The organism is Streptomyces sp. NPDC001231, assembly GCF_042896885.1.
GTDB lineage: Bacteria > Actinomycetota > Actinomycetes > Streptomycetales > Streptomycetaceae > Streptomyces.
In genome coordinates this window covers 228,235-339,405 of sequence record NZ_JBIAXS010000002.1, presented here as the reverse complement: position 1 = coordinate 339,405, position 111,171 = coordinate 228,235, and the positions used below count along the sequence as shown (strand labels likewise).

At 71.8% G+C, this 111,171-nt stretch carries 109 protein-coding genes and 1 riboswitch (1 of these 110 only partly in view); of the genes, 49 read left to right on the top strand and 60 right to left on the bottom strand.

The annotated features are described in order from the left end of the window. The first annotated feature begins 200 nt into the window (after positions 1-200). The 3 genes from ACFY3J_RS04305 to tyrS all read left to right on the top strand — a co-directional run bounded on the left by ACFY3J_RS04305 (position 201) and on the right by tyrS (position 4,461). Positions 201-1,724: a TldD/PmbA family protein gene (locus tag ACFY3J_RS04305; RefSeq protein WP_384182703.1), complete on the top strand. Its 1,524-nt coding sequence runs from the start codon at positions 201-203 to the stop codon at positions 1,722-1,724. After that, complete coding sequence (locus ACFY3J_RS04300; RefSeq protein ID WP_384182706.1) at positions 1,721-3,115, top strand: metallopeptidase TldD-related protein; 1,395 nt, start codon at positions 1,721-1,723, stop codon at positions 3,113-3,115. The genes ACFY3J_RS04305 and ACFY3J_RS04300 overlap by 4 nt, the downstream gene beginning before the upstream one ends. 77 nt (positions 3,116-3,192) lie before the next feature. Further along, positions 3,193-4,461, top strand: a complete 1,269-nt coding sequence (tyrS, locus tag ACFY3J_RS04295; RefSeq protein WP_384182708.1) for a tyrosine--tRNA ligase — start codon at positions 3,193-3,195, stop codon at positions 4,459-4,461. 128 nt (positions 4,462-4,589) lie between these two features. Here tyrS and ACFY3J_RS04290 read toward each other — a convergent pair whose 3' ends face one another. Further along, positions 4,590-4,880, bottom strand: a complete 291-nt coding sequence (locus ACFY3J_RS04290; RefSeq protein ID WP_384182711.1) for a GlsB/YeaQ/YmgE family stress response membrane protein — start codon at positions 4,878-4,880, stop codon at positions 4,590-4,592. Between the two features lie 268 nt (positions 4,881-5,148). Here ACFY3J_RS04290 and ACFY3J_RS04285 point away from each other — a divergent pair, with 268 nt between their 5' ends. Then, entirely contained in the window at positions 5,149-5,535 is a 387-nt protein-coding gene (locus ACFY3J_RS04285; RefSeq protein WP_390840181.1) for a DUF3099 domain-containing protein, read from the top strand. 210 nt (positions 5,536-5,745) lie between these two features. After that, positions 5,746-5,964: a hypothetical protein gene (locus ACFY3J_RS04280; protein WP_225074049.1), complete on the top strand. Its 219-nt coding sequence runs from the start codon at positions 5,746-5,748 to the stop codon at positions 5,962-5,964. On the opposite strand, the gene moaA is transcribed toward ACFY3J_RS04280, so the two are convergent. From moaA to ACFY3J_RS04265, 3 genes are all read right to left on the bottom strand, one after another. Next, positions 5,961-6,950, bottom strand: coding sequence for a GTP 3',8-cyclase MoaA (gene moaA, locus ACFY3J_RS04275; protein ID WP_384182716.1), 990 nt, complete (start codon positions 6,948-6,950; stop codon positions 5,961-5,963). The two genes, ACFY3J_RS04280 and moaA, sit on opposite strands and share 4 nt — an antisense overlap. Before the next feature lie 173 nt (positions 6,951-7,123). Continuing rightward, positions 7,124-8,755: a cation acetate symporter gene (locus ACFY3J_RS04270; protein WP_384182718.1), complete on the bottom strand. Its 1,632-nt coding sequence runs from the start codon at positions 8,753-8,755 to the stop codon at positions 7,124-7,126. After that, a complete protein-coding gene (locus tag ACFY3J_RS04265) occupies positions 8,752-9,108 on the bottom strand; it encodes a DUF485 domain-containing protein (protein ID WP_384182721.1) in 357 nt (118 codons plus the stop codon). Before ACFY3J_RS04265 ends, ACFY3J_RS04270 begins: the two co-directional genes overlap by 4 nt. 260 nt (positions 9,109-9,368) lie before the next feature. Here ACFY3J_RS04265 and ACFY3J_RS04260 point away from each other — a divergent pair, with 260 nt between their 5' ends. From ACFY3J_RS04260 to ACFY3J_RS04245, 4 genes are all read left to right on the top strand, one after another. After that, positions 9,369-10,916, top strand: a complete 1,548-nt coding sequence (locus ACFY3J_RS04260; protein WP_390840180.1) for a S8 family serine peptidase — start codon at positions 9,369-9,371, stop codon at positions 10,914-10,916. A gap of 91 nt (positions 10,917-11,007) precedes the next feature. Continuing rightward, positions 11,008-12,543 (top strand): S8 family serine peptidase, encoded by a 1,536-nt coding sequence (locus ACFY3J_RS04255; RefSeq protein WP_390840179.1) that lies wholly within the window; start codon positions 11,008-11,010, stop codon positions 12,541-12,543. Between the two features lie 37 nt (positions 12,544-12,580). Further along, positions 12,581-13,960: a CoA transferase gene (locus tag ACFY3J_RS04250; protein ID WP_384182728.1), complete on the top strand. Its 1,380-nt coding sequence runs from the start codon at positions 12,581-12,583 to the stop codon at positions 13,958-13,960. A gap of 329 nt (positions 13,961-14,289) precedes the next feature. Then, positions 14,290-15,297, top strand: a complete 1,008-nt coding sequence (locus tag ACFY3J_RS04245; protein ID WP_384182731.1) for a CopD family protein — start codon at positions 14,290-14,292, stop codon at positions 15,295-15,297. 33 nt (positions 15,298-15,330) lie between these two features. Here the strand turns inward: ACFY3J_RS04245 and ACFY3J_RS04240 are convergent, their stop codons facing one another. Continuing rightward, entirely contained in the window at positions 15,331-16,041 is a 711-nt protein-coding gene (locus ACFY3J_RS04240) for a VIT family protein (protein ID WP_384182734.1), read from the bottom strand. 153 nt (positions 16,042-16,194) lie between these two features. Here ACFY3J_RS04240 and ACFY3J_RS04235 point away from each other — a divergent pair, with 153 nt between their 5' ends. The 4 genes from ACFY3J_RS04235 to ACFY3J_RS04220 all read left to right on the top strand — a co-directional run bounded on the left by ACFY3J_RS04235 (position 16,195) and on the right by ACFY3J_RS04220 (position 19,148). Next, positions 16,195-17,181, top strand: a complete 987-nt coding sequence (locus ACFY3J_RS04235; RefSeq protein WP_384182737.1) for a DEDDh family exonuclease — start codon at positions 16,195-16,197, stop codon at positions 17,179-17,181. A gap of 78 nt (positions 17,182-17,259) precedes the next feature. Further along, a complete protein-coding gene (locus tag ACFY3J_RS04230) occupies positions 17,260-17,493 on the top strand; it encodes a hypothetical protein (protein WP_141362214.1) in 234 nt (77 codons plus the stop codon). A gap of 49 nt (positions 17,494-17,542) precedes the next feature. Beyond that, positions 17,543-18,334: an SURF1 family protein gene (locus tag ACFY3J_RS04225; protein ID WP_390840178.1), complete on the top strand. Its 792-nt coding sequence runs from the start codon at positions 17,543-17,545 to the stop codon at positions 18,332-18,334. A 58-nt stretch (positions 18,335-18,392) separates the two neighbouring features. After that, on the top strand, positions 18,393-19,148 hold the full coding sequence (locus tag ACFY3J_RS04220; RefSeq protein ID WP_390840177.1) for an SDR family oxidoreductase: 756 nt from the start codon (positions 18,393-18,395) through the stop codon (positions 19,146-19,148). A 36-nt stretch (positions 19,149-19,184) separates the two neighbouring features. Here the strand turns inward: ACFY3J_RS04220 and amaP are convergent, their stop codons facing one another. The 8 genes from amaP to abc-f all read right to left on the bottom strand — a co-directional run bounded on the left by amaP (position 19,185) and on the right by abc-f (position 24,752). Then, entirely contained in the window at positions 19,185-19,763 is a 579-nt protein-coding gene (gene amaP, locus ACFY3J_RS04215) for an alkaline shock response membrane anchor protein AmaP (protein ID WP_384182743.1), read from the bottom strand. Positions 19,764-19,767: 4 nt separating this feature from the next. Beyond that, positions 19,768-20,439: a DUF6286 domain-containing protein gene (locus tag ACFY3J_RS04210; protein ID WP_390840176.1), complete on the bottom strand. Its 672-nt coding sequence runs from the start codon at positions 20,437-20,439 to the stop codon at positions 19,768-19,770. Beyond that, positions 20,436-20,768: an Asp23/Gls24 family envelope stress response protein gene (locus tag ACFY3J_RS04205; protein WP_141366774.1), complete on the bottom strand. Its 333-nt coding sequence runs from the start codon at positions 20,766-20,768 to the stop codon at positions 20,436-20,438. Before ACFY3J_RS04205 ends, ACFY3J_RS04210 begins: the two co-directional genes overlap by 4 nt. Positions 20,769-20,816: 48 nt before the next feature. Further along, on the bottom strand, positions 20,817-21,002 hold the full coding sequence (locus tag ACFY3J_RS04200; protein ID WP_141362204.1) for a hypothetical protein: 186 nt from the start codon (positions 21,000-21,002) through the stop codon (positions 20,817-20,819). An 88-nt stretch (positions 21,003-21,090) separates the two neighbouring features. Next, entirely contained in the window at positions 21,091-21,582 is a 492-nt protein-coding gene (locus tag ACFY3J_RS04195; protein WP_384182748.1) for an Asp23/Gls24 family envelope stress response protein, read from the bottom strand. Between the two features lie 79 nt (positions 21,583-21,661). Beyond that, the gene (locus ACFY3J_RS04190; protein ID WP_384182750.1) at positions 21,662-22,465 is read right to left on the bottom strand and encodes an enoyl-CoA hydratase/isomerase family protein; all 804 of its coding nucleotides are present in this window, start codon (positions 22,463-22,465) and stop codon (positions 21,662-21,664) included. A gap of 131 nt (positions 22,466-22,596) precedes the next feature. Next, on the bottom strand, positions 22,597-22,818 hold the full coding sequence (locus ACFY3J_RS04185) for a helix-turn-helix domain-containing protein (RefSeq protein ID WP_018567695.1): 222 nt from the start codon (positions 22,816-22,818) through the stop codon (positions 22,597-22,599). Between the two features lie 335 nt (positions 22,819-23,153). Then, a complete protein-coding gene (gene abc-f / locus ACFY3J_RS04180) occupies positions 23,154-24,752 on the bottom strand; it encodes a ribosomal protection-like ABC-F family protein (RefSeq protein WP_384182752.1) in 1,599 nt (532 codons plus the stop codon). Between the two features lie 241 nt (positions 24,753-24,993). Here abc-f and ACFY3J_RS04175 point away from each other — a divergent pair, with 241 nt between their 5' ends. Next, positions 24,994-25,407, top strand: a complete 414-nt coding sequence (locus ACFY3J_RS04175) for a VOC family protein (RefSeq protein ID WP_141362196.1) — start codon at positions 24,994-24,996, stop codon at positions 25,405-25,407. Between the two features lie 20 nt (positions 25,408-25,427). On the opposite strand, the gene ACFY3J_RS04170 is transcribed toward ACFY3J_RS04175, so the two are convergent. The 3 genes from ACFY3J_RS04170 to ACFY3J_RS04160 all read right to left on the bottom strand — a co-directional run bounded on the left by ACFY3J_RS04170 (position 25,428) and on the right by ACFY3J_RS04160 (position 29,260). Then, a complete protein-coding gene (locus tag ACFY3J_RS04170; RefSeq protein ID WP_390840175.1) occupies positions 25,428-26,816 on the bottom strand; it encodes a hypothetical protein in 1,389 nt (462 codons plus the stop codon). Positions 26,817-27,159: 343 nt separating this feature from the next. Beyond that, complete coding sequence (locus ACFY3J_RS04165) at positions 27,160-28,290, bottom strand: alpha/beta hydrolase (protein WP_390840174.1); 1,131 nt, start codon at positions 28,288-28,290, stop codon at positions 27,160-27,162. Positions 28,291-28,558: 268 nt separating this feature from the next. Continuing rightward, positions 28,559-29,260: a class II aldolase/adducin family protein gene (locus tag ACFY3J_RS04160; RefSeq protein WP_390840173.1), complete on the bottom strand. Its 702-nt coding sequence runs from the start codon at positions 29,258-29,260 to the stop codon at positions 28,559-28,561. A gap of 160 nt (positions 29,261-29,420) precedes the next feature. Here ACFY3J_RS04160 and ACFY3J_RS04155 point away from each other — a divergent pair, with 160 nt between their 5' ends. The 9 genes from ACFY3J_RS04155 to cobI all read left to right on the top strand — a co-directional run bounded on the left by ACFY3J_RS04155 (position 29,421) and on the right by cobI (position 42,179). Next, a complete protein-coding gene (locus tag ACFY3J_RS04155; RefSeq protein ID WP_384182764.1) occupies positions 29,421-30,683 on the top strand; it encodes an inorganic phosphate transporter in 1,263 nt (420 codons plus the stop codon). Positions 30,684-30,716: 33 nt separating this feature from the next. After that, a complete protein-coding gene (locus ACFY3J_RS04150) occupies positions 30,717-30,941 on the top strand; it encodes a hypothetical protein (protein WP_384182767.1) in 225 nt (74 codons plus the stop codon). A gap of 174 nt (positions 30,942-31,115) precedes the next feature. Then, positions 31,116-31,253, top strand: a riboswitch (cobalamin riboswitch). A 99-nt stretch (positions 31,254-31,352) separates the two neighbouring features. Next, complete coding sequence (locus ACFY3J_RS04145) at positions 31,353-32,294, top strand: cobalamin biosynthesis protein (RefSeq protein ID WP_384182770.1); 942 nt, start codon at positions 31,353-31,355, stop codon at positions 32,292-32,294. Further along, the gene (locus ACFY3J_RS04140; protein WP_390840171.1) at positions 32,291-33,799 is read left to right on the top strand and encodes a cobyric acid synthase; all 1,509 of its coding nucleotides are present in this window, start codon (positions 32,291-32,293) and stop codon (positions 33,797-33,799) included. Before ACFY3J_RS04145 ends, ACFY3J_RS04140 begins: the two co-directional genes overlap by 4 nt. Further along, a complete protein-coding gene (gene cobN, locus ACFY3J_RS04135; protein WP_390840170.1) occupies positions 33,796-37,449 on the top strand; it encodes a cobaltochelatase subunit CobN in 3,654 nt (1,217 codons plus the stop codon). Before ACFY3J_RS04140 ends, cobN begins: the two co-directional genes overlap by 4 nt. Beyond that, positions 37,446-39,455 carry a putative cobaltochelatase gene (locus ACFY3J_RS04130; protein ID WP_384182779.1) on the top strand — a complete coding sequence of 670 codons (2,010 nt, stop codon included), beginning with the start codon at positions 37,446-37,448 and terminating at the stop codon, positions 39,453-39,455. The genes cobN and ACFY3J_RS04130 overlap by 4 nt, the downstream gene beginning before the upstream one ends. Next, entirely contained in the window at positions 39,455-40,054 is a 600-nt protein-coding gene (cobO, locus tag ACFY3J_RS04125) for a cob(I)yrinic acid a,c-diamide adenosyltransferase (RefSeq protein ID WP_365430231.1), read from the top strand. Before ACFY3J_RS04130 ends, cobO begins: the two co-directional genes overlap by 1 nt. Beyond that, complete coding sequence (locus ACFY3J_RS04120) at positions 40,048-41,433, top strand: cobyrinate a,c-diamide synthase (RefSeq protein ID WP_384182783.1); 1,386 nt, start codon at positions 40,048-40,050, stop codon at positions 41,431-41,433. Before cobO ends, ACFY3J_RS04120 begins: the two co-directional genes overlap by 7 nt. Then, positions 41,430-42,179: a precorrin-2 C(20)-methyltransferase gene (gene cobI / locus ACFY3J_RS04115; protein ID WP_384182785.1), complete on the top strand. Its 750-nt coding sequence runs from the start codon at positions 41,430-41,432 to the stop codon at positions 42,177-42,179. Before ACFY3J_RS04120 ends, cobI begins: the two co-directional genes overlap by 4 nt. 26 nt (positions 42,180-42,205) lie before the next feature. Here the strand turns inward: cobI and ACFY3J_RS04110 are convergent, their stop codons facing one another. Then, on the bottom strand, positions 42,206-42,937 hold the full coding sequence (locus ACFY3J_RS04110; RefSeq protein ID WP_384182788.1) for a ZIP family metal transporter: 732 nt from the start codon (positions 42,935-42,937) through the stop codon (positions 42,206-42,208). Between the two features lie 95 nt (positions 42,938-43,032). Between ACFY3J_RS04110 and cobM the strand changes: the two genes are divergently transcribed. From cobM to cobC, 6 genes are all read left to right on the top strand, one after another. Continuing rightward, positions 43,033-43,851 carry a precorrin-4 C(11)-methyltransferase gene (gene cobM / locus ACFY3J_RS04105; protein WP_384182791.1) on the top strand — a complete coding sequence of 273 codons (819 nt, stop codon included), beginning with the start codon at positions 43,033-43,035 and terminating at the stop codon, positions 43,849-43,851. Then, entirely contained in the window at positions 43,848-45,092 is a 1,245-nt protein-coding gene (cbiE, locus tag ACFY3J_RS04100) for a precorrin-6y C5,15-methyltransferase (decarboxylating) subunit CbiE (protein ID WP_384182794.1), read from the top strand. Before cobM ends, cbiE begins: the two co-directional genes overlap by 4 nt. Before the next feature lie 283 nt (positions 45,093-45,375). Then, positions 45,376-47,076, top strand: coding sequence for a precorrin-3B C(17)-methyltransferase (gene cobJ / locus ACFY3J_RS04095; protein WP_390840169.1), 1,701 nt, complete (start codon positions 45,376-45,378; stop codon positions 47,074-47,076). Continuing rightward, entirely contained in the window at positions 47,073-47,660 is a 588-nt protein-coding gene (locus ACFY3J_RS04090) for a precorrin-8X methylmutase (protein WP_390840167.1), read from the top strand. Before cobJ ends, ACFY3J_RS04090 begins: the two co-directional genes overlap by 4 nt. Continuing rightward, positions 47,657-48,574: a sirohydrochlorin chelatase gene (locus tag ACFY3J_RS04085; protein ID WP_390840165.1), complete on the top strand. Its 918-nt coding sequence runs from the start codon at positions 47,657-47,659 to the stop codon at positions 48,572-48,574. The genes ACFY3J_RS04090 and ACFY3J_RS04085 overlap by 4 nt, the downstream gene beginning before the upstream one ends. After that, positions 48,564-49,637 (top strand): Rv2231c family pyridoxal phosphate-dependent protein CobC, encoded by a 1,074-nt coding sequence (gene cobC, locus ACFY3J_RS04080; RefSeq protein WP_384182806.1) that lies wholly within the window; start codon positions 48,564-48,566, stop codon positions 49,635-49,637. The genes ACFY3J_RS04085 and cobC overlap by 11 nt, the downstream gene beginning before the upstream one ends. 63 nt (positions 49,638-49,700) lie before the next feature. Here cobC and ACFY3J_RS04075 read toward each other — a convergent pair whose 3' ends face one another. The 6 genes from ACFY3J_RS04075 to ACFY3J_RS04050 all read right to left on the bottom strand — a co-directional run bounded on the left by ACFY3J_RS04075 (position 49,701) and on the right by ACFY3J_RS04050 (position 55,351). Continuing rightward, positions 49,701-50,702, bottom strand: a complete 1,002-nt coding sequence (locus ACFY3J_RS04075; protein WP_384182808.1) for an SCO1860 family LAETG-anchored protein — start codon at positions 50,700-50,702, stop codon at positions 49,701-49,703. A 689-nt stretch (positions 50,703-51,391) separates the two neighbouring features. After that, the gene (locus tag ACFY3J_RS04070) at positions 51,392-52,237 is read right to left on the bottom strand and encodes a hypothetical protein (protein WP_390840163.1); all 846 of its coding nucleotides are present in this window, start codon (positions 52,235-52,237) and stop codon (positions 51,392-51,394) included. Between the two features lie 383 nt (positions 52,238-52,620). Then, the gene (locus ACFY3J_RS04065; protein ID WP_384182813.1) at positions 52,621-53,580 is read right to left on the bottom strand and encodes an RHS repeat-associated core domain-containing protein; all 960 of its coding nucleotides are present in this window, start codon (positions 53,578-53,580) and stop codon (positions 52,621-52,623) included. A gap of 86 nt (positions 53,581-53,666) precedes the next feature. Next, positions 53,667-53,927, bottom strand: a complete 261-nt coding sequence (locus ACFY3J_RS04060; protein WP_384182816.1) for a hypothetical protein — start codon at positions 53,925-53,927, stop codon at positions 53,667-53,669. Then, positions 53,891-54,175, bottom strand: coding sequence for a DNRLRE domain-containing protein (locus ACFY3J_RS04055; protein WP_384182818.1), 285 nt, complete (start codon positions 54,173-54,175; stop codon positions 53,891-53,893). The genes ACFY3J_RS04060 and ACFY3J_RS04055 overlap by 37 nt, the downstream gene beginning before the upstream one ends. Before the next feature lie 78 nt (positions 54,176-54,253). Then, positions 54,254-55,351 (bottom strand): amidohydrolase family protein, encoded by a 1,098-nt coding sequence (locus ACFY3J_RS04050; protein ID WP_390840160.1) that lies wholly within the window; start codon positions 55,349-55,351, stop codon positions 54,254-54,256. A 127-nt stretch (positions 55,352-55,478) separates the two neighbouring features. On the opposite strand from ACFY3J_RS04050, the gene ACFY3J_RS04045 reads away from it, so the two are divergent. The 5 genes from ACFY3J_RS04045 to thpD all read left to right on the top strand — a co-directional run bounded on the left by ACFY3J_RS04045 (position 55,479) and on the right by thpD (position 60,345). Next, positions 55,479-56,582 carry a pyridoxal-phosphate-dependent aminotransferase family protein gene (locus ACFY3J_RS04045; protein WP_390840158.1) on the top strand — a complete coding sequence of 368 codons (1,104 nt, stop codon included), beginning with the start codon at positions 55,479-55,481 and terminating at the stop codon, positions 56,580-56,582. A 455-nt stretch (positions 56,583-57,037) separates the two neighbouring features. Continuing rightward, entirely contained in the window at positions 57,038-57,577 is a 540-nt protein-coding gene (gene ectA, locus ACFY3J_RS04040) for a diaminobutyrate acetyltransferase (protein ID WP_390840156.1), read from the top strand. A gap of 88 nt (positions 57,578-57,665) precedes the next feature. Next, entirely contained in the window at positions 57,666-58,937 is a 1,272-nt protein-coding gene (ectB, locus tag ACFY3J_RS04035) for a diaminobutyrate--2-oxoglutarate transaminase (RefSeq protein ID WP_390840154.1), read from the top strand. Between the two features lie 108 nt (positions 58,938-59,045). After that, positions 59,046-59,450 carry an ectoine synthase gene (locus tag ACFY3J_RS04030; protein WP_225074089.1) on the top strand — a complete coding sequence of 135 codons (405 nt, stop codon included), beginning with the start codon at positions 59,046-59,048 and terminating at the stop codon, positions 59,448-59,450. Positions 59,451-59,457: 7 nt separating this feature from the next. Continuing rightward, positions 59,458-60,345 (top strand): ectoine hydroxylase, encoded by an 888-nt coding sequence (thpD, locus tag ACFY3J_RS04025; RefSeq protein ID WP_384182833.1) that lies wholly within the window; start codon positions 59,458-59,460, stop codon positions 60,343-60,345. Positions 60,346-60,811: 466 nt separating this feature from the next. Here thpD and ACFY3J_RS04020 read toward each other — a convergent pair whose 3' ends face one another. From ACFY3J_RS04020 to ACFY3J_RS04005, 4 genes are all read right to left on the bottom strand, one after another. After that, positions 60,812-61,861, bottom strand: a complete 1,050-nt coding sequence (locus tag ACFY3J_RS04020; protein WP_384182836.1) for an aminotransferase class V-fold PLP-dependent enzyme — start codon at positions 61,859-61,861, stop codon at positions 60,812-60,814. 107 nt (positions 61,862-61,968) lie between these two features. Further along, positions 61,969-62,691: a DsbA family oxidoreductase gene (locus tag ACFY3J_RS04015; protein ID WP_376402440.1), complete on the bottom strand. Its 723-nt coding sequence runs from the start codon at positions 62,689-62,691 to the stop codon at positions 61,969-61,971. A gap of 79 nt (positions 62,692-62,770) precedes the next feature. Beyond that, positions 62,771-63,274, bottom strand: a complete 504-nt coding sequence (locus ACFY3J_RS04010; RefSeq protein ID WP_384182840.1) for a GNAT family N-acetyltransferase — start codon at positions 63,272-63,274, stop codon at positions 62,771-62,773. A gap of 49 nt (positions 63,275-63,323) precedes the next feature. Continuing rightward, complete coding sequence (locus ACFY3J_RS04005; RefSeq protein ID WP_384182844.1) at positions 63,324-64,850, bottom strand: aldehyde dehydrogenase (NADP(+)); 1,527 nt, start codon at positions 64,848-64,850, stop codon at positions 63,324-63,326. Between the two features lie 166 nt (positions 64,851-65,016). Here ACFY3J_RS04005 and ACFY3J_RS04000 point away from each other — a divergent pair, with 166 nt between their 5' ends. Then, complete coding sequence (locus tag ACFY3J_RS04000; RefSeq protein WP_384182847.1) at positions 65,017-65,790, top strand: IclR family transcriptional regulator; 774 nt, start codon at positions 65,017-65,019, stop codon at positions 65,788-65,790. A gap of 3 nt (positions 65,791-65,793) precedes the next feature. Then, positions 65,794-66,273, top strand: coding sequence for a GNAT family N-acetyltransferase (locus tag ACFY3J_RS03995; protein ID WP_384182849.1), 480 nt, complete (start codon positions 65,794-65,796; stop codon positions 66,271-66,273). A gap of 284 nt (positions 66,274-66,557) precedes the next feature. Here the strand turns inward: ACFY3J_RS03995 and ACFY3J_RS03990 are convergent, their stop codons facing one another. The 12 genes from ACFY3J_RS03990 to ACFY3J_RS03935 form a co-directional block, all read right to left on the bottom strand. Further along, positions 66,558-67,355: an HAD family acid phosphatase gene (locus tag ACFY3J_RS03990; RefSeq protein ID WP_384182852.1), complete on the bottom strand. Its 798-nt coding sequence runs from the start codon at positions 67,353-67,355 to the stop codon at positions 66,558-66,560. Positions 67,356-67,485: 130 nt separating this feature from the next. Further along, the gene (locus tag ACFY3J_RS03985) at positions 67,486-68,652 is read right to left on the bottom strand and encodes a pectinesterase family protein (protein ID WP_384182855.1); all 1,167 of its coding nucleotides are present in this window, start codon (positions 68,650-68,652) and stop codon (positions 67,486-67,488) included. A gap of 84 nt (positions 68,653-68,736) precedes the next feature. Beyond that, positions 68,737-70,056: a polysaccharide lyase family 1 protein gene (locus ACFY3J_RS03980; protein WP_390840149.1), complete on the bottom strand. Its 1,320-nt coding sequence runs from the start codon at positions 70,054-70,056 to the stop codon at positions 68,737-68,739. 133 nt (positions 70,057-70,189) lie between these two features. After that, positions 70,190-71,530, bottom strand: a complete 1,341-nt coding sequence (locus ACFY3J_RS03975) for an ABC transporter substrate-binding protein (protein WP_384182862.1) — start codon at positions 71,528-71,530, stop codon at positions 70,190-70,192. Positions 71,531-71,712: 182 nt separating this feature from the next. Continuing rightward, positions 71,713-72,552, bottom strand: coding sequence for a PmoA family protein (locus ACFY3J_RS03970; protein ID WP_384182865.1), 840 nt, complete (start codon positions 72,550-72,552; stop codon positions 71,713-71,715). Then, positions 72,549-73,742 carry a Gfo/Idh/MocA family protein gene (locus ACFY3J_RS03965; protein WP_384182868.1) on the bottom strand — a complete coding sequence of 398 codons (1,194 nt, stop codon included), beginning with the start codon at positions 73,740-73,742 and terminating at the stop codon, positions 72,549-72,551. The genes ACFY3J_RS03970 and ACFY3J_RS03965 overlap by 4 nt, the downstream gene beginning before the upstream one ends. Then, on the bottom strand, positions 73,739-74,623 hold the full coding sequence (locus ACFY3J_RS03960) for a carbohydrate ABC transporter permease (RefSeq protein ID WP_384182871.1): 885 nt from the start codon (positions 74,621-74,623) through the stop codon (positions 73,739-73,741). The genes ACFY3J_RS03965 and ACFY3J_RS03960 overlap by 4 nt, the downstream gene beginning before the upstream one ends. Further along, entirely contained in the window at positions 74,620-75,552 is a 933-nt protein-coding gene (locus ACFY3J_RS03955; protein WP_384182874.1) for a carbohydrate ABC transporter permease, read from the bottom strand. The genes ACFY3J_RS03960 and ACFY3J_RS03955 overlap by 4 nt, the downstream gene beginning before the upstream one ends. Before the next feature lie 141 nt (positions 75,553-75,693). Then, entirely contained in the window at positions 75,694-77,433 is a 1,740-nt protein-coding gene (gene araD, locus ACFY3J_RS03950) for an L-arabinonate dehydratase (protein WP_384182877.1), read from the bottom strand. Next, a complete protein-coding gene (locus tag ACFY3J_RS03945) occupies positions 77,430-78,338 on the bottom strand; it encodes a dihydrodipicolinate synthase family protein (protein WP_384182879.1) in 909 nt (302 codons plus the stop codon). Before ACFY3J_RS03945 ends, araD begins: the two co-directional genes overlap by 4 nt. After that, a complete protein-coding gene (locus ACFY3J_RS03940; protein WP_384182881.1) occupies positions 78,335-79,003 on the bottom strand; it encodes a GntR family transcriptional regulator in 669 nt (222 codons plus the stop codon). Before ACFY3J_RS03940 ends, ACFY3J_RS03945 begins: the two co-directional genes overlap by 4 nt. A gap of 514 nt (positions 79,004-79,517) precedes the next feature. Beyond that, on the bottom strand, positions 79,518-80,105 hold the full coding sequence (locus ACFY3J_RS03935; RefSeq protein ID WP_384182884.1) for a TIGR03086 family metal-binding protein: 588 nt from the start codon (positions 80,103-80,105) through the stop codon (positions 79,518-79,520). 579 nt (positions 80,106-80,684) lie between these two features. Between ACFY3J_RS03935 and ACFY3J_RS03930 the strand changes: the two genes are divergently transcribed. After that, entirely contained in the window at positions 80,685-81,917 is a 1,233-nt protein-coding gene (locus ACFY3J_RS03930; protein ID WP_390840144.1) for an MFS transporter, read from the top strand. Here the strand turns inward: ACFY3J_RS03930 and ACFY3J_RS03925 are convergent. Then, positions 81,854-83,053: a hypothetical protein gene (locus tag ACFY3J_RS03925; protein WP_384182890.1), complete on the bottom strand. Its 1,200-nt coding sequence runs from the start codon at positions 83,051-83,053 to the stop codon at positions 81,854-81,856. The genes ACFY3J_RS03930 and ACFY3J_RS03925 overlap by 64 nt on opposite strands. Before the next feature lie 256 nt (positions 83,054-83,309). On the opposite strand from ACFY3J_RS03925, the gene ACFY3J_RS03920 reads away from it, so the two are divergent. The 8 genes from ACFY3J_RS03920 (at position 83,310) to ACFY3J_RS03885 (ending at position 91,369) form a co-directional block, all read left to right on the top strand. Further along, a complete protein-coding gene (locus tag ACFY3J_RS03920; protein WP_384182892.1) occupies positions 83,310-84,119 on the top strand; it encodes an NAD-dependent epimerase/dehydratase family protein in 810 nt (269 codons plus the stop codon). A 269-nt stretch (positions 84,120-84,388) separates the two neighbouring features. Beyond that, positions 84,389-85,159: a DeoR/GlpR family DNA-binding transcription regulator gene (locus ACFY3J_RS03915; protein ID WP_384182895.1), complete on the top strand. Its 771-nt coding sequence runs from the start codon at positions 84,389-84,391 to the stop codon at positions 85,157-85,159. A 106-nt stretch (positions 85,160-85,265) separates the two neighbouring features. Then, positions 85,266-86,627, top strand: a complete 1,362-nt coding sequence (locus tag ACFY3J_RS03910; RefSeq protein ID WP_390840142.1) for an ABC transporter substrate-binding protein — start codon at positions 85,266-85,268, stop codon at positions 86,625-86,627. After that, positions 86,624-87,568 (top strand): carbohydrate ABC transporter permease, encoded by a 945-nt coding sequence (locus ACFY3J_RS03905; RefSeq protein ID WP_384182900.1) that lies wholly within the window; start codon positions 86,624-86,626, stop codon positions 87,566-87,568. Before ACFY3J_RS03910 ends, ACFY3J_RS03905 begins: the two co-directional genes overlap by 4 nt. Beyond that, complete coding sequence (locus tag ACFY3J_RS03900) at positions 87,568-88,434, top strand: carbohydrate ABC transporter permease (RefSeq protein ID WP_384182903.1); 867 nt, start codon at positions 87,568-87,570, stop codon at positions 88,432-88,434. The genes ACFY3J_RS03905 and ACFY3J_RS03900 overlap by 1 nt, the downstream gene beginning before the upstream one ends. Next, positions 88,431-89,420, top strand: a complete 990-nt coding sequence (locus ACFY3J_RS03895) for a zinc-dependent alcohol dehydrogenase family protein (RefSeq protein WP_384182905.1) — start codon at positions 88,431-88,433, stop codon at positions 89,418-89,420. Before ACFY3J_RS03900 ends, ACFY3J_RS03895 begins: the two co-directional genes overlap by 4 nt. A gap of 102 nt (positions 89,421-89,522) precedes the next feature. Next, positions 89,523-90,737, top strand: a complete 1,215-nt coding sequence (locus ACFY3J_RS03890) for a TerD family protein (RefSeq protein WP_384183030.1) — start codon at positions 89,523-89,525, stop codon at positions 90,735-90,737. A gap of 47 nt (positions 90,738-90,784) precedes the next feature. Beyond that, positions 90,785-91,369, top strand: coding sequence for a TerD family protein (locus ACFY3J_RS03885; protein WP_384182908.1), 585 nt, complete (start codon positions 90,785-90,787; stop codon positions 91,367-91,369). Between the two features lie 220 nt (positions 91,370-91,589). Here ACFY3J_RS03885 and ACFY3J_RS03880 read toward each other — a convergent pair whose 3' ends face one another. Continuing rightward, positions 91,590-93,023, bottom strand: a complete 1,434-nt coding sequence (locus ACFY3J_RS03880; protein ID WP_384182910.1) for a hypothetical protein — start codon at positions 93,021-93,023, stop codon at positions 91,590-91,592. A gap of 314 nt (positions 93,024-93,337) precedes the next feature. Here ACFY3J_RS03880 and ACFY3J_RS03875 point away from each other — a divergent pair, with 314 nt between their 5' ends. Further along, positions 93,338-95,167 carry an endonuclease/exonuclease/phosphatase family protein gene (locus ACFY3J_RS03875; protein WP_390840139.1) on the top strand — a complete coding sequence of 610 codons (1,830 nt, stop codon included), beginning with the start codon at positions 93,338-93,340 and terminating at the stop codon, positions 95,165-95,167. Positions 95,168-95,201: 34 nt separating this feature from the next. On the opposite strand, the gene ACFY3J_RS03870 is transcribed toward ACFY3J_RS03875, so the two are convergent. The 6 genes from ACFY3J_RS03870 to ACFY3J_RS03845 all read right to left on the bottom strand — a co-directional run bounded on the left by ACFY3J_RS03870 (position 95,202) and on the right by ACFY3J_RS03845 (position 98,730). Further along, complete coding sequence (locus ACFY3J_RS03870) at positions 95,202-95,927, bottom strand: SRPBCC domain-containing protein (RefSeq protein WP_384182916.1); 726 nt, start codon at positions 95,925-95,927, stop codon at positions 95,202-95,204. A 40-nt stretch (positions 95,928-95,967) separates the two neighbouring features. Continuing rightward, entirely contained in the window at positions 95,968-96,585 is a 618-nt protein-coding gene (locus tag ACFY3J_RS03865; protein WP_384182918.1) for an ArsR/SmtB family transcription factor, read from the bottom strand. A 186-nt stretch (positions 96,586-96,771) separates the two neighbouring features. Continuing rightward, positions 96,772-97,245, bottom strand: a complete 474-nt coding sequence (locus ACFY3J_RS03860) for a DUF3618 domain-containing protein (RefSeq protein WP_384182921.1) — start codon at positions 97,243-97,245, stop codon at positions 96,772-96,774. Further along, positions 97,242-97,724, bottom strand: a complete 483-nt coding sequence (locus ACFY3J_RS03855; protein ID WP_384183032.1) for a phage holin family protein — start codon at positions 97,722-97,724, stop codon at positions 97,242-97,244. Before ACFY3J_RS03855 ends, ACFY3J_RS03860 begins: the two co-directional genes overlap by 4 nt. Before the next feature lie 128 nt (positions 97,725-97,852). Next, positions 97,853-98,578 (bottom strand): hypothetical protein, encoded by a 726-nt coding sequence (locus ACFY3J_RS03850; protein WP_390840136.1) that lies wholly within the window; start codon positions 98,576-98,578, stop codon positions 97,853-97,855. Further along, on the bottom strand, positions 98,575-98,730 hold the full coding sequence (locus ACFY3J_RS03845; protein ID WP_384182927.1) for a hypothetical protein: 156 nt from the start codon (positions 98,728-98,730) through the stop codon (positions 98,575-98,577). Before ACFY3J_RS03845 ends, ACFY3J_RS03850 begins: the two co-directional genes overlap by 4 nt. Positions 98,731-98,884: 154 nt before the next feature. On the opposite strand from ACFY3J_RS03845, the gene dapA reads away from it, so the two are divergent. After that, positions 98,885-99,790, top strand: a complete 906-nt coding sequence (gene dapA, locus ACFY3J_RS03840) for a 4-hydroxy-tetrahydrodipicolinate synthase (protein ID WP_384182930.1) — start codon at positions 98,885-98,887, stop codon at positions 99,788-99,790. A gap of 354 nt (positions 99,791-100,144) precedes the next feature. Here the strand turns inward: dapA and ACFY3J_RS03835 are convergent, their stop codons facing one another. Both ACFY3J_RS03835 and ACFY3J_RS03830 read right to left on the bottom strand, forming a co-directional pair. Further along, positions 100,145-100,333: a hypothetical protein gene (locus tag ACFY3J_RS03835; protein ID WP_384182932.1), complete on the bottom strand. Its 189-nt coding sequence runs from the start codon at positions 100,331-100,333 to the stop codon at positions 100,145-100,147. A 319-nt stretch (positions 100,334-100,652) separates the two neighbouring features. Continuing rightward, entirely contained in the window at positions 100,653-100,892 is a 240-nt protein-coding gene (locus ACFY3J_RS03830; RefSeq protein ID WP_384182936.1) for a hypothetical protein, read from the bottom strand. A 218-nt stretch (positions 100,893-101,110) separates the two neighbouring features. Between ACFY3J_RS03830 and ACFY3J_RS03825 the strand changes: the two genes are divergently transcribed. Further along, positions 101,111-101,482 (top strand): hypothetical protein, encoded by a 372-nt coding sequence (locus tag ACFY3J_RS03825; RefSeq protein WP_384182939.1) that lies wholly within the window; start codon positions 101,111-101,113, stop codon positions 101,480-101,482. Positions 101,483-101,620: 138 nt separating this feature from the next. Here ACFY3J_RS03825 and ACFY3J_RS03820 read toward each other — a convergent pair whose 3' ends face one another. The 3 genes from ACFY3J_RS03820 to ACFY3J_RS03810 all read right to left on the bottom strand — a co-directional run bounded on the left by ACFY3J_RS03820 (position 101,621) and on the right by ACFY3J_RS03810 (position 104,930). Then, positions 101,621-101,920 carry a hypothetical protein gene (locus ACFY3J_RS03820; RefSeq protein WP_384182942.1) on the bottom strand — a complete coding sequence of 100 codons (300 nt, stop codon included), beginning with the start codon at positions 101,918-101,920 and terminating at the stop codon, positions 101,621-101,623. A 758-nt stretch (positions 101,921-102,678) separates the two neighbouring features. Beyond that, positions 102,679-103,668: a 2,3,4,5-tetrahydropyridine-2,6-dicarboxylate N-succinyltransferase gene (gene dapD / locus ACFY3J_RS03815; RefSeq protein WP_390840133.1), complete on the bottom strand. Its 990-nt coding sequence runs from the start codon at positions 103,666-103,668 to the stop codon at positions 102,679-102,681. A gap of 53 nt (positions 103,669-103,721) precedes the next feature. Then, entirely contained in the window at positions 103,722-104,930 is a 1,209-nt protein-coding gene (locus ACFY3J_RS03810) for an MFS transporter (protein WP_384182948.1), read from the bottom strand. A 130-nt stretch (positions 104,931-105,060) separates the two neighbouring features. On the opposite strand from ACFY3J_RS03810, the gene ACFY3J_RS03805 reads away from it, so the two are divergent. Continuing rightward, positions 105,061-105,951 carry a winged helix-turn-helix transcriptional regulator gene (locus tag ACFY3J_RS03805; protein WP_390840131.1) on the top strand — a complete coding sequence of 297 codons (891 nt, stop codon included), beginning with the start codon at positions 105,061-105,063 and terminating at the stop codon, positions 105,949-105,951. 32 nt (positions 105,952-105,983) lie between these two features. Here the strand turns inward: ACFY3J_RS03805 and ACFY3J_RS03800 are convergent, their stop codons facing one another. The 8 genes from ACFY3J_RS03800 to sufB form a co-directional block, all read right to left on the bottom strand. Next, positions 105,984-106,304: a DMT family transporter gene (locus ACFY3J_RS03800; RefSeq protein WP_384182954.1), complete on the bottom strand. Its 321-nt coding sequence runs from the start codon at positions 106,302-106,304 to the stop codon at positions 105,984-105,986. A gap of 101 nt (positions 106,305-106,405) precedes the next feature. Next, a complete protein-coding gene (locus ACFY3J_RS03795) occupies positions 106,406-106,738 on the bottom strand; it encodes a metal-sulfur cluster assembly factor (RefSeq protein ID WP_100569477.1) in 333 nt (110 codons plus the stop codon). Then, positions 106,735-107,202, bottom strand: a complete 468-nt coding sequence (gene sufU, locus ACFY3J_RS03790; RefSeq protein ID WP_359392429.1) for a Fe-S cluster assembly sulfur transfer protein SufU — start codon at positions 107,200-107,202, stop codon at positions 106,735-106,737. Before sufU ends, ACFY3J_RS03795 begins: the two co-directional genes overlap by 4 nt. 16 nt (positions 107,203-107,218) lie before the next feature. Beyond that, entirely contained in the window at positions 107,219-108,475 is a 1,257-nt protein-coding gene (locus ACFY3J_RS03785) for a cysteine desulfurase (RefSeq protein WP_384182959.1), read from the bottom strand. Then, positions 108,472-109,236, bottom strand: a complete 765-nt coding sequence (gene sufC / locus ACFY3J_RS03780) for a Fe-S cluster assembly ATPase SufC (protein WP_100569480.1) — start codon at positions 109,234-109,236, stop codon at positions 108,472-108,474. Before sufC ends, ACFY3J_RS03785 begins: the two co-directional genes overlap by 4 nt. Before the next feature lie 7 nt (positions 109,237-109,243). Continuing rightward, the gene (locus ACFY3J_RS03775) at positions 109,244-109,567 is read right to left on the bottom strand and encodes a non-heme iron oxygenase ferredoxin subunit (RefSeq protein WP_141362056.1); all 324 of its coding nucleotides are present in this window, start codon (positions 109,565-109,567) and stop codon (positions 109,244-109,246) included. Then, on the bottom strand, positions 109,564-110,748 hold the full coding sequence (gene sufD / locus ACFY3J_RS03770; protein ID WP_384182963.1) for a Fe-S cluster assembly protein SufD: 1,185 nt from the start codon (positions 110,746-110,748) through the stop codon (positions 109,564-109,566). The genes ACFY3J_RS03775 and sufD overlap by 4 nt, the downstream gene beginning before the upstream one ends. Positions 110,749-110,829: 81 nt before the next feature. Further along, positions 110,830-111,171, bottom strand: the final stretch of a protein-coding gene (gene sufB / locus ACFY3J_RS03765; RefSeq protein WP_361411358.1) for a Fe-S cluster assembly protein SufB. Its footprint extends 1,080 nt past the window's final position; 342 of the gene's 1,422 nt are visible here — the last part of the coding sequence; its start codon lies off the right edge, out of view; its stop codon occupies positions 110,830-110,832.

The window sequence follows — 111,171 nt, the reverse complement described above, 5'->3', positions numbered from 1 at the left end:
TGGTCGCATGTCACATCCAGGAGCAGACCCCCTCCGGAAGACGGACCACGCAACTGATCCACCCTACTGCCCCGCCACCCTCCTTTCGCCGGTGGTTTCCCGTTCTCACGCTCCAGCTTTTTCAGGGGAGCCCGAATAGCGAGACGTGGTTCACTGCCTCCGATGGTCACCACAGGCAAGCCCCGAAGGGATGTCCACCCGTGCCCCATGAAGTCGATCAGTCGTTCCTCGCCCTGCCCCTACGCCCCCTCGCCGACGCCGCCCTGGCACGCGCGCGCTCACTGGGGGCCGAGCACGCGGACTTCCGGTTCGAGCGGGTGCGCGGTGCGTCCTGGCGGCTCAGGGACGCCCGGCTCGCCGGGTCGTCGGACACCACCGACCTGGGATACGCGGTGCGCGTCGTGCACGGCGGGACCTGGGGGTTCGCCTCCGGGGTGGATCTGACGCCGGACGCGGCCGCCAAGGTCGCCTCACGGGCGGTCGCGATGGCCAAGCTGTCGGCGCAGGTCATCAAGGCCGCGGGGTCCGACGAGTACGTGAAGCTGGCGGACGAGCCGGTGCACGGGGAGAGGACCTGGGTGTCCTCGTACGGGATCGATCCCTTCACCGTGCCCGATGAGGAGAAGGCGGGGCTGCTCGCCGAGTGGAGCGCGCGGCTGCTCGCCGCCGACGGTGTCGATCACGTCGACGCCTCGCTGCTGACCGTGCACGAGAACAAGTTCTACGCCGACACCGCCGGGACCGTGACCACGCAACAGCGGGTGCGGCTGCATCCACAGCTGACCGCCGTGTCGGTGGACGACTCCAGCGGCGAGTTCGACTCGATGCGCACCCTCGCCCCGCCCGTCGGGCGCGGCTGGGAGTACCTCACCGGAACCGGCTGGGACTGGGAGGACGAGCTGGAGCGGATTCCCGGGCTGCTCGCCGAGAAGATGCGCGCGCCGAGCGTCGAGGCGGGCGTCTACGACCTGGTCGTCGACCCCTCCAACCTGTGGCTGACCATCCACGAGTCCATCGGCCACGCCACCGAGCTGGACCGGGCCCTCGGCTACGAGGCCGCCTACGCCGGCACCTCCTTCGCCACCTTCGACCAGCTGGGCAAGCTGAAGTACGGCTCCGAGCTGATGAACGTCACCGGCGACCGCACCGCCGAGCACGGCCTGGCCACCGTCGGCTACGACGACGAGGGCGTCGAGGCGCAGTCCTGGGACCTGGTCAGGGACGGCACGCTGGTCGGCTACCAGCTGGACCGCAGGATCGCGCAGCTGACCGGGTTCGAGCGGTCCAACGGGTGCGCCTTCGCCGACTCCCCCGGCCATGTGCCCGTGCAGCGCATGGCGAACGTGTCGCTCCAGCCCGACCCGGCCGGGCTGTCGACCGAGGATCTCATCGGGAGCGTCGACCGCGGGATCTACGTCGTCGGGGACCGGTCCTGGTCGATCGACATGCAGCGCTACAACTTCCAGTTCACGGGTCAGCGGGCGTACCGGATCCGCGACGGCCGCCTCGACGGGCAGGTCCGCGACTTCGCCTACCAGGGGATCACACCGCAGTTCTGGGGCTCCATGGCGGCCGTGGGCGGACCGCAGACGTATGTCCTGGGCGGCGCCTTCAACTGCGGCAAGGCCCAGCCGGGCCAGATCGCGGCGGTCTCGCACGGCTGCCCGTCAGCCCTCTTCAAGGGCGTCAACATTCTGAACACCACGCAGGAGGCCGGTCGATGAGCCCGCGTACCAGCAAGCCGCACGAGGTCGTCGAGCGCGCCCTCGCACTGTCCCGGGCCGACGGGTGCGTCGTGATCGCCGACGAGCAGTCCACCGCCAATCTGCGCTGGGCGGGCAACGCGCTGACCACGAACGGTGTCACACGCGGGCGCACCCTCACCGTGATCGCGACCGTCGACGGCCGGGAGGGCACCGCGTCGGGCGTGGTGTCGCGTGCCGCCGTGACCGAGGACGAGCTGGAGCCGCTGGTGCGGGCCGCGGAGGCCGCCGCGCGCGGGGCGGGGCCCGCCGAGGACGCCCAGCCGCTGGTCACGGACGTACCGCAGTCGCCGGACTTCACCGACGCGCCCGCCGAGACCTCCTCCGCGGTGTTCGCGGACTTCGCGCCGGCGCTCGGCGAGTCGTTCGCACGCGCGCGTGCCGGTGGCCGCGAACTGTACGGCTTCGCCAACCACGAGATGGTGTCGACGTACCTGGGCACGTCGACGGGCCTCCGGCTGCGCCACGACCAGCCGGCCGGGACGCTGGAGCTGAACGCCAAGTCCCCGGACCGCACCCGCTCGGCGTGGACGGGGCGGTCCACGCGGGACTTCAAGGACGTCGACCCGGCGGCGCTGGACGCGGAGCTGGCCGTACGGCTCGGCTGGGCGGAGCGCCGGATCGAGCTGCCCGCGGGGCGGTACGAGACGCTGCTGCCGCCGACGGCGGTCGCCGATCTGCTGATCTACCAGATCTGGTCGTCCTCGGGCCGGGACGCCGCCGAGGGGCGCACGGTGTTCTCCAAGCCGGGCGGCGGCACCCGCGTCGGCGAGAAGCTGACCGAGCTTCCGCTGACGCTGCGCAGCGATCCGGACGAGCCCGGCCTGGAGTGCGCGCCGTTCGTGGTCGCGCACTCCTCCGGGGAGGACAGGTCGGTGTTCGACAACGGACTGCCCGTGCACGCCACCGAGTGGATCGGCGGCGGCGAGCTGCGGCACCTGCTGACCACCCGGCACAGCGCGGGCCTGACCGGCCTGCCGCTCGCCCCGTCGGCCGGGAACCTGATCCTCGACGGGGGCGGCGATCGCTCCCTGGAGGAGATGGTCGCGGGCACCGAGCGCGGGCTGCTGCTCACCTGTCTGTGGTACATCCGCGAGGTGGACCCCGCGACGCTGCTGCTCACGGGCCTGACCCGGGACGGCGTGTACCTCGTGGAGAACGGCGAGGTGACCGGCGGGGTCAACAACTTCCGGTTCAACGAGTCGCCGGTGGACGTGCTGGGAAGGGCCACCGAGGCCGGGCGGACAGAGAAGACGCTGCCCAGGGAGTGGAGCGACTACTTCACCCGGGCCGCGATGCCGGCGCTGCGCGTCCCGGAATTCAACATGAGCTCTGTCAGCCAGGGCGTATAACCTCGTAGTCGGCTGTCACCCGACTGCCCGAAGAGCACCGAGCTCGAACCGAGTTTCATCTAGGAGACACGAGAACCGTGACGGACATCGTCGACGAGCTGAAGTGGCGTGGGCTGTTCGCCCTGTCCACCGACGAGGACGCTTTGCGCAAGGCGCTCGCGGACGGTCCCGTCACGTTCTATTGCGGCTTCGACCCGACGGCGCCGTCACTGCACGTGGGACACCTGGTGCAGGTGCTCACCGTGCGCCGGCTCCAGCAGGCCGGGCACCGGCCGCTGGCGCTGGTCGGCGGGGCCACGGGCCTGATCGGCGACCCGCGTCCGACCGCCGAGCGCACGCTGAACGACCCGGAGACGGTGGCCGGCTGGGTGGACCGGCTGCGCGGCCAGATCGAGCCGTTCCTGTCCTTCGAGGGCGAGAACGCCGCCGTGATGGTGAACAACCTCGACTGGACGCAGGGCCTGTCCGCGATCGAGTTCCTGCGGGACATCGGCAAGCACTTCCGGGTCAACAAGATGCTGACGAAGGACTCCGTCGCCCGCCGTCTGGAGTCCGACCAGGGCATCAGCTACACCGAGTTCAGCTACCAGATCCTCCAGGGCATGGACTTCCTCCAGCTCTACCGGAGGTACGGCTGCGCGCTCCAGCAGGGCGGCAGCGACCAGTGGGGCAACCTCACGGCGGGCCTCGACCTGATCCACCGGCTGGAGCCGGACGCAGCGGTGCACGCGCTCGCGACGCCGTTGATGACGAAGGCGGACGGCACCAAGTTCGGCAAGACCGAGGGCGGCGCGGTCTGGCTCGACGCGGAGATGACGACGCCGTACGCGTTCTACCAGTTCTGGCTGAACGTCGACGACCGGGACATCTCCCGCTACATGCGCATCCTGTCCTTCAAGTCCCGCGAGGAACTGGAGGAGCTGGAGCGGCAGACCGAGGAGCGTCCGCAGGCCCGGGCCGCGCAGCGCGCGCTGGCCGAGGAGCTGACGACGCTGGTGCACGGCGCCGAGCAGACGGACGCCGTGATCGCCGCGTCCAAGGCTCTGTTCGGCCAGGGCGAGCTGACCGGGCTGGACGAGCGGACCCTGACCGCGGCGCTGTCGGAGGTCCCGCACGCCCAGGTCACCGAGCTGGGCCCGGTGGTCGACCTGTTCGCCGAGGTCGGCCTGGTGCCCAGCAAGTCGGCCGCGCGCCGCACGGTGAAGGAGGGCGGCGCCTACGTGAACAACGTCAAGGTCACCGCCGAGGACGCGGTCCCCGCCGCGGAGGACCTGCTGCACGGCCGCTGGCTGGTGCTGCGCCGGGGCAAGAAGAACCTGGCGGCGGTCGAGGTCACGAGCGGCTGAGCCCGGACGTACGGCCAGGCGCGCAGGGGGGCGGCCCACCCGGGATTCCGGTGGGCCGCCCCCTTCGGTTGTCCTTCCACTGCTCCTCTCGGCTGTCCTTCCACCGCCCCTCGGCCTGTGCGCCCGCGCTATGCCCGCTGGGCGTCCTGCCGCTTCTTGTTGCCCCACAGCGCCATGTACGCCATGTCGCCGACGAAGACGATGATGATCGCGGCCACGAGCTGGAAGAAGTGCCTGCTCCAGTCGATGCCGCGGGTCGAGGCGACACCGGCCGCGCGGGCCACCGCGTTGCCGACGATCGCGCCGAGCATGCCGAAGATCGTGGTCAGCCAGATGGGACTGTGCTGCTTGCCCGGGATGACCGCCTTCGCGATCAGCCCCAGCACGAAACCCACGATGATCGCCCACAACCAGCCCATGGCTGCCTCCTCGTCCGGCTCTACATGAGCATTACGCCCAGTGTCGGGGCGGCTTCCGTGCGTCGCACGTCGGGTGCGGCCGCCCGAAGGCCGCGGGCGGGCCCCGGGACGGAGCCGACGCCGTTCGTGCAGGCAGAACGGCGGCCCCGGTCTCGTAGGCGGTGGGAACGCGGCGTAACGTGTAGTTCGTGCGGGTCGTTGTCCCGTCCGGTCCAGGACCGGACGCGGGCCGGGGAGTTGTCCGATACGGACGAATGGTGGACAGGTGATGCGGAAACAGCACGGCGAGGGCAACGCCCAGGTGTTCCGGATCACGGGAGCCCGGACGGGCCTTCAGGAGGATGTGCGCGGCCGGCAGCGCCGGTACGTCATCTCGATGTCGATCCGTACGGCGTCGGTGATCCTCGCGGTGGCGCTGTGGAACGTCGAGCGGTATGTGGCGATCGTGGCGCTGGTGCTCGGGGCGGCGCTGCCCTATGTCGCCGTGGTGATCGCTAACGCGGGGCGGGAGGGCCCGCCCAAACTGCCGTCGACGTTCGTCACCATGCCGTCGAAGCCGATGATCACTCCGCCGCGGAGCGACGACGATTTCGCCCGGTCCGCCACGGACGACAGCGCGGCCGACGCGGCGCGCGAGCCGCGTGACAGGGCTTGACCCGGCCCGTCGGCGCGGCCGAACGGCGGCTTTCCGGAAGCTCAAGAAACGCTCAGATCAATCATGTTGTTCCGGTGCCGGGCGGCGGGTTACCCGTGACATACTTCGTACGCGCTCCGCATCCCCCGTCGGAGCGACAGACCGACGCCGGGCAGCTCCCCCCGTGGCTGCTCGGCGTCGCCTTGTGTGCAGTGGCTGTGAGACGAACCCGTGACTGACGAAACCCCGATCTGCTCCGCCAAGAGCTGCCATGCCGCCGCGGTGTGGGTGCTGGCCTGGAACAACCCGAAGATCCACACACCGGAGCGCCGCAAGACGTGGCTGGCGTGCGAGGAGCACAGGGAGCACCTGTCGCAGTTCCTCGGTGTGCGGGGCTTTCTGAAGGACGTGGTCCCCTTCAGCGAGTGGGAAGCGCCGGACAGGCCCTAACCGCCGATCGCCGACATCGGCCGCTCCGGCTGGACGAACGACGGGTCGTCCAGGCCCGCTCCCGCCTTCTTGCCCCACATCGCCACCCGCCATATGCGGGCGATCTCCTCGTCGGGGGCGCCCGAGCGCAGGGCGGCGCGCAGGTCGGTCTCCTCCGTGGCGAACAGGCAGGTGCGGATCTGGCCGTCGGCCGTGAGCCGGGTGCGGTCGCAGGCCGCACAGAACGGGCGGGTGACGGAGGCGATCACGCCGACGCGGTGCGGGCCGCCGTCCACGATCCAGCGCTCGGCCGGGGCCGAGCCGCGCTCCCCGTCGCCCTCGGGGGTCAGCTCGAAGCGGGTGCCCAGCGAGGTCAGGATCTCGGCCGCGGTCACCATGCCCTCGCGCTTCCAGCCGTGCTGGGCGTCCAGGGGCATCTGCTCGATGAAGCGGAGCTCGTAGTCGTGCTCCACCGCCCAGGCCAGCAGGTCCGGGGCCTCGTCCGCGTTCAGGTCGCGCATCAGGACGGTGTTGACCTTGACCGGGGTCAGGCCGGCCTCGCGGGCGGCTTCGAGGCCCTCGATGACGTCCTTGTGCCGGTCCCGGCGAGTGAGCGCCTTGAAGACGTCCGGGCGCAGGGTGTCCAGGGAGACGTTGACCCGGTCCAGACCGGCGGCCCTCAGGGCGGTCGCGGTGCGCTTCAGTCCGATGCCGTTGGTGGTGAGGGACGTCTGCGGGCGGGGGTCCAGCGCCGCGACCCGCTCGACGATGCCGACCAGGCCGGGGCGCAGCATGGGCTCGCCGCCGGTGAAGCGGACCTCCCTGATGCCGAGGGAGGTGACGGCGATGTCGATCAGGCGGGCGATCTCGTCGTCGGTGAGCAGGGTCGGCTTGGCCAGCCACTGCAGCCCTTCCTCGGGCATGCAGTACGTACAGCGCAGGTTGCACCGGTCGGTCAGCGAGACTCTCAGGTCGGTGGCCACCCGGCCGTAGGTGTCGATGAGCATGTGGCCCCCTCCCTCGTCCCGGATCCATGTGGCGCACCACTCGAAGTTGTCGTCATCTGCGAGCCTACGTGACACCACTGACAACGACAGCGCCGGAAGTCACGAGATACGGCGCGGCCGCGTCGTAGGGATCTACGATCCCCGCGACGCGGCCGCCTTGGACGGGTGGGCGTTCAGTGCGCTCCGGTGCCCGTCATGGAGCGCACCTCCAGTTCGGCGTACTTGGCGTCGTCCGGGGTCTCCTTGGACAGGAGGGTGCCCACGACGCCGAGCAGGAAGCCGACCGGGATCGAGATGAGGCCGGGGTTCTCCAGCGGGAACCAGTGGAAGTCGACGTCGGGGAACATCGAGGTCGGCTTGCCCGAGACCACCGGCGAGAACAGCACCAGGCCGACCGCGGTGACCAGGCCGCCGTAGATCGACCACAGGGCGCCGGAGGTGGTGAACCGCTTCCAGAACAGGCTGTAGAGGATCGTGGGCAGGTTGGCGGAGGCGGCGACGGCGAAGGCGAGCGCGACCAGGCCGGCGACGTTCAGGTCGCGGGCGAGGGCGCCCAGGACGATCGAGACCGCGCCGATGCCGACGGTCGCCCAGCGGGCCGCGTTCACCTCCTGCTTCTCGGTGGCGGTGCCCTTCTTGATGACGTTGGCGTAGATGTCGTGGGCGAAGGAGGAGGAGGAGGCCAGGGTCAGGCCGGCGACGACGGCGAGGATCGTGGCGAAGGCGACGGCGGAGATGGAGGCCAGCAGGATGGCGCCCCAGTTGGAGTCGACTCCGCCCAGGTGCAGGGCGAGTAGTGGCGCCGCGGTGTTGCCCGCCTTGTTGGAGGCGATGATCTCGTCGGACTTGATGAGCGCGGCGGCGCCGAAGCCGAGCGCGAGGGTCATCAGGTAGAAGGCGCCGATCAGGCCGATCGCCCAGATCACGGACTTGCGGGCGGCCTTGGCCGTGGGGACGGTGTAGAAGCGGATCAGGATGTGCGGCAGACCGGCGGTGCCGAGGACCAGGGCGATGCCGAGCGAGAGGAAGTCCAGCTTGGTGGTGCCCGTGGCGCCGTACTTCAGTCCGGGCTCCAGGAAGGCGCTGCCCTTGCCGCTGTTGGCGGCGGCCTTGCCGAGCAGGTCGGAGATGTTGAAGTTGAACTTCAGCATGACCAGGAAGGTGAGCAGCACGGCGCCGGCGATGAGCAGCACGGCCTTGACCATCTGCACCCAGGTGGTGCCCTTCATGCCGCCGATGGTGACGTAGACGATCATCAGCACGCCGACCAGCGCGACGATGGCGATCTTGCCTCCGTCGCTGGTGATGCCGAGCAGCAGGGAGACCAGGACGCCGGCGCCTGCCATCTGGGCCAGCAGGTAGAAGATCGACACCACGATGGTGGAGGTGCCGGCCGCGGTGCGGACCGGGCGCTGGCGCATCCGGTAGGCCAGTACGTCGCCCATGGTGTACCGGCCGGAGTTGCGCAGTGGTTCGGCGACCAGGAGCAGGGCGACCAGCCAGGCGACGAGGAAGCCGATGGAGTACAGGAAGCCGTCGTAGCCGAACAGCGCGATGGCGCCGGCGATGCCGAGGAAGGACGCGGCGGACATGTAGTCGCCGGAGACCGCGAGGCCGTTCTGGAAGCCGGTGAACTGCCGTCCGCCGGCGTAGAAGTCGGCGGCGTCCTTGGTCTGCCGGCCGGCCCACACGGTGATGACGAGGGTCGCGACGACGAACACCGCGAACAGGGTGATGATCAGCGGCCGGTGCCGGCTCGCCTCACCGGCCGCGAGGGTCAGCGTGGGTGCGATCGCGGGGCTCATTCGGCGCCCTCCATCCGGGACTTGATGGCCTCGGCCTTGGGGTCGAGTTCGGCGGCGGCGTGCCGCGCGTACCACCAGGCGATGAGGAACGTGGTGAGGAACTGGGCGAGGCCCAGGACGAGGGCGACGTTGATGTTGCCGAACAGCTTGGTGCCCATGAAGCCGCCCGCGTAGTTGGAGAGCAGCACGTACAGCAGGTACCAGGCGATGAAGGCGACGGTCAGCGGGAAGGCGAAGGATCGGTAGGAACGGCGCAGTTCGACGAACTCCGCGCTGTCCCGCACCGCGACGAACTCCTCGGTGGTCGGGAGTGGGGCCTGGGTCTTCGAGGGTGGCGGTGTCTCGGTGGCCACTTCGGTCTCCTCGCGTGTCGGATGCGGTTGGGACAGGGGCCCGATCGTGCTCGGGTTCCCCGCCCAAGGTCCACGGCGCCACGCGGTGACCGGTTCAAGTCCCGTTGGTTGTTTCGCAACCGGTCTGAACAAGTCATTGCTAAGTCATTGCTGGTGGGGGAGGCGGCGAGATAGCTTCACCCTGCACCACCCGTCATGTACCTGCCTGCGCTGCCATCTGTGGCCCGGGCAGGTCTGCACCCGGATGATGTGGAGACCCCATGGCTCATCTGCGTTCCAGACGCCGCCTCGCCCTGGCCGTACCGGTCGCGCTGTCGCTGACCGCGTCACTCGGCTTCCTGCCCTCGGCGGCGTCGGCGGCGCCCCGGGCGGCCTCGGCGGCGCAGGCGAAGGACGCGCCGACTATGGCTTACGTCGTCAACACCAAGACGGACCGTCACACGATCGCCCAGGTACAACGGTCGATCACCGCGGCCGGCGGCACCATCGTGATGACGTACGACCAGATCGGCGTCATCGTGGCCCGCTCCGCGAACCCGGACTTCGGCAGGACCGTCCGCAAGGCCCATGGAGTCGACTCCGCGGGTGCCACCCGCACCGCGCCTCTACGCGCGTCCGGGACGACGGACGAGGGCGCGGTGCAGTACCTCTCCGAGGCCGAGGTCGCACAGCTGAAGAAGACGGCCAAGGCGTCGAAGACCCCGAAGGGTTCGGTCGCCCAGGAGCCCCTCGAGGCCGAGCAGTGGGACCTGCGGGCCATCGGCGCCGACAAGGCCGCCGCGATCAACCCGGGCAGCCCGAAGGTCACCGTCGCCGTGATCGACACCGGCGTCGACGACACCCACCCGAACCTCGCGCCGAACTTCTCCGCCAAGCAGTCGGCCAGTTGTGTCGGCGGCAAGCCGGACACCTCGCCGGGCGCCTGGCGGCCCGCCAGCCCCGACCACTACCACGGCACGCACGTCGCGGGTGAGATAGCCGCCGCCCGCAACGGGACGGGCGTCGCGGGCGTCGCGCCGGGCGTGAAGGTCTCCGGCATCCGGGTGGCCGAGCCGGACACCGAGCTGTTCTACCCGGAGAGCGTGGTCTGCGCCTTCGTGTTCGCCGCCGACCACGGTGTGCAGGTCACCAACAACAGCTACTACGTGGACCCGTGGCTGTACAACTGCAAGGACGACGCCGACCAGAAGGCCGTCCTCGACGCAGTCGGCCGGGCCCAGCTGTACGCGCAGCGCAAGGGCACCCTGAGCGTGGCCTCCGCGGGCAACTCCAACCACGATCTGGCCGCCAAGTCGATCCTCGACACGTCCAGCCCGAACGACACGACCGCGGTCGACCGCACGATCGACCCGAAGAAGTGCCTGGACGTGCCGGCACAGCTGCCGGGTGTGGTGACGGTCAGCTCCACCGGCGTGCAGACCCTCAAGTCGTACTACTCCAACTACGGCGACGGCGTCATCGACGTCGCGGGACCGGGCGGAGACAAGTACCAGATCCCGGACACCCCGTCGCAGAACGGCCGCATCCTGTCGACCATGCCGGAGGGCCAGTACGGGTTCCTCCAGGGCACGTCGATGGCCGCCCCGCACGTCGCCGGTGTCGCCGCGCTGCTGAAGTCGACCCATCCGAACGCCAAGCCCGCCCAGTTGCTGGCCCTTCTCAAGGCCCAGGCGGACAACCCGGGGTGCCCGGTCGAGCCCTACGACCCCGACGGCAACGGCGTCGTCGACTCGTTCTGCAAGGGCAACAAGAACCGCAACGGGTTCTACGGCTCCGGCGTCGTCAACGCGCTCCGCGCGGTCAAGTGACCGGCGCGGCCCCTCACTTCCACATACGCCCCCCACACTTCGCATGCCTGTCGCATGCCGCACCGCAATGGTTCGAAACACTGGAGTTCACATGAGCGTTCGCCTCAACCGGCGTACCGTCACCATCCCGCTCGGCATGGCCGTCGCCTCCGCTCTCGCGTTCCTGCCGAACGTGGCGTCCGCCACCGAGGCCGGTCAGCAGGTGGCCGCCGCGCAGAGCATCTCCGCCGCCGCCGACGGGGACGCGCTGAGCTACGTCGTCAACATCCGTCCCGGCCACAGCTCCGCGGCCGTGCAGAAGGCGATCGGCAAGGCCGGCGGCTCGGTCGTCGTCGCCTACGACCAGATCGGCGTCATCGTCGTCCACTCGTCGAACGCCGACTTCGCCAAGGAGATACGCAAGGACAAGGGGGTCGAGTCCGCGGGCTCCACCCGGACCGCTCCGCTGTCCCCGCAGTCGACCACCGAGATGTGGTCGCCGCAGGTGCTCACCGGTGCGGAGTTGGCGGCGGCGACCGAGGCCTCCGCAGCCGCCCAGGAGCCGCTCCAGGGGCTCCAGTGGGACCTGCCGATGATCAAGGCGGACAAGGCCCACGAGGTCACCCTGGGCAGCTCCAAGGTCACGGTCGGCGTGATCGACACCGGCGTGGACGACACCCACCCGGACCTCGCCGCCAACTTCGACCGTGCCGCGTCGGTGAACTGCGTGTCGGGCAAGCCGAACACGGCGGACGGCGCCTGGCGGCCGAACAAGGGCGAGAGCGCGCACGGCACGCACGTCGCCGGTGAGATCGCCGCCGCGAAGAACGGCGTCGGCATGGTCGGTGTCGCCCCGGGCGTGAAGGTGTCCGGCATCAAGGTGTCGACGCCGCAGGGCTGGTTCTACACCGAGGCCGTGGTGTGCGGCTTCATCTGGGCCGCCGAGCACGGCGTGGACATCACCAACAACAGCTACTACACCGACCCGTGGAACTTCAACTGCGCCGACGACCTCGACCAGAAGGCTCTGGTGGAGGCCGTGTCGCGGGCCACCAAGTACGCGGAGGGCAAGGGCACGGTCAACGTCGCGGCCGCCGGCAACGACAACTGGGACCTCGCCGGGAAGACGATCCTCGACCCGGGCAGCCCGAACGACTCCACCCCCGGTGACCGGGTGATCGACCCGAAGAAGTGCCTGGACATCCCGGCGATGCTGCCGGGCACCGTCACGGTCTCCTCCATCGGCGCCAAGGGCATCAAGTCCTCGTTCTCCAACTACGGCCAGGGCGTCATCGACGTCTCCGCGCCGGGTGGCGACTCGACCGCCTACCAGCGGCCCGACGCCCCCGCCACCAGCGGCCTGATCCTCGGCACGCTGCCGGGCGGCCAGTACGGCTACATGGCCGGCACCTCGATGGCCTCGCCGCACGTCGCCGCCGTCGCCGCGCTCATCAAGTCGACCCACCCGCAGGCCAAGCCGAACCAGGTGAAGGCGCTGCTGGCCCAGGGTGCCGACAAGAAGGAGTGCACGGCCCCGTACGACATCAACGGCGACGGCAAGATCGACGCCGAGTGCAAGAGCGGCAAGGGCAAGAACTCCTTCTACGGCGAGGGTGTCGTCAACGCCCTCAACGCTGTGACCAAGTAGACACGGGAGATGTCGGTCGGTACCGCATAGTGCGGTCATGACTGATCTCTCCTTCGCGTGGTCCGCGCTGGGCGGCGATCCCGCCCTCCTCTCGCGGGTCACCACCGTGCAGCGGGAAGGCGCGCTCTCGGCGCGCCTTCCCGTACGGGAACTGGCACGCACGTGCGTGTGTGCCTGCGCCCTGGCCGCCGCCGAACTGGGAGCGCGGCGGGCGGGGCTCGCCGTGGTGCCGGCGGTTCGAGGGGACGACGGCGCCGTGGCCACGGCCTTCACGAGCGAGCGGCGTCTGCGGGTGGACGGGGAGGCACCCGTCTCCTTCGCGCCGCTGTCGCGGTTCTGGCGAACGGCGGACGGCTGGGTGCGCACGCACGCCAACTACCCGCACCACCGGGAGCGGTTGCTCCGGGCGCTGGACGTGCCGGAGGACGTGGACCGGGTCGCGTCCGTACTCGCCGAGCGGTCCGCGCACGAGGTCGAGGACGCCGTGTACGCGGCCGGAGGCCTCGCCGTTGCCCTGCGCACTCCCGAGGAATGGGCCGCGCACGAGCAGGGTGCCGCGGTGGCCGCCCGGCCGCTGGTCGAGCGGGAGCGGCTGGACGAGGCGCACGCGCGCGTGCTCGCGCCCGTGCCGAGCGCTCCCCTGCTGCCCGCCGCCGGGTTGCGCGTGCTCGACCTGACCCGGGTGCTCGCGGGTCCCGTCGCCACCCGGACGCTCGCCCTGCTGGGCGCCGATGTGCTGCGCGTGGACGCGCCGGACCGTCCCGAGGAGGCCGGCCTGCACGCGGACACCGGTTTCGGGAAGCGGTCGGCGGCGCTGGACCTCGCGGCCGACCGGACCGCCTTCGAGGAGCTGCTCGCGGCGGCGGACGTCGTGGTCACCGGGTACCGGCCCGGCGCCCTGGACCGGTTCGGGCTTTCCGCCGAGGCGCTGGCCGAGCGGCGGCCCGGCCTGGTCGTCGCACAGCTGTCGGCGTGGGGCGGATACGGGCCGTGGGGCGGACGCCGGGGCTTCGACAGCCTCGTACAGGTCGCCACCGGCATCGCCGCGATCGAGGGGTCGCCCGAGCAGCCGGGTGCCCTGCCCGCGCAGGCCCTGGACCACGGCACGGGCTATCTGCTGGCGGCGGCGGTGCTGCGCGCCCTGACCGAGCAGACGCGGGAGGGCGGTACCCGGGTCGTACGGCTGGCCCTGGCGCGCACGGCGTCATGGCTGACGCGGACCGGCGTCGCACCGGTCCCCGCGACGGACGCCGTGCGGGGCTCCGCGTACGACAGTCCCGACCCCTGGCTCGGCGAGACGACCAGCCGGATCGGCCGCCTGCGCCACGCCCGCCCGCCCGTCGCCTTCACCGGCGCCCCGTCCGGCTGGTCCCGCCCGCCGGGGCCCTGGGGCGCGGACGCACCCCACTGGACCTGACCGAAACGGTCGGCAGCCGGGTGGCCGACGGCTTCTCCACGCACCCCGGGACGCCGGGCGGCGGGCGCCTCGGCCACGATCGCCGCGCGGGTGCCGTCGGGTGCCGCGCGGGTGCCGTCGGGTGCCGCGCGGGTGCCGTCGGGTGAGGTGACGACGACGGCGTCCGGCTCGGTCCGCGCCCGCGGGCACAGGGCACATGACGGCACGTGGCGCCGGGAGTCGCCCGGGACGGGGTGCGCCGAGACGCCAAGACGGTGCGGGCGGAACCGTGCTTCCCCACTTGGCCGTGCGCGCTTGCCCCGTTCGGGGTGGCTGGCGAAGATCGTTGGGTGACGCTCATACGACCGGCCGCCGGGACGGGGGACGCGCGAGCGACGGGGCGGCGCGGTGCGACGGCCCGGGCCGTCGCCGTCCTCGTTCTGGTGGCGCTCGCCGCACTCATACCCCTGCTGGGTCCGTCCGCCGCCCTGCACGGCACCGGAGAGGCGGCGGCCCCCGGCACCGGCGGCATAGCGGTGCTGCGGACGGTGCTGTTCGCTGCGGTCTGCGTCCCCGTCGGCGAGCTGTTCGTGAACCGGCCGGCCGCCCGCCTGCCCGGGGCCCCGGCCGAACTTCCGCGCAGTTGGGCCCTCCACGCGGCCGCCGCCGGTTTCCTCGCCTCCCTGGGCCTCGCTTCCGTGGTGGCCACCGGCAACCTGGTCCCGGACAGCCCGGCTCAGATCGACGTCGGCGGCCTCTACCGGACCCGGGACGGGGCGCTGGCCCTGCTGGAGGTCAACGCGTTCCTCGTCACCGGTCTGTGCGCGCTCTCCCGGCGCCCGGCGACGCAGCTGTGGCCGCTCGCCGCGGTGGTCGTGGCCGAGGCGCTGCGCGCGCACCCCGGGACCGAGAGCACCCCGCTCGTCGGCTCCGCCCTGACCGTCGTGCACCTGGTCTGCGGCGCTCTGTGGGTGGGCGGACTGCTGCACGTGCTGCGCACGCTGCGGCTGTGGCGCGGGGCGGCTGCGGGTGCCGCCCTGCTGGGCCACTACGCGCGCGTGGCGGCCGCCGCGCTCGCCGGGGTGACCGCGACGGGTGTGTGCAGCACGCTGCGCCGGATGCCGGCGGACACCGTGCTGCACCAGCTGACGGCGACGGCCTACGGCCGCGCCCTGCTGGCCAAGGTGGTCCTCGTGGCCGGCGTCGCCCTGCTCGCCCTGTGGGCCCGGATCCGGCTGCGGCGGGCGCCCGACCCGCTGACCGCCTGCGTCCCCGCGCGGGCCGAGGTCGCGGTCCTCGGCGCGGTCGTCGCGGTGTCGGGGCTGCTGACGGCGCTGCCGCTGCCGATCCGCTGGTGAGCGGAGCCGGCGGGCCCGGTGCGCGAAGGGGCGTCAGACCCCCACCGCGCCCAGCAGGGTCCCCGCCACGTAGGTCACCGCCATGGCCAGCGCCCCGCCGGCCACGTTCCGCAGCACCGCCCGGCCCGGCCTGGCCGCCCCCAGCCGGGCGCTGCTCCAGCCGGTGAGGACGAGGGCCGCCAGGACGGACAGCACGGTGACGCCCAGCCGCCAGGCCGCCGGCGGGAGCACGATCGCCAGCAGGGGGAGCAGCGCGCCCACCGTGAATGCCAGGAAGCTCGCCCAGGCCGCGTGCCACGGGTTGGTCAGCTCGTCGGGGTTGATCCCGAGCTCCACGCCGGCGTGCGCGCGCAGCGCGTCCCGCTCGGTGAGCTGTTCCGCCGCCTCCCTGGCCACGTCACGCGAGAGTCCGCGCGCCCGGAGCAGGTCGGTCAGCTCCCGCAGCTCCGCCTCGGGCTGCTCGCGCAGCTCCCGTTTCTCCGTCGCCAGCGCGGCCATCTCCGAGTCCCGCTGCGTCGACACCGACACGTACTCCCCCGCCGCCATCGACATCGACCCGGCGAGCAGACCGGCCAGTCCCGCGGTCAGCAGTGCCGAACGGGAGTCCGTCGCACCGGCCACGCCGACGACGAGTCCCGCGGTGGACACGATTCCGTCGTTGGCGCCGAGGACGGCCGCCCGCAGCCAGTTGAGCCGCGAACCGAGCGCGCCGCCGTGCGGCTCGTCATGCGTTGGTTCCGTCACAGGACGGAGGATCGCACGGTTCGTCCCTCCTGTCCCCGCGCCGTTCCTGATGTCCCGTGAGGCACACCGCCGGTCCCGCGGGGGGCCGTTCGCCGGCTCCGCGGGGCGACCGGTGGGCGAGGCTGTCGGTCGTGGCCCGTATCCTCAGTGACCATGCTCGAAGACCGCACGCTCGCAGGGTTGTCCCCCACACCGTGGCCGGCCGCGTATCCGAAGGGATACGCGGTCGTTGACGTGGAGACCACCGGCCTGGCCCGGGACGACCGCATCATCTCCGCGGCGGTCTACCGGCTGGACGCGCGCGGCGAGGTCGAGGACCACTGGTACACGCTGGTCAACCCCGAGCGGGACCCGGGGCCGGTGTGGATCCACGGACTGACGAGCGACGCCCTGGAGGGCGCGCCGCTGTTCGCGGACATCGCCGAGGAGTTCGCCGTGCGGCTGGCGGACCGGGTGCTCGTCGCGCACAACGCGGTGTTCGACTGGCAGATGATCGCGCGGGAGTACGCGCGCGCGCAGCGTGAGGCGCCGGTGCGGCAGCGGCTGTGCACCATCGCGCTCGCCAAGGAGCTGGACCTGCCCCTGCCCAACCACAAGCTGGAGTCGCTGGCGGCGCACTTCGGCGTCGTGCAGCAGCGGGCGCACCACGCGCTGGACGACGCGCGCGTGCTGGCCGAGGCGTTCCGGCCGAGCCTGCGGGCCGCGGCGGCGGGCGGGATGCGGCTGCCGCTGCTGGAGTGCCGGCCGCTGACGGAGTGGTCGGACCGGCCGGTGCCCCGGCAGCAGTCGAGCGGCAACGGCGGCTACCGAGCGGGCAGTTGGCGCCCCTCGCGCAAGCGGCCCGCGTGCCCGTACCCCAACCCGGGTCGCTACGAGGACGGCAAGCGCCTCAAGCAGGGCATGCGGGTGGCCTTCTCCGGCGACACCTCCACCGACCGCGAACTGCTGGAGGACCGGGCCACCGAGGCCGGGCTGCACGTGGCCACCAGCCTGTCCCGGCTGACCAGCCTGCTGGTGACCAACGACCCGGACTCGGGCACGTCGAAGGTGGTCAAGGCCCGCCAGTTCGGCACTCCGGTGGTGGACGAGGCGGCGTTCGGGCAGTTGCTCAGGGACGTGGAACCGGCGGAGAGCCGCTGACGGGCGTACGGGTGATTACCGGGCGACTCGCCCACGGCCCGCTCGCCCGCGCCGCGGCCACGGCTCACCCTGTGGCGCATGGCGAGATGTGAAGTATGCGGCAATGACTACGGAATGACCTTCGAGGTGCACGCCCAGGGCTCGGTGCACGTCTTCGACTGCTTCGCCTGCGCGATCCACCGCATGGCACCGATCTGCGAGCACTGTCGTGTCCAGATCATCGGCCAGGGCGTCGAGGTCGAGGGCCACTGGTACTGCGGCGCGCACTGCGCCCGCGCCGAGGGGAGGGTCGGGATCGTCGACCGCGTTTGAGGACACCCCTGCCGAAAACACCCCACGGCCGCAGAGGTACCGTCGTGGGGTGTACCGCTTCCTGTTGACCCGCCAGTGGGTGATCCTCACCATCGTCGCGATCGCGCTGATCCCGACGATGATCCGGCTGGGTTTCTGGCAGTTGCACCGCCATGAGCACAAGGTCGCGCTGAACAAGGTGATCACCGAGTCGCTGGCCGCGCAGCCGGTGCCGGCCGAGTCGCTGACCTCGCCCGGCGCGACCGTGAAGCACGCCGACCTGTACCGCAGGGTCACCGCCAAGGGGCACTTCGACACCGCGGACGAGGAGGTCGTGCGCCGCCGCACCAACGCCGACGGCGATGTCGGCTACCACGTGCTGACCCCCTTCGTCCTCGAGGACGGCAGGATCCTCCTGGTCAACCGGGGCTGGGTCCCCGCGGACGCCTCGCAGACGACGTTCCCGACGATCCCGGCGCCCCCGCGCGGAGAGATCACCGTCACCGGCCGGCTGATGCCCGACGAGACGACCGCGGCGAGCGGCATCAAGGACGTCAAGGGCCTGCCCGACCGCCAGGTGATGCTGATCAGCAGCACAAAGCAGGCCGAGCGGCTCGGGAAGCAGGTCCTCGGCGGCTACGTCCAGCTGACCTCGCCCGCGCCCCAGGGCGGCAGCCCCCAGCTGCTGCCCGACCCGGAGCACAGCGACATCGGCCCGCACCTGGCGTACGCCATCCAGTGGTGGCTGTTCACGGCGGGCGTCCCGGCCGGCTGGGTGGTCCTGCTGCGCCGCGAGGCGCGTGAGCGCGCGCAGGCGGCGGCGAAGGAAGCGACGCCGGAGGCGGAACCCGCGGCGGTGTAGCGCGGGACGTCCCCGCCGGCCTCGCCCCGCGCCGCGGCGACCGGGCAGGATAGGGGCCATGGATCTTGGACTGAAGGACCGGGTGTACATCGTCACCGGTGCCACGCGCGGACTGGGCAACGCCACCGCGCGCGAGCTCGTCGCCGACGGCGCGAAGGTGGTCATCACCGGACGGGACGGCGAGCGGGTCGTGGAGGCGGCGGCCGAGCTGGGGCCGAACGCGGTCGGGGTGGCCGTGGACAACGCGGACGCCGAGGCGCCGGCGCGGCTGATCGCGACGGCGCGGGAGCACTTCGGCGGCTTCCACGGCGTGCTCGTGAGCGTCGGCGGGCCGCCGGCCGGCTTCGTCGCCGACAACACCGACGAGCAGTGGCAGGCCGCGTTCGAGTCGGTGTTCCTCGGCGCGGTGCGGCTCGCCCGCGCGGCGGCGGCCGAGCTGGAGCCGGGCGGGGTCGTCGGGTTCGTGCTGTCCGGGTCCGTGTACGAGCCGATTCCGGGGCTGACCATCTCCAACGGGTTGCGGCCCGGCCTGGCCGGGTTCGCCAAGTCCCTCGCCGACGAGCTGGGACCCCGGGGCATCCGGGTCGTGGGTGTGCTGCCGGGCCGCATCGACACGGACCGCGTGCGCGAGCTGGACGCGCTGTCCGCGGATCCGGAGGCGACACGGGCGGCCGCCGAGTCGCGGGTGCCGCTGCGCAGGTACGGGAGGCCGGAGGAGTTCGGTCGGACGGCGGCCTTCCTGCTGTCGCCCGCGGCGTCCTACGTCACCGGTGTGATGGTGCCGGTGGACGGCGGGGCCCGGCACGGGTTCTGAGCGCGGCGCGGCCAGGACGCCGGGGCCGTGGACGGGTCAGCTCACCCGTTCCGCACGGTGCCCGACCGCCTTCAGCCGCACCTCCGCCGGAAGCGCCGCGAGGCGGGCGGAGTCCCGGGCGTGGGCGAGGGCCTGGCCGGTGAGGTGGTCCAGGGCCGCTCCCGGATCCACGTGGGGTTCCAGGAGGAGCTGCACATGGGTCCTGGGGGCGCCGCGGCGGCCGGTCAGACGGACGTGGGCGCGGGCGACACCGTCCGGCTGCTCGGCGTCCGCGGCCAGGACGCCCTCCAGGGCCCGGCCCCGCAGCAGGGCCGCCTCGCCGTCCCCGGTGTCGACGACCACTTCCCCGAGCCGCCGCCGGCGCACCACCGCGACCAGCCACCACAGAGCCAGCAGCACCAGGACCGCCAGGGCGGCGAGGACGGCGGGCCACCACGAGCCGGCCTCCCGCCACCGCGTCCGCTCGGCGGTGCTCAGCAGGACGTCGTGCCGGCCGCGGTGGATCCACCAGGAGGGCGGCCGTACGCCCAGTCCGACGGCGAGCACCGAACCGCCCACCAGCAGCAGCACCAGCCCGACGAGCCCGATCAGCACCCGGTTGACGATCCTCAGCACGTCCTCACCCCTTCCGCCCGGGCCGCGCGACGCGCACCGACAGGGCGGGCGGCCGGGTCAGGCCCAGCCCCCGGACCGCCTCGGCGAGCACGGTGTCCAGGTCGGCGCGCACCTCCTCCAGCGCCCGGAAGTGCGAGACGGCGCGTACGTCGGCCCTGCGGCGGCGCAGCCGTACGCGCACCGACCGCACACCGGCGATCTCCATGGCCCGGTCGCGCAGCACCAGCGCGGCGGCCTCCCGGTGCAGCCCGGCCCGCACGTCGGGGTGGGTGCGCCGCATGGGCAGCAGGCGGCGCAGCCCCGGAGTGGCGGCCAGCACGACCAGCCACAGGCCGAGGACCGCGGCGACACTCGCGCCGACGAGCACCCAGGTGTCGTCCAGCGGCCGCTCGGCCAGCTGCCGGGCCAGCTCCCGGCGCCAGCGCAGGCCGGGCCGGCCGGCGCGGACGGCCGCGATGTCGTACAGGAAGGCGCCCGCCACGATCAGGAGCAGCAGCGCGACGATGCCCGCGGGCACCCGGCGCACCGACCAGAAACGGCCGCCGCGGCCGTCCGCACCCTCCCGGACGGGCGGGGAGCCGTCGGTGTCCGGGGCGGCGGGCCGCCCGAGGGCGTCGTCCTTCTCGAGGACCGGCAGGCGCTGCGTGGTGCCGTCGGAGCCCTGGGGCTCGCTCATCGCGTCCTCCCCTGTGCCGCGCCGTACGCGGGTGCCAGGTGCAGCCGTTCCACGCGGACCGCGACCTCCGGCACCTGCATTCCCACCAACGCGCCTACCCGCTCGACCACTTGGCGACGCACCTCACGGCAGGACGCGCCGATGTCGCTCGGGTAGGCGAGGTCGAGGACGATCCGGACGCGTGCGACGTCGTGGCGCACCACCACCGTGGCGTGCGGTGGCGCGGCGTCCGGCGGCAGGTCGCCGAGCGCCTCGCGGGCCGCCCGTGCGGCGATCTTGGCGACGACGCGGTCGGCGATCGTCGTCGCGCCGCGCTCGCCGGGCGGCATGTCGGCCGGGGCGGCGCCCGGCTCGCTGTTCCCGCCGCTCACCGCGGGTCACCTCCGGCGGTGGTCACGGGGGCGGAAGAAGTCGCCGAGTTCCAGGTCCCCCTCCAGGAACCGGCCGACGACGAAGCCGACGGCGCCCAGGGCCGCCACCAGCAGGAAGGCACCGAAGCCGCCGAAGTACCCGGCGAAGCCCAGCGCCATACCGGCGATCATGCCGGCCACGGCCATGCTCATTGCGCACTCCTCAACTCCTCGGCCGTCGCCGGGCCGTCTTCCGGTCGCCCCTCGTCATCGGTCCTTCGCCGGCGTGGTGGCCGGTGCGTCACTGGATGCGGGGCTCGATCTCCTCCTCCTCTTCCTCCGGCAGCTGCACGTCGCTGACTGCGATGTTGACCTCGACGACCTCGAGACCGGTCATCCGCTCCACCGACGCGATCACGTTCTCCCGGACCGCCCGCGCCACCTCGATGATCGAGACGCCGTAGTCGACGACGATCTCCAGGTCGAGCGCGGTCTGCACCTCGCCGACCTCGGCCTTCACACCCCGGGCCACGGACTTCGCACCGCCCGGGACCCGGTCCCGCACGGCCCCGAAGGTCCGGGAGAACCCGCTGCCCATGGCGCTCACCCCGACCACGTCGCGAGCGGCCATCCCGGCGATCTTCTCCACGACCCCGTCGGCGATGGTGGTCCGCCCCCGGGTGGCGGGATCTCCCAGGCCGCGCCTGGTGGCCTGGGCCTTGCGGGTCGCGGTGGTCTCCGGTACCTCCCGCTCGCCCTCGGGGGCCCTCGTCCGGTCCTGTTCCGTGGTCATCGCCGTACGTCCTTTCGGTCGTCGTCCCGAACCACGGTAGGCGTACCGGAACGATCGCGCGCCCGATGCGGCGCCGCCGTCAGTCGCCGGCGCCGGCCAGGTCCCGCAGGCGCCGGGCCTGCGCCTCGCGCTCGGCGGCGCGCTGCTCCTCGTACGACCGTTCCCGGGCACCGCGCAGCAGTGCCTTGGTCTCGACCACGGCGTCACGGGGCGCGGCCAGGAGCGCCGCGGCCAGGTCCCGTACCGTCTCGTCGAGCTGGTCCGCGGGCACGGCGAGGTTCGCCAGCCCGGTGTTCACCGCCTCGGCGGCACCCACGTACCGGCCGGTGAGGCAGATCTCCAGCGCGCGGGCGTAGCCGACCAGCCCCACCAGCGGATGCGTGCCGGTGAGGTCCGGCACCAGCCCGAGGCTGGTCTCGCGCATGGCGAACTGCACGTCGTCCGCGACGACGCGCAGATCACAGGCCAGCGCCAGCTGGAAGCCCGCCCCGATGGCGTGCCCCTGGACCGCCGCGACGGACACGATGTCGTTGCGGCGCCACCAGGTGAACGCCTCCTGGTACTCGGCGATGGTCGCGTCCAGCTCGGCATCGGAGCCACGCGCGAGGTCGATGAACGACGGCTCGCCGTCGAAGCCCTCGGGCGTGAACGCCTGCCGGTCCAGCCCCGCGGAGAAGGACTTGCCCTCGCCGCGCAGCAGTACGACGCGGACGGATCCCGGCAGCAGCCGCCCGGCCTCGGTGAGCGCCCGCCACAGAGCAGGGCTCTGCGCGTTGCGCTTGGCCGGGTTGGTCAGCGTCACCGTGGCGATCGCGTCGTCGACGGTGAGCCGTACGCCGTCCTTGTCGAGTACCGGATCGAGGTCGTGCTCGGGCGAAGCCATGGTGCGCCTCCGACGGGTGCGGTCATCGTGGATGCCCTGCGGGCATCATAAGTGACTGCACAGTAACCACCCGGCCGATCGGGAAACCGACCGGGTGGTCACCGCCGAAAGCCGATGGGCCGCCCGCGGTTTCAGGCCGAGGCGGCCTTCTTGCCCCGCGTCGCCCCGCCACGCCCACGGAGCGTGACACCCGACTCGCTGAGCATCCGATGAACGAAGCCATACGAGCGGCCGGTTTCCTCGGCCAACGCCCGAATGCTCGCACCGGCGTCGTACTTCTTCTTCAGGTCTGCCGCGAGCTTGTCGCGCGCGGCGCCGGTCACCCGGCTGCCCTTCTTCAGAGTCTCGGCCACCCGTGCCTCCTCATGGGAAGTGCGCTCTGGTCCCCTCATGATCACCCCTCCGGGGCCCGATGGCCACCCATTCGGCAAGGTCCGTGAGACCCGCCCGTGACGACAGGAGCACATCCCCACAAGCGGAATCCATGAGTCCGCGCCTCGGCGTCCGTACCGCTGATCGGGTTCTTCCGCGAAGTACCTGGTCAGCGACGCACGACGGCCGAGCCCTTGGCACATAAGGGCTCGGCCGCGAAATCGATGAAGGACACACCTCGATACGAGGAGATCTCACACAGATGATGGATCACCGATGGGCCGAATGATCCATACTCCGTTGATCAGCTGTTCGGTCAAGCGAGGGCGACGAGATCCGCGTAGTCCGCGCCCCACAGGTCCTCGACGCCGTCGGGCAGCAGGATGATCCGCTCCGGTTGCAGCGCCTCGACCGCGCCCTCGTCGTGCGTGACGAGGACGACAGCGCCCTTGTAGGTGCGCAGCGCGCCGAGGATCTCCTCGCGGCTGGCCGGGTCGAGGTTGTTGGTGGGCTCGTCGAGCAGCAGGACGTTGGCGGAGGAGACGACCAGGGTCGCCAGTGCCAGGCGGGTCTTCTCGCCGCCGGAGAGGACCCCGGCCGGCTTGTCGACGTCCTCGCCGGAGAACAGGAACGAGCCCAGCACCTTGCGGACCTCGACCAGGTCCATGTCGGGAGCGGCCGAGCGCATGTTCTCCAGCACCGTGCGGTCCGGGTCCAGGGTCTCGTGCTCCTGGGCGTAGTAGCCGAGCTTGAGGCCGTGACCCTCGACGACCCGGCCGGTGTCGGGCGTCTCCACCCCGCCCAGCAGGCGCAGCAGCGTGGTCTTGCCCGCGCCGTTCAGGCCGAGGATGACGACTCGGGAGCCCTTGTCGATGGCCAGGTCGACGTCGGTGAAGATCTCCAGGGAACCGTACGACTTCGACAGGCCCTCGGCGGTCAGCGGCGTCCTGCCGCAGGGCGCCGGCTCCGGGAAGCGGAGCTTGGCGACCTTGTCGGACTGGCGGACCGCCTCCAGGCCGCTGAGCAGCTTGTCCGCGCGGCGGGCCATGTTCTGCGCGGCGACCGTCTTGGTGGCCTTGGCGCGCATCTTGTCGGCCTGCGCGTTGAGCGCGGCGGCCTTCTTCTCGGCGTTGGCCCGCTCCCGCTTGCGGCGCTTCTCGTCGGCCTCGCGCTGCTGCTGGTAGAGCTTCCAGCCCATGTTGTAAACGTCGATCTGGGCGCGGTTGGCGTCCAGGTAGAACACCTTGTTGACGACCGTCTCGACCAGGTCGACGTCGTGGGAGATCACGATGAAGCCGCCGCGGTAGGTCTTCAGGTAGTCGCGCAGCCAGATGATCGAGTCGGCGTCGAGGTGGTTGGTGGGCTCGTCGAGAAGCAGGGTGTCGGCGTCGGAGAACAGGATCCGGGCCAGCTCGATGCGGCGGCGCTGACCGCCGGAGAGGGTGTGCAGGGGCTGGCCGAGCACCCGGTCGGGCAGGTTGAGCGCGGCGGCGATGGTGGCGGCCTCGGCCTCGGCGGCGTACCCGCCCTTGGTGAGGAACTCGGTCTCCTGGCGCTCGTACTGCTTGAGCGCCTTCTCACGGGTGGAGCCCTTGCCGGTGGCGATGCGCTGCTCGTTCTCGCGCATCCTGCGGATCAGCACGTCCAGGCCGCGCGCGGAGAGGACGCGGTCGCGGGCGAGCACGTCGAGGTCGCCGGTGCGCGGGTCCTGCGGGAGGTAACCGACCTCACCGGACCGGGTGACGGTGCCGCCGGCGGGGATGCCCTCGCCGGCCAGGACCTTGGTGAGGGTGGTCTTGCCGGCGCCGTTGCGGCCGACCAGGCCGATGCGGTCGCCCTTGGCGACGCGGAAGGTGGCGGACTCGATGAGGACGCGGGCACCGGCGCGCAGCTCGATGCCGGAAGCGGAGATCACGGACAGACTCCAGGGCTGGGGGCGCCCCCTGCTCGAAGAGCTTGGGGGAGGGTGGCGGGTGGGCGGCTGAGGACGGACCCGCCGTCTAATGCACGAGGAGAATGGCCATGGGGGACAGTCTAACGGGGGCGGGCAAGCGCTTTTCCGGGTGTTTGGGCCGGGGCGCTGTCAGTGGCCGGTGCCAGACTGGGCGGCGCACCGGACTCCTCGGTGCGAACCGACTCACAGGGAAGTGATCGGCATGGCGGACACGGCCGGCGAACGCCCGAGCATCTACCCGACGCTGCTGTACGCGGACGCCAAGGCGGCCGTCAAGCAGCTGACGGAGGCCTTCGGCTTCACGGAACTGGCGGTGTACGAGGGCGAGGACGGCCTCGTGCACCACGCCGAGCTGGTGCAGGGCAACGGCGCGGTGATGCTGGGCTCGAAGGGCCGCGGCGGCCGCTTCGACGAGGCGATGCGCGGCGCGGGACCCACGGGGGTGTACGTCGTGGTGGACGACGTGGACGCCCACCACCGGCGTGCGGCGGACCACGGCGCGGAGATCCTGATGCCCCCGACCGACCAGGATTACGGCTCCCGGGACTACATGGCCCGGGACGTCGAGGGCAACATCTGGAGTTTCGGCACGTACGCCCCCCGCGTCGAGGGCTGACCGGCCCCGCGGTCCCGGGGTCAGCTGCCTCCGGTGTGGACCTGGAAGGCCGCCCGGCGGACGGCCTTGGCCAACGCCGGGTCGGGGTGCGCGGCGGCGAGCGCGACCAGCACCTGCACGGTGCGGGGGTGGCCCACGGTGCGCACCTCGTCGAGCAGCATCGGAACGGTGGGCTGCACCGCGGCCTCCAGATGCCGTACGAGCATCGAGGCCTCGCCGTGGTCGGTGACGGCGGCGGCGGTGTCGACCCACAGCCATGTGGCCTCCTCGCGGGTGAGCACCTCGTGGGCGTCCTCCGCGTCGACGCCGTCGTGCTCGGCGAGCCAGAGCAGGGCGTAGGGCCTGAGCGCCGGCTCGTCGAGCACGGCCCGTACGTCGGGCTCGGCGGGCGCGCCGACGACCCGCAGCGCCTCGAAGGCGAGTCCGCGCAGCAGGGCGTCCTCCCCGCGGGCGCCGCCGAGCAGCTCGGTGACGGCGCTGCCGACGGGGCGGGCGGCGAGCCAGGCGCGGTACTCGGCGCGGGCCGCGTTGGGCCGCAGTTGCGCGCAGCCGCGGAGCATGTCCTCGGCCGACTGCTCGATGTTCCCGGCGGGGCTCTGCGCGGCCACGCAGATCTGCTCCAGCTTCACCCACACCGCCCAGCTCCCGAGCGGGGTGAGTGTGGCCTGCCCGTCCCCGTCGGTCAGCGCCCCCACCGCGGCGAGTGCCTGGAGGGCCCAGCCGAGGAGCGGCGCCAGCGAGGTGCCTTCACCGAGGGCATCGGCCAGTGGGCCTTCCGGCGCCGTGACCACCGCGCTGTCGGGGTCGGAGACCGCGGTGGGCCGGGTGGCCGGGGCCGGCCGGAGGGCGGTATCCCGGCCGAGGACGGCGGCGGTCGTGGTGCCGGTCGGCGTCGGGGCTGCCGGACCGGCGGCGTCGGGGTCGTAGGGGACCTCGCAGCGGTCGGTGCGCAGTTCCGTGACGCGCTGGCGGAGGAGGTCGAGGAGCTGCTCGACGGGGACGGGGCCGGCCGAGAGCTGGAGGAAGGACAGGACCTGCGGCATGGCCGAGACGACCTCGGCGACGGCGGCCGCCTCGTGGCCCTCCGGTTCCGGGCAGGCCAGCGACCAGGCGTCGAAGAGGGCCACCCAGCCGCGCAGGACGGCGCTGTCGTCGCGGTTCCAGGCGCGCAGCCGCCAGCCGGGCCGGGCGTTGTCGCCGTGCACCTCGATGAGGCCGGCGAGCCGGGCGGTGTCCCAGTCGGCGCGGACCTGAGCGGCGGTCAGGCCCAGATCGGCGGCCGCCCGTTCGGCGGCCGCGTCGGAGAGGGTGGCCTTGTCGTCGGTGGTCGGCCCCTCGCGGCCGGGCCCGAGGGCGGCGTCCGCCCAGCGGGCGAGACGGGCCGCCCCGGCCAGGCGGGAGCGCGCCATTCTGGCCAGCTCCGCGGGTGCCGGAGTGCCCTCCGGGGGGCGCGGGGCGGGGCGGCGCGTATGCCGCTGGTTCACGGCTGTGGGGGCGGCGGCCAGGGGTCGTGGGCGGACGATGCGAAGCCTGGAGTCGCGCGGGATACGGGACGTCACGGGTGCAGTCTTCCGGTTGACGGTCCGAAAACCCAAACGGAATGTCACAGCAGGCGATGGAGAAGGCCAAGGGAGGGCAAAGAGGACCCCGGCCGGGCACCGTTTCGGCCGGTTCCGAAAGGAGTCCGAAGACCTCTGCGGACGCCGGCCCCGAGGCAGGTGACACGGGGCGAAACGGAACCGTGCCCGCGCCTCACATCAGCGGCGTCAGGAAGCGCCGCAGGTCTTCCTCGTACCCCTCGGGGTCGGCGTTCCACATCGCGCCGTGCGGAGCGTTCGGCACCGTATGCAGCGCGACCAGGTTGGGACGGCGTTCGGCGAGGCGGCGGGAGAGCTGCCAGGGGGCCACCTGGTCGCCCGGGCCGTGGAAGATCAGCGTCGGTACCGTGAGCCCCTCCGGGTCCGTCGCCTCGGCCTGGCGGTCGCCGTACAGGCCGGTGCGCCCCTGCGCGGCGCGCACCGCGAGCGGCAGCAGCGGGCCCGGGGTGTGCCGCGCCCGGGCCAGGGCCCGCAGCGTCACCTCCCAGTTGAGCACCGGGGAGTCCAGCACCAGTCCGGAGATCCGCTCGCGCACCGCCGAGCGGGTGGCGGCGCGCAGCGCCATCGTGGCGCCGGTCGACCAGCCGTGCAGGACGATCCGCTCGGCGCCGTACCGCACGGCGTAGCGGATCGCCGCGTCCAGGTCCCGCCACTCGGTCTCGCCGAGGTGGTTCAGGCCGTCCGGCGGACGGGGCGCGCCGAGGTCGCCGCGGTAGGCGAGGGCCAGCACCGGGAAGTGCCGGCGGTGCAGGAACCCCATGATGTTCATGGGGAGTTCGCGGGTGGCGCCCAGGCCGTGCACCGCGATCACCCAGGTCTCGCGCACCCCGGGCACGAACCACGCGGGCAGGGGGCCGAGTTCGCCCGGTACGTCGACTTCGGCGTGCTCGATGCCGAGGGCGGAGCGCGGGTTGCCGACGTGCAGGTTCGGGGTGAGCCACACCTTGTCGCCGCGGTGCAGGGCACCGTGGGTGACGCGCTCCAGCCGGCGTACGACGGTGTCGGGCCGGTGCGGGGCGGTGGGCAGGACGGGGCCGACCACCGCGTGGGAGCCGTTGCCGGCCAGGCCGTAGGTGCCCGGGCGCAGGGAGGCCAGGTCCCGGGTGAGGCTGATCTGGCCGGCGGCCGTGCCGTGCACACTGAGCCGGGGTTCGGTGGGCAGGGGTCGGCCCGGGAGCGCCTTGAGCGCGGCGTCGCTGGCGAGCCGGCCCGCGGCGACGCTCGCCGCCGCGCCGGCCACCAGGGCTGCGGTGACGGCCGCGGCCGTCGCTTTGACTGTGGGCACGGCTCCAGTGTCCTGGCGCACCCGGTCACCGGCCAGTGGGACGAAGGGGCGGGGTGACATGTCCGCGCGAGTTCCATGGAGAGCGGCGTTCATGCCGGCGCCGCCCGCACACGGGCTCCGAGCACGAGCGGACTTCCTGGTGGGACGGCGAGTCGGCCACCACGGCCGGGCCGCCGCCGATCACCGTCCGCGCGCCCGCCTCCGGCGCCGCCCGCACATGGGGCTACCGTCCCTCGCCGTTCCCGGTTCCCTGCCCCGGCTCCCGCCTCTACCCCTGCCCCGGCCCCTGCCCTGACCCCGTCCCCGTCCCCGTCCCCGTCCCCGGCTGTCCGTACGCCCGCAGCCGCTCCCCCGCCTGGGCCAGTTGCTCCGGCGTCAGCAGAGCCGGTGTCAGGCCGGGGACGCTGGACGCCGCCAGCCACACACGGCACATCCACTCCAGCTGGGCCGTACGGTCGTAGGCCTGGTCGAGGGTGGTGCCGTAGGTGACGGTGCCGTGGTTGCGCAGCAGGCAGCCGGTGCGGCCGTCGAGGGCTCGCAGCATGTTCCCGGCCAGTTCCTCGGTGCCGTACGTGGCGTACGGGGCCACGCGGACGGGCCCGCCGAGCGCGCCGGCCATGTAGTGGATCAGCGGGAGCTCGGTGACGAGGGCCGAGACGGCCGTCGCGTGCACGGCGTGGGTGTGGACGACGGCGCCCGCGTCGGTGCTGCGGTAGACCGCGAGGTGCATGGGCAGTTCGCTGGTCGGCACCAGTGTGCCGAGCACCTGCCGGCCGTCCAGGCCGACGCCGGTGACGTCGTCGTCCGTGAGCCGGTCGTAGGGGACGCCGGAGGGGGTGACCAGCACGGTGTCGCCCACGCGTACGGACACGTTGCCGGAGGTGCCGACGACCAGACCGTCGGACACCGTGCGGCGGGCCGTCGCGACCAGCGCCCGCCAGGCGTGGGCCGTCTCTCCGAGTTCGGTCATGTGCCGATCCTGCCAGGACACCTCCCGCGGGCGACCGCACTCTCCCCACCGGACCACGGGACGGGAACGGACACCGCGATGACCGACTCAGTTCATCTTCCGTTCACCCAGGTTACCTACGTTCAACGCGCCAATGACGCTCGAACGATTGCCTGGGTAAATGGAAAGCTTCTCGCTGATCCTCGCGATGGTGGTGATCACCGCACTCGCGTTCGATTTCACGAACGGTTTCCACGACACCGCAAACGCGATGGCCACAACCATCTCCACCGGTGCGCTCAAGCCCAAGGTCGCGGTGGCCATGTCCGCCGTGCTGAACCTGGTGGGCGCCTTCCTGTCCGTGGAAGTCGCCAACACGATCTCCAAGGGTCTCGTCGACGAGAACGGCATCCGTCCCGAAGTCATCTTCGCCGCCCTGGTGGGCGCGATCCTCTGGAACCTGCTGACCTGGCTGGTCGGACTCCCCTCCAGCTCCTCGCACGCCCTCATGGGCGGTCTGATCGGCGCCACCATCGCCTCGGCCGGCTTCACCGCCGTGCACGGCGGTGTCCTGCTCACCAAGGTCCTCATCCCGGCGGTCGCCGCCCCGGTCGTCGCGGGTCTCGCCGCGCTGGTCTCGACCCGGCTGTCGTACGGCATCGGCAGTAAGTCGAATTCGAACGGCAAGGCGGCCGAGAAGGGCCACCGCGCCGGGCAGATCGCCTCCGCGGGCCTGGTCTCGCTGGCCCACGGCACCAACGACGCGCAGAAGACGATGGGCGTCATCACCCTCGCCCTGATCGCCGGCGGCGCCCTCGCCCCCGGCTCCAACCCTCCCACCTGGGTCATCCTCTCGGCGGGCCTGGCCATCGCGCTCGGCACCTACATCGGCGGCTGGCGCATCATCCGCACCATGGGCAAGGGCCTGACCGACCTTCAGCCGCAGCAGGGCTTCGCCGCCCAGACCAGCGCGGCCACCGCCATCCTGGCCTCCTCCCACCTCGGCTTCTCCCTCTCCACCACGCACGTCGTCTCCGGTTCGGTGATGGGCGCGGGCCTGGGCCGCAAGGGCGGCGTGGTCCGCTGGTCCACCGCGAGCCGCATGGCCGTCGCCTGGGCCCTCACACTGCCCGCCGCGGCCCTGGTCGCGGCCGGCGCGGAGGCGGTGACGCGCCTCGGCGACTGGGGCACCTGGCTCGTCGCCGCGTTCCTGGTGGCCTCCAGCGCCGCGATCTGGAAGATCTCCCGCCGCGAGGTCGTCGACCACACCAACGTCAACGAGACCGAGGAGCCGGCCGGCGTGGTCACCCAGGCCATCGCCGCCGTCACCCCGCCCCCGGCCTCCCCGGTGACCGAGGAGCTCAAGGCCACGATCCCCGCCCAGGCCTCCGCGCCCGCCGGTGATCCCGCGTCCGTGGCGACCCCGCCGGCCGCCGCCGTCTGAGCCCGCGCCACAGGTAGAAGGAAGAGAAGCACCATGAAGATCGACTGGGTGGCCCTCGGCTCCGTCTTCGGCGTCAGCCTCGGCGTCACGGTGGGCCTCGTGGCCCTGTTCACCCTCGGCATCGCCGGTCTCTCCCGCCGCGAGCGGGCCGTCGCCGAGGGCCACGGCGGCGGGGCCCTCGCGGTCACCGGCGCCTACGCCTGCTTCGCCGCGTGCGCCGCCGCCGTGGCCTACGGGATCTACCTGATCGTGGCCTGACCCGGCCGGGACCCGGGCAACCGGGTCCGGGTCCCGCCCCTCACGTCACCCGCTCTTCCCGGACCGTCCCCACGGCGGCCCGGGAAGGGCGGGTCTTCTGGTTCCCGGCGCCCGCGGTGTGTGCCTCATCTCAGTACCCCTGCGCAGGTCAACGGCAGGTTGACGGGTGTTCGCGGTGCGTGGTGGACTGCCGGAGCCAAGTACGGCGGCAGGAGAGGAAGTCCGGTGCGAATCCGGCGCGGTCCCGCCACTGTGACCGGGGAAGAACTTCCCCGGGAGCCAGGAACTCTCGCCGCCGGTCTCGTCGAACCAGGGCGTGGACACCCTGAGTGAGGACACATATCGCCATGCGCGGCTGCCGACCGAGGTTCACCACCGTCTGTCCGACCGACCGCACGACCGGCTGACCCGATGGGTGCCGATCGCGACTTCGCGTACGGCGCCGCCGCCGGCCTCCTCGGTGACCTGCTCCTCGGCGATCCACGCCGCGGGCACCCCGTCGCCGTGTTCGGACGGGCCGCGGGTGCCGTGGAACGCGCGCTGTGGCGGGACCACCGCGGCTGGGGCGCCCTGCACACCGCCGTGTGCGTGGGCGGTGTCCTGGGCTCGGCCGCGCTGGCCGCGTCCGTCGCGCGTTCCTCCCGTACCGCCTCCGTCGCGCTGACCGCCGCCGCCACCTGGGCCGTCGTCGGCGGGACCTCCCTCGCCCGTGAGGCGCGGGAGATCGGGCGCGCGCTGGACGCCGGGGACGTCGAGGGCGCCCGGGCGCGGCTGCCGCATCTGTGTGGGCGCGATCCGCGGGCGCTGGGCGCCGACGGGATCGCCCGGGCCGTCGTCGAGTCCGTCGCCGAGAACACCTCCGACGCGGTGGTGGGCGCGCTGGTGTGGGGCGCCGCCGCCGGTGTGCCGGGCCTCCTCGGCTTCCGTGCGGTCAACACCCTGGACGCCATGGTCGGGCACAAGTCCCCCCGGTACCGCCGCTACGGCTGGGCCTCGGCCCGGCTCGACGACCTCGCCGGATGGCCGGGGGCGCGGCTCACCGCCGCCCTGGCGGCCGTCGCGGGCGACGACCCGCGCGGTGCCGTACGGGCCTGGCGCGCCGACGCCGGCCGGCACCCGAGCCCCAACGCCGGTCCGGTGGAAGCCGCGTTCGCGGGGGCGCTCGGGGTACGGCTGGGCGGCACGCTCTCGTACGCCGGGCGCGTGGAGCACCGCCCGGTGCTCAACAACGCCGGACGTGCCGTCCATCCGGGTGACATCGAGCGCGCGGTACGGCTCTCCCGCCGCGTGGGCTGGCTCGCGCTCGGCGTGTGCGCGGGCGTACGGCTGCTGAAGAGAGGACGGACGTCATGAGTGGCGGTCTGCTCGTCGCCGGCACCACCTCCGACGCCGGGAAGAGCGTCGTCACCGCCGGGATCTGCCGGTGGCTGGTGCGCCAGGGTGTGAAGGTCGCTCCCTTCAAGGCGCAGAACATGTCCCTCAACTCGTTCGTCACCCGGGAGGGCGCCGAGATCGGGCGGGCGCAGGCCATGCAGGCCCAGGCGTGCCGGGTCGAGCCGACCGCGCTGATGAACCCGGTGCTGCTCAAGCCGGGCGGCGAGCAGAGCAGCCAGGTCGTGCTGCTGGGCAGGCCGGTGGGCGAGTTGAGCGCGCGCGGCTACCACGGCGGGCGGCAGCAGAAGCTCCTCGGCACCGTGCTGGACTGCCTCGCCGAGTTGCGCGGCACGTACGACGCGGTGATCTGCGAGGGTGCGGGCAGCCCGGCGGAGATCAACCTGCGCCGGACCGACATCGTCAACATGGGGATCGCGCGCGGCGCGCGGCTGCCCGTGCTCGTCGTCGGCGACATCGACCGCGGCGGCGTCTTCGCCTCCTTCTTCGGCACGCTCGCACTGCTGTCGCCGCAGGACCAGGAACTCGTCGCCGGGTTCCTCGTCAACAAGTTCCGCGGGGACGTCTCGCTGCTCGAACCCGGGCTCGACATGCTGCACGGGCTCACCGGCCGGCGTACGTACGGCGTGCTGCCGTTCCGGCACGGGCTCGGCATCGACGAGGAGGACGGACTGAGGGTGTCGCTGCGCGGCGCGGTGCGGGAGTCCACCGTGGCGCCGCCGGTCGGGGAGGACGTGCTGCGGGTCGCCGTCTGCGCCGTGCCGCTGATGTCCAACTTCACCGACGTGGACGCGCTCGCCGCCGAACCGGGCGTCGTCGTGCGGTTCGTGGACCGGCCCGAGGAACTGACCGACGCCGACCTCGTCGTCGTGCCCGGCACACGCGGCACGGTCAGGGCGCTGGAATGGCTGCGGGAGCGGGGGCTCGCGCGGGCCCTGGCGAGCAGGGCCGCCCAGGGGCGGCCGGTGCTGGGCATCTGCGGCGGCTTCCAGCTCCTCGGCGAGCACATCGAGGACGACGTGGAGAGCCGGTGCGGACACGTCGACGGGCTGGGCCTGCTGCCCGTACGGGTCAGGTTCGCCCGCGAGAAGACCCTCACCCGGCCACGGGGCGAAGCCCTCGGCGAGCGGGTCGAGGGATACGAGATCCATCACGGGGTCGCCGAAGTCACCGGCGGGGAGGCCTTCCTGGACGGCTGCCGGGTCGGGGCCGTCTGGGGCACGCACTGGCACGGCTCACTGGAGTCGGACGGCTTCCGGCGCGCGTTCCTGCGCGAGGTGGCCACTGCCGCCGGACGCCGTTTCGTGCCGGCGCCCGACACCTCGTTCGCCGCGCTGCGCGAGGAGCAGCTCGACCGGCTCGGCGACCTGATCGAACAGCACGCGGACACGGACGCGCTCTGGCGGCTCATCGAGTCGGGCGCGCCGCAAGGACTGCCTTTCATTCCACCGGGAGCGCCCGCATGAGCACAGTGTTGTTGTTGTCGACCGCCGACACCGATCTGCTCGCCGCCCGAGCCTCGGCCGCCTCCTACCGGATCGGCAACCCGACCCGCGTGGACGTCGACGACGAGCTTCCGGGGCTGCTGGACGGCGCGGACATCGCCGTCGTACGGCTGCTCGGCGGCAAGCGCGCCTGGGAGGACGGGCTCGCCGCGCTGAAGTCCTCCGGCGTTCCGACCGTGCTGCTGGGCGGAGAGGCCGTACCGGACGCCGAGTTGATGGCGGAGTCGTCGGTGCCGGCCGGAGTCGTGGCGGAGGCGCTGAAGTACCTCGTCGAGGGCGGCCCGGAGAACCTGGCGGAACTCGCCCGGTTCCTCTCCGACACGGTGCTGCTGACCGGCGAGGGCTTCGAGGAGCCGCGGCGGATGCCGGAGTACGGCGTCCACGGCGAACGTGCCCTGGTGGCCGGCCGCCCGACCGTCGGCGTGCTCTTCTACCGCGCCCACGAACTGAGCGGCAACAGCGCGTTCGTCGACACCCTGTGCGACGCGATCGAGGCGCACGGGGCCAACGCCCTTCCGGTCTACTGCGGTTCGCTGCGCGGCGCGGACGCCGGGCTGTACGAGATCCTCGGGCGCGCCGACGCCCTGGTCGCCACCGTCCTAGCGGCCGGCGGCACGCACGCCTCGCAGGCCTCGGCGGGCGGGGACGAGGAGGCCTGGGACATCGGGGCGCTCGCGGACCTGAACATCCCCGTGCTGCAAGGGCTCTGCCTGACCTCCTCGCGCGCAGCCTGGGACGAGTCCGACGCCGCGCTGTCCCCCATGGACGCGGCCATGCAGGTCGCCATTCCGGAGTTCGACGGGCGGCTGATCACCGTCCCGTTCTCCTTCAAGGAGCAGGGCCCGGACGACGTGCCGGTGTACGCGGCCGACCCGGAGCGGGCCGCCCGGGTCGCCGGGATCGCCGTACGGCACGCGCGGTTGAAGCACAAGGCCAACGCGGAGAAGCGGATCGCGCTCGTCTTCACGGCGTACCCGACCAAGCACTCACGGGTCGGCAACGCGGTGGGACTCGACACCCCTGCGTCGGCGGTACGGGTCCTCGACGCGCTGCGGGAGGCGGGGTACGCGGTCGAGGGCTACCCCGACAACGGCGACGAGCTCATCCACCGCCTCATCGAGGCCGGCGGTCACGACGTGGAGTGGCTGACGGAGGACCAGCTGGCCGCCGCCCCCGCACGTGTGCCGCTGGCCGACTACCGGGCGTGGTTCGACCGGCTGGACCCGGAGCTGCGGGACGCGATGACGGAGGCGTGGGGCGAACCGCCGGGCAGCCTGTACGTCGACGGCGACGACATCGTCCTCGCCTCCCTCCAGTTCGGGAACGTCGTGGTGATGATCCAGCCGCCGCGCGGCTTCGGGGAGAACCCGATCGCGATCTACCACGACCCCGACATGCCGCCGTCCCACCACTACATGGCGGCCTACCGATGGCTGGAGCACTCGTTCGGCGCCGACGCGATCGTGCACATGGGCAAGCACGGCACGATGGAGTGGCTGCCGGGCAAGGGCCTGGGACTGAGCGGGGGGTGCGCCCCGGACGCGGTCCTCGGCGATCTCCCGCTGATCTACCCCTTCATCGTCAACGACCCCGGCGAGGGCACCCAGGCCAAGCGGCGCGGGCACGCCACGGTCGTCGACCACCTCGTCCCGCCGATGGCGCGCGCGGACACGTACGGCGACCTGGCCAAACTGGAGCAGCTCCTCGACGAGTACGCGCTCGTCTCCGATCTGGACCCGGCGAAGGCCCCCGCCGTGCGGGCCCAGATCTGGACCCTGGTCAAGGCCGCCGAGCTGCACCACGACCTGCGGGTGGACGAGCAGCCGGACGACGACGCGTTCGACGAGTTCGTCATGCACATCGACGGCTATCTGTGTGAGATCAAGGACGTTCAGATCAGGGACGGCCTGCACATCCTCGGCGGCGGCCCGGTCGGTGAGCCGCGCGTGAACCTGGTGCTGGCCGTGCTGCGCGCCTCGCAGGTGTGGGGCGGGCAGGCGAACGCGCTCCCGGGGCTGCGGGCCTGTCTCGCGGAGCACTTCGGTCTGGTGGAGAAGGACTTGCTGGCCGAGCCGGGCGCTCCGGTGAAGGTGCCGGTGGAGCTGACGGACCTGGTCGAGGGTCCGGCGCGCACGGCGGCGGACGCCATCGACCTGCTGGAGCAGCTGTGCCGGCGGATCGCCGAGGGCATGGAGGAGCGCGGCTGGGCGGCCGACGCGGGTCCGGCGCTCGTCCGGGACGTACTGGGCAGCGAACTCCCGGACGCGACGGCCGTGCTGGAGTTCGCCTGCACCGAGGTCGTGCCGCGGCTCGCCCGTACGACGGACGAGATCGGGCACATCCTGCGGGCGCTGAACGGCGGTTACGTCCCCGCGGGCCCGTCCGGCTCGCCGACCCGGGGCCTGGTCAACGTGCTGCCGACCGGGCGCAACTTCTACTCGGTCGACCCCAAGGCGATCCCGTCGCGGCTGAGTTGGGAGGTCGGCCAGTCCCTCGCGGACTCGCTGGTGGCCCGCTATCTCCAGGACACGGGCGCGTACCCGAAGTCGGTCGGCCTGACGGTCTGGGGCACGTCCGCGATGCGCACCCAGGGCGACGACATCGCCGAGATCCTGGCGCTGCTGGGCTGCCGCCCGGTGTGGGACGACGCCTCCCGCCGGGTGACCGGCTTCGAGGTGGTCTCCCTGGCGGAGCTGAGCCGGCCGCGCATCGACGTGACGGTCCGCATCTCGGGCTTCTTCCGGGACGCGTTCCCGCACGTCGTCGGGCTGATCGACGACGCGGTACGGGCGGTGGCGGAGCTGGACGAGCCCGCCGAGCGGAACTTCGTGAAGGCCCACGCCGACGAGGACACCGCCGAGCACGGCGACCGGCGCCGCGCCACGGCCCGTATCTTCGGCTCCAAGCCGGGCGCGTACGGCGCGGGTCTGCTGCCGCTGATCGACGCGCGCAACTGGCGCTCGGACGCGGACCTCGCCGAGGTGTACGCGGTGTGGGGCGGCTACGCCTACGGACGCGGCCTCGACGGGCGGGCGGCACGCGGGGACATGGAGACGGCCTTCCGGCGGATCGCGGTGGCGGCGAAGAACGTCGACACCAGAGAGCACGACCTGGTCGACGCGGACGACTACTTCCAGTACCACGGCGGCATGGTCGCCATGGTGCGGCATCTGACGGGGGCGAGCCCCGAGGCGTACGTCGGGGACTCCGCCGTACCGGACCAGGTGAAGACCCGCACGCTGGGCGAGGAGACGCACCGGGTCTTCCGCGCTCGGGTGGTCAACCCCCGCTGGATGAGCGCGATGAGAAGGCACGGCTACAAGGGCGCCTTCGAGATGGCGGCGACCGTGGACTACCTGTTCGGCTACGACGCCACGGCGGGCGTGGTGGACGACTGGATGTACGAGAAGCTCAGCGCCGAGTACGTCTTCGACGCCGAGAACAGGGACTTCATGAAGAAGTCCAACCCGTGGGCGCTGCGGGGCATCACCGAGCGGCTGCTGGAGGCGGCCGACCGCGGACTGTGGGCGGAGCCTGAGGCGGACACGCTGGAACGGCTGCGGGCCACCTACCTGGAGCTGGAGGGCGACTTGGAGGGCGAGGACAAGTGACCACCCCGTTTCCGTTCACGGCTGTCGTCGGACAGGACGACCTGCGGTTGGCTCTGCTGCTGAATGCGGTGTCGCCGCAGGTGGGCGGCGTTCTCGTGCGCGGCGAGAAGGGCACCGCCAAGAGCACCGCCGTGCGTGCTCTTTCGGCGCTGCTGCCCCAGGTGGACGTCGTCCCCGGGTGCCGTTTCTCCTGTGCCCCCGGCTCGCCCGACCCCGCCTGCCCGGACGGGCCGCACGAGCCGGGATCCGGTACGGCGCGGCCCGCCCGGATGGTCGAACTCCCCGTCGGCGCCTCGGAGGACCGGCTCGTGGGTGCGCTCGACATCGAGCGGGCGCTGGCCGAGGGCGTGAAGGCGTTCGAGCCCGGCCTGCTCGCCGACGCGCACCGCGGGATCCTCTACGTCGACGAGGTCAACCTTCTGCACGACCACCTCGTGGACCTCCTGCTGGACGCCGCCGCCATGGGCGCCTCCTACGTGGAGCGCGAGGGCGTCTCCGTACGGCATGCGGCGCGCTTCCTGCTCGTCGGGACCATGAACCCGGAGGAGGGCGAGCTGCGGCCGCAGCTCCTCGACCGGTTCGGGCTCACCGTCGAGGTCGCGGCCTCGCGGGAGCCCGACCAGCGGGTGGAGGTCGTGCGCAGGCGGCTCGCCCACGACGACGATCCCGCCGCCTTCGCCGCCCGGTGGGCCGACGAGGAGGCCGCCGTACGGGCGCGGATCGTGGCCGCACGGGAGCTGCTGCCGCAGGTCCGGCTGGGCGACGGCGCGCTGCGGCAGATCGCGGCGACCTGTGCCGCCTTCGAGGTGGACGGGATGCGGGCCGACATCGTCATGGCCCGGACCGCCACCGCGCTGGCCGCCTGGGCCGGGCGGACCGATGTGCTCGCCGAGGACGTACGGCAGGCCGCGCTGCTTGCCCTCCCCCACCGGCGGCGGCGCAACCCCTTCGACGCGCCGGGACTCGACGAGGACAAGCTCGACGAGACCCTTCAGGAGTTCGCGGGCCCGGAGGAGGACGACCCCGACCCCGATCCGGACGGCGGCCCCGGCGGTGGCGGCGGGCAGCCGGCGCCCGACGACGGCGGCCCGCAGGACGGCGGCTCGGCCGCGCAGCCCGAGGCCGGCGACAGCGGCGAGCCGAGGCCCTCCGGTGCCGGCGCCGGTGAGCAGTCCGCCGTGCGCGCCTCCGAGCCGTTCCGTACCAAGGTGCTGAGTGTGCCCGGCCTCGGCGAGGGCGCCGCCGGGCGGCGTTCGCGGGCGCGGACCGAGCACGGGCGCACGATCGGGGCGCGGCGGCCCCGAGGTGCCCTGACCAAGCTGCACTTGGCGGCCACCGTGCAGGCCGCCGCCCCGCACCAGCGGGCGCGTGGGCGGTCCGGGCCGGGACTGGTGGTCCGCCGGGACGATCTGCGGCAGGCGGCCCGCGAGGGGCGTGAGGGGAACCTCGTGCTGTTCGTCGTCGACGCCTCCGGCTCGATGGCCGCGCGGCAGCGGATGAGCGCCGTGAAGGGGGCCGTGCTGTCCCTGCTGCTCGACGCCTACCAGCGGCGGGACAAGGTGGGGCTGGTGACCTTCCGCGGCAAGGACGCGCAGATCGCGCTGCCGCCGACCTCGTCCGTCGACGCCGCCGCGGCCCGCCTGGAGTCGCTGCCGACCGGTGGGCGGACTCCGCTCGCCGCCGGGCTGCTCAAGGCACATGAAGTGCTGCGGGTCGAGCGGCTGCGTGATCCCGCGCGGCGGGCGCTGGTCGTGGTGGTGACCGACGGGCGGGCCACCGGTGGTCCGGAGCCGGTGGCCCTGGCCGGGCGTGCGGCGCGGCTGTTCGCGGCCGAGGGGGTCGCGTCGGTGGTCGTGGACTGCGAGTCGGGGCCGGTGCGGCTGGGGCTCGCCGGGCAGCTCGCGGGTGAACTGGGCGGTACGGCGGTGACGTTGGACGAGCTGCGGGCGGACAGCATCGCCGGTCTTGTCAGGGACGTGCAGGGGACTTCGAGGAGGGCCGCGTAATGCCTCAGGGGCAGCCGAGCGTCGTACCGGAGGATGGGCTGACGACCCGTCAGCGACGCAACCGTCCGCTGGTCGTCGTGCACACCGGGGTCGGCAAGGGCAAGTCCACCGCCGCCTTCGGGCTGGCGCTGCGCGCCTGGAACCAGGGCTGGCCGATCGGGGTGTTCCAGTTCGTCAAGTCGGCGAAGTGGCGGGTCGGCGAGGAGCGCGCGCTGCGGGTGCTCGGCGACTCGGGCGAGGGCGGGTCCGTCGCGTGGCACAAGATGGGCGAGGGCTGGTCCTGGGTGCAGCGGGACGCTCAGATGGACAACGAGCAGAAGGCGCGTGAGGGCTGGGAGCAGGTCAAGCGGGACCTGGCCGCCGAGACGTACCGGCTGTACGTGCTCGACGAGTTCGCGTATCCGATGCACTGGGGCTGGATCGGCACCGACGAGGTCGTGGAGGTGCTGCGGAACCGGCCCGGGACCCAGCATGTGGTGATCACCGGGCGGAACGCGCCCGAGGAACTGGTGGACTTCGCCGACCTCGTCACCGACATGTCCAAGGTCAAGCATCCGATGGACGCCGGGCAGAAGGGGCAGAGGGGCATCGAGTGGTGACGTCCCTGTCCGTGCCCCGGCTGGTCGTCGCCGCGCCCTCGTCGGGCAGCGGCAAGACCACCGTCGCCACGGGGCTGATGGCCGCGCTGACCCGGCGGGGCCTTTCGGTGTCCCCGCACAAGGTCGGCCCGGACTACATCGATCCCGGGTATCACACGCTCGCCACCGGGCGTGCGGGGCGGAACCTGGACGCGTACCTGTGCGGGCCGGAGCTGATCGGGCCGCTGTTCCTGCACGGGGCGCGCGGGTGTGACGTCGCCGTCGTCGAGGGGGTGATGGGACTGTACGACGGGGCCGCCGGAGAGGGTGAACTGGCGTCCACCGCGCAGGTGGCGAAGCTGTTGCGGGCTCCGGTGGTGCTGGTCGTCGACGCGTCGTCGCAGTCCCGGTCGGTGGCGGCGCTGGTGCACGGGTTCCTGACGTGGGATCCGGAGGTACGGATCGGGGGCGTGATCCTCAACAAGGTGGCCTCCGACCGGCACGAGGCGCTGCTGCGCGAGGCGCTGGACTCGGTCGGGGTGCCCGTGCTGGGAGTTCTCCGGCGGGTCGAGCAGGTCGACACGCCCTCTCGTCATCTCGGCCTGGTGCCGGTCGCCGAGCGGCGGGCGGCGGCCGTGGACGCGGTGGCGGCGATGGCGGCGCAGGTTTCCGACGGGTGCGATCTGGAGGCGTTGGTCGCGCTGGCACACAGCGCGGGGGCGTTGTCGTGTGCGGCCTGGGACGCGGCCGAGGTCCTGCTCTCCTCCGGCGGGGGGTCCTCCCCGGAGAGGCCGAGAGTCGCCGTCGCCGGTGGATCCGCCTTCACCTTCTCCTACGCGGAGCACGCCGAGTTGCTGAGTGCCGCCGGGGCCGAGGTCGTGCCGTTCGACCCGCTGCGGGACGAGCGACTGCCCGAGGGGACCCGCGGGCTGGTCGTCGGGGGCGGGTTTCCCGAGGTGTACGCGGCTGAGCTGTCCGCCAACGAGTCGTTGCGCGGGGCCGTCGCCGAGTTCGCGCTCGGCGGTGCTCCCGTCGCCGCCGAGTGTGCCGGGCTGCTGTATCTGTGCCGGGAGCTGGACGGGCAGCCCATGTGCGGGGTGCTGGACGCCTCGGCGCGGATGACCGGGCGGCTCACGCTCGGCTACCGGGACGCCGTGGCCGTGAGCGACAGCGTGCTCGCCGGGGCCGGGGAGCGGATGCGGGGGCACGAGTTCCACCGGACCGTCGTCGAGCCCGGCTCGGGGACGGGGGCGGCGGCCCCCGCCTGGGGTGTGCGCGTCCCCGAGCGGCGGGTCGAAGGCTTCGTACAGCAGAACGTGCACGCGAGTTATCTGCACACGCACTGGGCCGCCGCGCCCGGTGTCGCCCGTCGGTTCGTCGAGAGGTGCCGGACGTCATGAGCAGCAGGCTGATCGGAGTCGGGGTGGGGCCCGGCGATCCGGAGCTGGTGACCGTCAAGGGCGTCAACGCCCTGCGTGCCGCGGACGTCGTCGTGGTGCCCGTCATGGGCGCGTCCGACGGAACGGACGGCGGGGAGAGGGGGCGTGCCGAGGCGACCGTGCTGCACTACGTGCCCGCGGAGAAGGTCGTCCGGGTGGTGTTCGCGCTGAACGAGCGGTCGGACCGGGCTCGGCGGGAGGCCGCGTGGGACGCGGCCGGGGAGCGGGTCGCCGGGCTGCTCCAGGCCCGCGGCACGGTCGCCTTCGCCACCATCGGCGATCCCAACGTCTATTCGACCTTCACGTATCTCGCGCAGACCGTCGCCGCCCTGGTGCCGGGAACCGTGGTGGAGACCGTGCCCGGGATCACCGCGATGCAGGATCTGGCGGCGCGTTCGGGAGCCGTGCTGACCGAGGGCACCGAGCCGCTGACCCTGGTGCCGGTCACCGCGGGGGCCGCCGTGCTCAAGGAGGCGCTGAGCGGCCCCGGGACCGTCGTGGCGTACAAGTTCGGGCGGCAGGCGCGGGAGGTGGCCGAGGCGCTGCGGGACAGCGGGCGGATCGACGACGCGGTGTGGGGGTCGGCGCTGGGGCTGCCGGAGGAGTCGATCCGGCCGGCGTCGGGGCTGGACGGCGCTCCGCTGCCGTACCTGTCGACGCTCATCGCGCCCGCGCGGCGCGAGGGCGGGCGGGGCGGCAAGCTGTGATCCGTGCCCGCGCGCGGGGGGACCGGTCATGCCGCCAGGCCGACCACCACCCAGATGAAGGCCACGCCCGCGACCGTGCACAGCAGGGTCGAGCGGGCCGGGTGCTCGTGGTGGGCCTCGGGGAGGATCTCGGCCGCGGCGAGGTAGAGCAGGGCCCCGCCGAAGAGGCCGAGATAGCCGCCGAGGAACCACTCCGGGATGGTGACGAGCGTGGTCGCGGCGGCGCCCACCATGGGGGCCAGGGCGTCCGCGACGAGCATGGCGACGGCCTTGCGGCGCGCGTTGCCGTACAGGCTGGTGATGGTGAACGTGTTGAAGCCGTCGGCGAAGTCGTGGGCGATGACGGCGACCGCGACCGCGGCTCCCATGCCGTCGTTCACCTGGAAGGCGGCCCCTATGGCCACGCCGTCCATGGCACTGTGACCGACCATGGCCGCCGCCGCCGTCAGGCCCACCTCGGGGGCGCGGTGGTTGTGCCGCTCGTCGCCGCCGTGCGCGGCCTGCCGCGCGGCCAGCAGGCGTTCCACCAAGTGGGCCACCAGGAACCCGGCCACGAACAGCAGCAGGGCCGCCGGTACGCCGAACACCTCCTGGCCGGCCGCGTGCAGCGCCTCGGGCAGCAGGTCCAGGCCGACCACGCCCAGCATCAGGCCGCCCGCCAGTCCCAGGACCAGGTGGCGGCGGTCGGTCACCCGCTGTGCCGTCCAGCCGCCGGCCAGCGTCATCAGGAACGCGCCGAGCGCGACGAAGACCGCCATGTGCCCTTGCTATCCGATCAGGCCCCGATCGCGCACATCCGGCCACTACTACATCACCGCACACCAGGACATTTCGCGTGAGAGGACTCGAATTCATGGCCGATGCCCCGACCGGCAAGGTGACCTTCGTCGGTGCCGGCCCCGGCGCCGCCGACCTGCTGACGTTCCGCGCGGCCCGCGCGATCGCCGAGGCCGACGTCGTGATCTGGGCGGCCAGCCTGGTGCAGGCCGAGGTGCTCCAGCACGCGCGGGAGGACGCGGAGATCCTGGACTCGGCGGCCATGTCCCTGGAGGACGTCGTCGCCGTGTACGAGCGGGCGCACGCGGAGGGGCTGAAAGTGGCCCGTATCCACTCCGGCGACCCGGCGCTGTGGGGCGGCACGCAGGAGCAGCTCGACCGGTGCGCGGACATCGGAATCGGGACGGAGGTCGTGCCCGGTGTCTCGTCCTTCTCGGCCGTGGCCGCGCTGGCCCGGCGCGAGCTGACGATTCCGGAGGTCGCGCAGTCGGTCGTGCTGACCCGGCTCGGTGGCGGGAAGACGCCGATGCCGCCCGGCGAGGAGGTGCGCGAGTTCGCCCGGCACGGCACCACCATGGCGGTGTTCCTGTCGGCGGCCCGCAGCGGCCAGCTGGTGCGCGAGCTGCTGGAGGGCGGCTACCCGACGTCCACGCCGGTCGTGGTGGCGTACCAGGCGACCTGGCCGGAGGAGCTGATCGTCAGGTGCACGGTCGGCACGCTGGAGGAGACGGTCAAGGAGCACAAGCTCTGGAAGCACACGCTGTTCCTGGTCGGACCGGCCCTCGACGCGCACGGCACCCGCTCGCACCTGTACCACCCCGGTCACTTCCACGGCCATCGCAAGGCCGACCCCGAGGCCCGCAGGGCCCTGCGCGCGCGGGGTGCGAGCACGTGATCACGGTCGTCGGCACGGGCACCGGGGCGGCGAACGGCACTCGGGTGCCGCCCGGCGCCGGGCTCGTCGTGGGCGCGCGGCGGCATCTGGACGCCGTACGGCTGCCGGAGGGCGCCGAGCGGGTCGTCCTGGGCCCGCTGGCGCCCGCGCTCGACACCATCGGGGAGTACGTCGGCAAGGAGCGGCCCGTGCTCGTGCTGGCCTCCGGGGACCCCGGTTTCTTCGGGATCGTACGGACGCTCGCCGAGCGGTTCGGGCCCGAGCTGCTGGACGTCCGTCCCGGGGTCTCCTCCGTCGCCGCCGCCTTCGCGCGGATCGGGCTGCCCTGGGACGACGCGGTGGTGGTCAGCGCGCACGGGCGGGATCTGCGTACGGCCGTGAACGTGTGCCGGGCGCGGGCGAAGGTCGCCGTGCTGACCGGGCCGGGGGCCGGGCCCGCCGAGCTGGGCGCCGCGCTGGCCGGCACCTGCGGCGACGACCGGGTGCTGGTCGTCGCCTCCGCGCTGGGCGACCCGGCGGGCGAGCGCGTGGAGCGGCTCACCCCGGCCGAGGCCGCCGCCCGCGACTGGGGCACGGCGGTGAACGTGGTGCTGTGCCTGGCCGGGACGAGGACACCGGGGCCGTTGCGCACGGTCGCGGGGCCACCGGCCGGCCCGTCCCGATGGGCCCTGGAGGAGAGCGAGTTCGCCCACCGCGACTCGATGATCACCAAGTTCGAGGTGCGCGCCCTGGCGTTGGCCCGGCTCGGGCCGCGCCTCGGCGACCTGGTCTGGGACGTGGGGGCGGGCTCCGGGTCGGTCGCCGTCGAGTGCGCCCGGCTGGGCGCCGCCGTCACCGCCGTCGAGAAGACGGCCGACGGCGTGGAGCGGATCCGCGCCAACGCGGCGGCGCACGGCGTGGACGTGTCGGTGGTGCACGGGGCCGCACCGGAGGCGCTGGCCCGGCTCGCCGATCCCGACGCGGTGTTCGTCGGCGGCGGGGGGCGCGCGCTGCCCGCCGTCGTGACCGCGTGCGCGCGGCGGGCCCGGCGGACCGTCGTGGTCGCCGTTGCGGCGCTCGACCGGGTGCCGGCCGTGCGCGAGGCCCTGGTGGGCGCCGGGTTCGCCTGCGACGGCGTGCTGCTCCAGTCCTCGCGGCTGGCGCCGCTGCCGGGCGACGTGACCCGGCTCGCGGCCACCAACCCTGTTTTCCTGCTGTGGGGCACGCGGTCCCCGGTGCTTCATGAAGGAGTCGCTGATTGAACCCTCCCCCAGCTGAAGCAGGGGGATTCCTGGCTCAAGCAGCTCATTCGCTCAGCAAGCGAACGAGGCTGACGCTCTCAGCACCAGCCGGGACGGAACCTGCCCGGTTGCCCATCAAGACAAAGGAGTTGCGCGTGCTTGGCTCTCGCGACGCACGGCGCTCAGCCTACCCAACCATCTGGGCGGTCTTTCGCCTTTTGGGCGAAACCCCGTTGCCTGCCCGGCTCCGCAGGAGTCCGACTCATCCCCCGGCTGAAGCCGGGGGCGTCCTCGGAGGTTTCCAGTGATCGGCCTCATTTCCGCCACGGCGGCGGGCGCGACCGCGCGGGACCGGCTGGCCGCGGCCTGGCCGGACCGCACCCGGGTGTACGAAGGGCCCGTCGGGGACGCCGTGCGGGCCGCCTTCGCCGAGTGCGGGCAGCTGGTGTGCTTCCTGGCGACGGGTGCGGTCGTCCGGCTGATCGCGCCGCTGCTGGGCGAGAAGACCTCCGATCCGGGTGTGGTGTGCGTCGACGAGGGCGGCCGGTTCGCGGTGTCCCTGGTGGGCGGGCACGCGGGCGGGGCGAACGAACTGGCCCGCGCGGTGGGCGAGGTGCTGGGCGCGGAGCCGGTCGTGACGACCGCGACGGACGCCGTGGGACTGGCCGGCCTGGACACGCTCGGGCTTCCGGTGGAGGGCGACGTCGCCGGGGTCTCGCGGGCGCTGCTCGACGGGGAGCCGGTCGTGCTGGACGCGGAGGTGCGCTGGCCGCTGCCGCCGCTGCCGGTCGCCGCCGAGGGCGCGTACACGATCCGGGTCACCGACCGTGCCGCCGTCCCCGCCGAGCGGGAGGTGGTGCTGCGGCCGCCGACCCTGGTGGTGGGCGTCGGCGCGTCCCGGGGCGCACCCGCCGATGAGGTGGTGGGCCTGGTCGAGGCCGCGCTCGCGGAGGCCGGGCTGTCCGCGGCGTCGCTCGCCGAACTGGCCACGGTCGACGCCAAGGCGGAGGAGCCCGGGGTCGTCGAGGCGGCCCGGCGGCTCGGGGTGTCCCTGGTGACGTACTCCGCCGGGGAGTTGGCGGCGGTCGACGTGCCCAACCCGTCGCGGGCTCCGCTCGCCGCCGTCGGCACCCCGTCGGTCGCGGAGGCCGCCGCGCTCGTGCGCGGGGGTGAACTCCTCGTGCCCAAGCGGAAGTCGGAGCGCTCCGACGGGACGCCCGCGATGGCCACCTGCGCGGTCGTACGGCGGCCGGGCCGCGGGCGGCTCGCGGTCGTCGGGCTGGGGCCGGGCGCGCGGGACCTGCTCACGCCGCGCGCGCAGGCGGAGTTGCGGCGCGCTTCCGTGCTCGTGGGGCTCGACCAGTACGTCGCCCAGATCCGCGACCTGCTGCGGCCCGGGACGCGGATCCTCCAGTCAGGGCTGGGCGCGGAGGAGGAACGGGCACGCACGGCGGTCGCCGAGGCCCGGCGCGGGCACGCCGTCGCGCTGATCGGCAGCGGGGACGCCGGGGTGTACGCCATGGCCTCCCCCGCGCTCGCCGAGGCGTCCGACGACATCGACGTGGCCGGCGTCCCGGGGGTCACGGCGGCGCTCGCGGCCGGGGCGGTCCTCGGCGCGCCGCTCGGGCACGACCATGTGTCGATCAGCCTCTCCGACCTGCACACGCCGTGGGAGGTCATCGAGCGGCGGGTGCGGGCGGCGGCCGAGGCGGATCTCGTCGTGACGTTCTACAACCCCCGCTCCCGGGGCCGGGACTGGCAGTTGCCGAAGGCGCTGGCGGTCCTGGCCGGGCACCGGGAGCCGACGACGCCGGTCGGTGTCGTACGCAACGCCTCACGGCCCGGCGAGTCCAGCCGGGTCACCACGCTGGCCGCTCTCGCCCCGGAGACGGTCGACATGATGACGGTCGTGACCGTGGGCAACACCGCGACCCGCGAGATCGCGGGGCGCATGGTCACGCCGCGCGGCTACCGCTGGCAGGCACCCCGGGAGGAGTCCGAGTGAACCGCGTCGTCCACCCGATCGAACAGGAGTCGTTCCGGCGGCTGCGCGCCCGCCTGGACACCTCGCGCCTCGCGCCGCTGACGCGGGCGGTGGTGGAGCGGGTCGTCCACTCCTCCGCCGACCTGGAGTACGCCTCCGACCTCGTCATGGACGAGGGCGAGCTGGTGACGGCGCACGCCGCGCTGCACGCGGGGGCTCCGGTGGTCGCGGACGTGGAGATGGTGGCCGCCGGGATCACCCGGCGCGACAGCGTCTGCCGGCTGAGGGACGCCAGGTCCGGTCCCGGGATGACCCGCTCGGCGCACGCGATCCGGCTGGCGTACGAGGACGTCGGCCCCGGCGCCCTGTGGGTGATCGGCTGCGCGCCGACCGCCCTGGAGGAGCTGCTGAAGCTGGACGCCTCCCCCGCGCTCGTCATCGGTCTGCCCGTCGGTTTCGTCGGGGCGGCCGAGTCCAAGGCCGCGCTGCGTGAGAGCGGGCTGCCCGCCGTGAGCAACGTGTCCGAGAAGGGCGGTTCGGCGGTCGCCGCGGCCGCACTCAACGCCCTGCTGTACCACCCCACTTCGCTTGAGGAGACCCTGTGACCACCCCGCCGCCGCCCGCCCTGCTCATCGCCGGTCACGGCACCCGGGACGACGCCGGAGCCGAGGCGTTCCGCGACTTCGTAAGGGAGTTGGGGCGCCGTCGCCCCGAACTGCCCGTCGCGGGAGGCTTCATCGAGCTGTCCCCGCCGCCGCTGGGCGAAGCCGTCGCCGAACTGGTGGAGCGGGGCGTGCGGCGGTTCGCCGCCGTACCGCTGATGCTGGTGTCCGCCGGGCACGCCAAGGGCGACATCCCGGCGGCGCTGGCCCGCGAGAAGGAACGGCATCCGTGGATCTCGTACACCTACGGCCGGCCGCTGGGCCCGCACCCCGCGCTGCTGCGGGTGCTGGAGCGGCGACTGGAGGAGGCGCTGGAGGGTACGGCCGGGGAGCGGTCGGACGTGACGGTGCTGCTGGTGGGGCGCGGCTCGACCGACCCGGACGCCAACGCCGAGGTGCACAAGGCGGCGCGGCTGCTGTGGGAGGGGCGCGGGTACGCGGGCGTGGAGACGGCGTTCGTGTCGCTGGCGGCGCCGGACGTACCGAGCGGGCTCGACCGGTGCGCGAAGCTGGGCGCCCGGCGGATCGTGGTGCTGCCGTACTTCCTGTTCACGGGCATCCTGCCGGACCGGGTACGGCGGCAGACGGCGGACTGGGCGGCGACGCACCCGGAGACCGACGTGCGCTCGGCGGACGTGATCGGGCCGGAGCCGGAGCTGCTGGACCTCGTGCTGGAGCGGTACGAGGAGGCGGTGAAGGGCGATCTGCGGATGAACTGCGACTCGTGCGTGTACCGGATCGCGCTGCCGGGCTTCGAGGACAAGGTGGGGCTGCCGCAGCAGCCGCACTACCACCCGGACGACGACGGGCACGGGCACCACCACCATGGAGGGCACGCTCACTCCCATGCGCACTGAGGACGAGGCCGGGCACGATCTGCGGCATCACGGGGACGCCGAGGTGCGCGACGGCGGGGCGGCACTGGTCGATCTGGCCGTGAACGTACGGGCGGACACGCCGCCGGCGTGGCTGCGGGAGCGGATCGCAGCCTCCTTGATCGGTCTCGCCGCCTACCCGGACGGGCGGGCCGCGCGGGCGGCGGTGGCGGCGCGGCACGGACTGCCGGTGGAGCGGGTGCTGCTGACGGCGGGCGCCGCGGAGGCGTTCGTGCTGCTGGCGCGGGCGTTGAAGGTGCGGCGGCCGGTCGTCGTGCACCCGCAGTTCACCGAGCCGGAGGCGGCGCTGCGGGACGCGGGACACACGGTGGACCGGGTGCTGCTGCGGGCACAGGACGGCTTCCGGCTCGATCCGGCGGCCGTCCCCGAGGACGCGGACCTGGTGGTGGTCGGCAACCCGACGAACCCGACGTCGGTGCTGCACCCGGCCTCCGTGATCGCCGAACTGGCCCGTCCGGGGCGGGTGTTGGTCGTCGACGAGGCCTTCATGGACGCGGTGCCGGGCGAGCGGGAGGCGCTGGCGGGGCGGACGGACGTGCCCGGCCTGGTGGTGCTGCGCAGCCTGACCAAGACGTGGGGCCTTGCGGGGCTGCGGATCGGCTATGTGCTGTCGTCGCCCGAGGTGATCGCCGAGTTGGAGCGGGCCCAGCCGCTGTGGCCCGTGTCGACTCCGGCGCTCGCGGCGGCGGTCGCGTGCGTGGAGCCGCGGGCGCTGGCGGAGGCGGAGGACGCGGCTCGCCGCATCGCCGCGGACCGGGCCCACCTGGTGGCGGGCCTGGCCTCCTTCGCGGGGCACGGGGTGCGGGTGGTGCGACCGGCCGAGGGCCCCTTCGTGCTGGTGCGCATGGTGGGGGCGGCGGACGTGCGGCGGCGGTTGCGCGCCCTGGGGTACGCGGTGCGGCGCGGGGACACGTTCCCCGGGCTGGGCGGGGACTGGCTGCGGCTGGCGGTACGGGACCGGGGGACGGTGGACGGCTTCGTGCGTGCCCTGGGCTCGGCGCTGTCGCCGCCCACCGTCCCCTGACTCACCGAGCCGGGAAGTCCTGCCGGTTCAGGACTTCCCGGCCGGGCCACATGGTCCGGGCCGTCAGCCCCGGCGCCGCCGTGCCACGGCCAGCGCGCCTCCACCCGCCGCCAGCAGGACGGCGGAGCCCGCCGCCAGGTAGGGGGTGAGGGAGCTGCCGCCCGTCTCCGCCAGGTCGACGGTCTTCTTCTCGGGCGCGGCCTGCGGCTTCACATCGGCGCTCTGGGGCTTCACGTCGCCGCCCTGGGGCTTCTCGTCGGTGCCCTGCGGCTTCTCGTCGGTGCCTTGGGACTTGTCGTCGCCGCCCTGGTCGGCGGGCGGGGCCGCCTCCTTCTCCGGCGCCGTCGGGGACTCGCACGTCGCCTTGGCGAGGGTGACCGTGCCCTCCACCTCGGCCACGTTCAGCTTGAGCGGGTTGACGGAGACCTTGAGTTCCAGGGCCGTCGCCGCGGCCGTGCGGGAGGTCGTCTCACGCTTCGACAGGTCCAGGCGGACCTCGCCGACGCCGGGAACACGGATGTCGGTCGTGCCGCCGGCGGTGAGCGTCACCCTCTTGCCGAGCACCCTCACGGAGCCCAGGACGTTGCTGCTCGCGACCGGGGACTCGCCGGCCTCGCAGATCGCCTTGGACGTGACCTGGTCGACCTCGATCAGGGACAGCAGGGGCAGGCCGGGGACGTGGATGCGGGCGTGGGCCAGCTGGACCACGCCCTCCGCCTTGTCCGCGGAGACGGTCGCGTCGGTCTTCGCCACGTCCGCGCGGATCACGCTGAACGGCTTTCCGTGGTCGACACCGTCGAGGCGGGCGGTCAGCGCCGTCTGCTGCGCGCTCCGCGGTGCCTCGACCTCGTTGAGGGAGACGGCGAGCGGGACGTTCACCGTCTTGTTGAGCAGGGACACGTCCAGCCCGGTGCGCAGGACGGAGGCGCTCGCGTGCCCCTCCTGCCCACCGGTCGCGTGCGCGGAGCCCGCGCCGGCCAGCGTCACCGGGCCGGCGGCCAGGACGGTGGCCGCGGCGGCGGTGGCGCAACGGCGGGCGGACATGCGGAAGTTGTTGCCGTTCAAGGTGTGGGACCCCCAGAAAGGAATGCTTGGGACCCGGTAAGAATTACGTACTGAGAGTGAACGGTCAGCGATCTAACGTGACTTCACCCGTTCGGGAAGTTTCCGCGCACGCATTCGATTCCTCTGGCCTCACCTGGTGCAGGTGTTCGTTCCGGCCGCGCCCGTGACTGGCCGGCTGGCCGTATCCGACCCGGATGGCCGGTTTCTCCTCACCTTCGGCTCGCCGCCTGCGCCGCGAGTTCGCCTGGCCCTCCGTACCGACCGTGTGTCCGCGCTCGCGCGCCCACGCCCCCTTGCGCCGAGGTCCCTGGCCCGGTTGAAACGTCTTGCGCCCCACCCCGGTCAGGGACGGAGCCCGTTCGGATCCGCTCCCGCCTCGTACACCGAGACCGGATACATCCCCCGTCGACCCGGTCTCAGCAGCTCAGGCCTCGCCGCCTCCGTCGTTCAAACGCCTCCTCTGGCTTCAGGAGGGGGTCACGTCAAGGTGATACGTCGTGTCGACCCAGAAGCCGTCACCGGTACTCGTCTTGATCTCCAGGACGTACTGGCCCTGCGCCGGCGGAGCCAGGCCCGACCAGAGTCCCCAGGCGACTCGCCGCACCAATCCCGTGCGGAAATTTTTGCGCCACGAAAAGCCCTTTCCGAATCAGAGCGACTGCGCCCTCTCCCCGGTCCGCCCCGGTCCGTTAGATGCCACGGCGGATCTCGGCCGGACGGTGACTGTAGTGCGGGTGGCCACGTTCCATGGCGATGAGAGTGAGGCGCGGATTGTCGGCGATGGGGGCGAGGTCGCCGTCGCTGATTCGTGTGCTTCCAGTGATCAGCACCTCACGCAGGGCCGGATGCTCGGCGAGTGGGGCGAGCGTCTCGATGTCGCCGCTGTTTTCAAGTTCCAGCCTCTCCAAGCAAGGCAAAGCTGCCACAAACGCCACTGAGTCCGTCTTGGTCGACAACAATGCGACGTTTCTCAGTTGATGGGCATCAGCAAGCAAGCGGGAGTCCCTCAGACGGCCGCTATAGAGGCGCAGTTCTTGCAGTCGGGGAAACATGTCCGCGCCCTCCGCACTCGTAACGGCGGACCTCGCGACCTCAAGGCGCAGGCGCTGAAGCGCCGGCTTGGCAGCCAGAACCGAGAAGGAGGTTCCCTTCCAGCGGGTCACAGTCAGTTCTTCGACAGAAACGAGCCGAGGAAGACTACGCACAGCAGCTTTCCATGGGATTTCCGCCTCACACAGTCGCACGAGCTGCGAGAGGTCCAACTGCTGGGTGTAGAACTCGGAAATCCATAGCCGCTCCAGGCTCGCACAGTACATGACAGGTGTAAGGTCCGAAACGCCGCGCAATACCCGCAGGCTCCGTACGCCCTGAACGTCCGACAGAAAAGAAATGTCCATGCCTGTCCTCTGCATGGGAGCACCCACAACCAGTCCGTTGCAGGCGCCACTGGAGAAGTACCGACTGTATTCGGGCCGCCACTCTTCGTCTGTCACCAACATCTCGACCCAACCGGACCGCTGCCTGATGATCTTCATTTTATATATGCCTATCCGTGAACCGGAGAACCGTAAAAAGAAGGGGGTGGCCACATAGCAGCCACCCCCTTTTCCATCAACAGTGCGCGCATCTCCTGGATGGCCGGATCTTGTTCGTCAAGGTCGGTCCGCCATAACACTTGCAGCGATTGCACAGGCCCTGCTCGAGCTTTCGCAGGCTACCTTTACTTCTCTCGTGGTAGCGAATTTACTTCACATTGCTCAGCCTTCCCTTCGCTGCATGTTGATGCATACGACGGTGCATGTTCTTTGACTTTCCTACACAGTAGGAGCCATTTTTGTACTTGATGACGTAGACGCCTCGCTTGCGAGGTGCTTTCCTGGCCTGCGAGGCGCGATTGCAACTTGCGTTGTGTACAAGGCTATCCGCATCCACGGCGAAAACTACGTAGGTGTGTGTGTTGCCAACGTTGAGGTTGAAGACCAGCTGATTCGGCAGTTCTCCACGATTGACCACCGCAGTGACCTTGCGTGCGCTCCCGTCGGGAGACCCAAGGCTGTCTCCGGCTTTTACGTCGGCGGCCTTCGCCCAGCCCTTGCCGACAACCCAGATGGGGGTGTTCCGCCGTTGCCTCCAGCGGCGGAGTCGTCGGGTCGAGGGCCGTGTCGATCTCGACGATGTGCTTGGTGCCGTAGCCGCTGATGACGTCCAGGACCGGTTCGGCGTAGGTCTCGCCGGTCTCGGGGTCGGTGGCGGCCACGTAGTCGCCGACCTCCATGGCGCCGATGGGCAGATAGCTGCCGTCGGCCATCAGGACCGGAGTGTCCGGGGCGAAGGAGTTGCACCGGGAACGGCGGAAGACAGACCGGGCCCTGGAGAAGGTCCGGTTGACTCGGCTGGCCTTGCGGATCGTGCGGGCAGCCTTGACGGCCTTGACCGCGAGGCGGCCGGCGGAGCCGAAGGCGATGCCCACGCTCATTTCGGCGGCCTTGCGCCAGTTGCCCGTGGCGGCGTAGGTGATGGCGCCCACCGCGGAGGCGACGTTGCCGATCGGGCCGGGGATGTAGGAGGCGACCTCCGCCACCCGGGCGACCTTCCGGAACGCCTTCTTCCAGCTGAAGCCCCAGTGCCCGTCCAGGTCCACGCAGTTGACGGGGTCGCCGCTGCAGTAGTCGTAGGCGTTGGCGTCGCCGCCGGGGTCGGGGTCGGTCTGCAGGAACCGGCCCAGCGCCGGGCTGTGGAGGCGGGCGCCCATGAGGATGACGCCGTCCAGGGCCTCACCCGAGCGCTGCTTGGCGCCGAGCCAGCCGTACCGCTGCGGTGCCTGGCCGTCGACCGGCACCCCGAACTCGTCGTAGAGCAGCACCTTCGGTGCCGACATCGCGGTGTCCAGGGTGACGGACACGTCGCCGTGCAGCAGTGCCCTGGGTCGTGTCCTCGATGGTCCAGCGGGGCTCGTCGGAGTCGTCACCGTAGTGGTTGAGCTTGCTGGTGGCGTTGGCCCAGGTGCCGTCCGTCTGCTTCTTCTCGGTCGTGAAGGCCTCGAAGCGCAGGGCGGGATCGAGGGTCCGGGACTGGCGGGGTGTCGCCCGCGGTCTGGGACTCGACCAGGTCGTTGGCCCAGTAGGCGTTGACCGAGCCGGTGCCAGTGGCCGTGGTGCGGCCGAAGGCGTCGTAGCTGTAGCCCGTGGTCAGCAGCCGGTCGGCGCTGTCGTACGAGTTGGCCATGGTCGCAGACCGTAGTTGGGCTGCCCGTCCGCCCACGACTGCGCGATGGGGCTCACGTTCCACGTGCTGTATCCGGCGGGGCAGGAGGAGTTGTAGCCCTTGGCGTCCTTGACGACCACCGCGCCGGTCGCCGTCGTGGACGGCTGTGCCGACCACGTGATCGCCGACGGATCCCAGTCGGTGGTGATTCGGCGCACCTCGATGCCCGAGTTCGACGTGCTGCACGTCGACGAGTAGTACGAGTACAACCGCAGCTTGGCATCGAGAACGTGCTTGCCCGTGTACTTGGGGTTTACAAGTCGGCCGCGGGACGGGTCCCTTGCCCCTCAGCCGACCACCTTGCCGTTCAGGACCACCCGCCGCGGTGCCGCCAGGGCGCGGACGTCCGCGCGCGGGTCCTCGGCGTAGACCACGAGGTCGGCGGGGGCACCCTCGTCCAGGCCGGGGCGGCCCAGCCAGGTCCGGGCGGCCCAGGTCGTCGCCGAGAGGGCTTCGAGCGGCGGGATGCCGGCCTTGACCAGTTCGGCGACCTCGGCGGCCGCCAGGCCGTGGGGCAGGGAGCCACCGGCGTCGGTGCCGACGTAAACCGGGATGCCGGCGTCGTAGGCGGCCCGGACCGTGTCGTAGCGGCGTTCGTGCAGGCGGCGCATATGGGCCGACCAGCGCGGGAACCTGGCCTCGCCGCCGGCGGCGAGGCGGGGGAAGGTCGCGATGTTGACGAGGGTCGGGACGATCGCGACGCCGCGTTCGGCGAACAGCGGGATCAGGTCCTCGGTCAGCCCCGTGGCGTGTTCGACGCAGTCGATGCCCGCCTCGACCAGGTCGCGCAGGGAGTCCTCCGCGAAGCAGTGGGCCGTCACGCGCGCGTCCAGGCGGTGGGCCTCCGCTATCGCCGCCTCGACCGCCTCGCGCGGCCAGCAGGCCGACAGGTCGCCGAGGTCGCGGTCGATCCAGTCGCCGACCAGCTTGACCCAGCCGTCGCCGCGCCGGGCCTCCTGGGCGACGTAGGCGACCAGGTCCTCCGGCTCGATCTCCCAGGCGTAGTTGCGGATGTAGCGGCGAGTGCGGGCGATGTGGCGGCCCGCACGGATGATCTTCGGCAGGTCCTCGCGCTCGTCGATCCAGCGGGTGTCCGAGGGCGAGCCCGCGTCCCTCAGGAGGAGGGTGCCGGCCTCGCGGTCGGTGAGCGCCTGCTTCTCCGAAACGTCGTCGGGCACCGGTCCGTGCTCGTCGAGGCCGACGTGGCAGTGCGCGTCGACCAGGCCGGGCAGTACCCAGCCCTCGACGGTCGTCACGTCGGTGGCGCCGGCGGGACGGTCGTAGGAGATCCGGCCGCCGACCACCCACAGCTCGTCCCGGACCTGGTCCTCGTCCGGGCCGACGAGCACCCGACCCTTCACGTGCAGCACCGCGCGATCGCTCATGCACCGCACCTTAATGAGCCGGTGCCCGCAGCGGACCACCCGGTCCGGGGTCACCGGGTGAAAGCGGGGCAGACCCGCCGACTACGCTCGACGCGTTCACCCTCGCCCGTACGAAGAGAGCACCGCCGTGACGAACCCGTTCCTGGACCTCGCTCCGCTGAGCGCCGACCGATTCGCCTCGATCGAGGACCGGGTGGCGCGGCTGCTGGGCACCGAGCAGGATGTCGTGATCATGCAGGGCGAGGCGCTGCTGCCGCTGGAGGGCGCGATCAGGGGGACGGCCGGTCCCGGCACGACGGCGCTGAACGTGATCACCGGGCCGTACGGGCAGACGTTCGGCAACTGGCTGCGCGACTGCGGCGCGACCGTGTACGACCTGTCGGTGCCGTACCACACGGCGGTCACGGCGGACCAGGTCAGGGAGGCTTTCGCCGAGCACCCGGAGATCGACTTCGTCTCGCTGGTGCACGCGGAGGCGGCGACCGGCAACACCAATCCGGTCGCGGAGATCGGCAAGGCCGTGTCGGAGCAGGGCGCCCTGTTCTACCTGGACGCCGTGGCCTCGGTCGGCGCGGAACCGGTGCTGCCGGACGCGTGGGGTGTGGACCTGTGCGTGATCGGGGCGCAGAAGGCGATGGGCGGGCCGGCCGGGGTGTCGGCGGTGTCGGTCAGCGAGCGCGCCTGGGCCCGGATGGCGGCGAACCCGCAGGCGCCGCGCCGCTCCTACCTGTCCCTGCTGGACTGGAAGGAGCGCTGGATCGACGGCGGCCGCAAGGCGCTGCTGCACGCGCCCGCGCAGTTGGAGATGCTGGCGCTCGAGGCCTGCCTGGAGCGCATCGAGGCGGCCGGCCTGGACGCGGTGATGGACCGCCACCGCCGCGCCGCCGCGGCCACCCGCGCGGGTGCGTACGCCCTCGGCGGCGGCCTGGAGCCGTACGTGCACGAGGCGTCCGAGGCGGCCCCGGTCGCCACCACCCTGCGGGCCCCCTCGGGCCTCGACGCCTCCGAGCTGGTGGCCCGTGCCCTGGCGGCCGACCCCGCCCTCCCGCTGGCCGCTGGCGGCGGCCCGCTCGCCAAGGAGATGATCCGCGTCAACCACTACGGGGCCGACGCCACCCGGGACGTGGTCGAGGCCGCCCTGACGGCCCTGGGCGCCGTCCTGACCGGCCTCGGCGCGACCGTGGACGTCGCGGCCGCCCGGAACGCGGTCGCGGAGGCCTGGCGCCGGTAGGCACGCGGACGGCGGGCCGGCCGACGGCCGGAATGCTGAGGCGTTCGTGAACATGATGGCGGCATCATTGCGGACTACGCCCGGCACAACGACCGGCACAACGGCGGGCCCGCATTCTCCAGAATCGGACGGACGGGGTTGACGGGGTTTCCCCGCAAGGTAATTCGGCAATTAAATTCCAGGCAGCTTCCCACATTCTTCTGCCCCGTTTCTTCGGACCTAAACGCAGAGATTTCACGAACGCTCGGCGACGCAATTCGAAGGGCCCCAGGAGCGTTACGTGACTGTGATGCGGTCCACTAGCGCGCCCTTTTTGACCGGTTATTAACGGGCAAACCTGCCCACACCGTCGCCCTCTCGCGCGATCACGCGCCCGCGCGATAACACATGTGCACGGTTCACGTAAGGCTCGAGGGCGATGCATTTTTGAATTCTGCTCGGTAAGTTCGTTCCACATGACTGCCGCCCAAGCAGACCTGCATTCCCCCCACACAGAATTGCCCGATGCACTCCGCATCGAGCGTCCCTCCCCCGCCGACGGCGCCGCACTCTGGCGACTCGCGAAGGAATCCGGGACGCTCGATGTGAACTCCTCGTACAGCTATCTCCTCTGGTGCCGCGACTTCGCCGCCACGTCCGCGGTGGCCCGCGACGCCGACGGCGAGCCGGTCGGTTTCGTCACCGGATACGTGCGGCCCGACCGTCCGCACACCCTGCTCGTGTGGCAGGTGGCGGTCGACGCCGGCCACCGCGGCCGGGGCCTGGCAGCCCGGCTGCTGGACGCGCTCACCGCCCGGGTCGCCGCCGAGCGCGGGCTCACCTCCGTGGAGACCACGATCACCCCGGGCAACGCCGCCTCGGAGCGGCTCTTCACCTCCTACGCCGCCCGGCACGGCGCCACGGTCGAGCGCGAGGTCCTGTTCGGGGCCGAGCAGTTCCCGGACGGACCGCACGATCCGGAGGTCCTCCACCGGATCGGTCCGCTCTCCTTCTGACCGCTCTTTGGGCCCCTCTGGCTCTCCGGCCCCCGGCCATCCCTCCCCCCGCCTCCCTCTCACTCCCCACACCGAGGAGCGATTCGTCGTGACCATCACCCAGCCCGACCTGAGCGTCTTCGAGACCCTGGAGTCCGAGGTGCGCAGCTACTGCCGCGGCTGGCCGACCGTCTTCGACCACGCGCGCGGCAGCCGCATGTACGACGAGGACGGCCACGAGTACCTCGACTTCTTCGCGGGCGCAGGCTCGCTCAACTACGGCCACAACAACCCCGTGCTGAAACGGGCGTTGATCGACTACCTGGAACGCGACGGGGTCACCCACGGGCTCGACATGTCGACCACCGCCAAGCGCACGTTCCTCCAGACCTTCCAGAACCTGGTCCTGCGCCCGCGCGACCTGCCGTACAAGGTGATGTTCCCGGGCCCGACCGGCACCAACGCCGTGGAGTCGGCGCTGAAGCTGGCCCGCAAGGTCAAGGGGCGCGAGGCGATCGTGTCGTTCACCAACGCCTTCCACGGCATGTCGCTGGGCTCCCTGGCCGTCACCGGGAACGCCTTCAAGCGGGCCGGCGCCGGTATCCCGCTCGTGCACGGCACGCCCATGCCGTTCGACAACTACTTCGACGGCAGGGTCCCGGACTTCCTGTGGTTCGAGCGGCTGCTGGAGGACCAGGGCTCCGGTCTGAACAAGCCGGCCGCCGTGATCGTCGAGACGGTGCAGGGCGAGGGCGGCATCAACGTCGCCCGGCCCGAGTGGCTGCGCGCGCTCAAGGAGCTGTGCGAGCGGCAGGACATGCTGCTGATCGTCGACGACATCCAGATGGGGTGCGGGCGCACCGGGGCCTTCTTCTCCTTCGAGGAGGCCGGCATCGTGCCCGACATCGTCACCGTCTCCAAGTCCATCAGCGGCTACGGCCTGCCGATGTCGCTGTGCCTGTTCCGGCCGGAGCTGGACGTGTGGGAACCGGGCGAGCACAACGGCACCTTCCGCGGCAACAACCCTGCGTTCGTCACGGCCACCGCCGCCCTGGAGGCCTACTGGACGGACGGCTCGGCCATGGAGAAGCAGACCCGCGCCCGCGGTGAGCTGCTCGAGCAGTGGCTGATCTCGATCACCGAGGAGAACCTCGCGGACGTCAAGGAGTACCGGGGCCGGGGTCTGGTGTGGGGCCTGGAGTTCCACGACCCGCAGCGGGCCGGGCGGATCGCGCGGCGCGCCTTCGACCTCGGGCTGCTGATCGAGACGTCCGGCCCGCAGGGCGAGGTCGTCAAGCTGCTGCCTGCGCTGACCACCGCCCCCGAGGAGCTGGACGAGGGCATGAGCGTCCTCGCCCGCGCGGTCCGCGAGACCGCCTGACCACCGAGCGGCAGAACACCGGAACACCGGAACGCCGGAACGCCGGAACGCCGGAACGCCGGAACGCCGGAACGCCGAAAACAACGACGCAAGGAGGAACGCAGCACCGTGATCGTCCGTTCGTTCAAGGACATCGAAGGCACCGACCGGCATGTGAAGGCCGCGTCCGGTACCTGGGAGAGCAAGCGCATCGTCCTCGCCAAGGAGAAGGTCGGCTTCTCCGTGCACGAGACGATCCTGTACGCGGGTACGGAGACGTCGATGTGGTACGCCAACCACATCGAGGCCGTCGTCTGCGTCGAGGGCGAGGCCGAGCTGACCGACCGCGAGACCGGGAAGACCTACACGATCACGCCCGGGACCATGTACCTCCTCGACGGTCACGAGCGGCACACGCTCCGCGTCAAGGAGGACTTCCGCTGCATCTGCGTGTTCAACCCGCCCGTCACCGGTCGGGAGGACCACGACGAGAACGGCGTCTACCCCCTGCTCACCGAGCCCGAGGAGGTGTGAAGACCCCATGACCGACGTCACCGACCTGTACCCCACCCGCGGCACCACCGAGGTGACCACTCCCCGCCAGGACCCGGTCGTCTGGGGCTCCCCCGACACGCCCGGGCCGATCGACACGGCCGGCCTCCAGTCGTTCGAGCGCGACGGCTTCCTCGCCGTCGACCAGCTGATCACCGAGGACGAGGTCGCCGTCTACCGGCGGGAGCTGGACCGGCTGGTGAGCGACCCGGCGATCCGGGCCGACGAACGCTCCATCGTGGAGCCGAAGTCCAAGGAGATCCGCTCGGTCTTCGAGGTGCACCGGATCAGCGAGGTGTTCGCCGGGCTGGTGCGCGACGAGCGCGTCGTCGGGCGGGCCCGGCAGATCCTCGGCTCGGACGTGTACGTCCACCAGTCGCGGATCAACGTCAAGCCGGGCTTCGGGGCCAGCGGCTTCTACTGGCACTCGGACTTCGAGACCTGGCACGCCGAGGACGGCCTGCCGAACATGCGGACGGTGTCCGTCTCGATCGCGCTGACCGAGAACTACGACACCAACGGCGGCCTCATGATCATGCCGGGGTCGCACCGGACGTTCCTCGGCTGCGCGGGGGCCACGCCGAAGGACAACTACAAGAAGTCGCTTCAGATGCAGGACGCGGGCACGCCGTCCGACGAGGCGCTGACCGCCCTTGCCGGGCAGTACGGCATCAAGCTGTTCACGGGCCGGGCCGGTTCGGCCACCTGGTTCGACTGCAACTGCATGCACGGCTCCGGCGACAACATCACGCCGTTCCCGCGCAGCAACGTGTTCATCGTCTTCAACAGCGTGGAGAACGCGGCGGTGGATCCGTTCGCGGCGCCGGTACGGCGTCCGGAGTTCATCGGAGCGCGGGACTTCACTCCGGTGCGGTGAGACGAACCGGCCGGGGGTCCGGTGGTCGCCCCCGGAGGACACAGCATCGGAGCACGGGACTTCACCCCCGTGCGGTGAGACGAACCGGCCGGGGTCCGGGGGTCGCCCCCCGGAGGACACAGCATCGGAGCACGGGACTTCACCCCCATGCGGTGAGACGAACCGGCCGGGGTCCGGGGGTCGCCCCCCGGAGGACACAGCATCGGAGCACGGGACTTCACCCCCGTGCGGTGAGACGAACCGGCCGGGGTCCGGGGGTCGCCCCCGGAGGACACAGCATCGGAGCACGGGACTTCACCCCCGTGCGGTGAGACGAACCGGCCGGGGTCCGGGGGTCGCCCCCCGGAGGACACAGCATCGGAGCGCGGGACTTCACCCCGGTGCGGTGACCCGTGGGTGATACGGGTCGGGGCCTCCTCGTGTGGGACGGGAGGCCCCGGCCCGTGTCCGGATCCTGGTGGCGGTCTCAGCCGGCCAGCGCGTCCAGCAGTCGGTCGACGTCGGCGGGCGTGTTGTAGAGGTGGAACGCGGCCCGCAGATTGCCCGCGCGCTGGGATACCTCGATGCCCTTGGCGCTCAACTCGCCCTGGCGGGCGCCGAGTCCGGGCACGGCGACGATCGGGGAGCCCGGCGCCCGGACCGGTTCGTGGCCGAGGGAGCGCAGCCCGGCTCGGAAGCGGTCGGCGAGCGCGAGATCGTGGGCGCGTACGGCGGACACGCCGATCTCCTCGACGAGTTCGAGGGAGCGGCGGGCACCCGCGTAGCAGAAGAGTGCGGGACTCTCGTCGAACCGCCGTGCGGAGTGGGCGAGTTCCTCGACGGGGCCGTAGCAGCTGTCCCAGGGCCGCTCCCCCGCCACCCAGCCCGCGAACAGCGGGTCGAGGCCGCCGAGGTCGTCGGGGACGACCAGGAAGGCCACGCCCCGCGGGCACAGGAGCCACTTGAAGGCGACGGCGCTGACGTAGTCGTAGGCGTCCGCGTCGAAGTCCAGCCAGCCGGCGGCCTGGGAGGCGTCGACGTACACGCGCGCGCCGTGCTCGCGCGCGGCCGCGCGGACGGCGGGCAGGTCGGCGACGCGGCCGTCGGCCGACTGTGCGGCGCTCACCGCGACCAGGGCCGTGCCGGGCCGTACCGCCTCGGCGATCCGCTCCAGCGGTGCGCTGCGCACCTTCAGGTCCCGGCGGATGTGGAAGGGGTTCACCAGGGAGCTGAAGTCGCCCTCGGCGGTGAGGACTTCGGCGCCCTCGGGCAGTGCGGCGGCGATCAGCCCGGTGTAGACGGCGACGGAGGCGCCGGCCGCCACGCGCCGGTCCGGCACCTTCATCAGCCGGGCGAAGGAGGCGCGGGCGGCCTCGACGTCGGCGAACATGTCGGTCGGCTGCCCGGCGGCGGCCGCCGCCACGGCGGTGCCCAGGGCCGCCACGGTACGGGCGGGCAGGAGACCGAGTGTCGCGCTGTTCAGATAGGTGGTCTTCGGGGCGAACTCGGCGCGGACGAGGGTCTCGAAGGTTTCCATGGGTCCACTGTGCGGCCCGTCGCGGCCCCCGTCCATCGCGCGTTTCTGCGGAGTGCTCCGAAGGATTCCTTATGCGTCCGTCCCGACCTGCGGTTCGTCCTCGCCGCTCAGCTCCGCGGCACCGCGCATCCGTCCGGGCCGCAGGCGTCCCCGTCCGGGTCGCCGCCCTGGAGGAGGGTCAGCGGCGAGCGCTCGCCCCATGCCTGGGTGAGGGCCTGGGTGAAGACGTCGGCGGGCTGGGCACCGGAGACGCCGTACTTCCGGTCGAGCACGAAGAACGGCACCCCGGAGGCACCGAGTTGCGCGGCCTCCCGCTCGTCGGCGCGGACCTCGGCGGCGTAGGCGTCGGGGTCCGCGAGCACCTTCCGGACGGCGTCGGCGTCGAGCCCGGCGGCGACGGCCAGCTCCACCAGCCGCTCGTCGCCCTCGGTGAAGACGGACCGCTCCTCGGCGAAGTTCGCCCGGTACAGCGAGTCCAGCAGCTCGCTCTGCCTGCCGTGCTCCTTGGCGAGGTGCAGCAGGCGGTGCATGTCGAAGGTGCTTCCGTGGTCCCGGCCCCGGGTGCGGTACGCGAGCCCCTCGGCGGCGGCCTGCCGTCCCAGGTTCTCCTCGCCGTCGTGCGCCTGGGCCTCGCTCATCCCGTACTTCTTGGTGAGCATGGTGATCACCGGCTGCACGTCGTCCTTGGCCCGCCCCGGATCCAGCTCGAACGACCGGTGCACCACCTCGACCTGCTCCCGGTGCGGGAAGGCCGCGAGTGCCTTCTCGAAGCGCGCCTTCCCGACGTAGCACCAGGGACAGGCGATGTCCGACCAGATCTCGACGCGCATGCTCTCGGCTCTCTCCCGCTCGTACGGAAGCGGAGGTGGACGCCCTCCGCCGGGTCCGTGAACGTTCAATCAGCGCGTTTCATTCCCCCGTCACCGTGTAGCGCAGCCACAGATGGTGGCCGCCCTCGTCGGCGGGCCGCAGCGGATCCGGGGTCCAGCCCTGCCGGGCGTAGAAGCGCTGCGCCCGTTCGTTGCCGGTGTGCACTTCCAGGACGGCCGTCCGCCTGCCGTCGGTGCGCCACTGCTCGACGCAGGCCGCGTGCAGCGCCGTGCCGATGCCCGAGCGCCAGCGGCCGGGGTCGACGTGGAACTGGAACAGCATGACCGTGTCCGCGGGGCCGTCCGGTGGGGTGCGGAAGGAGGCGATGCCGACGATGCGGCCCTGGTCGACGGCGCACAGCACATGGCCGTCGGGGCGCGCGATGGCCTCGTGCCATCGCGCGGTCCAGTCGGCGTCGGCGTCCGGGACGCCGTCCGGGTAGTACGTGGACCGCGCTCGCACCATCAGGTCGGAGACGGCCTCCGCCTCGGCGGGTACGGCTGTACGGATCACCAGGCGTCCGCCCGCACTGTTGTCGATCATGCGAGGGAGGACGCGGAGGCCCGGCGATCCGGTTCCGTGCTGCGCGGGGTCAGCGCTCCAGGTGGCCGTTGAAGCGGCGGGGCAGCCCGAGCGGGTTGTCATCGCGCAACTCCGGCGGCAGCAGAGCCTCCGGGGCGTTCTGGTACGCCACCGGGCGCATCCACCGCTCGATCGCCGTACCGCCCACGGAGGTGGACGTCGAGGTCGTCGCGGGATAGGGGCCGCCGTGGTGCTGGGCGGGGGCCACCGCGACACCGGTCGGCCAGCCGTTGACGAGCACGCGTCCGGCGAGCGGGGTCAACCGGGCGAGCAGTTCGGCGCCGCGTCCCTGGCCGGCCGCCTCCTCGGTGGACAGGTGCACGGTCGCGCTGAGGTTGCCGGGCAGCCGCGACAGGACGGCCTCGGCCTCGGCCTCGTCCTCGTAGCGGGCCACCACGGTGACCGGGCCGAAGCACTCCTCCAGGAGCAGGTCGTGCTCCCCCTCGTCGGTGAGCTTCTCGGCCGGGACGGTCAGGAAGCCCGCGCTGACCGAGTGCTCGCCGCCGGCGCCCGGGGTGACCGGCGACTCGACGCCGGGCAGTGCGAAGCGCTCGGCGATGCCGGTGAGGAAGTTGTCGCGCATCCGGTGGTCGAGCAGGACGCCCGGGTCGGTGTCGCTGACGGCGTCGGTGAGCGACTTGACCAGGCCGTCGCCGGCGGCTCCGGACGGCACGAGGACCAGTCCGGGCTTCACGCAGAACTGCCCGACCCCCATCGTCATCGACCCGGCCAGCCCGGTCCCGATGGCCTCGGCCCGTTCGGCGGCCGCGGCCTCGGTGACGAGGACCGGGTTGAGCGACCCCAGCTCGCCGTGGAAGGGGATCGGCGCCGGCCGCGCGGCCGCCGCGTCGAACAGGGCCCGGCCGCCGCGTACGGAACCGGTGAAGCCGGCGGCCGCGACGAGCGGGTGCCCGACGAGTTCGACGCCCGCCTCGAAGCCGTGGACGAGACCGATCACGGCCTCGGGGACGCCGTGGTGCGCGGCCGCTCCGCGCAGCACCCTGGCGACCAGTTCGGACAGTGCCGGATGGTCGGGGTGGGCCTTGACGACGACGGGGCAGCCCGCGGCGAGCGCGCTCGCGGTGTCGCCGCCGGCGACCGAGAAGGCGAAGGGGAAGTTGGAGGCGGAGTAGACGGCGACGACCCCGAGCGGCACCTTGTAGCGGCGCAGGTCCGGGATCGGCGGGGCCGCGGTGGCGTCGGGGTGGTTGATGATCACGTCGAGGAAGGCGCCCTCGTCGACGATGTCCGCGAAGGCCCGCAACTGGTAGCAGGTCCGGGCCAGTTCGCCGGTCAGCCGGACCGGTCCGAGCGCGGTCTCGGCGTCGGCGGCCTCGACGAGCCGGTCCCGGGCCCCTTCCAGCCGGTCGGCGGCGGAACGCAGGAATGCCGCGCGGACGGCGCGGACGGCGAGCGCCCCGCGCGCCTCGTGCGCTGCCCGCACGACGGCGTCCACCTCCTGCGCTGTGGCCTCCACCGCAACCTGTTCCCGCTGCTTCCCGGTACGGGGGTCGACACTCCAGACTGGTGCTGCCACCGCGGATCCCTCCACATGTCTTGCCACGGTATCCGGCCGGTCCTTACGGTCGGCCGCATTCGGGTCACCACCAGGGCGTTCGATATACTGAACGCTGTCTCTGATGATGAATACACTGTCGGAGACTATATCTCCAGCTTCTCGTCGAACGAAGGGGTCCAGGGCGATGTCGGCAGGCGACGCAGGCGGCGGGGCGCAGGTCAAGTCCGCGGTACGGACCGTGGAGTTGCTCGAGTTCTTCGCCGGCCGGCCCGGTATGCACTCGCTGGCCGCGGTCCAGGAGGCCGTCGGCTATCCCAAGTCCAGCCTGTACATGCTGCTCCGCACGCTCGTCGAGCTGGGCTGGGTGGAGACCGACGCCACCGGCACGCGCTACGGCATCGGCGTGCGGGCACTGCTCGTCGGCACCTCCTACATCGACGGTGACGAGGTGGTCGCGGCGGCCCGTTCCACGCTGGACCGGCTGTCCGACGACACCACGGAGACGATCCACCTCGCCCGCCTGGACGGCACCAACGTCGTCTACCTGGCCACCCGCCAGTCGCAGCACTATCTGCGCCCCTTCACCCGGGTCGGCCGCCGCCTGCCCGCCCACTCCACCTCGCTGGGCAAGGCGCTGCTGAGCACGTACACGGACGAGCAGGTGCGCAAGATGCTCCCGGAGACGCTGCCCGCGCTGACCGAGCACACCATCACCGACCGCGAGCGGCTCATCGAGGAACTGCACCAGATCCGCGAGCAGGGGTACGCCGTCGACCGCGAGGAGAACACCCTGGGCCTGCGCTGCTTCGGTGTGGCGATCCCGTACCGCACCCCGGCCCGGGACGCGGTCAGCTGCTCGGTCCCGGTGGCGCGCCTGACGCCGGCGCACGAGCAGATGGTGAAGGATGCTCTCTTCGACGCCCGTGACCGACTGACGCTCGCCACCCGGAGGCTGTGACACATGGAGGTCATGCTCCGCGAGGTCCACGACAGCGATCTGCCGGTGTTCTTCCGGCAGATGAACGACCCGGAGGCGCTGCGGATGGCGGCCTTCACCCCGAAGGACCCGGCCGACCACGACGCCTTCGTGGCGCACTGGCGAAGGATGCGCGCCTCGTCCGTCGTGCTGCGCACCGTCCTGCTGGACGGTGACGTGGTCGGCAGCGCCGCCGTCTACGGGGAGCCGGGCGAGCGCGAGGTCACCTACTGGGTGGACCGCGCCTACTGGGGCCGCGGCGTCGCCACGGCCGCGCTGCGCGCCCTGCTGGCCGAGGTCCCGGAACGCCCGCTGTACGCGCGGGCGGCGGCGGACAACGCCGGCTCGCTGCGGGTGCTCGCCAAGTGCGGCTTCCAAGAGTCCGCGCGGGCCCGGGGGTTCGCCGAGGCGCGGGGCGAGGAGATCGACGAGGTGGTGCTGTCGCTGCGGGCCGACGCCGGGTGAACGCGCGAGCGCGCGTGACGTGCCCCGCCCGGCCTCGTGGAGCGGGCGGGGCACGTCATGTGCCCAGCGCCCCGACAGGCGACGTTCGCCCCGTCGCGACGCCCGGCACGCTCCCCCAAGCTCTTCGAGCAGGGGGACCCCCACTCGCCGCACCGGCCGGAAGCCCAAGTACGTCCAGTACGAGGACTTCCGGCCGGCACTCCCCCAAGCTCTTCGAGCAGGGGGGACCCCGGAGCACGCACCGGACGCCGCTCCTTGACGGGCAAACGATGCCTGCCGCGGCACTAGCCGACGAAGTACGTCGGGTTCGGCAGCTTGAAGGTGCGCTCGGCGTGGCCGCCGTCGAGGTCGGAGTACTGGTCGCCGAAGTTGGCGACGATGTCGTACCCGAGGTCCTCGATGTGCTTGCGGGTGCCGGCCTTGTACTGGACGGTCGTGCAGGTCCAGGCGCCCGGGGTGGCGCAGCCCTTCAGGTAGGACGGCGGGTTGGCCGCGTCCTTGAGGAACATGTGCGCGGCGTCGAGGTTGACGTCGGCGCCGATCTTCTTCAGGTTCTCCACGGCGGCGGAGCGCTGCGCCTCGCTCAGGCCGGAGTTGTAGAAGACCTCGACGCCCTTCTTCGCGGCGTACCGCACGAGTTCGGGGCTGCCGAAGACCGCGGGACGGTCGGCCTTGTTGACGTAGGCCGCCCAGGTGGCGCTGTTGTAGCCGTAGCTGTTCTTCTTCTCGTAGTCCAGGCTGAGCAGCAGCGTGTCGTCGATGTCGAAGACGACGGCCGGCTTGTTCTTGCCCTTGTGGTCCGCCTTGTCCGCCGCCTTGTCGATCCACTTCCTGGCGTCGGCGTCGATGCGCGCGAGGTCCTTGGCGTACGGGCTGTCCGGGGACGCCTGGTAGACACCGCCGGCGTCGAGCCTGGTGCCGTAGTAGGTGTCGATGTCCTGGGTGAGGAGCCCGATGTTGTAGGGCTCGTGGGTGGAGTTGGCGGTCGACTGACCCGCTGTGGCCGCACCGGCGCCGTAGATCACGGCACCGGTGAGGGCGCAGGTGGCGGCGAGGGCCGCGATACGCAGTGGCTTGTGCATGAGTCGCTTTCTACGCGCGTCACCCTCGGATGCGCGAGACCGTGCGGGGTACCTTTTGCCCGATCGATATCCGGCGTGGCCGACAATTCGCCTGCGCCACCCGCCGTTCACCTCGGCCGGTCACGCGCCGTCAGCGCCCCCGCCACGGCGTCCAGTCACCGAGGTACGCCTCCCGGGTCGCCGTCCGGGCCTCGGCGCGGGTGAGCTGGGGGCGGTCGGCCGGGTCGGTGATCCGCGCGCCGGGGCCGGAGTTGCGGTACTCGGCGAAACGCTGGCCCTGCCAGGGGTACGTGTCCGACATGTTGGCGTATGGCACGACCGCGTCGATGCCCGGGCCGAGCCAGGTGTCGCGGACGGTCAGCATCGGGCGGGCGGTCGTGTCCGAACTGGGCACCCAGGGACGGGCGAGCTTGTAGCCGCCGTCCGGGGCCCGGCTGGTGACGCGGCCGTGCGTGACCAGGTAGCCGCGCGGGTTGGCGGCCGCGGTGGAGGGCGCGAAGACGAAGCCGTACGGCGCCGCCGCCAGGTCGGTGCGGTCCAGCGCGCGGAAGTGGCAGTGCTCGAACACCGCGGTCGCCCGGCCGAAGACGAAGTCGACGTCGCCCTCGATGTGGCAGTGGGCGTAGTACTGGCGGGCGAAGGCGGACAGGGTCCTGGTGTCGGCGTACAGGGTGTCCTGGTGGCCCAGGAAGCGGCAGTGCCAGAACGCCGAGCGGTCGCCCTGCACCTTGACGGCGACGGCCTGGGTCCCGCCGACGCCGGGGTGGTCGGCGCGCAGCCAGTCGTTGGCGAAGGTGATCCGGTGGGCGGTGAAGCCGTCCGCCTGGACGGTCGTGGTGGCCGATCCGCTGGTGCCGTGGGTGCCGCCGTCGGGTGTGGGCGTGCCCGCCGCGTTGTCGTACACGATCGCCACGTCGCGGGCGTCGCCCGTGGCGCCGATCCAGGTCATGTCCGTGCGGGTGGCGTCCACCGAGACGGTCTCCCGGTAGGTGCCCGGCGCGAGGACCAGGGTCCAGCCACCGCCCGCCGCCGCGTTCACCGCGGCCTGCACCTGGGTGAAGTCGCCGCGGCCGTGCGGGTCGACGTAGAGGGTGCGCGGGGTGCGGCGGGCGGCCGGCGAGCCGTGGCGGCCGAACGGGTGCGGCCGGACGGCGGCCCCGGCGGGCGGGGCGGCCAGGCCGAGTGCGGCGCCGGCGGCGGCACCGGCGAGCAGCAGTCCCCTTCTGGACAGGCCCTTTCCGGGCCGTCCCCTTCCAGGCGGGGACGGCGGGGACGGGCTGAGGTGGGGCGAGGGCATGCGGGTGCTCCTTCGCGGTGCGGCGGGTCGGCGGCGGTGGCGGGCCGGGGCGGAGGGTGCGCCCCGGCCCGCCGGGAGCGGACGTCAGCGCAGACGGCCGGCGCCCGCCTGGTGGTCGACGATCCCCGGCAGTGCCTTCGGGTTGTCGATCCGGGTGCGCAGGGCCGGGGCCCAGTCCCCGCCCCGCTGGAGGATCTCGTCGGGGACCTGGGCGTTGTGCACGGCGATCAGGTCGGTGAGCCTGCCGTTGACGTAGTTGTGGGACTCGGTGACCGGCGAGTCCTTCCACTTCTTGAGGATCTGGCCCGCGCCGACCCCGCTCGCGAGCGTGAACGCGTTGTGCTCGGCGACGAGGTGGGACTCCATGCCGATGCCGAAGCTGTAGCCGTAGCCGGCGTTGGCCACGAAGTGGTTGTTGTAGGAGTCGACCTGCCCGAAGCGGACGCGCGGGGCCCGCTCGACGAGGTTCCTGAACAGGTTGTGGTGCAGGGTCACCTTCAGGTGGCCCCGGTCGACCGCGGCGGTGGACGCGCTGTCGCTGTTGCCGATAAGGATGGTCTTGTCGTGGTCCTCGAAGATGTTCCAGGAGACCGTCACGTAGTCGGCGCCCTTGACGATGTCCAGCTCGCCGTCGTGCTGCTCGAAGATCCGGCCGTAGTAGTACGGCAGGGTGCTGTTGGGGTGCTCGCCGTCGGTGAAGGTGTTGTGGTCCATCCAGACATGGGTGGAGCCGGTGATCACCGCGCTGTCGTACTCGGAGTTCCAGTTGCCGTCGGCGGTGTCGGTGGGGTCCCACTGCGGGAAGCAGTCCAGCGGGCTCTCCAGGGTGACGTTGCGGACGATGACGTTGTCCACGTTCTTGATCTGGAGGCTGGCGCCCTTGAAGCCCGCGTCCTTGCCGACGCCGACGATGGTGGTGTTGGCGGGGACGTTCGCCTTGATGTACTTGTCCTGGAGCGCGGCGGAGGCGCGGCGCAGGCCCTCGGGACTGTCGTCGGGCTCGCCGTCCAGGTTCCGGTCGCGCCCCCAGGTCTGGGGCGCGTAGGTCTCCAGGTAGGTGTCGAAGTCGTAGCCGGGCACCTCGAAGGCGGAGCAGCTCGGGCCGTCGGCGTCGATCATGCCCTTGACCTTGATGATCTTCGGCGCGCTGCCGCCGGCGGCGAGCGCGGCCTTGAAGCCGTCCCAGGTGGTGACGGTGTAGGTGTGGGCGGCGTCGGCCTTCGCGCCGCCGGTGGTGCCGGTGCCGTAGGAGCCCCAGCCGTCCTTGGCCGCGAGCACCTGGCGGGCGGTGTCGGGAGTGTGGGGCCCGGGAGCCGCGGCGGCGGTGCCGGTGACGGCGAGCACCAGGGCGGTGCAGCCCACGGCCGCAGTGATGACACGCTCATGACATTTCGGTGTGCGCACTGTACGGATCCTCTTTCCACGGAGAGCGGGACAAGAAGGGGCGCGGGGAACCGCGCACCCAGCCACGGACGGTCCGCGGCCCGGAACCGGCCTCAAGCCCCCGGACCGTCCGCCTTGGTCTCATCGGCCGGCGTCAGCCCTGGTTCTGCTTCCACTCGGCCTGCGCCTTGTTCAGCTGGTCGGCCAGCGTGTCCAGGAACTGCTTGGCGCTCATCTTGCCGAGCAGCACCTTCTGGAAGTTCGGCTCGTTGTCGGCCTTGGAGATGGTGTTCCAGTCGGGCAGGTAGTACGGCAGCTGGACGATCTTCGTGTCGGCCCCGTTCAGCGCCTCGGCCGCCAGCTTCGTCGGCTCGGCCTGCTGGATCCAGGCGTCCGCGGCGGCGTCGACGTTGGTGGGCACCTGCCCGGCGGACTCGTTGAACTTGGAGTTCTCCGCGGCCGAGGCGGCGAACTCGATGAACTTCCAGGCGGCCGCCTTGTTCTTGCTCGCCTTGAACAGGCCGATGCCGTCAACCGGGTTGGACACCTGCACCCGGGTGCCGTCGCCCAGCGTGGGGTTCGGGATGCCGCGGAACTTGTCCTTGCCGAGGGCACTCAGGTGGTCCTGGTACGAGCCCAGGTTGTGGCTCAGCATGCCGATGGTGCCGCTGTCCCACTGGGCGACCATCTTGGTGAAGTCGTTGTTGACGTCGGCGGACGGGGTGTCCTTCTTGTACAGCGCGACGTACTTCTCCAGCGCCGCCACGTTCTTCGGGTCGTTGACGGTGGTCTTGTCGCCGTCCCAGAACGAGGTGATGCCGGTCTGCCCGTACACCGCGTCCAGAGCCGGTGCGATGGAGCCCTCGCCGCCGCGGATGGTGAAGCCGAACTCGTTCTTGCCCTTGTTCGTGAGCTTGCCCGCGGCCTCGTAGAACTTGTCCCAGGTGGTCGGCGCGTCCAGGCCGGCCTTCTTGAACAGGTCGGTGCGGTACCACAGCGTGCCGTTGTTCACCGAGGTCGGCACGTGGTACAGGGTGTCGCCGCCGCCCGCCGCCTTGCTGACGCCGAGCACGTTCTCGCTGAGCTTGCCGTTCAGCTCGCTCTTCGCCAGTCTGCCGTCCAGCGGCTCCAGCGCCCCCTGGGCGGCGATCTCGGCGAGCATCGCGGTGCCCACGCCGCCGACGTCCGGCAGACCGCCGCCCTGGATGGCGGTGTCGTACTTGGACTGGGCGCTCGCGGCCGGGATTCCGACGTAGTTGACCTTGATGTCCGGGTACTTCTCCTCGAAGTCCGCGATGATCTGCTTCCAGACGTCGGTGCGCACACCGCCGTTGTTGTCCCAGAAGGTGATCTCGCCCTTGCCGGAGCCCTCGGAACCCTTGCTCTTCCCGGAGCCGCTGCCGTCGTCACCGCACGCGGTGGCGGTCAGCGCGAGCGCGGAACCCAGGACGACGGCCACGGCGGCGCGCCTGCTTCTACGGATGTTGATCTTCATTGATCGGCTCTCTTCTTCTGGATCCAACTCGGAGGTGGAGCTTGGGGCTTGAGGTCGGGGACTCGGGGACACTTTCGGTAAGCGCTTGCTGGAGGGGTGTGCCACGGCGGCTCCCGACCGAGGCGACGGCGGAGCGGGTTACTGCACGGTGGGGGCGGGAGGGTTCCCGACGAGCGGTTTCCTCATGACAGGGCCGCCTCGCGGGCCAGCTCCCCGGCCTCGTCCCGGCCGAGACGGCCGTCGGCGACGACGGTGACGATCCGGCGCAGGACGGTCTCGCCCGGCTCGATCGCGAGCCGCCGCTCGGCCGCCAGCGACGAGCCCACGCCCGGGTACTCCGCGGCCCGCACGAACCAGGCGTCCCGGCGGGTGGCGTCGGTGGCCCCGGCGAACACCAGCGTCCAGGTGCCGCCGACGAGCGCCAGCCAGTCGGCGCGGGTGCCGTGGGCCTCCGCCTCGCCGTCCCGGTCGGCGGTGAGGACGAGCGGGGGCCGATCCTCCTTGCGGGCCCGCCAGAAGAAGCCGCCGTACGCCGCACCGGGGCGTCCGTTGGTGGCGGGACTGCCGATCGACAGCGCCCGGGGGGTGACGTTGGTCAGGGCGAAGGTGAAGTCCAGGGCCCAGGCGGTGGCGGTGAGTCCGGTGGCCGCGACGGTACGGCGCTCGCGCAGCAGTTCACGGCCCGCGGCCACCCAGCGCAGCTCCTCCTCGAACCGGTCGGCCTCGCGCAGGGAGAAGCCGGTGTGCCGCTGGGCGCCGTGGTTGTCCAGCTCGGTCGGGCCCCGGTCGCGTACGAAGGTGCGCCCGCCCCAGAAGTTGTGCCCCTCGACGTCGGGAACGGCGACACCGACGCCGAGGTGGTGGAGGTGGTCGGCGGGGCCGAGTTCGGTGACCGCCGTGCCGGCCAGGGTGGTGACGGGGTGCAGATAGGGGCGCGGGGAGCGCCGGTCGGGCAGCTCGGGCCGGGTGACGTAGCGGGCGACCGGGCGGCCCGCCACACGCAGGACCGGGGAGTCCGTCATCCGACGGTCACCTCTTTCGGCGACGCCCAGTCGACGTCCAGCTCGGAGTAGAGGGAGAGGGTGTCGGCGACGGCCGCGACGAGTCCGTCGACACCGGGGACGATCCGGCGGTCCTCGTCGGCCAGGCGCCGCCAGAAGCCGGCCGGCAGCGCGCCGGGGTCGGGGGCCGTACGGATCGCCTCGACGACCCGCATGAAGGCGCCCGTGGACGCGGGCGGAACCAGCAGTCCGGCCCCGGTGGTCAGATGGCCGACCAGGTTCTCCAGCAGGTCGGTGCGACCGTACTCGAACTCCTCCGGACCGTAGCCGGCCCGCTGCAGCAGCACCCGGTCCTGCTTGTACCAGAAGGTGATCCGGCCGCTGCTGCCGTGCACCATGACGTACGGGTCGTCGGGGCGTTCGGCGCACAGGGTCGCCGCGACGGCGGCCGGGCCGCGCGGGGTCGTGACCCGGACGCAGCTGGTGTCGTCGGCCTCGATGGCGTTGGCCCGCCACAGCTCGGTCTCGATGCCGGTGACGTCCTCGGCGCGGGTGGCGCCGAGCAGGGCGAGCGCCGTGGACACGGCGTGCGCGAGGGGGTTGGTGAGCACCCCGTCGACCACGTCGACGCCGTTCAGACGGCGCCTGCCCGCCCAGGGCGCCCGTCGGTAGTAGGCCTCGTCACGTGCCCAGGCACCCGCCGCGCCGACCCCGGTGACCGTCCCGATCATGCCCTTCGCGACCAGCTCCCGGATCGCGGGCATCGCGTGCGAGCCCAGTGCCTGGAACCCGATCTGGCAGGCGACACCGGCCTCGGCGACCCCGTCGGCCATCCGGCGGAACTCCGCGTACGAGGGAGCGGGCGGCTTCTCCAGCAGGAGGTGGACGCCCCGCGCGGCGGCGGTGAGCGCCAGGTCGGTGTGGGTCGGGATGGGCGTGCAGATCACCGCGATCCGCGCGCCGGTGGCGTCCAGCAGGGCGCCGAAGTCGGCGGACTGGGCCGGTGTGCCGAGACCGCCGGGGATCTCGTCCTCGGCCAGCGGAGTCAGCTCGCAGATGCCCACGAGCCGTACGAGGCCCATGTCCTGGAGCCGGCGGATGTTGTCCAGGTGCCAGCGGCCGTGACCGCGGGCACCGGCGAGCACGACCGGCAGCGGCGTGGTGGCGTCCGTCGGTGCGGTGGTCGCCGTCGGTGGCGTGGTGGCCGTCATCCCTTCACCGCCCCCGCGCTGAAGCCGGTGATCAGCCACTTCTGGATGAAGGCGAACACGATCACCACGGGGACGGCGGCGACGATGCCGCCCGCGGCCAGCGCGCCCAGGTCGACGCTGTCCGCGCTCATCAGGGTGTTGAGGCCGACCGGGATGGTCTGCTTGCTCTGGTCGGAGAGGAACATCAGCGCGAACAGGAAGTGGTTCCAGGCGTGCACGAAGGCGAAGGAGCCGACGGCGATCAGCCCGGGCCGCAGCAGCGGCAGGACGACGATCCGGAAGGCGGAGAAGCGGTTGCAGCCGTCCACCCAGGCGGCCTCCTCCAGGGACGGGGGCACGTTCTTGATGAAGCCGCTGATCAGGATCATCGACAGCGGCAGCTGGAAGACGGTCTCGGCGACGATGACGCTGCCCAGCGAGTTGATCATCGACAGCTTGGCGAAGATCTGGAAGAGCGGGACCAGCAGCAGCGCGCCGGGCACGAACTGCGAGCAGAGCAGCGCGAGCATGAAACCGCGCTTGAGCCGGAAGTCGAACCGGGCGAGCGCGTAACCGCCGGCCAGGGCGACGACCGTGGTGAGGACCAGGGTCGCGACGCCGACGAGCACGCTGTTCTGGAAGTAGAGGCCGAAGCTCCGCTCGGTCCAGACCTTCTCGAAGTGCTCGAAGGTCATGGGCCAGGGCACGAGCGAGGTGGAGCCGGCCGGGCGCAGCGCGAACAGCAGGATCCAGTAGAAGGGGATCAGGGTGAAGAGCAGGTACACGGACAGCGGCAGATAGATGTGCCAGCGCGGGACCTCGTCCCAGGCGCGGCGCCCGCCGCGGGGCCGGGCCGGCTCGGACACCACTCGCTCCGGCGCGGGCGCGATCTCGGTGATCACTTCTCACCTCCGAACTTGCTCAGCCGCAGATAGACGATCGAGCAGAAGAGCAGGATGACGAACGCCACCGTGGTCAGGGCGGACGCGTAGCCGAAGTTGTGGGCGTCGACGCTGGTGTTGGCGATGTAGAGCGGCAGGGTGGTCGTCTCGCCGGCCGGTCCGCCGCCGGTGAGGGTGTAGAGCAGGTCGACGTTGTTGAACTCCCACACCGCGCGCAGCAGCGTGGACAGGACGATGGCGTCCTTCAGATGGGGCAGGGTGATGTGCCAGAACTGCTTGAGCCGGCTCGCCCCGTCGACCTCGGCAGCCTCGTACAGGTCGTGCGAGACGGACTGGAGGTCGGCGAGGATGAGGATGGCGAAGAAGGGCACCCCGCGCCACAGGTCGGCGACCACCGCCGCCGGGAACACGGTGGAGGTGTCCGACAGCCAACTGGTGCCGTAGGAACCGATGCCCATGTCGGCGAGATAACGGGTGAGGCCGGTCTGGGAGTTGTAGAGCAGCACCCAGATCGCGGAGGTGAGCACGCCGGAGACGGCCCACGGGGAGAACACCAGGGCCCGGCCGAGCGCGCGGCCCACGAAGGTCTGGTTGACGATCAGGGCGAGGGCGAGTCCGAAGAGCAGTTGCAGCCCGACCTCGACGACCACCCACTTGGCGCTGAAGATCAGCGTGTCCCAGAACTGGGGGTCCTGGGTGAAGGCGTGGACGAAGTTGTCGAAGCCCGCGTATCCGTTCCGCCACGGCTTGGTGGGGTTGTAGTTCTGCAGGCTGTAGTAGAAGACGCTGAGCACCGGGTAGGCGATGAAGCCCAGCATGAGCAGGGCGGCCGGGGCGATCAGCAGGTACGGAAGCCTGCGCGGCGTGGCGGAGGCACGGCGCCGCCGGGGTGGCGCGGGCGGTTTCGCCACGGCTGCGGCTTGGGCCATGACTGTTCTCCGTTCGCAGTGGGGCAGTACAGCGGTCCATAGGAAGCGCTTGCTACGTACACGTGGGTGAAGCGCTTCGGCGGAGGGGGCGGGTGGGGTGGTCGGCTCGGGGGGGTGGCGCCCGGTTCCGGGCGGGGCCGGCTATCCGGCGTACGGGTCCGGCACCTTCCCGGGCCGGGCCAGGAACTCGAAGTCGCAGCCGGTGTCGGCCTGGGTGATCTGCTCGGAGTACAGGGCGCCGTAGCCGCGCTCGTAACGCGCGGGCGGCGGCGTCCACTCGGCCCTGCGGCGCTCCAACTCCTCGTCCTCCACGCGGAGTCGGAGAGTGCGGGCCTCGACGTCGAGGGTGATCGGGTCGCCCGTGCGCACCAGCGCCAGCGGTCCGCCGACATGGCTCTCGGGGGCGACGTGCAGCACGCAGGCGCCGTAACTCGTGCCGCTCATGCGGGCGTCGGAGATCCGGACCATGTCCCGCACGCCCTGCTTGAGCAGGTGATCGGGGATGGGCAGCATGCCGTACTCGGGCATTCCTGGTCCGCCCTTGGGGCCGGAGCCGCGCAGCACGAGCACGCTGTCGGCGGTGATGCCGAGCGAGGGATCGTTGATGGTGCGCTGCATGGTCCGGTAGTCGTCGAAGACGACGGCGGGTCCGGTGTGCTTGAGCAGGTGCGGCTCGGCGGCGATGTGCTTGATGACGGCGCCGTCCGGGCAGAGGTTGCCGCGCAGCACCGCCACGCCGCCCTCGTCCGCGACCGGGTTGCCGCGGGGCCGGATCACGTCGTCGTCGTGCACCTGCGCGCCGGCGATCTGCTCGCGCAGGGTGTCGTACGACACCGTCGGCCGGTCCAGATGGAGCAGGTCCGGGATGCGGGAGAGGAAGCCGGGCAGGCCGCCGGCGAAGTGGAAGTCCTCCATGAGGTACTTCCGGCCGCCGGGGCGGACGTTGGCGAGGACCGGGACGGTGCGGGCGACGCGGTCGAAGTCGTCGAGGGTGAGCCGGATGCCCGCGCGGCCCGCCATGGCGATCAGATGGATCACGGCGTTGGTGGAGCCGCCGAGCCCGAGGACGGTGGTGACCGCGTCCTCGAACGCCTCGCGGGTCAGGATCTCGCTCAGCTTCCGGTCCCTGCGGACCAGTTCGACGATGGTCATGCCCGCCCTGGCCGCCATCCGGTCGTGCCCGGAGTCCACCGCCGGGATGCTGGAGGCGCCGGGGACGGTCACGCCGAGGGCCTCGGCGGCCGCGGTCAGCGTGGAGGCCGTGCCCATGGTCATGCAGTGGCCGGGCGAGCGGGCCAGGCCGCTCTCCAGCTCGGCCATCTCGCAGTCGCCGATCAGGCCGGCCCGCTTGTCGTCCCAGTACTTCCACATGTCGGTGCCGGAGCCGAGGACCTCACCCCGCCAGTGGCCGGGCAGCATGGGCCCGGCGGGCACGAAGACGGTGGGCAGGTCGACGCTCGCGGCGCCCATCAGGAGGGCGGGGGTGGACTTGTCGCAGCCGCCCATCAGGACGGCGCCGTCGACCGGGTAGGAGCGCAGCAGCTCCTCGGTCTCCATGGCGAGCATGTTGCGGTAGAGCATCGGGGTCGGCTTCTGGAAGGTCTCGCTGAGCGTGGAGACCGGGAACTCCAGCGGGAAGCCGCCCGCCTGCCACACCCCGCGCTTGACCGCCTGGGCGCGGTCGCGCAGGTGGACGTGGCAGGGGTTGATGTCGGACCAGGTGTTGAGGATCGCGACGACCGGCTTGCCCAGGTGCTCCTCCGGCAGGTAGCCGAGCTGGCGGGTGCGGGCGCGGTGGCTGAAGGAGCGCAGGCCGTCGGTGCCGTACCACTGGTGACTGCGCAGATCCTCCGGGCGCCGGTCGCTCGGCCGGGCAGTCATATCGACCACCCGGCGGCGATGGCGGCGACCTCGGCGCGTTCGCTCTCCGGTAGCGGCTTGCTCGGCGGGCGCACGTCCCGGCGGCACAGGCCGAGCGCGGCGAGGGCCTCCTTGACGACGGTGACGTTGTTCGCCGACCCGTTGGCCGCGCGCAGCTCCTCGAAGCGGCGGATCCGCTCCCAGACCTTCATCGCGGCCGGGTAGTCGCCGGCCCTGAGCGCCTGGAGCATGCTGACGGAGACGGCCGGGGCGACGTTGACCAGGCCGGAGGTGAAGCCGGTGGCGCCGGCGGAGAAGTAGGAAGGGGCGTAGGGCTCGGCGAGGCCGGCGACCCACACGAACCTGTCCAGGCCCGCGTCCCGGGCGAAGGCGCCGAAGCGGGTGGCGTCCGGTACGGCGTACTTGACGCCGATGACGTTCGGGCAGGCGTCGGCGAGTTCGGCCAGGCGGGCGCCGGGCAGCTGGGCGTTGCGGATGTAGGGGACGACGCCCAGCTCGGGCACGGCCTCGGCGATCGCGCGGTGGTAGTCGACCCAGCCGCCCTGGGAGACGTAGGGGTGCACGGGCTGGTGGACCATGACCATCTGCGCGCCCAGCTCGTGGGCCTGCCGGGCGGAGGCGACCGCGGTGGGCACGTCGTGGCCGACGCCGACCAGGATGTCCGCCCGGTCCCCGGCCTCCTCGACGGTCATCTCGGTGACCTGCTGCCGCTCCTGAGGGGTGAGGGCGTAGAACTCGCCGGTGTTGCCGTTGGGTGTGAGGGTCGTGATGCCGCCGTCGAGCAGACGACGCAGCAGGGCCCGGTAGGTGGCGCTGTCGACGCCGCCGTCCTCGGTGAACGGGGTCACCGGGATCGCCACCACGTCGGCCAGGGCCGCCCGCTGGGTCTCGAACGCCGTTGTCATGCCTGACCGTCCTCTCCCTGGGCCTTCGACTCCGCTGAGGGGAAGGCCCGTTGCACGAACGACGCGATGTGGGCGTGGAGGGCGCGGGCCGCGCCGTCGGCGTCGCCCTCCAGGGCGAGCCGCAGGATCTCCCGGTGCTCGGTGGCCTCCCGGTCCCAGGAGGGGTCGGCGGACCAGGCGACGGCGGAGACGAGGGCGGCCTGGTCGCGGACCTCGTCGAGCATCCGGCCGAGCAGCGGGTTGCCGCAGGGCAGGTAGAGGGCGCGGTGGAACTCGCGGTTGGCGAGGGAGCGTTCGGCGGTGTCGGCGGCCTCGGCGGCCTGCTTCAACGCGTCGCGGGCGGCGTCCAGGGAGGCGCCGCGGCGCACCGAGCGCCTCAGCGCCTCCGGCTCCAGCAGCAGCCGCACGTCGTAGACCTCGCGTGCCATGTCCGCGTCCACTTCGCGCACCGTGACGCCCTTGTACTGGTTCATCACGACCAGTCCGGTGCCGGCCAGGGTCTTGAGCGCCTCGCGCACCGGGGTCTTGGACACCCCGAACTGAGCGGCGAGCTCGGTCTCGACCAGGGCCTGACCGGGCGTCAGCCGCCCGGTCAGGATGCGGTGTTTGATCGCCTCCAGCACGACCTGCGTGCGGGAGGGGATCGGCGTGGGCACAGAGGTCATGCGCGCCTCTCGGATCTCGTCGATCACATCACGGCTCGGATCGCGAGTTCCTGATCTCGCGTATCGCGTCTCATATATGACGTACGAAGTACGACGCGATGAAGGTAAGAGGGGCCCGGGGTTTCGTCAATGCCTCCGGCACAGGAATTTCGCGCCGAGGAACGACGGGTGCGGGGCGGGCGAATGCGGCGGCGGGTGAGGGGTGGTGAGGCGCGTCGGGTGTTCGCCTTCGCGATCCGGTTCGGCTGGGATGTCGACGGCCGGCGGCCGACCACGGACCGCTGAGAACCGTGCCCGCAGTCCGTGGGCCTGCCTCCGCGCCATGGGCGACGACGCACGTGGCAGGTCTGTCTCGCGCGGAAATCGGGCGCCGGGCGGCATGAAGAGGCCCCGCGGCCGCTGCGTGCGGTCGCGGGGCGTGAGGACCGGGATCAGAGCGGCCGAAAGCGTATGCCGCCGCAACTCCGTGAAGATCGGCTCGTGTTCGGACCGGTTCTTGCCGGCCCTCGGCCGTTCAGGGCTTCCAGCCGGGATCGCGGCCGCTCAGGCCCACCGCCCGGTCGAGCAGCGGAGCGTCCTCGGGGACGGGGACGACGGATCCGAACGGGCCGTTGCCCCGGTTCGGGTCGTCGGCCGCCGCGCGCAGGAAGCCGTACGACGCCCGCAGTGCGGCGGGGTCGGGCTCGTAGTCCTGGCCGGTGGCGCGGGCCAGGTCCCAGCCGTGGACCACCAGCTCGTCGGCGGCCACCGCCCCGGCGACCCGGCCCGGCAGGTCCACGCCGCCCGCGCGGGTCATGCCGGTCCAGGCGGCCGGGTCGCGCCAGACCTCGGCCAGCTCGTCGAGGGCCTTGGGCAACTCCTCGCGCCAGCCGGGGCCGATGTCGGGTGCGGCGGCGTCCGGGCTGGTGTCGGTCGTGGCGCCCAGCTCCTTGCGGCCGGCGTCCCGGAAGGCCACCGCCAGGCCGATCAGGTGCCCCAGCAGGTCGCGCACCGCGTAGTCCGGGCACGGTGTCACCGCGCCGAGCTGCTCCTCACGCACACCCTCGGCCAGCCGCGCCACGAGACGGGCCTGCGGACCGAGATCGAGGATCGTGTCGGTCATCGCTCCTCCACTCTTGCTCTCACGTACAGAGGGTGGACCGCCGCGGCCCCCAAAACTCATCGCCCGCACGACACGGCGCTTCGGCGACCGGGGACCCGGCTCCCCCATCGGCGCTGACCGCCCACGCCGGACGGACTCCCCCGCCACACGACCGCCGGTACCCGACCACACCCCCGCAGCACGACCGACGACTCCCGGCGGAACTCCGCCCGACCGGAACTCAACACCCGCGCACCACCGCACCCCGGCGGCCAGGGCCCATGCCGGGCCCTCGCTCACCCACCGACGCCGGCCGCCCGCCGCGAACCCTCCCGGAACGGGACCGCCGGTACCCGGCCACGCCCCGGCGGCACGACGGCCGCAATCCGGCCCGACCGGAGCTCAACACCCGCGCTCAGGCCCCCCACCGACCCGAGCCACCCGCCACGGACGGGCTCCCCCGCCACACGACCGCCAGTACCCGCCCACGCCCCCGTGACATGACCGACGACCACCGGTGGATTATCGGTCGGGCAGGCTCGGGCTCTACGGCATCCGACGGATCCGTGGGGTGGGGCCTTAGGGCGACGATCGGGCGGTATGACGACTGAATGGACCCTGGTTCGGGTGCTGCGGGACCGCGCCGCGGGGGTGTGTCTGGCCGCTGTGGTGGTGTCCGGTTTCGGCACGTCGGCGCTGTGGCTGGCCTCAGGTGTGTGGGTGAAGGACCTCACCGGCTCGAACGGGCTGGCCGCGCTGTGCCTGCTGGCGATGTGGGCGCCGACCCTGGCCGGCCCGGCCCTCGGCACGCTCGCCGACCGCGTCCGCCGCGGCCCCCTGCTGATCGCCGCGAACCTGCTGCTGGCGGTGCTCCTGCTCGCCCTCCTCACTGTCGACTCCCCCGGCCGCGTCTGGGTGCTGTACGGGGTGCTGTTCCTCTACGGCGCCACGGGCGTGGTGGAGGACGCGGCGCAGTCGGCGCTCGTCGCCACCGCCGTCGACCCGAAGCTGCTCGGCGACTTCAACGGGCTGCGGATGACCGCCAACGAGGGCATGAAGCTGCTGGCCCCGCTGGCGGGCGCGGGCCTGTACGCGGCGTACGGCGGCCGCTGCGTGGCCCTGCTCGACGCGGCCACGTTCCTGCTCGCCGCCGGTCTGTACGCGCTGCTGCGGGTCCGTGAGGACAAGCCCCGCCGACCCGGGGGCTCCTGGCGCGCGCAGACCGCCGAGGGCGCCCGCCATCTGTGGTCCCACCCGGGGCTGCGGCCCCTGGTGCTGGCCGGCGGCGCCACGATGCTGTTCACCGGCGTGACCGGCGCACTGATCTACGCCGTCGTCGACAGCCTCGGCCACGCGCCCGCGTACGCCGGGGTGCTGTACGCCGTCCAGGGCGCCGGTTCGGTGGCGATCGGCCTTGCCTCGGGCACCGCCCTGCGCCGCCTGGGCAGCCGCCGCTTCGCGGCCTTGGGCATCGCCCTCACGGCGGCCGGCGTGGCCCTGCGCGCGATCCCGTCCGACCCGCTGGCCCTGGTCAGCAGCGCGGTGAGCGGCGCCGGACTGCCGTGCGTACTGATCGCCGCGTTCACCGCCGTACAGCGCGAGACACCGGCAAAACTGCTCGGCCGGACGTCCGCCACCGCGAACGCGCTGCTCTTCGTCCCCAACGTCGTCGGCCTGGCCGCGGGTGCCGCCCTGGCCGGCGCCGCCTCCCTCCCGGTGCTCCTGACCCTCTTGGCCCTGGGACTGCTGGCCACGTCACAGTTCCTGCTTCACAGGCCCCGCAACGCCGACCGCACCGCCGCCAAGTCGCCGTCCGACGCCAACCCGGCGTGATAGAGCCGCAGTTCCGTCGCCCCCAGGTCGCGTGCCCGGGCGATGTCCCGGCCCAGGGTGGCCGGGCTGCCGCCCATGCCGGAGACGATCGTGAAGTTGGCGGCCAGGACGGCGTCCCGACGGCCCTGTTCGGCGAACGGGGTCAGTGGGCCGGAACCGCCCGTGCAGGGGACCACCACGCCGTCCGCCACGGACAGGATGTGGGCGGGGTCGACACCGGCGTTGGCGCCGCAGTGGTAGGACACCGGGTCGGCGTGCAGCAGGACCTGGAAGCCGTCGGGGGCCGCCGCGCGGACCGCCGCGACCGCCGCCTCCTGGAGGGTGCGGGCGGTGTGGTCGCGCCATGCGCGGGTGGCGTCCGCCCTGGTCTCGCCGAGCAGTTCCACCACACCGGCCCAGCCTCCCCTGGTCTCGCCTTCGCTCGACCGGGCGGCACCCCCACCGGAGGGCGTCCCCTGCCACACCGGTTCCAGCGCGCTCCGCACGGCCCGCGCCAACGCTTCCGGGTCCAGGCCCTGTTCGCCGTAACCGGCACGGCAGGCGGGGCAGAAGCACAGGGACATCAGGTACTGCCCGGCGTCCCCGAGACCCACCCCGGCGGTCTTGTCGTGGGCGTGCAGATGGGCGAGCCCGTACCAGCCGAGGGACTCCAGCTCGGTGCCGCGCGCCCCGGGCCGGACGGCCGCCTCGGCGGCCAGCTCGGTCAGGTACGCGCGCGTGGCGGGCTGGGCGACGCACGGCGCCCACGGGTAGCGGTCGCCGTAGGCGTTGACGACGGAGGTGTCCGGATGCTCGGCGCCCAGGCGGGAGTTGTGCGCGAGGACGACCCAGGTGTGCACCTCGAGACCGGCCTCGGCCAGGGCCGCCGCGGCCTCGCCGTACGCGTCGCCGGGTGCCCAGTCGCCGGCCGGGTACGGGCGCAGCGTCCGGCCCGCCCAGCGGTCGTCCACCGGGTACAGCACGGCGGCGTGCTCCGCGGTGACCACGCGGTGGCGCGGGTGGCGGGGGGTCAGCGCGCGCGTGGAGTGGTAGGCGGCGGCGAGCGTCACCTGCTCCGCTCCGAGGGCGGCCAGGCGGCCGGGCGCCTCGGGGTCGCCGTTGACGTCCCAGGGATAGACGAAGGCCGAGGTCTTCACGCTTCCTCCTCGTCGAGCAGCACGCTGCCGCGCTCGATCAGCCGGGCGAGTGCATGTTTCTGAGCAATGTCCACGTTCATGAACGCGATCACGTTAGGAGCCCCCATTCGGGCAGGTCAAGCGCGCAAACCGGCAACACAGGAGCGGATTTCGCGAGTTCACGACACACTTGACGGGGTACGGACACTGTTCATAGCGTGTCCATCCATGTGAATCGTATCCATACACAGGAACAACCCTTACAAGGAGACCGAGGATGTCCGCTCCCCGCACCGTTCTGCTCACCGGCGCCGCCGGCGGGCTCGGCACCCTGATGCGGGGCCTGCTGCCCGAGTACGGCTACGAACTGCGCCTGCTGGACATGCGGCCGATCGAGGGCGAGCCGGACGCGATCGTCGCGGACCTCTCCGACCGGGACGCCCTGCGCGAGGCCGTCCGGGGCGTCGACGCGATCATCCATCTCGCGGGCATCTCCCTGGAAGCCCCCTTCGAGAAGGTCCTCAAGGCCAACATCGAGGGCACCTACCACCTGTACGAGGCGGCCCGCGAGGAGGGCGTGCGGCGGATCGTCTTCGCCTCGTCCAACCATGTGGTGGGCCACACCCCGCGCCCCGGCCCCGGCGAGCCGCTTCTGCCGATCGAGACCCCGCGCCGCCCGGACACCTTCTACGGCCTGTCCAAGTCCTTCGGCGAGGACCTCGCCCAGCTCTACTGGGACAAGCACGGCCTGGAGACCGTCTCGGTGCGCATCGGCTCCTGCTTCCCCGAGCCGACCAGCGTGCGGATGCTCTCCATGTGGATGAGCCCCGCCGACGGCGCCCGCCTCTTCCACGCGGCCCTGACCGCCGAGAACGTGGGCCACACCGTCGTCCACGGTTCCTCCGCCAACACCCGCCTGTGGCTGGATCTGACCAGCGCGCGGGCGCTGGGCTACGAACCGCGGGACGACTCGGAGCAGTACGCCGAGAAGCTGATCGCCGAGCAGGGTGAGCTCGACCCGGACAACAAGGCCCATGTGTACATCGGCGGCCCCTTCGTGACGGACCCGCCCATCTGGCCGTACTGACGCGGCGGAAAAGCGACGCAGCCGAGGGCGGGCGGGCACCGAACGGGCCCGCCCGCCCTCGTATTCGGGCATCGATGCTGCCCGTTCCCACGCCCTGGAACTCCCCCCTGCAGGTCCGAGGCGGGCACCACCCGAGCCGAACGGGCGTAAACGGACAGAAGCGAACCCAAAACAAGCCTGGTCAGAACCGCGCACCCGCTGTAGAACATCCGGCAAGGGCCGCACCGGGCCCGAACGGGCATCGAAACCAGGAAGCGGGTGGTCGACCCATGAGCCACGGGACGGCCGAGGAGCGCCAGCGCGAGATCGTGCGGTTGGCGCGTGCCACCGGATCGGTCGACGTCACCGCGCTCGCCGCCGACCTGGGTGTGGCGAAGGAGACCGTACGACGGGACCTGCGCTCCCTGGAGGACCACGGTCTGGTGCGCCGTACCCACGGAGGCGCCTACCCCGTGGAGAGCGCCGGCTTCGAGACCACCCTGGCCTTCCGCGCCACCAGCCACGTACCCGAGAAGCGCCGGGTGGCGACCGCCGCCGCCGAACTGCTCGGGGACGCCGAAACGGTCTTCGTCGACGAGGGCTTCACCCCGCAGCTCATCGCCGAGGCCCTGCCCCGGGACCGGCCGCTGACCGTGGTCACCGCCTCCCTGCCGGTCGCGGGCGCGCTCGCCGAGACCGGCACCATCTCCGTGCTGCTGCTCGGCGGCCGGGTCCGCTCCGGCACCCTCGCCACCGTGGACCACTGGACGACGAGGATGCTGTCCGGTTTCGTCATCGACCTGGCGTTCATCGGCGCCAACGGCATCTCCCGCGAGCACGGTCTGACCACGCCCGACCCGGCGGTCAGCGAGGTGAAGGCGCAGGCGGTCAGGGCCGCGCGCCGGGTGGTGCTCGCGGGCGTCCACACCAAGTTCGGGGCGGTCAGCTTCTGCCGGTTCGCCGAAGTCGGCGCGTTGGAGACGATCGTGACGAGCACCCTGCTCCCGGCGACCGAGGCACACCGCTACTCCCTGCTCGGGCCGCAGGTCATCCGGGTCTGACCGCCGAGCCGCCCGGCCTCCCTCGGAACCTCACCCTTCACCCGCGCCGCGAGGCGCCCTCGTTCCCCGCAAGTCCCCATTGGTGTCAACATCTCCTGGAGTACCCATGCCAACCCAGAGCCGACGCTCACCACGGACCCTCTTCGCCGTGGCGGCAGCAGGGGCGCTGATCGCTCCGCTCGCCGCCTGCTCGGGCGCCGGCGGGTCCGGATCCGCCGGTGACAGCTCCGTCAACGTCCTGATGGTGAACAATCCGCAGATGGTGGAGCTGCAGAAGCTGACCGCCGCCCACTTCACCAAGGACACCGGCATCAAGGTGAACTTCACCGTCCTGCCGGAGAACGACGTCCGCGACAAGATCAGCCAGGACTTCGCCAACCAGGCCGGGCAGTACGACGTCGCCACCCTGAGCAACTACGAGATCCCGATCTACGCCAAGAACGGGTGGCTGCACCCCCTGGACGCCTACGTCGAGAAGGACACCGCCTTCGACCAGGCAGACATCCTCCCCCCGATGACCCGGGCGCTCACCGCCGAGGACGGCAAGCTGTACGGGGAGCCGTTCTACGGCGAGTCCTCCTTCCTGATGTACCGCAAGGACGTCCTGGAGAAGGCGGGCTTGACCATGCCGGACAAGCCCACCTGGAAGCAAGTCGCCGACCTGGCCGCCAAGATCGACGGCTCCGGCATGAAGGGCATCTGCCTGCGCGGACTGCCGGGCTGGGGCGAGGTCATGGCACCGCTGACCACGGTGGTGAACACCTTCGGCGGCACCTGGTTCGACAAGGACTGGACCGCACGCCTGGACTCCAAGGAGTTCAAGGAGGCCACCCAGTTCTACGTCGACCTGGTCCGCAAGCACGGCGAGGCCGGTGCCGCCCAGTCCGGCTACGCGGAGTGCCTGAACAACATGACCCAGGGCAAGACGGCCATGTGGTACGACGCCACCGCCGGAGCCGGCTCGCTGGAGGCCGACGGCTCTCCGGTCCAGGGCAAGATCGGCTACGCCCCGGCCCCGGTCGAGAAGACCGAAGGCTCGGGCTGGCTCTACACCTGGGCGTGGGGCATCCAGAAGGCGTCCAAGAACTCCGAGAACGCCTGGAAGTTCATCTCCTGGGCCTCCAGCAAGGACTACGAGAAGCTCGCCGGCGAGAAGGCCGGCTGGTCCAACGTCCCGGCCGGCAAGCGTGCCTCGACCTATGACATCCCGCAGTACCGCAAGGAGGCCGCCGCGTTCGCGGACGTCACCCGGGACGCCATCGCGAACGCCAAGCCCGAGGACCCGGGCGTGCAGCCCCGGCCCGCGCCCGGCATCCAGTTCGTCGGCATCCCCGAGTTCACCGACCTGGGCACCAAGGTCTCCCAGGAGATCAGCTCCGCCATCGCCGGACGCCAGTCGGTGGACAGCGCCCTGAAGAAGGCCCAGAAGCTCGCCGAGGCCGTCGCCGAGAAGTACGAGGGGTCATGACCTTGACGTCACCGGCCCGCGCCGCCGCCGTCTCCGGACGGCCGGCGGCCCGGCGCCCAAACCGCTTGCACGCCTGGGCCACCCGGGCGCCCCTGCTGCCGGCGCTGCTCTTCATGATCGTCGTCACCCAGCTGCCCTTCGTGGCCACCCTGGTGATCTCGTTCCTCGACTGGAACGCGCTCTACCCCGACCGGCGCCGCTTCGCCGGATTCGCCAACTACGGCAAGGTGCTGAGCGACGCCGACCTGCGCAGTTCGGTGTGGACGACCATCCTGCTGACCGTCACCGTGGTACTGGTCAGCCTGGTGCTCGGCCTACTGCTTGCACTGCTCCTTGACCGCCGTTTCCGCGGCCGGGCCGCCGTGCGCACCATGCTCATCGCGCCGTTCCTGCTGGTGCCGGTCGCCGCCGCGTTGATGTGGAAGCACCTGCTGTTCAACCCGGAGTACGGGCTGTTCAACGGCATCCTGCACGCCATCGGCGGCGACGGGGCGGTTCAGCCGGACTGGATCTCCGAGATGCCGCTGATGGCGGTGGAGGCCGCGCTGATCTGGCAGTGGACCCCGTTCATGATGCTGATCCTGCTGGCCGGACTGCAGAGCCGCGATTCACAACTGCTCGAGGCGGCCAGGATGGACGGGGCGAGCAACTGGCAGGTCTTCGTGCACATCACCCTGCCGCATCTGCGCCGCTACCTCGAACTCGGCGTGCTGCTCGGCTCGATCTACATCGTGCAGAACTTCGACGCGGTGTTCACCATCACCTCCGGCGGCCTGGGCACCGCGAACCTGCCGTACACGATCTACCAGACCTTCTACCAGGCGCACGAGAACGGGCTCGCCTCCGCGGCCGGCGTTGTCGTCGTGATCGGCTCGATCATTCTGGCGACCTTCGCGCTGCGCGTGGTGTCGTCGCTGTTCCGTGAGGAGGTGTCCCGCTGATGGCCACCGTCGCCACCACCGCCCCGCGGCTCGGCAAACCGCGCAGCCGGTTGCGGGGGGCAGCCCTGGGCGTCGTCGCCTGGCTGGCCGGACTCGTGTTCGTACTGCCCCTGCTCTGGATGGTACTGACATCCTTCCACTCCGAGGCGGACGCGGCGACCAACCCGCCGTCGGTGGCCGCCGCGCTGACGTTGGACGGCTACCGGCAGTTCTTCGGGCTGACCGGCGGGGCCAGTCCCTGGCCCGCGCTGATCAACTCCATGACCGCCTCGCTGGTCTCCACCCTGCTGACCCTCCTCCTCGCGCTGCCCGCCGCGTACGCGCTGTCCATCCGGCCGGTGAAGAAGTGGACCGACGTCCTGTTCTTCTTCCTGTCCACCAAGATGCTGCCCCTGGTGGCCGGTCTGCTGCCGATCTACCTGTTCGCGAAGAACACCGGCCTGCTCGACAACATCTGGGCGCTGGTCATCCTCTACACGGCCATGAACCTGCCGATCGCGGTCTGGATGATGCAGTCCTTCCTGTCCGAGGTCCCGGTCGCGATCATCGAGGCCGCCCAGATCGACGGCGCCCGGCTGCCGACCGTGCTGGGCCGCGTGGTCGCCCCGATCGCCCTGCCCGGCATCGCGGCGACCGCCCTGATCTGCTTCATCTTCAGCTGGAACGAGCTGATGTTCGCGCGGGTCCTCACGGGTGTGGTCGCCGAGACCGCCCCCGTGTTCCTCACCACCTTCATCACCAGCCAGGGCCTGTTCCTGGCCAAGGTGTGCGCCGCGTCGCTCGTCATCTCCCTGCCGGTGCTCGCCGCGGGGTTCGCCGCCCAGGACAAACTGGTCCAGGGCCTGTCGTTGGGAGCCGTCAAATGAAGGCCGCCGTCATCGAGTCCGTGGGCCGCGCCGTCGTCACCGAGGTCCCCGACCCGACGCCGGGGCCCCGCGAGGTCGTCGTCGAGGTGGCGGCCTGCGGGCTGTGCGGCACCGATCTGCACATCCTCCAGGGGGAGTTCGCGCCCAAGCTGCCGATCGTGCCCGGGCACGAGTTCGCCGGCGAAGTGGCCGCGGTCGGCACGCAGGTCACGGAGGTGTCGGTCGGCGACCGGGTGGCGGTCGACCCGTCGCTGTACTGCTACGAGTGCCGCTACTGCCGCGACGGACACAACAACATGTGCGAGCGGTGGGCCGCGATCGGCGTGACCACCGCGGGCGGCGCCGCCCGGTACGCCGTGGCCCCGGTCGCCAACTGCGTCAAGCTGCCCGAGCACATCCGCACCGAGGACGCGGCCCTGATCGAGCCGCTGTCGTGCGCGGTCCGCGGCTACGACGTACTGCGCACGCGCCTGGGCTCGCACGTGCTGATCTACGGCTCCGGGACCATGGGCCTGATGATGCTGGAACTGGCCAAGCGGACCGGCGCGGCCAGCGTGGACGTGGTCGACGTGAACCCGGCCCGCCTCGAGACGGCCCGGCAGCTGGGCGTGTCGGCGTCCGCGGCGAACGCCGACGAGCTCGACCGGCCACAGGGCTGGGACGTGGTGGTGGACGCGACCGGCAACGCGGCGGCGATCCAGGACGGCTTGGACCGGGTGGCGAAGGCGGGAACCTTCCTCCAGTTCGGCGTGGCCGACTACGCGACCCGGGTGATGATCGACCCGTACCGGATCTACAACCAGGAGATCACCATCACCGGCTCCATGGCGGTGCTGCACAGCTTCGAACGGGCCGCGGAGCTGTTCGCGGCCGGGGTGCTGGACCCCGAGGTCTTCATCAGTGACCGGATCCCGCTGGAGCGGTACCCGGAGGCGCTCGACCAGTTCGCCTCCGGGGTGGGCCGGAAGATCGTGGTGGTCCCGTAGCGAGCACCGGCTCCGGCCGGCGCGGGCGCTGCGCCGCTTCACCCGTCTGCCGGGTAAGGGAACGGTAAAGCGCCCTCGGTCGTTACCTCCCACATGACAGCTATGACCCCCGGCTCGAACATCCCTCTGGCCGCCGCGCGTGTGACGGTGGACGTCACCGCTCCGGTGCGGCTGGACGTATCGGGCCTGCTGCTCACCGCCGACGGCAAGGTGCGCTCGGATGACGACTTCATCTTCTACAACCAGCCGTCCGGGCCGGGCGTGACCTACCGTTCGGGCGGCGGCGGCGCGCCCGACGCGATCATCGTGGACACCGCCGCGGTGCCGCCGGGCATCGAGAAGATCGTGGTCACCGCCAGCCCGGACGCCGCCGGGCAGACCTTCCAGGGCATCGAGCCCACCGCCACCATCCGCGACGCGGACACCGGCTCGGCGCTGGCCACGTTCACCCCGCCGCGGCTCGGCACCGAGACGGCGCTGGTGGTCGTGGAGATCTATCTGCGGAACGGCCAGTGGAAGGCGCGGGCCGTCGGCCAGGGGTACGCCGACGGACTCGCGGGCATCGCCACCGACTTCGGCGTGACGGTGGAGGAACCGGCCCCCGCCCCGGTGGCCCCGCCGCAACCGGTCGTCCCGCCCCAGCCGCTCACCCCGCCGCCCCCGGTGCCCGCCGCGCAGTCCCCGGCCGCTCCTCCGGTTCCCCCGGCCCCGCCGACCGCCGTCCCCGCTCCCGGTGCCGGGAAGGTCAACCTGGACAAGGGCCGGGTCAGCCTCCAGAAGAACCAGACCGTGTCCCTGGTCAAGGGCGGCCGTCCGCTGCTCGCCCGGGTCAAGATGGGCCTCGGCTGGGAACCGGCGTACCGCGGCGCCGACATCGACCTGGACGCCTCGGTCATCGCCTACGGCCCGCAGCGCAACCACATCGACAGCTGCTACTTCGGCAAGCTCACCATCCTGAACGGCGCGGTGAAGCACTCCGGGGACAACCTCACCGGCGAGGGCGCGGGCGACGACGAGGTGATCGTGGTCGACCTCGGACGTCTGCCCCAGGAGGTGACCGGCCTGGTGTTCACCGTGAACTCCTTCTCGGGCCAGAAGTTCACCGAGGTCGCCAAGGCCTACTGCCGCCTGATGGACGCCACCACCGAGGAGGAGCTGGTCCGCTTCGACCTCACCCACGCCCAGCCGCAGACCGGGGTGATGATGGCCAAGCTCATCCGGCAGTTCACCGGCGAGTGGGAGATGACGGCCATGGGCGACTTCGTCAAGGCCCGCACCGTACGGAACATGGTGAAGCCTGCGGCCCAGGCGCTGTAGGACAGAATTCGCCTGTCGCAGTCATTTCACCGGAGGATGAACCACACATGATCACATTGACGAAAGAAGACGGCCCGGCGGACCTGGACGGGGTGACCCACATGTCCATCGGCGTGTCCTGGGACCCCACCGGGGGCACCTCCGGCGGGGTGATGGGCGTGCTCCGCCGCAAGATGGGCACCGACCTCGACCTGATCGCCGTCGCCATGCAGGGCGCGGACCCGGTGCGCCTGGCGGGCCTGGACTCGCTGGACCCCATGGGCAACGGCTCGCTGCTGCACAGCGGCGACAACCAGACCGGCCGGGGCGACGGCGACGACGAGACGGTGACGGTCGAGTTCGCCCGGGTACCGCAGAACATCACCTCGATCGTGTTCATCGCCTCGGCGTTCAAGAAGGGCAGCTCCTTCCAGAAGGCGCGCAACATCAGCTTCAAGGTGTACGACGCCACCGGGGGCACCTCCCAGCAGGTCGCCGACATCTGGCCGAGCCTGCTCACCCAGGACAACGGCTGCGCCGTGGCCAAGGCCATAAGGGTCGGCGGCTCCTGGAAGCTCGAGGTGATCAACGAGACGGGGAAGATCAAGCAGGGCGACGAGCACGCCCTGATGCGCTTCGCCGTCAGCAAGTGACGCGACGCGGCACATGACCAGACGGCCGCGGCCCGCCCGGTGGGGCGCGGGTCGCGGCCGGTCCATGACCGCGGAAGCCGCACCCACGTGGGGGAAACGGTCGCCGCCCCGGCCGGGGTCCGCGGCCGCGCGGGCGTACGCTCCGCCGCGCGGGCGGCCGTCGAACGCGCCGCGTTCCGCCGCCTCGCGCCCCGGGATGCCGCGTGCCCGGATCCGCCGCTCAACCGCCGTGCGCGGAGCGGGCCTTGAACGCCGCCTTGCGTGCTTCCTTGGCGGTCTTCTTGTCCGGGTGCAGCCGTCCCATCGCCTCCAGCACGTCCGCCGTCTGCGGGTGGTCCACCCGCCAGGCCGCCGCGAAGAAGCCGCTGTGCTGCTCGGCGAGTCCCTCGACGAGCGCGTGCAGTTCCTCGGAGTCGCCCTCGGCGGCCAGTTGGGCGGCCACCGTGTCGATGGTCAGCCAGAAGATCATCTCCTGGGACGGCGCCGGCACGTCGGCCAGGCCGCGCTCGGTCAGCCAGACCCGGGCCAGCCCGCCGAGTTCGGCGTCGTCGAGCACCTCCCGCAGCGCCGGTTCGGCCTCGGCACCGACCAGGGACAGCGCCTGCTGGCAGCGCAGCCGCCGCAGCGGCGCGCCCGCGTCCGTGCCGCGTGCTGCGGCAAGCAACTCCCTTGCGGCGGAGAGGGGTTCACGGCTCGCCAGCCACTGCTCGGTCTCCGCGTGCGTGGCCGCCGGGGGAAACCCGGCGGTGCCGTCGAGCAGCGCGTCGGCGCCCTTGTCCGCGAGTTCGCCGATCACCGGCGCCCGGCAGCCGGCCTCCAGCAGCCGGGTCCGCAGCCCGTGCAGTCCGAGCGGGGTCAGCCGCACCATGCCGTAGCGGGCGACGTCCACCTCCTCGACCGGCGTCGACGGCTCGTTCTCGGCCTCCGCCATCAATTCCTCGTCCACCGGGCGGTACTCGACCAGGCCCGTCGGCTCCAGCAGCCGGAACTGGTCGTCCAGCCGCATCATCGCCTCGGAGACCTGCTCCAGTATGTCGTTGGTGGGCTCCCCCATGTCGCTGGGCACGATCATGGAGGCGGCGAGCACGGGCAGCGGTACCGGACCGCCGCCGGACCCGTCCGCGCCGGCCGTCAGCCGGTAGAGGTTGGCGAGCACGCCGTCGAGGAACTCCGCCTCCGCCTCGGGGTCCCAGTCCAGTCCGGAGAGGTCGACCGCGCCGCCCTGACCCACCGCTTCGACCAGCGCGTCCAGATCGGGCACGCTCGCGTCGGCCAGCACGCCCTCGAGGGCGTTCGTCCAGACCGTGAGCACGTCGTGCGGCGAGCCGCCGGTCAGCAGGTCCAGGTCCGGGCCGGGCGCGACGGCGGCCTCGTCCGAGTCCGCGTCGACGATTCGGACGAGCCCGGTGTCCAGGGCGACCCGCCAGGCCTCGCTCGCCCCGGCCGCCGCGCCGTCGCCGCTCAGGCCGAGCACCGCGGCGGCGGCGGGCAGTTGCTCCTCGGCCAGCCCGCCGTCGGCGTCGACCCGTGTCCCGTCTCCGGCCCAGCGCGCGAGCCGCGCGGCGCGGGACAGCAGCGGTGTGGCGAGCGCGTCCCGGGCCAGCTCCGGTTCGGAGGCGAGCCGCACCGGCGGGAACGAGGACCTGTCTGACATCGGCTGGTTTCTCCTAGCGGACCGGGGCCCGGAGGGTGGGAAGCCCACGGGCCGGTAAGTCTGACGACTCAACCGCTCAGCCTAGACGGATTTCGACCCATCCCATCCAGTTCACCTTTCCGTCATGCCTCGTACATGGCTGAAACCTTGACAGCGGACCGGGCCACACAGGAGATTGACGCGCGTAGAAATAGCGGAGGCGGCCGTTCCCGTCACGCTCTACGCGCGTGGATCCGTGCGCCTCCGGTCGCGGCCCGCGTCTTCGCGTCGCACTCCCCGTCGCCGCGCTCCGTCATGCCCCGAAGGGATCCGCCTTGCCCAGCAAGTCCTCCGCGCGTCTCGCCGCGCTGACCATCGCCGCCGTCTGCTCGGCCACGTCCGCCGTCGTCCTCACCTCTCCCGCGCACGCGGACACCGTGCGCATCCACGACATCCAGGGCGCCACTCGCATATCCCCCTACGCGAACCAGCAGGTCACGGCCGTGCCCGGCATCGTCACCGCCGTGCGCACCTACGGCTCCACCAGGGGCTTCTGGATGCAGGACGCCAATCCTGACAACAACCCCGCCACCAGCGAGGGCGTCTTCGTCTTCACCAGCTCCACCCCGACGGTCGCCGTCGGCGACTCCGTCACGGTGACCGGCACGGTCTCCGAGTACGTCCCGGGCGGCGCCACCTCCGGCAACCAGTCGATCACCGAGATCACCAAGCCGACGGTCACCGTCGTCTCCAAGGGCAACCCGGTCCCGGCCCCGGTCGTGATCGACGCCAAGTCGGTGCCCGCCGCCTACACCCAGGCCGGCGACCCCGCCGCGAAGGGCTCGATCAACGGTCTGACCCTGGAGCCGACGAAGTACGCCCTGGACTACTACGAGTCCCTGGAGGGCATGAACGTCCAGATCGCCGACGCCCGCGTGGTCACCGCCACCAACCCCTACAGCGAGCTGTGGGTCACGGTGAAGCCGGACGAGAACCGCAGCACCCGCGGCGGCACGGTCTACGGCTCCTACGACTCCCAGAACACCGGCCGCCTGCAGATCGAGTCGCTGGGCTCCACCGCCGACTTCCCCGTGGCGAACGTCGGCGACACCCTCGCCGGCACCACCACCGGCCCGATGGACTTCAACTCCTACGGCGGCTACACGATCGTCGCCAACCAGCTCGGCACGCTCGAGAGCGGCGGCCTGAAGCGCGAGACGACCGCCAAGCAGTCGCCGGGCGAGCTCTCGGTGGCCACCTACAACGTCGAGAACCTCGACCCGTCCGACGCCACCTTCGACGAGCACGCCGCCGCGATCGTGCACAACCTCCAGTCGCCCGACATCGTGTCCCTGGAGGAGATCCAGGACAACAACGGCGCCGTGGACGACGGCACGGTCGACGCGAGCGCGACCGTCGGCAAGCTGATCGACGCGATCGTCAAGGCCGGCGGCCCGAAGTACGACTGGCGCTCGATCGACCCGGTCAACGACCAGGACGGCGGCGAGCCGGGCGGCAACATCCGCCAGGTGTTCCTGTTCAACCCCGAGCGGGTCTCCTTCACCGACCGCCCGGGCGGCGACTCGACCACCGCGGTCGGCGTCACCAAGGTGAACGGCAACAAGGCTGCCCTGACGGTCTCCCCGGGCCGGATCAACCCCGCGAGCGGCGCCTGGAAGAACAGCCGCAAGCCGCTGGCCGGCGAGTTCGTCTTCCACGGCCGCACGGTCGTGGTGATCGCCAACCACTTCGCCTCCAAGGGCGGCGACCAGGCCCTGACCGCGCAGTACCAGCCGCCGACGCGCAGCTCGGAGGTCCAGCGCCACCGCCAGGCGGCCGAGGTGAACTCCTTCGTCAAGGACATCCTGAAGGTCGAGAAGAACGCGGACGTCGTCGTGCTCGGCGACATGAACGACTTCGAGTTCTCCGACACCGCGAAGATCCTCGAGGGTGACGGCGAGCTGTGGTCGGCGATCAAGTCGCTGCCCAAGAACGAGCGTTACACCTACGACTACCAGGGCAACCTCCAGGTCCTGGACCAGATCCTGATCAGCCCGGCGATCAAGCGCGGCGGCAACTTCGACTACGACAGCGTCCACGTCAACGCGGAGTTCCACGACCAGACCAGCGACCACGACCCGCAGGTGCTCCGGTTCCACCCGTAACACCCGAGTGTCCTGAGGACGGGGTCGGCGGCCGTCAGGCGCAGACCCCGTCCAGCCATTCCCGCCAGGCCAGTTCGTTGGCCTTGGCGTCGGCGTCCGGCGCGAAGTCGTGGACGCTGACGCCGACCGGGGCGCCCCAGTGGTTGCGGCCGAAGAGGCGGATGAGGGCGTCGTCGGTGCGCAGCCCGATGAAGTACGGGCTGCGGTAGTCGAGCACGGCCTCGAACGTCCGGGGCCCCTGTACGGTCACGCGCGCACCCGTGGCCGTGTCGTCGGTGAGCCCGAGGGCCCGGCCCACGGCCGTGAAGGCGTCGGGTGCGGTGGACGCCTCCGGGCCGTCCAGGGTCGCGAAGGCCACCGGGCGCGGCGCGAAGTGCGTCAGGTACTCGCGCAGGGTGTGCAGATAGAAGTCGGTGTGCTTGTTCGCGCCGTCGTACTGGTTGTCCCAGTCGTCGGTGAAGATGCCGCTGTGCACGTACCGCACCCAGGCGCGGCGGCCGTCGTCGCGCGGTTCGATGGTGTGGTCGAGCTGGTTGAGCGACTGGACCGGGAACCCGACGTCCTCGCTGCGGTTGGTGTAGCGGTGCGGCGGGTCCCAGGCGGTGACCGTGGACCCGAACGGTCCGGCGCCGCCCACCCGGGGCTCCGGCGGCTCCATCGGCCACAGGTATCCACCGGTACCGGTCGTGATCGCCTCCCACACCTCCTGGGGCGTGGCGTCGACCTCGAACTCACGGACGATCTCGAATTCCTTGGACATGACGTGCTCCTGCTCGATGACGATCGGGGGTACTGGGCTGTCACTGGGCTTCGGGTTCCACGGCGGGCGCGGCCTGCTCCTTCACCGTGGGGTGGACGGCGACGACGATCCGGTGGTCGCGTCCGCCCTCGGCGTCCGGGGCGTCGTACTTGCGGATCAGGGCGGTGACGCCGGCCGTCAGCTCCTCGACGAACGCGGCCCGGTCGGCGGCCGAGGCGAAGCGGACCTCGCCGTCCAGGGCGTAGGTCGCCAGCCGCTTGCGGGCCTTGGCCGCGCCGGTGATCAGCGAGCCGACGTCGCGCACCAGCCGGGCGCCGAGGGCGAGCAGCCAGCGCGCGGAGAGCTGGTCGCGGAAGCGGTCCGGGTCGGGCTGCACGGAGGCCAGGGCCAGCGGGGAGATGACGTACGACGCGGCGGTGGCGCGCATCAGCCGCTCGGTGACGTTGCCCTTGCGGCGCTCGCCCGCCAGCTCGACCAGTCCGTGCCGCTCCAGCGCCTTGAGGTGGTAGTTCACCTTCTGCCGGGGCAGGCCGACCGTACCGGCCAGCATGGCGGCCGAGGCGGGGCCTGCCGCCAGTTCGGCGAGCAGCCTGGCCCTTGTGGGGTCCAGGGAGACGGCTGCGGCCTCGGGGTCCTCGATCACGGTGACGTCCAGCATGGAACCCACCCTCCCACCGAAAATTTTTTTTGTCCAGACGGTTTCATTTTTCGGCGACCGGTACGTCGGTCACCGGCACAACGGGAAGGCCGCCCCCACCTCTCGGGTGGGGGCGGCCTTCAGGAAGCCGGTGGTCCCGGTGCGCGGCTCGGAGCGGACGACCTCGGCGACGGCGGCCGCGCCGGATCAGCGGTCCGGCTGCCACCAGTGCCGCGGCTGCCGCGAGCGCCTGCCGCGCCGGATCAGCAGTCCGGCCGCGACCAGCGCCGCGCCTGCCCCGAGCGCGAGCATCAGCGGGCGCGGATTGCGGCGGTACACCTGGACCGCGCTGCTCACCGGGGTCCGCTCCTGGAGCGTGTGCCCGGCCCGGCTCGCCCTCTCCTGGGCCTGGTGGCCGGCGTGAGTGGCCCTCTCCTGGACGGCATGCCCGGCCTGCGCGGCGGAGCTGCGCAGCTGGACCGTCATGGCGCCGGCCTTGTCCTTCAGGTCGGCCGCGCGGGCCCTCGCACGGCCCTTCACATCCGCCTTGGCGGCCAATTCCTGTACTGTGTCGCCCAGTTGACTCCTGGTCTGTTCAATCTGCTGCCTCAGCTCATCGGGGCCCTTCGCGCCGGCGGGCGGGGTGAAGCCGCCGCCGTCGCCCTGTGTCCTGTCGGTCATCGGTGGCGTGCCCTTTCCTTGATCACCTCAACGTCGGCCTTGACGCTGCCGAGCATCTCCTTCGGCACGGGCCGTGCGGCGCGGCGCAGCTGGGCGCGGCCGACCAGGGCCAGCACGCCCGCGATCGCGAACAGCACGCCCGTCACAATGAGCGCCGCGGCCCACACGGGCAGCACCAGCGAGAGGGCGGCGGTGGCCGCGCCGGCGAGCGCGATCAGCCCGACATAGCCGATGGCGCCCGCCGCGCCGAGCAGTTCGCCGCCGCGCCCCATGCGGCGCCCCTTCTCGGTCAGCTCCAGCTTGGCCAGGGTCAATTCCTGCCGTACGAGCTGAGAAAGCTGTTCAGTGGCCCGGTGGACGAGTTCACCCACCGAATGCTCACCCACCGAAGGTTCGATCCGTGAAAGTTCTTCCACAGGAGGCTCGGCAGGCAACCGTTCAGCCACCGAAGGTTCGGCAGGTGAACGTTCATCCACCATACGGTCGCCCGCCGAGCGGTCTCGCACTGGGCGGCGCTGGTCGCGCGCAGGCCTCACATCGATCGTCCCGGTCACGGTGTCCGCCTCCTCTCGGTCCGGACCACCCGGGTACCCCGGGACGTCTCCGGCTATCCCTGGCCCGGACCGCTGGGCCCGCGCTCGCCGAGCCGGGCCAGCTGGGCCTGGAACCAGTCGAGGCGTGCCTGCAACAGGGCGGCCTCCGCGACGAGTTCGGGGACCCCGAGCCCTTCGGGCCCGGCGAGCGGCCCGGCCGGCGACCCGGACGCGGCAACCGTCGAGGCGACCGGTGCCGGCCCGCCGACGCCCGCCACGACCCGCAGCCCGTCCCCGGCCAGCCTGGCGAAGCCGGCGAGCGTCACCGACGTACGGCCGCGCAGGCAGCCCGCGCAGACAGCGGTCAGCGCGCGCCAGCCGGGCCTGCCCCAGCCCGCGTCGGCCAGGGCGGAGGCGGGCGCGCCGCACGCGCACGGGCCGACCGCCGCCATGCGCACCCGCTGGCGGGCATAGCGGAAACCGCGTTCGAAGCGGATGTAGGCGCCGAGGACGGAGACCTCCAGCAGAACGGCGCTCCGGTGCTCGGCCGTGCACAGCAGGGCCTCGGCGGCGGCGCGTTCGTGCACGCAGTGGAACCCGCAGTCGCACAGACGGGCCGGTGGCCGGTGCCGGCGGCCGTAGACGCAGGCCGCGTCTGCGACGACGCCGTACGGGAGCGCGCCGCCGAGCGACACACCGGTGAAGCGGACCCGGGTGCCGTCGTGGGACAGCACCGGGTGGGCGATCTTGTATCCGGTCGGCGGCTCCGTGGGGCGTTCCGCGGGCAGCCGCAGCCTCATCGGGCGGCCGGAGCCTCTTCGGGAGTGGCGGCGGCCTGCGGTTCCTGGATCTGCTGGATCTCCTGGACCGCCGCGGGGAGTCCGGCCTCCTCCTCGCGGACCGGCGACCGCTCCTCGGCGACTCCGGTGGCCAGTGCCTTGCCGAGCCTCATGACGCCTCCCATGCCTGTCCGTCGGTGACCTCCTGCCCATGGTGGCGCACCACGGGCGACTTGGACACAGGGCACCATCGCTCCAGCTCTACTTATGGATATCCAGTAGAAGAATTAAGTGGAGCTTCACGGTTGCCCTGTCGACACTGCTTCCATGACGACGACCACAGCCACTCCCGCCCCTCCCTTCGGCCGCGCCCTGTGCGCCATGATCACGCCCTTCACCGACTCGGGCGCGCTCGACCTCGACGGCACCCAGCGGCTCGCCGACCGGCTGGTGACCGAGGGCTGCGACGGTCTCGTGCTCAGCGGTACGACGGGCGAGTCGCCGACCACGACGGACGCCGAGAAGTCGGCGCTCGTCCGGGCCGTGCGTGAGGCGGTCGGGGAGCGTGCCTCGATCGTGGCGGGCGTGGGCACCGCCGACACCCGGCACACCGTCGAGTTGGCGCTGGCGGCCGAGAAGGCGGGCGCGGACGGGGTGCTGGTGGTGACGCCGTACTACAGCAGGCCGCCGCAGGACGCCGTGGAGGAGCACTTCCGCACGGTGGCGGACGCCTCCGGGCTGCCGGTGGTGCTCTACGACATCCCCGGCCGCACCGGCACGCGCATCGAGCCGGACACCATGCTGCGGCTGGCCGCACACCCCCGGATCGTGGCGGTCAAGGACTGCTCCTACGACTTCCTCGGCACCCAGAAGGTGCTGTCCCGCACCGAGTTGGCGTACTACGCGGGCTGCGAGGAGCACATCCTCGCGCTGTACGCGGTGGGCGGCACCGGATACGTCAGCACGGTCGCGAACCTCGTCCCGCGCCAACTGCGCTCGATCCTCGACGCGTTCGACGCGGGCGACACCGCCCGCGCCGCCCGGCTCCAGCAACTGGCCACCGAACTGGTCGAGTCGACGATGTCCGCCGGCCTGCCCGGCACGGTCACCGTCAAGGCGCTGCTGAACGACCTGGGCCGGCCCGCGGGCCCGGTCCGCGCCCCCCTGCGCCCCGCCGACCGCGAGACGGTCGAGGGGCTGCGGGCAGCGTACGAACGACTGCGGGCGGCGTGATCCCCACACATGCCCGCGTCGTGACGTGACGTCAGTTGTGGCTGTTCTGAACGAGATGCGGGTCAGGGGGTCAACCGGCCGCGTGGGCCGTCTCGGCTCAGGGCGCAGTCCTGGGACAGTGGCGAACACACGACTACAGGGCGCAGGAGCATCCGGCGACCCCGTGCTCACGGCGTGACCTTGTCACCACGTTGGGCGGATGAATGGCGCTCCCAGCCTCTGCCTCCGGGGCCGTAGGGCCTCCAGACTCCCGCCGGAAGCGTCCCGCGTCCGGCGGGAGATGCTTGTTTACCGTCTTTTGACTCAAAACGCCATCCAATTTCCATGCTGGGGCGTATCACCTTCGAAAATGTCTCAGGCATATGCCGGAGGAATGCCATGGCGATCTTCAGCGCTCTCTTCCCCGCCCTGGGTCGTGACCACGGGGACCACGGCCACGGGGACCACGGGGACCGGGACCACGGCGACCACGACCACGGGGACCGCGACCACGGCGACCGCGACCGTGACCGCGACCACGGCGACCGGGACCACGGTGATCACGGTTACTGATTTTGACAACCACCAGTGACTCGAAAGAGCGGAGCGGACCGGAGACCAAGGGAGCCGGCCCGCCCCGTTTGAGGACTCCAAAACTGTGGCGCCGAGGCCAGACGAAGGTCGCCGGGCTGAACCGGCCGACATGAGCGGGCCGCCGTACCGCCTCCGTCACGGATGCACGAGCATGAGCGGACCGAACGCCCCGGAGATGGGCTGAAGGGGAGCAACTGCTGCCGCGATATGGCCAGGCCCGTCATGGGCGCTGCGCCAGGCACACCGCCGTCGTGACCCAGTGGCGTGCCTGGCACTGCTGGACGACGCCTCAGGTGCGGGAGCGAGTTCTGTGAGTGTCGTGGGACGCGTCCGGCAGGCGGGTAACGGCCATGAGGGCGGCGGCGTCGTCCAGGCGCCCTTCGGTGTACCGGGTCAGATCGGCGATGAGGGCGTCCAGGATCACACCGGGGTCCGCTGGGAGGGGACGGGACAGGAATGGCACGGGATCGTAGAAGGTGCCGTGGCGGTCGCGTGCCTCCACCAGGCCGTCGGCGAAACCAGAAGCCATCTCGGCGCCGATGGACAGCCGCCCATGAACCCAGGTGAACGCCCCTGCACATACCCCTGCGCCTCACCAACACAGTTGGAAAGCGTGCCCCTGCCCCAGCGCACAGTGAAGGTTGAGGCACAGTCGGCGCCCGAGTGATAGACAGCCTTCATGGCGCAGTTCTTGGTACTCGCCGACAGCGAGGCAGACAATGGCGGGTCGACGTCGAGGCGCTGGCCATGGCTATACGGACTCGATGGGCAACCGTTGAGACCGACCCGACTCCTCGAAGCGAGGCACGAAGCTTCAGTTGGTTCTTCGAGACGGGGAGCGGCTCAGGCGAGGCCCATCTGCACGAGGACGGTACCTGCCTGTACCTGGACGCCTGGCAGGCGGACGCCCTGTGGCTGGCGATCGTGTTCCGCAGGCTCGCGCCGGCCCACCTTGACGTGGTGTTCTGCGACGAGGGCTATACCTTCGACGTTCGTCTCCAGCCTGAGGCCACCGACGCCGAGTTGACTGACCTGATGGCGCAGTCCGATCCGGCTGCGGAATCTTCGTGCACCACAAGTGCACCAGATCGATCGGGGAACAGCGGGGAATCACGCTGAAAGCGGCCCAGCCCAAGGAGCGGCGGCCGAGTCGTTCACCAAGGTCAGCGCCCAGACCACGCACCAGTGATCGCAGCTTCCCAAGCTGAGGGCGCCGGCCTGGGGTGCTGACCGTGGAGGCAAGGGCCGTCATCCGACTCACGCTTCGGCGTTGAGCGCCTTTCGGGCTGCCTGCTGGAAGACCCTTCCAGGTTCTCGTTTGGCTGCCACCGCTTCCATGTATTTCTCGTCAAACTCAGCGAGGTTGCCGCGACCTGCTGCGCGAGCCGCTTCGTGCCAGGCGACTGCCGCCTGGTCCAGCGCGTACATGGCGCGTCGCAGGTCTTCAGCTGCCTCTGCCACAGGGCCAGGGCCCGCGACGGCAACGGCGGCTACCGCCGCGCTGAACGGCGCCCATGCCGCATGCGCCTCCACGGCTTCCGCCTCCCACTGCTCCATCGTGGTGCCGTTTGTGCGGAGCCGGACCGCAACCCTCCACCAGCGGGCCGATACCTGCTTCGACGCACTGAGGCATGCGCTGTACGCCTCCCGGCGCACCCCCTCCAACCGGTGCTGCTGGTCTATTCGCTGTTGGCGTTCCTGCTGTCGAGCTTGACCAACGAGTGTGAGCCAACCGCCCCCGGCACCACCCAGCATGCCGATGGCCGCACCAACCACTGCCGCTGTCCCCGAGTCCATGTGACGGAGATACCCACCCGGCAGTTCCCACCACAACCGCAGGAACAAGCTTTTTGCCCACGCCACGTGGCATCCCGGTCAGTTCATCGTCCGGAGCAGTAAAGGCGACCCGAGTAGCGAGACCGAGTGAGCACCACCGATTTCGGGCAAGCCAGGCAGTTGCCGCACAGCAGGGAGGTACAGCGACCACCGTGATCGCAACCACCCGGCAACGGCCCTCGAAGGCCGCCTGACCAGCCCACCAGACCTCAATGACCGCCCAGCCGAGAGTTCGGGACGAAGGGTCGCGTGCCACACCCGTGCCTGGGTGAAGCATCAAGCTCGCCGGACTTCCACGACGCCCTCCCCACCGCCCCACCCTTACCTGCGGACGCCACCCGACGCACGAGCGCCCTCCCGGGCCGTCCTCGGGCCGTGGAAGGGCGCTCAACGACGACCAACACCGACAACTGCCAACAGCTCAGCAGCAGGTCAGGGCGATGGTCGCAAAGGCGGCCGCAGGTCACGGCCGCCCGTGGTCAGTTGTGGCTGTGCAGGATCTCGTTCAGGCCGCCCCAGACCGCGTTGTTCGGGCGGGCCTCGACGGCGCCGGTGACCGAGTTGCGGCGGAAGAGGATGTTGGAGGCGCCGGACAGCTCGCGCGCCTTGACGATCTGGCCGTCGGGCATCGTCACCCGGGTGCCGGCGGTGACGTACAGACCGGCCTCGACCACGCACTCGTCGCCGAGCGCGATGCCCACGCCCGCCTCCGCGCCGACCAGGCAGCGCTCGCCGATGGCGATGATCACGTTGCCGCCCCCGGAGAGCGTGCCCATGGTGGAGGCGCCGCCGCCGATGTCGGAGCCGTCGCCGACCACGACGCCCGCGGAGATGCGGCCCTCGACCATGGAGGTGCCGAGGGTGCCCGCGTTGAAGTTCACGAAGCCCTCGTGCATCACGGTGGTGCCCTCGGCGAGGTGCGCGCCGAGCCGCACCCGGTCGGCGTCGGCGATGCGAACGCCCTTCGGGGCCACGTAGTCGGTCATGCGCGGGAACTTGTCGATCGAGGTCACCTGGAGGTGCAGGCCCTCCGCGCGGGCGTTGAGCCGCACCTTCTCGATGTCGTCCACGGCGACCGGGCCGAGCGAGGTCCAGGCGACGTTCGCGAGGTGGCCGAAGATCCCGTCCAGGCACTGGCCGTGCGGCTTGACCAGCCGGTGCGAGAGCAGGTGCAGACGCAGGTAGACGTCGTGCGCGTCGATCGGCTTCTCGTCGAGCGAGGCGATGACCGTGCGGACCGCGACCACCTCGACACCCCGGCGCGCGTCCGGCCCGATCGCCGCGGTGGCGCCGTCGCCGAGCAGCTCCGCGGCCCGCTCGGCGGACAGCCGCTCGGTGCCGGCCGGGCCGGGCTGGTCCGTCAGCTCGGGAGCGGGGAACCAGGTGTCGAGAACGGTGCCGTCGGCGGCGATCGTGGCGAGGCCGGCGGCCACGGCGCCGGTGGTGCGGGGAGCAGTCGTGTCGGTCATGGGGGAAACCTAACCGGCCGAAGGCCGGGGAGGCGAACCGGTGGAGCACCGTCTCAGGTGCCGGGCGTGGGCTCGACCGCACGCTCCGCCGCGCCCTGCCGCTCGTACGCGCCACGCGGGCGCGCCGGCAGCCGGCCGGCCGCCAGCACCGCGACCCCGGCCGCCGCGCCGAGCACCGCGCACAGCGGCCAGAGCAGTCGGGGCGCAGCCTCGTACACCGCGCCGCCCAGCGGCGCGGCCAGCACCATGCCGCTGATGGACACGCCGGCGTACAGGGACTGGAAGCGGCCCTGGACGTGCTCGGGTGCCTGGTCGGCGACGTAGGCCGTGGCGGTCGTCTTGTAGAGCAGCTCGCCGAGGGTGAGGAGCGTCATCGTCGCCACGGCCGTCGCGGCGCCTGCGCCGAGGAGCAGTGCGCCGTAGCCCGCGGCCACCAGCAGCAGCCCGCAGCCGACGACACGCATGGGTGAGCGGCGGCGCAGCGCCAGGGCGGTGGGCAGCTCCAGGCACAGCAGGATGCCACCGTTGATCGCGAGCAGGGCACCGTACAGCCGGGTGCCCAGGCCGTGGTCGCCGAGGAACAGGGGAAAGGTCGAGTACTGCTGCCGGTAGACGAGGTCGATGACGAGGATCGCCGCCAGCAGCACCAGCACCGCCGGCCGGCTCAGGAGCTCCGGCCACACGCCGCCCGCGCCGCGCGGCGACCGCGCCCGCCGGATGCCGCGTGCGGGCACCACCCGGGCGGTCCAGCAGGCCAGGCCGAGACTGCCGAGCCCGTCGGCGACGTAGAGCCAGTCGTAGGAGAACCGGGTGGCGACCAGCGCGCCGAGGACGGGCCCGACGGTGAATCCGCCGTTGGCAGCGGCCCGCACCACGGCGAACGCGGGGCGGCGGAGGCCTTCGGGCACGACGGCAGCGACCAGTGCGGAGTTGGCGGCGCGCTGCACGCCGGAGGCGTACTCGCACAGCGGCAGTGCGACAAAGAGCGCGGCGGTCGGCAGTACCGGCACGGCGGCCAGCAGCAGTCCCGAGGTGGCGGCGGCCGCCAGCAGCACACGCCGGTGCCCGAGGCGGTCCCCGTACCAGCCGCCGGTGAAGTTGCCCAGGACGAGCCCGACGCCCCCGACACCGCTGAGCAGGCCCGCCTCGCGCACGCCGAGCCCGCGCGGCCCGGTCAGATACAGGAAGAGGTAGACGAAGCTGACGCTCACCACCATGTTGACGAAGGTCCCGACGGCCAGCAGCCACACCGTACGGGGCACTTCCCGCAGCGTCCGCACCCGTCCCCCTCCGCGGTCACACCCTCGACACGAGTAAGTTCCTTTTGGGAACTGACTATGTCAGCATGGCAACCTCGGGGTCAATGACCAGTGGACGAGGGGACAGAGGGCCATGGCCCGCAGGACCAGCCTGGAGGACGCCACCTGCGCCATCGCGCAGGCCCTGGACGTCGTCGGCGACTGGTGGACCCTGCTGATCGTGCGCGACACGGCGCGCGGCGTACGCCGCTTCGACGAGTTGCACCGTGAACTCGGCCTGTCCCGCAAGGTGCTGACCGAGCGACTGCGGCTTCTGGTCGACGCGGACGTGCTCGCCCGGATTCCTTACCAGGAACGCCCCGTGCGCCACGAGTACCACCTCACCCCGCGCGGCCGTGCGCTGCTGCCGGTCCTGGTCGCCCTCCAGGACTGGGGCGACGCGTGGATCCTGGGGGACGGCGAGACCTCGGCGACGGCCGCGGAGGCGTCCGGGCAGGCCCGGCGGGTCCACGAGCTGCCGGGGACCCGGCTCCCGGAACTGCGGCTGATCGACCACGACGGCCGGTTGCGGGATCCGGTCGCCGCCGACACCGCGTGTACCGTCCTGTACTGCTTCCCCGGCGCCTACGCCCGCCCCGACGCCTATCCGCCAGGCTGGTCGGAGATTCCCGGCGCTCCCGGCTGCACCCTGGAGTCCTGCACCTACCGCGACCGGCTCGCCGAGTTCACCGCGGTCGGTGCCACCGTGTACGGCGTCTCCACCCAACGCCCGGACGAACAGCGGGCGTTCGCGGAGAAGGAACGGCTGGGATTCCCCCTGCTCTCCGACGCCGACCTGTCCCTGATCACCGCCCTTCGGCTACCGACCTTCCGCGCGACCGGCGCCACCCGTCTGAAGCGGCTCACACTGGTCGTCGACCGCGAGCGTGTCGTCCGCAGCGTGCAGTACCCGGTCACGGACGTGGCCGGGAGTGTGGAGGCGGCGCTGGAGACGGTCAGGCGCCTGAACGGGACCGGGACATGAGCCGGGCGGAATGACGCGCGCGATGCCGTCCGTCAGTGGGCTCCGCCCAGGTTCAGCACCACCACCCCGCCGATGATCAGTACGATCCCGGCGACCTTGGCCAAGCCCATCCCCTCCCCGAAGAGCACCAGCCCGAGCGCGGCGATGGCCGCGGTGCCGATGCCGGACCAGATGGCGTAGGCGGTGCCGATGGACACCGTCTTCAGGGTCTGGGCGAGCAGCACGAAGGACACGACGTAGCCGAGGAGGGTGACCAGCGAGGGCCCGAGCCTGCTGAAGCCCTCGCTGTACTTCATGGCGGTCGTGGCGGCGACTTCGGCGGCTATGGCACCTGCGAGCATCACGTATCCCATGCCGGGGAGCGTATCGAGCGATCCGGCGGCGCCGTTCTGCACACGACAAGGAAACGGCGAGGTCCGAGTGGACCTCGCCGTTCGTCGTTCGCTCGTGGATCTCAGACGTTGAAGCCGAGCGCCCGCAGTTGCTCGCGGCCGTCGTCCGTGATCTTGTCGGGGCCCCACGGCGGCATCCAGACCCAGTTGATGCGCAACTCGTTGACGAGGCCGTCCGTGGCGGACTTGGCCTGGTCCTCGATGACGTCGGTGAGCGGGCAGGCCGCGGACGTCAGGGTCATGTCGATGGTCGCGATGTTCGACTCGTCGACGTGGATGCCGTAGATCAGGCCGAGGTTGACGACGTCGATGCCCAGCTCGGGGTCGACGACGTCCATCAGGGCCTCACGGAGCTCCTCCTCCGAGGCCGGCTTCATCTCCACGGTCTCGCTCATGCGGTCTTCCTTTCGGCGTCGGCGCCGCCCAGCGCCTGGGCCGTCGCGTCCTTCCAGGCCATCCAGCTCAACAGGGCACACTTGACCCGGGCCGGGTACTTGGACACCCCGGCGAACGCCACCGCGTCCTCCAGGACCTCCTCCATCGCGTCGTCGGGCTCGATCCGGCCCTTGGACTGCATCAGCTCCAGGAAGGTCTCCTGGATCTTCTGCGCCTCGGCCAGCTCCCTGCCGACGAGCAGTTCGTTCAGTACGGAGGCCGAGGCCTGGCTGATCGAGCAGCCCTGGCCCTCGTACGAGACGTCCTTGATCGTCGTGCCGTCGTACTTCACTCGGAGAGTGATCTCGTCGCCGCACGTCGGGTTCACATGGTGCACCTCGGCGTCGCCATCCCGCAGACCGCGCCCGTGCGGGTGCTTGTAGTGGTCCAGGATGACTTCCTGGTACATGGAGTCCAGCTTCATCCGATCGCTCGTCCCGTCAGCCGAAGAAGTTCCGTACGTGCTCCAGGCCGTCGACCAGAGCGTCGATCTCGGCCGGCGTGGAGTACAGATAGAACGACGCTCGCGTGGTCGCAGGAATTCCGTACCGCAGGCACACCGGCCGCGCGCAGTGGTGGCCCACGCGCACCGCGATGCCCTGTTCGTCGAGGACCTGGCCCACGTCGTGCGGGTGTATGTCACCGAGCGTGAAGGAGATCGCCGCGCCCCGGTCCTCGGCCGTGGTCGGGCCGATGATCCTCAGGTCGGGGACCTCCGCCAGCCGCCGCACCGCGTACTCGGTGAGCGCGTGCTCGTGGGCAAGGATCTTGTCCATCCCGATCGAGTTCAGGTAGTCGATCGCCGCGCCCAGACCGACCGCCTGCGCGATCGGCGGCGTGCCCGCCTCGAACTTGTGCGGGGCGGGGGCGTACGTCGACGAGTGCATCGACACCGTCTCGATCATCTCGCCGCCGCCGAGGAACGGAGGCAGGTCCTCCAGCAGCTCCTGGCGGCCCCAGAGCACGCCGATGCCGGTCGGGCCGCACATCTTGTGGCCGGTGAAGGCCACGAAGTCGGCCTGGAGGGCCTGGACGTCCAGCGGCATGTGCGGCGCGGCCTGCGAGGCGTCGATGCAGACCAGGGCGCCGACCTCCTGCGCGCGGCGCACGATCGCCTCGACCGGGTTCACGGTGCCGAGGATGTTGGACACCAGCACGAAGGAGACGATCTTCGTCTTCTCGGTGATGACCTCGTCGATGTTGGACAGGTCGAGACGACCGTCGTCGGTGAGGCCGAACCACTTCAGCTTCGCGCCCGTGCGCTGCGCCAGCAGCTGCCAGGGAACGATGTTGGAGTGGTGCTCCATCTCGGTGATGACGATCTCGGTCTCGTGGTCCACCCGGTAGGGCTCGTCGGCCCAGCCGAGCATGTTCGCCACGAGGTTGAGCGACTCCGAGGCGTTCTTGGTGAAGATCACCTCGTCGCGGCTCGGCGCGTTGACGAACGCGGCGACCTTGTCGCGCGCGCCCTCGTACAGCGCCGTGGCCTCCTCGGCGAGCACATGCACACCGCGGTGGACGTTGGCGTTGTAGCGCTCGTAGTACTCGCTCAGGGCGTCCAGCACCTGGCGCGGTTTCTGCGAGGTCGCCGCGTTGTCCAGGTACACGAGCTTCCTGCCGTCGTGGACCAGCCGGTCCAGGACGGGGAAGTCCTTGCGGATCGCCTCTGTGTCGAGGAGGCCCGGCAGCTGTGTCACGCGGATGCGCCACCCTTCACGTATGCCTCGTAGCCCTCGTTCTCCAGCTTGTCCGCGAGCGCGGCGCCGCCGGACTCGACGATCCGGCCGCCGGCGAACACGTGGACGTGGTCGGGCTTGATGTAGCGCAGGATGCGCGTGTAGTGGGTGATCAGCAGGGTGCCGACCTGGCCGCTCTCGCGGACCCTGTTCACGCCCTCCGACACGATGCGCAGGGCGTCGACGTCGAGGCCGGAGTCGGTCTCGTCGAGGATCGCGATCTTCGGCTTGAGCAGCTCCAGCTGGAGGATCTCGTGCCGCTTCTTCTCACCGCCGGAGAAGCCCTCGTTCACGTTGCGCTCGGCGAAGGCCGGGTCCATGGAGAGCCGCTCCATGGCCTCCTTGACCTCCTTCACCCAGGTGCGCAGCTTCGGCGCCTCGCCGCGAACGGCGGTGGCGGAGGTGCGCAGGAAGTTGGAGACCGAGACGCCGGGGACCTCGACCGGGTACTGCATCGCCAGGAACAGGCCCGCGCGTGCGCGCTCGTCGACGGACATCTCCAGGACGTCCTCACCGTCGAGGGTGACGGAGCCGCCGGACACGGTGTACTTGGGGTGGCCCGCGAGGGCGTAGGCGAGGGTCGACTTGCCCGAGCCGTTGGGGCCCATGATGGCGTGCGTCTCGCCCTGCTTCACGGTGAGGTCGACGCCCTTGAGGATCTCCTTCGTGGCGTTGTCGGCCTCGACGGTGACGTGCAGGTCTCGGATTTCAAGCGTTGCCATGGGTGCCTCAGGACTCCTGGGTGAGGGAGACGAGCACGTCGTCCCCTTCGATCTTTACGGGGTATACGGGGACAGGGCGCGTCGCGGGAAGGCCGGACGGCTTGCCGGTGCGGAGGTCGAAGCTGGAGCCGTGCAGCCAGCACTCGATCTGGCAGTCCTCCACCTCGCCCTCGGAGAGCGAGACGTTCGCGTGCGAGCAGATGTCGTAGATGGCGAACACCTCCCCCTCGGTCTTCACGACCGAGACCGGCGTGCCGTCGAGTTCCACCCGCTTCGGGGTGTCCTCCTCCAGCTCGCTCAGCCCACAGACGCGTACGAATGCGCCGCTCATGCGACCGCCGCCTCGAGTTCCTCCTCGATCTTGGCGATGAGGCGCTCCTCGATGTCCGTGACACCGATCTGCTGGACCAGCTCGGCGAAGAAGCCGCGGACCACCAGACGGCGGGCCTCCTGCTCCGGGATGCCGCGGGCCATCAGGTAGAAGAGCTGCTCGTCGTCGAAGCGGCCGGTCGCGGAGGCGTGGCCGGCGCCGACGATCTCGCCGGTCTCGATCTCCAGGTTCGGCACGGAGTCGACACGGGCGCCGTCGGTCAGCACCAGGTTGCGGTTCATCTCGTAGGTGTCCGTGCCCTCGGCCTTGGCCTCGATCAGCACGTCGCCGATCCACACCGCGTGCGCGTCGTCGCCCTGGAGGGCGCCCTTGTAGGCGACGTTCGACTTGCAGTGCGGGGTGTTGTGGGTGACCAGCAGGCGGTGCTCCTGGTGCTGGCCGGCGTCGGTGAAGTACAGGCCGTACAGCTCGGCCTCGCCGCCGGGGCCGGCGTAGGTCACGCGCGGGTTCAGACGGACCACGTCGCCGCCGAAGGTGACCACGACCGACTTGAAGGAGGCGTCCCGGCCGATCAGCGTGTTGTGCTGGGCGACGTGCACGGCCTTGTCGTCCCAGTCCTGGATCGAGACGACGGTGAGCTTGGCGCCGTCGCCGAGCAGGTAGTCGACGTTGCACGCGAGCACCGCGTCACCGGTGTGGTCGATGACGACGACGGCCTCGGCGAAGGCCCCGAGCTCGATGACCTGGTGGCCGTAGGCGACCCCGCCCTCGCCGTGCACCGCGATGCGGATCGGCTCGGTCAGGACGGCCTCCTTGGGGACGGTCACGACCGAGGCCTCCTCGAAGGCGGAGTAGGCCTGGGCGGCGACGCGGTCCACCGGGGTGCCGGCCTTGCCGAGCCGGGCGTCGTCGCGACCGACGGTCTCGACGGTGACGCCCTCGGGGGCCTGGACGTCCACCTTGACGCCCTCGCCGGTGGCGGTCGCGGTGCCGTCGTGCAGACCGCGCAGCCGCTCCAGCGGGGTGAAGCGCCACTCCTCCTCGCGGCCGTGCGGGACCGGGAAGTCCGCCACGTCGAAGGAGGGCGGCGCGCTCATGCGCGTGGCGACGGTCGACTCGGCGGCGACCGCGATCTGGCCGGCGGTCGTCGAACCGACGGGGATGTTCTGGGCCTCAGCCATGGCTGTCGTATTGCTCGCTTTCTTGCGTATGGGCTTGACGGCGGACTGCGGGCCGGCGGTTTCGCCGGCCCGGGTCGGTGCTTAACCGACCGCGCCCTCCATCTGCAGCTCGATCAGCCGGTTGAGCTCCAGCGCGTACTCCATGGGCAGCTCCTTGGCGATCGGCTCGACGAAGCCGCGCACGATCATCGCCATCGCCTCGAACTCGGAGAGGCCACGGCTCATCAGGTAGAAGAGCTGGTCCTCGGAGACCTTGGAGACGGTCGCCTCGTGGCCCATGGACACGTCGTCCTCGCGGACGTCCACGTAGGGGTACGTGTCGGAACGGGAGATGGTGTCCACGAGCAGCGCGTCGCAGAGCACGTTGGACTTGGAGCCCGCGGCGCCCTCGCCGATCTCGACCAGGCCGCGGTACGAGGTACG

What these genes read in the sequence shown, in the direction of transcription:
- ACFY3J_RS04300 (WP_384182706.1), top strand. Translation starts at nt 1,721, where the DNA reads ATGAGCCCGCGTACCAGCAAGCCGCACGAGGTCGTCGAGCGCGCCCTC.
- ACFY3J_RS04290 (WP_384182711.1), bottom strand. Translation starts at nt 4,880, where the DNA reads ATGGGCTGGTTGTGGGCGATCATCGTGGGTTTCGTGCTGGGGCTGATC.
- ACFY3J_RS04285 (WP_390840181.1), top strand. Translation starts at nt 5,149, where the DNA reads ATGCGGAAACAGCACGGCGAGGGCAACGCCCAGGTGTTCCGGATCACG.
- moaA (WP_384182716.1), bottom strand. Translation starts at nt 6,950, where the DNA reads ATGCTCATCGACACCTACGGCCGGGTGGCCACCGACCTGAGAGTCTCG.
- ACFY3J_RS04270 (WP_384182718.1), bottom strand. Translation starts at nt 8,755, where the DNA reads ATGAGCCCCGCGATCGCACCCACGCTGACCCTCGCGGCCGGTGAGGCG.
- ACFY3J_RS04260 (WP_390840180.1), top strand. Translation starts at nt 9,369, where the DNA reads ATGGCTCATCTGCGTTCCAGACGCCGCCTCGCCCTGGCCGTACCGGTC.
- ACFY3J_RS04255 (WP_390840179.1), top strand. Translation starts at nt 11,008, where the DNA reads ATGAGCGTTCGCCTCAACCGGCGTACCGTCACCATCCCGCTCGGCATG.
- ACFY3J_RS04250 (WP_384182728.1), top strand. Translation starts at nt 12,581, where the DNA reads ATGACTGATCTCTCCTTCGCGTGGTCCGCGCTGGGCGGCGATCCCGCC.
- ACFY3J_RS04235 (WP_384182737.1), top strand. Translation starts at nt 16,195, where the DNA reads ATGCTCGAAGACCGCACGCTCGCAGGGTTGTCCCCCACACCGTGGCCG.
- ACFY3J_RS04230 (WP_141362214.1), top strand. Translation starts at nt 17,260, where the DNA reads ATGGCGAGATGTGAAGTATGCGGCAATGACTACGGAATGACCTTCGAG.
- ACFY3J_RS04220 (WP_390840177.1), top strand. Translation starts at nt 18,393, where the DNA reads ATGGATCTTGGACTGAAGGACCGGGTGTACATCGTCACCGGTGCCACG.
- ACFY3J_RS04210 (WP_390840176.1), bottom strand. Translation starts at nt 20,439, where the DNA reads ATGAGCGAGCCCCAGGGCTCCGACGGCACCACGCAGCGCCTGCCGGTC.
- ACFY3J_RS04205 (WP_141366774.1), bottom strand. Translation starts at nt 20,768, where the DNA reads ATGCCGCCCGGCGAGCGCGGCGCGACGACGATCGCCGACCGCGTCGTC.
- ACFY3J_RS04200 (WP_141362204.1), bottom strand. Translation starts at nt 21,002, where the DNA reads ATGAGCATGGCCGTGGCCGGCATGATCGCCGGTATGGCGCTGGGCTTC.
- ACFY3J_RS04195 (WP_384182748.1), bottom strand. Translation starts at nt 21,582, where the DNA reads ATGACCACGGAACAGGACCGGACGAGGGCCCCCGAGGGCGAGCGGGAG.
- ACFY3J_RS04190 (WP_384182750.1), bottom strand. Translation starts at nt 22,465, where the DNA reads ATGGCTTCGCCCGAGCACGACCTCGATCCGGTACTCGACAAGGACGGC.
- ACFY3J_RS04175 (WP_141362196.1), top strand. Translation starts at nt 24,994, where the DNA reads ATGGCGGACACGGCCGGCGAACGCCCGAGCATCTACCCGACGCTGCTG.
- ACFY3J_RS04170 (WP_390840175.1), bottom strand. Translation starts at nt 26,816, where the DNA reads ATGGCGCGCTCCCGCCTGGCCGGGGCGGCCCGTCTCGCCCGCTGGGCG.
- ACFY3J_RS04160 (WP_390840173.1), bottom strand. Translation starts at nt 29,260, where the DNA reads ATGACCGAACTCGGAGAGACGGCCCACGCCTGGCGGGCGCTGGTCGCG.
- ACFY3J_RS04155 (WP_384182764.1), top strand. Translation starts at nt 29,421, where the DNA reads ATGGAAAGCTTCTCGCTGATCCTCGCGATGGTGGTGATCACCGCACTC.
- ACFY3J_RS04150 (WP_384182767.1), top strand. Translation starts at nt 30,717, where the DNA reads ATGAAGATCGACTGGGTGGCCCTCGGCTCCGTCTTCGGCGTCAGCCTC.
- ACFY3J_RS04145 (WP_384182770.1), top strand. Translation starts at nt 31,353, where the DNA reads ATGGGTGCCGATCGCGACTTCGCGTACGGCGCCGCCGCCGGCCTCCTC.
- ACFY3J_RS04140 (WP_390840171.1), top strand. Translation starts at nt 32,291, where the DNA reads ATGAGTGGCGGTCTGCTCGTCGCCGGCACCACCTCCGACGCCGGGAAG.
- cobN (WP_390840170.1), top strand. Translation starts at nt 33,796, where the DNA reads ATGAGCACAGTGTTGTTGTTGTCGACCGCCGACACCGATCTGCTCGCC.
- cobO (WP_365430231.1), top strand. Translation starts at nt 39,455, where the DNA reads ATGCCTCAGGGGCAGCCGAGCGTCGTACCGGAGGATGGGCTGACGACC.
- cobI (WP_384182785.1), top strand. Translation starts at nt 41,430, where the DNA reads ATGAGCAGCAGGCTGATCGGAGTCGGGGTGGGGCCCGGCGATCCGGAG.
- ACFY3J_RS04110 (WP_384182788.1), bottom strand. Translation starts at nt 42,937, where the DNA reads ATGGCGGTCTTCGTCGCGCTCGGCGCGTTCCTGATGACGCTGGCCGGC.
- cobM (WP_384182791.1), top strand. Translation starts at nt 43,033, where the DNA reads ATGGCCGATGCCCCGACCGGCAAGGTGACCTTCGTCGGTGCCGGCCCC.
- cobC (WP_384182806.1), top strand. Translation starts at nt 48,564, where the DNA reads ATGCGCACTGAGGACGAGGCCGGGCACGATCTGCGGCATCACGGGGAC.
- ACFY3J_RS04070 (WP_390840163.1), bottom strand. Translation starts at nt 52,237, where the DNA reads ATGAAGATCATCAGGCAGCGGTCCGGTTGGGTCGAGATGTTGGTGACA.
- ACFY3J_RS04065 (WP_384182813.1), bottom strand. Translation starts at nt 53,580, where the DNA reads ATGTCGGCACCGAAGGTGCTGCTCTACGACGAGTTCGGGGTGCCGGTC.
- ACFY3J_RS04060 (WP_384182816.1), bottom strand. Translation starts at nt 53,927, where the DNA reads ATGGCCAACTCGTACGACAGCGCCGACCGGCTGCTGACCACGGGCTAC.
- ACFY3J_RS04050 (WP_390840160.1), bottom strand. Translation starts at nt 55,351, where the DNA reads ATGAGCGATCGCGCGGTGCTGCACGTGAAGGGTCGGGTGCTCGTCGGC.
- ectA (WP_390840156.1), top strand. Translation starts at nt 57,038, where the DNA reads ATGACTGCCGCCCAAGCAGACCTGCATTCCCCCCACACAGAATTGCCC.
- thpD (WP_384182833.1), top strand. Translation starts at nt 59,458, where the DNA reads ATGACCGACGTCACCGACCTGTACCCCACCCGCGGCACCACCGAGGTG.
- ACFY3J_RS04020 (WP_384182836.1), bottom strand. Translation starts at nt 61,861, where the DNA reads ATGGAAACCTTCGAGACCCTCGTCCGCGCCGAGTTCGCCCCGAAGACC.
- ACFY3J_RS04015 (WP_376402440.1), bottom strand. Translation starts at nt 62,691, where the DNA reads ATGCGCGTCGAGATCTGGTCGGACATCGCCTGTCCCTGGTGCTACGTC.
- ACFY3J_RS04010 (WP_384182840.1), bottom strand. Translation starts at nt 63,274, where the DNA reads ATGATCGACAACAGTGCGGGCGGACGCCTGGTGATCCGTACAGCCGTA.
- ACFY3J_RS04000 (WP_384182847.1), top strand. Translation starts at nt 65,017, where the DNA reads ATGTCGGCAGGCGACGCAGGCGGCGGGGCGCAGGTCAAGTCCGCGGTA.
- ACFY3J_RS03995 (WP_384182849.1), top strand. Translation starts at nt 65,794, where the DNA reads ATGGAGGTCATGCTCCGCGAGGTCCACGACAGCGATCTGCCGGTGTTC.
- ACFY3J_RS03990 (WP_384182852.1), bottom strand. Translation starts at nt 67,355, where the DNA reads ATGCACAAGCCACTGCGTATCGCGGCCCTCGCCGCCACCTGCGCCCTC.
- ACFY3J_RS03985 (WP_384182855.1), bottom strand. Translation starts at nt 68,652, where the DNA reads ATGCCCTCGCCCCACCTCAGCCCGTCCCCGCCGTCCCCGCCTGGAAGG.
- ACFY3J_RS03975 (WP_384182862.1), bottom strand. Translation starts at nt 71,530, where the DNA reads ATGAAGATCAACATCCGTAGAAGCAGGCGCGCCGCCGTGGCCGTCGTC.
- ACFY3J_RS03970 (WP_384182865.1), bottom strand. Translation starts at nt 72,552, where the DNA reads ATGACGGACTCCCCGGTCCTGCGTGTGGCGGGCCGCCCGGTCGCCCGC.
- ACFY3J_RS03965 (WP_384182868.1), bottom strand. Translation starts at nt 73,742, where the DNA reads ATGACGGCCACCACGCCACCGACGGCGACCACCGCACCGACGGACGCC.
- ACFY3J_RS03955 (WP_384182874.1), bottom strand. Translation starts at nt 75,552, where the DNA reads ATGGCCCAAGCCGCAGCCGTGGCGAAACCGCCCGCGCCACCCCGGCGG.
- araD (WP_384182877.1), bottom strand. Translation starts at nt 77,433, where the DNA reads ATGACTGCCCGGCCGAGCGACCGGCGCCCGGAGGATCTGCGCAGTCAC.
- ACFY3J_RS03945 (WP_384182879.1), bottom strand. Translation starts at nt 78,338, where the DNA reads ATGACAACGGCGTTCGAGACCCAGCGGGCGGCCCTGGCCGACGTGGTG.
- ACFY3J_RS03940 (WP_384182881.1), bottom strand. Translation starts at nt 79,003, where the DNA reads ATGACCTCTGTGCCCACGCCGATCCCCTCCCGCACGCAGGTCGTGCTG.
- ACFY3J_RS03935 (WP_384182884.1), bottom strand. Translation starts at nt 80,105, where the DNA reads ATGACCGACACGATCCTCGATCTCGGTCCGCAGGCCCGTCTCGTGGCG.
- ACFY3J_RS03930 (WP_390840144.1), top strand. Translation starts at nt 80,685, where the DNA reads ATGACGACTGAATGGACCCTGGTTCGGGTGCTGCGGGACCGCGCCGCG.
- ACFY3J_RS03920 (WP_384182892.1), top strand. Translation starts at nt 83,310, where the DNA reads ATGTCCGCTCCCCGCACCGTTCTGCTCACCGGCGCCGCCGGCGGGCTC.
- ACFY3J_RS03915 (WP_384182895.1), top strand. Translation starts at nt 84,389, where the DNA reads ATGAGCCACGGGACGGCCGAGGAGCGCCAGCGCGAGATCGTGCGGTTG.
- ACFY3J_RS03910 (WP_390840142.1), top strand. Translation starts at nt 85,266, where the DNA reads ATGCCAACCCAGAGCCGACGCTCACCACGGACCCTCTTCGCCGTGGCG.
- ACFY3J_RS03905 (WP_384182900.1), top strand. Translation starts at nt 86,624, where the DNA reads ATGACCTTGACGTCACCGGCCCGCGCCGCCGCCGTCTCCGGACGGCCG.
- ACFY3J_RS03900 (WP_384182903.1), top strand. Translation starts at nt 87,568, where the DNA reads ATGGCCACCGTCGCCACCACCGCCCCGCGGCTCGGCAAACCGCGCAGC.
- ACFY3J_RS03895 (WP_384182905.1), top strand. Translation starts at nt 88,431, where the DNA reads ATGAAGGCCGCCGTCATCGAGTCCGTGGGCCGCGCCGTCGTCACCGAG.
- ACFY3J_RS03890 (WP_384183030.1), top strand. Translation starts at nt 89,523, where the DNA reads ATGACCCCCGGCTCGAACATCCCTCTGGCCGCCGCGCGTGTGACGGTG.
- ACFY3J_RS03885 (WP_384182908.1), top strand. Translation starts at nt 90,785, where the DNA reads ATGATCACATTGACGAAAGAAGACGGCCCGGCGGACCTGGACGGGGTG.
- ACFY3J_RS03880 (WP_384182910.1), bottom strand. Translation starts at nt 93,023, where the DNA reads ATGTCAGACAGGTCCTCGTTCCCGCCGGTGCGGCTCGCCTCCGAACCG.
- ACFY3J_RS03870 (WP_384182916.1), bottom strand. Translation starts at nt 95,927, where the DNA reads ATGTCCAAGGAATTCGAGATCGTCCGTGAGTTCGAGGTCGACGCCACG.
- ACFY3J_RS03865 (WP_384182918.1), bottom strand. Translation starts at nt 96,585, where the DNA reads ATGCTGGACGTCACCGTGATCGAGGACCCCGAGGCCGCAGCCGTCTCC.
- ACFY3J_RS03860 (WP_384182921.1), bottom strand. Translation starts at nt 97,245, where the DNA reads ATGACCGACAGGACACAGGGCGACGGCGGCGGCTTCACCCCGCCCGCC.
- ACFY3J_RS03855 (WP_384183032.1), bottom strand. Translation starts at nt 97,724, where the DNA reads ATGGTGGATGAACGTTCACCTGCCGAACCTTCGGTGGCTGAACGGTTG.
- ACFY3J_RS03850 (WP_390840136.1), bottom strand. Translation starts at nt 98,578, where the DNA reads ATGAGGCTGCGGCTGCCCGCGGAACGCCCCACGGAGCCGCCGACCGGA.
- ACFY3J_RS03845 (WP_384182927.1), bottom strand. Translation starts at nt 98,730, where the DNA reads ATGAGGCTCGGCAAGGCACTGGCCACCGGAGTCGCCGAGGAGCGGTCG.
- dapA (WP_384182930.1), top strand. Translation starts at nt 98,885, where the DNA reads ATGACGACGACCACAGCCACTCCCGCCCCTCCCTTCGGCCGCGCCCTG.
- ACFY3J_RS03830 (WP_384182936.1), bottom strand. Translation starts at nt 100,892, where the DNA reads ATGGCTTCTGGTTTCGCCGACGGCCTGGTGGAGGCACGCGACCGCCAC.
- ACFY3J_RS03825 (WP_384182939.1), top strand. Translation starts at nt 101,111, where the DNA reads ATGGCTATACGGACTCGATGGGCAACCGTTGAGACCGACCCGACTCCT.
- ACFY3J_RS03820 (WP_384182942.1), bottom strand. Translation starts at nt 101,920, where the DNA reads ATGGAGCAGTGGGAGGCGGAAGCCGTGGAGGCGCATGCGGCATGGGCG.
- dapD (WP_390840133.1), bottom strand. Translation starts at nt 103,668, where the DNA reads ATGACCGACACGACTGCTCCCCGCACCACCGGCGCCGTGGCCGCCGGC.
- ACFY3J_RS03805 (WP_390840131.1), top strand. Translation starts at nt 105,061, where the DNA reads ATGGCCCGCAGGACCAGCCTGGAGGACGCCACCTGCGCCATCGCGCAG.
- ACFY3J_RS03800 (WP_384182954.1), bottom strand. Translation starts at nt 106,304, where the DNA reads ATGGGATACGTGATGCTCGCAGGTGCCATAGCCGCCGAAGTCGCCGCC.
- ACFY3J_RS03795 (WP_100569477.1), bottom strand. Translation starts at nt 106,738, where the DNA reads ATGAGCGAGACCGTGGAGATGAAGCCGGCCTCGGAGGAGGAGCTCCGT.
- sufU (WP_359392429.1), bottom strand. Translation starts at nt 107,202, where the DNA reads ATGAAGCTGGACTCCATGTACCAGGAAGTCATCCTGGACCACTACAAG.
- sufC (WP_100569480.1), bottom strand. Translation starts at nt 109,236, where the DNA reads ATGGCAACGCTTGAAATCCGAGACCTGCACGTCACCGTCGAGGCCGAC.
- ACFY3J_RS03775 (WP_141362056.1), bottom strand. Translation starts at nt 109,567, where the DNA reads ATGAGCGGCGCATTCGTACGCGTCTGTGGGCTGAGCGAGCTGGAGGAG.
- sufD (WP_384182963.1), bottom strand. Translation starts at nt 110,748, where the DNA reads ATGGCTGAGGCCCAGAACATCCCCGTCGGTTCGACGACCGCCGGCCAG.